100 protein-coding genes, 7 tRNA genes, 1 other RNA gene and 1 riboswitch (1 of these 109 running past the window's edge) are annotated in these 115,343 nt (G+C 67.1%); of the genes, 38 read left to right on the top strand and 70 right to left on the bottom strand.

All coding sequences use genetic code 11. The features are described 5' to 3' along the window. Window positions 1-2,967, bottom strand: partial view of an isoleucine--tRNA ligase gene (ileS, locus tag ROY82_06910; GenBank protein ID MDT3682187.1) — the 5' portion only. 366 nt of this gene lie to the left of the window's left edge; the window shows 2,967 of its 3,333 coding nt (coding positions 1-2,967); the start codon lies at window positions 2,965-2,967; its stop codon lies beyond the left edge, outside the window. A 1,199-nt stretch (window positions 2,968-4,166) separates the two neighbouring features. Here ileS and rho point away from each other — a divergent pair. From rho to ROY82_06890, 4 genes are all read left to right on the top strand, one after another. Next, the gene (rho, locus tag ROY82_06905) at window positions 4,167-5,414 is read left to right on the top strand and encodes a transcription termination factor Rho (GenBank protein ID MDT3682186.1); all 1,248 of its coding nucleotides are present in this window, start codon (window positions 4,167-4,169) and stop codon (window positions 5,412-5,414) included. Continuing rightward, the gene (locus ROY82_06900) at window positions 5,414-6,001 is read left to right on the top strand and encodes a M23 family metallopeptidase (GenBank protein ID MDT3682185.1); all 588 of its coding nucleotides are present in this window, start codon (window positions 5,414-5,416) and stop codon (window positions 5,999-6,001) included. Before rho ends, ROY82_06900 begins: the two co-directional genes overlap by 1 nt. A gap of 237 nt (window positions 6,002-6,238) precedes the next feature. Then, a complete protein-coding gene (locus ROY82_06895) occupies window positions 6,239-6,688 on the top strand; it encodes an Rrf2 family transcriptional regulator (GenBank protein ID MDT3682184.1) in 450 nt (149 codons plus the stop codon). Between the two features lie 11 nt (window positions 6,689-6,699). Continuing rightward, window positions 6,700-7,878: a cysteine desulfurase family protein gene (locus tag ROY82_06890; protein ID MDT3682183.1), complete on the top strand. Its 1,179-nt coding sequence runs from the start codon at window positions 6,700-6,702 to the stop codon at window positions 7,876-7,878. Between the two features lie 2 nt (window positions 7,879-7,880). Here the strand turns inward: ROY82_06890 and clpX are convergent, their stop codons facing one another. From clpX to ROY82_06860, 6 genes are all read right to left on the bottom strand, one after another. Next, the gene (gene clpX, locus ROY82_06885) at window positions 7,881-9,080 is read right to left on the bottom strand and encodes an ATP-dependent Clp protease ATP-binding subunit ClpX (GenBank protein ID MDT3682182.1); all 1,200 of its coding nucleotides are present in this window, start codon (window positions 9,078-9,080) and stop codon (window positions 7,881-7,883) included. After that, window positions 9,080-9,697 (bottom strand): ATP-dependent Clp protease proteolytic subunit, encoded by a 618-nt coding sequence (locus ROY82_06880; GenBank protein ID MDT3682181.1) that lies wholly within the window; start codon window positions 9,695-9,697, stop codon window positions 9,080-9,082. Before ROY82_06880 ends, clpX begins: the two co-directional genes overlap by 1 nt. A 262-nt stretch (window positions 9,698-9,959) precedes the next feature. Further along, on the bottom strand, window positions 9,960-11,351 hold the full coding sequence (gene tig, locus ROY82_06875; protein MDT3682180.1) for a trigger factor: 1,392 nt from the start codon (window positions 11,349-11,351) through the stop codon (window positions 9,960-9,962). Between the two features lie 121 nt (window positions 11,352-11,472). After that, window positions 11,473-11,556 (bottom strand) — tRNA-Leu (locus ROY82_06870). Window positions 11,557-11,664: 108 nt separating this feature from the next. Then, window positions 11,665-11,741: transfer RNA gene (locus ROY82_06865), tRNA-His, on the bottom strand. A gap of 101 nt (window positions 11,742-11,842) precedes the next feature. Beyond that, complete coding sequence (locus ROY82_06860; protein ID MDT3682179.1) at window positions 11,843-13,033, bottom strand: MFS transporter; 1,191 nt, start codon at window positions 13,031-13,033, stop codon at window positions 11,843-11,845. Between the two features lie 96 nt (window positions 13,034-13,129). Here ROY82_06860 and ROY82_06855 point away from each other — a divergent pair, with 96 nt between their 5' ends. Next, window positions 13,130-14,989, top strand: coding sequence for a DUF2075 domain-containing protein (locus tag ROY82_06855; GenBank protein MDT3682178.1), 1,860 nt, complete (start codon window positions 13,130-13,132; stop codon window positions 14,987-14,989). 122 nt (window positions 14,990-15,111) lie between these two features. Beyond that, window positions 15,112-16,146: an AI-2E family transporter gene (locus tag ROY82_06850; protein ID MDT3682177.1), complete on the top strand. Its 1,035-nt coding sequence runs from the start codon at window positions 15,112-15,114 to the stop codon at window positions 16,144-16,146. Window positions 16,147-16,255: 109 nt separating this feature from the next. Here the strand turns inward: ROY82_06850 and ROY82_06845 are convergent, their stop codons facing one another. After that, window positions 16,256-16,735, bottom strand: coding sequence for an arsenate reductase ArsC (locus ROY82_06845; protein MDT3682176.1), 480 nt, complete (start codon window positions 16,733-16,735; stop codon window positions 16,256-16,258). A gap of 31 nt (window positions 16,736-16,766) precedes the next feature. Then, complete coding sequence (locus tag ROY82_06840; GenBank protein ID MDT3682175.1) at window positions 16,767-17,669, bottom strand: hypothetical protein; 903 nt, start codon at window positions 17,667-17,669, stop codon at window positions 16,767-16,769. A gap of 992 nt (window positions 17,670-18,661) precedes the next feature. Here ROY82_06840 and ROY82_06835 point away from each other — a divergent pair. Together ROY82_06835 and ROY82_06830 are read left to right on the top strand one after the other, a co-directional pair. Beyond that, on the top strand, window positions 18,662-19,045 hold the full coding sequence (locus tag ROY82_06835) for a hypothetical protein (protein MDT3682174.1): 384 nt from the start codon (window positions 18,662-18,664) through the stop codon (window positions 19,043-19,045). Then, entirely contained in the window at window positions 19,045-19,920 is an 876-nt protein-coding gene (locus ROY82_06830) for a dihydrodipicolinate synthase family protein (GenBank protein ID MDT3682173.1), read from the top strand. Before ROY82_06835 ends, ROY82_06830 begins: the two co-directional genes overlap by 1 nt. A 687-nt stretch (window positions 19,921-20,607) precedes the next feature. Here the strand turns inward: ROY82_06830 and ROY82_06825 are convergent. The 9 genes from ROY82_06825 to ROY82_06785 form a co-directional block, all read right to left on the bottom strand. Continuing rightward, a complete protein-coding gene (locus ROY82_06825; protein MDT3682172.1) occupies window positions 20,608-21,597 on the bottom strand; it encodes a C-terminal binding protein in 990 nt (329 codons plus the stop codon). A gap of 9 nt (window positions 21,598-21,606) precedes the next feature. Next, window positions 21,607-22,122, bottom strand: coding sequence for a lactoylglutathione lyase family protein (locus ROY82_06820; protein MDT3682171.1), 516 nt, complete (start codon window positions 22,120-22,122; stop codon window positions 21,607-21,609). Further along, window positions 22,119-23,105 carry an ABC transporter permease gene (locus ROY82_06815; GenBank protein MDT3682170.1) on the bottom strand — a complete coding sequence of 329 codons (987 nt, stop codon included), beginning with the start codon at window positions 23,103-23,105 and terminating at the stop codon, window positions 22,119-22,121. Before ROY82_06815 ends, ROY82_06820 begins: the two co-directional genes overlap by 4 nt. Beyond that, the gene (locus ROY82_06810; protein ID MDT3682169.1) at window positions 23,102-24,652 is read right to left on the bottom strand and encodes a sugar ABC transporter ATP-binding protein; all 1,551 of its coding nucleotides are present in this window, start codon (window positions 24,650-24,652) and stop codon (window positions 23,102-23,104) included. The genes ROY82_06815 and ROY82_06810 overlap by 4 nt, the downstream gene beginning before the upstream one ends. A gap of 61 nt (window positions 24,653-24,713) precedes the next feature. Next, entirely contained in the window at window positions 24,714-25,712 is a 999-nt protein-coding gene (locus ROY82_06805) for a sugar ABC transporter substrate-binding protein (protein MDT3682168.1), read from the bottom strand. A 111-nt stretch (window positions 25,713-25,823) separates the two neighbouring features. Continuing rightward, window positions 25,824-26,942 (bottom strand): sugar kinase, encoded by a 1,119-nt coding sequence (locus ROY82_06800; GenBank protein ID MDT3682167.1) that lies wholly within the window; start codon window positions 26,940-26,942, stop codon window positions 25,824-25,826. Continuing rightward, window positions 26,939-28,117 carry a Xaa-Pro peptidase family protein gene (locus tag ROY82_06795; protein MDT3682166.1) on the bottom strand — a complete coding sequence of 393 codons (1,179 nt, stop codon included), beginning with the start codon at window positions 28,115-28,117 and terminating at the stop codon, window positions 26,939-26,941. The genes ROY82_06800 and ROY82_06795 overlap by 4 nt, the downstream gene beginning before the upstream one ends. Further along, window positions 28,114-28,959 carry an IclR family transcriptional regulator gene (locus ROY82_06790; GenBank protein MDT3682165.1) on the bottom strand — a complete coding sequence of 282 codons (846 nt, stop codon included), beginning with the start codon at window positions 28,957-28,959 and terminating at the stop codon, window positions 28,114-28,116. The genes ROY82_06795 and ROY82_06790 overlap by 4 nt, the downstream gene beginning before the upstream one ends. Next, window positions 28,956-29,495 carry a hypothetical protein gene (locus tag ROY82_06785; GenBank protein ID MDT3682164.1) on the bottom strand — a complete coding sequence of 180 codons (540 nt, stop codon included), beginning with the start codon at window positions 29,493-29,495 and terminating at the stop codon, window positions 28,956-28,958. Before ROY82_06785 ends, ROY82_06790 begins: the two co-directional genes overlap by 4 nt. 166 nt (window positions 29,496-29,661) lie before the next feature. Here ROY82_06785 and ROY82_06780 point away from each other — a divergent pair, with 166 nt between their 5' ends. Beyond that, on the top strand, window positions 29,662-30,339 hold the full coding sequence (locus ROY82_06780) for a hypothetical protein (protein ID MDT3682163.1): 678 nt from the start codon (window positions 29,662-29,664) through the stop codon (window positions 30,337-30,339). A 139-nt stretch (window positions 30,340-30,478) separates the two neighbouring features. Here the strand turns inward: ROY82_06780 and ROY82_06775 are convergent, their stop codons facing one another. From ROY82_06775 to ROY82_06745, 7 genes are all read right to left on the bottom strand, one after another. Further along, window positions 30,479-30,661, bottom strand: a complete 183-nt coding sequence (locus ROY82_06775; GenBank protein MDT3682162.1) for a hypothetical protein — start codon at window positions 30,659-30,661, stop codon at window positions 30,479-30,481. Window positions 30,662-31,316: 655 nt separating this feature from the next. Further along, window positions 31,317-31,392: transfer RNA gene (locus ROY82_06770), tRNA-Arg, on the bottom strand. A 21-nt stretch (window positions 31,393-31,413) separates the two neighbouring features. Continuing rightward, window positions 31,414-31,489 (bottom strand) — tRNA-Gly (locus ROY82_06765). 62 nt (window positions 31,490-31,551) lie between these two features. Continuing rightward, window positions 31,552-31,628 (bottom strand) — tRNA-Pro (locus ROY82_06760). A gap of 97 nt (window positions 31,629-31,725) precedes the next feature. After that, entirely contained in the window at window positions 31,726-32,193 is a 468-nt protein-coding gene (locus tag ROY82_06755) for an NUDIX domain-containing protein (GenBank protein ID MDT3682161.1), read from the bottom strand. A gap of 7 nt (window positions 32,194-32,200) precedes the next feature. Then, window positions 32,201-33,535: a tRNA (N6-isopentenyl adenosine(37)-C2)-methylthiotransferase MiaB gene (miaB, locus tag ROY82_06750; protein ID MDT3682160.1), complete on the bottom strand. Its 1,335-nt coding sequence runs from the start codon at window positions 33,533-33,535 to the stop codon at window positions 32,201-32,203. 40 nt (window positions 33,536-33,575) lie between these two features. Next, window positions 33,576-33,752, bottom strand: a complete 177-nt coding sequence (locus ROY82_06745) for a hypothetical protein (GenBank protein ID MDT3682159.1) — start codon at window positions 33,750-33,752, stop codon at window positions 33,576-33,578. 63 nt (window positions 33,753-33,815) lie between these two features. Between ROY82_06745 and ROY82_06740 the strand changes: the two genes are divergently transcribed. From ROY82_06740 to ROY82_06730, 3 genes are all read left to right on the top strand, one after another. Then, window positions 33,816-34,142: an MGMT family protein gene (locus ROY82_06740; GenBank protein MDT3682158.1), complete on the top strand. Its 327-nt coding sequence runs from the start codon at window positions 33,816-33,818 to the stop codon at window positions 34,140-34,142. A gap of 275 nt (window positions 34,143-34,417) precedes the next feature. Further along, complete coding sequence (locus tag ROY82_06735; protein ID MDT3682157.1) at window positions 34,418-34,846, top strand: hypothetical protein; 429 nt, start codon at window positions 34,418-34,420, stop codon at window positions 34,844-34,846. Then, window positions 34,843-35,298, top strand: coding sequence for a helix-turn-helix transcriptional regulator (locus ROY82_06730; protein MDT3682156.1), 456 nt, complete (start codon window positions 34,843-34,845; stop codon window positions 35,296-35,298). Before ROY82_06735 ends, ROY82_06730 begins: the two co-directional genes overlap by 4 nt. 116 nt (window positions 35,299-35,414) lie before the next feature. Here ROY82_06730 and ROY82_06725 read toward each other — a convergent pair whose 3' ends face one another. Further along, entirely contained in the window at window positions 35,415-36,212 is a 798-nt protein-coding gene (locus ROY82_06725) for a hypothetical protein (protein MDT3682155.1), read from the bottom strand. Between the two features lie 61 nt (window positions 36,213-36,273). On the opposite strand from ROY82_06725, the gene ROY82_06720 reads away from it, so the two are divergent. Genes ROY82_06720 through ROY82_06710 form a run of 3 tightly spaced genes read left to right on the top strand, consistent with a single transcriptional unit; the run spans window position 36,274 to window position 38,790 of the window. Beyond that, window positions 36,274-37,467 (top strand): M20/M25/M40 family metallo-hydrolase, encoded by a 1,194-nt coding sequence (locus ROY82_06720; protein ID MDT3682154.1) that lies wholly within the window; start codon window positions 36,274-36,276, stop codon window positions 37,465-37,467. After that, the gene (locus ROY82_06715) at window positions 37,464-37,838 is read left to right on the top strand and encodes a DUF2007 domain-containing protein (GenBank protein ID MDT3682153.1); all 375 of its coding nucleotides are present in this window, start codon (window positions 37,464-37,466) and stop codon (window positions 37,836-37,838) included. Before ROY82_06720 ends, ROY82_06715 begins: the two co-directional genes overlap by 4 nt. 4 nt (window positions 37,839-37,842) lie before the next feature. After that, on the top strand, window positions 37,843-38,790 hold the full coding sequence (locus tag ROY82_06710) for a cation diffusion facilitator family transporter (GenBank protein MDT3682152.1): 948 nt from the start codon (window positions 37,843-37,845) through the stop codon (window positions 38,788-38,790). A gap of 64 nt (window positions 38,791-38,854) precedes the next feature. Here the strand turns inward: ROY82_06710 and ROY82_06705 are convergent, their stop codons facing one another. Next, window positions 38,855-39,595 (bottom strand): DNA-3-methyladenine glycosylase, encoded by a 741-nt coding sequence (locus tag ROY82_06705; GenBank protein MDT3682151.1) that lies wholly within the window; start codon window positions 39,593-39,595, stop codon window positions 38,855-38,857. Between the two features lie 154 nt (window positions 39,596-39,749). On the opposite strand from ROY82_06705, the gene icd reads away from it, so the two are divergent. Then, window positions 39,750-41,012 (top strand): NADP-dependent isocitrate dehydrogenase, encoded by a 1,263-nt coding sequence (gene icd / locus ROY82_06700; protein MDT3682150.1) that lies wholly within the window; start codon window positions 39,750-39,752, stop codon window positions 41,010-41,012. A 61-nt stretch (window positions 41,013-41,073) separates the two neighbouring features. Here icd and ROY82_06695 read toward each other — a convergent pair whose 3' ends face one another. From ROY82_06695 to ROY82_06675, 5 genes are all read right to left on the bottom strand, one after another. Continuing rightward, on the bottom strand, window positions 41,074-41,547 hold the full coding sequence (locus ROY82_06695) for an NUDIX hydrolase (protein MDT3682149.1): 474 nt from the start codon (window positions 41,545-41,547) through the stop codon (window positions 41,074-41,076). Then, window positions 41,534-42,646 carry a peptide chain release factor 1 gene (gene prfA, locus ROY82_06690; GenBank protein MDT3682148.1) on the bottom strand — a complete coding sequence of 371 codons (1,113 nt, stop codon included), beginning with the start codon at window positions 42,644-42,646 and terminating at the stop codon, window positions 41,534-41,536. The genes ROY82_06695 and prfA overlap by 14 nt, the downstream gene beginning before the upstream one ends. A gap of 104 nt (window positions 42,647-42,750) precedes the next feature. Further along, window positions 42,751-43,950, bottom strand: a complete 1,200-nt coding sequence (locus ROY82_06685) for an ABC transporter substrate-binding protein (GenBank protein MDT3682147.1) — start codon at window positions 43,948-43,950, stop codon at window positions 42,751-42,753. A 54-nt stretch (window positions 43,951-44,004) separates the two neighbouring features. Continuing rightward, window positions 44,005-44,081: transfer RNA gene (locus tag ROY82_06680), tRNA-Arg, on the bottom strand. A 111-nt stretch (window positions 44,082-44,192) separates the two neighbouring features. Then, window positions 44,193-45,404: a serine protease gene (locus tag ROY82_06675; GenBank protein ID MDT3682146.1), complete on the bottom strand. Its 1,212-nt coding sequence runs from the start codon at window positions 45,402-45,404 to the stop codon at window positions 44,193-44,195. Window positions 45,405-45,515: 111 nt separating this feature from the next. On the opposite strand from ROY82_06675, the gene ROY82_06670 reads away from it, so the two are divergent. From ROY82_06670 to ROY82_06655, 4 genes are read left to right on the top strand one after another with little or no spacing between them, the layout of a single operon-like run. Further along, entirely contained in the window at window positions 45,516-46,625 is a 1,110-nt protein-coding gene (locus ROY82_06670) for a YbfB/YjiJ family MFS transporter (GenBank protein ID MDT3682145.1), read from the top strand. 51 nt (window positions 46,626-46,676) lie between these two features. Then, window positions 46,677-48,470, top strand: a complete 1,794-nt coding sequence (locus ROY82_06665; GenBank protein MDT3682144.1) for an ABC transporter ATP-binding protein — start codon at window positions 46,677-46,679, stop codon at window positions 48,468-48,470. Next, window positions 48,470-50,284: an ABC transporter ATP-binding protein gene (locus ROY82_06660; GenBank protein ID MDT3682143.1), complete on the top strand. Its 1,815-nt coding sequence runs from the start codon at window positions 48,470-48,472 to the stop codon at window positions 50,282-50,284. The genes ROY82_06665 and ROY82_06660 overlap by 1 nt, the downstream gene beginning before the upstream one ends. Before the next feature lie 9 nt (window positions 50,285-50,293). Next, window positions 50,294-50,734, top strand: coding sequence for an NUDIX domain-containing protein (locus ROY82_06655; protein ID MDT3682142.1), 441 nt, complete (start codon window positions 50,294-50,296; stop codon window positions 50,732-50,734). Window positions 50,735-50,782: 48 nt separating this feature from the next. On the opposite strand, the gene ROY82_06650 is transcribed toward ROY82_06655, so the two are convergent. From ROY82_06650 to ROY82_06640, 3 genes are all read right to left on the bottom strand, one after another. Continuing rightward, window positions 50,783-51,274, bottom strand: a complete 492-nt coding sequence (locus tag ROY82_06650; protein ID MDT3682141.1) for a DUF6508 domain-containing protein — start codon at window positions 51,272-51,274, stop codon at window positions 50,783-50,785. Then, window positions 51,180-52,361 (bottom strand): MFS transporter, encoded by a 1,182-nt coding sequence (locus ROY82_06645; protein ID MDT3682140.1) that lies wholly within the window; start codon window positions 52,359-52,361, stop codon window positions 51,180-51,182. The genes ROY82_06650 and ROY82_06645 overlap by 95 nt, the downstream gene beginning before the upstream one ends. Before the next feature lie 48 nt (window positions 52,362-52,409). Next, window positions 52,410-52,471, bottom strand: a riboswitch (Fluoride riboswitch). Between the two features lie 608 nt (window positions 52,472-53,079). Beyond that, on the bottom strand, window positions 53,080-53,487 hold the full coding sequence (locus ROY82_06640; protein MDT3682139.1) for a type IV toxin-antitoxin system AbiEi family antitoxin: 408 nt from the start codon (window positions 53,485-53,487) through the stop codon (window positions 53,080-53,082). Between the two features lie 725 nt (window positions 53,488-54,212). Here ROY82_06640 and ROY82_06635 point away from each other — a divergent pair. From ROY82_06635 to ROY82_06615, 5 genes are all read left to right on the top strand, one after another. Continuing rightward, complete coding sequence (locus tag ROY82_06635) at window positions 54,213-54,704, top strand: Fic family protein (protein ID MDT3682138.1); 492 nt, start codon at window positions 54,213-54,215, stop codon at window positions 54,702-54,704. Between the two features lie 783 nt (window positions 54,705-55,487). Continuing rightward, the gene (locus ROY82_06630) at window positions 55,488-56,030 is read left to right on the top strand and encodes a hypothetical protein (GenBank protein ID MDT3682137.1); all 543 of its coding nucleotides are present in this window, start codon (window positions 55,488-55,490) and stop codon (window positions 56,028-56,030) included. After that, the gene (locus ROY82_06625) at window positions 56,027-56,866 is read left to right on the top strand and encodes a nucleotidyl transferase AbiEii/AbiGii toxin family protein (protein ID MDT3682136.1); all 840 of its coding nucleotides are present in this window, start codon (window positions 56,027-56,029) and stop codon (window positions 56,864-56,866) included. Before ROY82_06630 ends, ROY82_06625 begins: the two co-directional genes overlap by 4 nt. Before the next feature lie 85 nt (window positions 56,867-56,951). Continuing rightward, a complete protein-coding gene (locus ROY82_06620) occupies window positions 56,952-59,117 on the top strand; it encodes a heavy metal translocating P-type ATPase (protein ID MDT3682135.1) in 2,166 nt (721 codons plus the stop codon). Next, window positions 59,114-59,491 carry a metalloregulator ArsR/SmtB family transcription factor gene (locus ROY82_06615; protein ID MDT3682134.1) on the top strand — a complete coding sequence of 126 codons (378 nt, stop codon included), beginning with the start codon at window positions 59,114-59,116 and terminating at the stop codon, window positions 59,489-59,491. The genes ROY82_06620 and ROY82_06615 overlap by 4 nt, the downstream gene beginning before the upstream one ends. A 26-nt stretch (window positions 59,492-59,517) precedes the next feature. Here ROY82_06615 and ROY82_06610 read toward each other — a convergent pair whose 3' ends face one another. The 6 genes from ROY82_06610 to ROY82_06585 form a co-directional block, all read right to left on the bottom strand. After that, window positions 59,518-59,847, bottom strand: coding sequence for a YnfA family protein (locus ROY82_06610; protein ID MDT3682133.1), 330 nt, complete (start codon window positions 59,845-59,847; stop codon window positions 59,518-59,520). 35 nt (window positions 59,848-59,882) lie between these two features. Beyond that, window positions 59,883-60,215 carry a hypothetical protein gene (locus ROY82_06605; protein MDT3682132.1) on the bottom strand — a complete coding sequence of 111 codons (333 nt, stop codon included), beginning with the start codon at window positions 60,213-60,215 and terminating at the stop codon, window positions 59,883-59,885. Between the two features lie 26 nt (window positions 60,216-60,241). Continuing rightward, window positions 60,242-60,679, bottom strand: coding sequence for an OsmC family protein (locus tag ROY82_06600; protein ID MDT3682131.1), 438 nt, complete (start codon window positions 60,677-60,679; stop codon window positions 60,242-60,244). 160 nt (window positions 60,680-60,839) lie between these two features. After that, window positions 60,840-61,301, bottom strand: a complete 462-nt coding sequence (locus tag ROY82_06595; protein ID MDT3682130.1) for an arsenate reductase ArsC — start codon at window positions 61,299-61,301, stop codon at window positions 60,840-60,842. After that, window positions 61,298-62,425, bottom strand: coding sequence for an ACR3 family arsenite efflux transporter (gene arsB / locus ROY82_06590; protein MDT3682129.1), 1,128 nt, complete (start codon window positions 62,423-62,425; stop codon window positions 61,298-61,300). The genes ROY82_06595 and arsB overlap by 4 nt, the downstream gene beginning before the upstream one ends. Continuing rightward, window positions 62,422-62,745 (bottom strand): metalloregulator ArsR/SmtB family transcription factor, encoded by a 324-nt coding sequence (locus tag ROY82_06585; GenBank protein ID MDT3682128.1) that lies wholly within the window; start codon window positions 62,743-62,745, stop codon window positions 62,422-62,424. The genes arsB and ROY82_06585 overlap by 4 nt, the downstream gene beginning before the upstream one ends. Before the next feature lie 202 nt (window positions 62,746-62,947). Between ROY82_06585 and ROY82_06580 the strand changes: the two genes are divergently transcribed. From ROY82_06580 to ROY82_06560, 5 genes are all read left to right on the top strand, one after another. Continuing rightward, window positions 62,948-63,493, top strand: coding sequence for a DUF6428 family protein (locus ROY82_06580; protein ID MDT3682127.1), 546 nt, complete (start codon window positions 62,948-62,950; stop codon window positions 63,491-63,493). Between the two features lie 997 nt (window positions 63,494-64,490). Further along, a complete protein-coding gene (locus ROY82_06575) occupies window positions 64,491-65,021 on the top strand; it encodes a hypothetical protein (GenBank protein ID MDT3682126.1) in 531 nt (176 codons plus the stop codon). Between the two features lie 161 nt (window positions 65,022-65,182). Next, the gene (locus tag ROY82_06570; protein ID MDT3682125.1) at window positions 65,183-70,363 is read left to right on the top strand and encodes a DEAD/DEAH box helicase; all 5,181 of its coding nucleotides are present in this window, start codon (window positions 65,183-65,185) and stop codon (window positions 70,361-70,363) included. Further along, on the top strand, window positions 70,360-73,194 hold the full coding sequence (locus tag ROY82_06565) for a helicase-related protein (GenBank protein ID MDT3682124.1): 2,835 nt from the start codon (window positions 70,360-70,362) through the stop codon (window positions 73,192-73,194). Before ROY82_06570 ends, ROY82_06565 begins: the two co-directional genes overlap by 4 nt. Further along, window positions 73,191-77,132 (top strand): N-6 DNA methylase, encoded by a 3,942-nt coding sequence (locus tag ROY82_06560; protein MDT3682123.1) that lies wholly within the window; start codon window positions 73,191-73,193, stop codon window positions 77,130-77,132. Before ROY82_06565 ends, ROY82_06560 begins: the two co-directional genes overlap by 4 nt. A gap of 17 nt (window positions 77,133-77,149) precedes the next feature. On the opposite strand, the gene ROY82_06555 is transcribed toward ROY82_06560, so the two are convergent. After that, window positions 77,150-77,740, bottom strand: a complete 591-nt coding sequence (locus tag ROY82_06555; GenBank protein MDT3682122.1) for a hypothetical protein — start codon at window positions 77,738-77,740, stop codon at window positions 77,150-77,152. Window positions 77,741-77,771: 31 nt separating this feature from the next. Between ROY82_06555 and ROY82_06550 the strand changes: the two genes are divergently transcribed. Then, window positions 77,772-78,149, top strand: a complete 378-nt coding sequence (locus ROY82_06550) for a restriction endonuclease (GenBank protein ID MDT3682121.1) — start codon at window positions 77,772-77,774, stop codon at window positions 78,147-78,149. Here the strand turns inward: ROY82_06550 and ROY82_06545 are convergent. Further along, the gene (locus ROY82_06545) at window positions 78,119-79,192 is read right to left on the bottom strand and encodes a ParB/RepB/Spo0J family partition protein (GenBank protein ID MDT3682120.1); all 1,074 of its coding nucleotides are present in this window, start codon (window positions 79,190-79,192) and stop codon (window positions 78,119-78,121) included. The genes ROY82_06550 and ROY82_06545 overlap by 31 nt on opposite strands. A gap of 184 nt (window positions 79,193-79,376) precedes the next feature. Here ROY82_06545 and ROY82_06540 point away from each other — a divergent pair, with 184 nt between their 5' ends. After that, window positions 79,377-80,084, top strand: a complete 708-nt coding sequence (locus ROY82_06540) for a site-specific integrase (protein MDT3682119.1) — start codon at window positions 79,377-79,379, stop codon at window positions 80,082-80,084. Window positions 80,085-80,468: 384 nt separating this feature from the next. Here ROY82_06540 and ROY82_06535 read toward each other — a convergent pair. Beyond that, a tRNA-Pro gene (locus ROY82_06535) sits at window positions 80,469-80,545 on the bottom strand. Between the two features lie 134 nt (window positions 80,546-80,679). Continuing rightward, on the bottom strand, window positions 80,680-81,594 hold the full coding sequence (locus ROY82_06530; protein ID MDT3682118.1) for a diacylglycerol kinase family lipid kinase: 915 nt from the start codon (window positions 81,592-81,594) through the stop codon (window positions 80,680-80,682). A 211-nt stretch (window positions 81,595-81,805) separates the two neighbouring features. Here ROY82_06530 and ROY82_06525 point away from each other — a divergent pair, with 211 nt between their 5' ends. Beyond that, window positions 81,806-82,138 carry a hypothetical protein gene (locus ROY82_06525; GenBank protein ID MDT3682117.1) on the top strand — a complete coding sequence of 111 codons (333 nt, stop codon included), beginning with the start codon at window positions 81,806-81,808 and terminating at the stop codon, window positions 82,136-82,138. 39 nt (window positions 82,139-82,177) lie between these two features. Continuing rightward, entirely contained in the window at window positions 82,178-82,864 is a 687-nt protein-coding gene (locus ROY82_06520) for an NUDIX domain-containing protein (GenBank protein ID MDT3682116.1), read from the top strand. A gap of 52 nt (window positions 82,865-82,916) precedes the next feature. Here the strand turns inward: ROY82_06520 and ROY82_06515 are convergent, their stop codons facing one another. The 24 genes from ROY82_06515 to ROY82_06400 all read right to left on the bottom strand — a co-directional run bounded on the left by ROY82_06515 (window position 82,917) and on the right by ROY82_06400 (window position 109,336). Beyond that, the gene (locus tag ROY82_06515) at window positions 82,917-84,869 is read right to left on the bottom strand and encodes a ribonuclease J (protein ID MDT3682115.1); all 1,953 of its coding nucleotides are present in this window, start codon (window positions 84,867-84,869) and stop codon (window positions 82,917-82,919) included. A gap of 165 nt (window positions 84,870-85,034) precedes the next feature. Further along, a complete protein-coding gene (pnp, locus tag ROY82_06510) occupies window positions 85,035-87,230 on the bottom strand; it encodes a polyribonucleotide nucleotidyltransferase (protein ID MDT3682114.1) in 2,196 nt (731 codons plus the stop codon). 282 nt (window positions 87,231-87,512) lie between these two features. Continuing rightward, on the bottom strand, window positions 87,513-87,782 hold the full coding sequence (gene rpsO / locus ROY82_06505; protein MDT3682113.1) for a 30S ribosomal protein S15: 270 nt from the start codon (window positions 87,780-87,782) through the stop codon (window positions 87,513-87,515). A 129-nt stretch (window positions 87,783-87,911) separates the two neighbouring features. Next, a complete protein-coding gene (locus tag ROY82_06500; GenBank protein MDT3682112.1) occupies window positions 87,912-89,885 on the bottom strand; it encodes a S9 family peptidase in 1,974 nt (657 codons plus the stop codon). 6 nt (window positions 89,886-89,891) lie between these two features. Next, the gene (gene rlmB / locus ROY82_06495) at window positions 89,892-90,647 is read right to left on the bottom strand and encodes a 23S rRNA (guanosine(2251)-2'-O)-methyltransferase RlmB (protein MDT3682111.1); all 756 of its coding nucleotides are present in this window, start codon (window positions 90,645-90,647) and stop codon (window positions 89,892-89,894) included. Between the two features lie 57 nt (window positions 90,648-90,704). Further along, window positions 90,705-91,622: a riboflavin biosynthesis protein RibF gene (gene ribF, locus ROY82_06490; protein ID MDT3682110.1), complete on the bottom strand. Its 918-nt coding sequence runs from the start codon at window positions 91,620-91,622 to the stop codon at window positions 90,705-90,707. Next, window positions 91,619-92,128 carry an NUDIX hydrolase gene (locus ROY82_06485; GenBank protein ID MDT3682109.1) on the bottom strand — a complete coding sequence of 170 codons (510 nt, stop codon included), beginning with the start codon at window positions 92,126-92,128 and terminating at the stop codon, window positions 91,619-91,621. The genes ribF and ROY82_06485 overlap by 4 nt, the downstream gene beginning before the upstream one ends. Window positions 92,129-92,161: 33 nt before the next feature. Further along, complete coding sequence (gene ftsZ / locus ROY82_06480) at window positions 92,162-93,235, bottom strand: cell division protein FtsZ (GenBank protein ID MDT3682108.1); 1,074 nt, start codon at window positions 93,233-93,235, stop codon at window positions 92,162-92,164. 29 nt (window positions 93,236-93,264) lie between these two features. Further along, complete coding sequence (gene ftsA / locus ROY82_06475; protein ID MDT3682107.1) at window positions 93,265-94,503, bottom strand: cell division protein FtsA; 1,239 nt, start codon at window positions 94,501-94,503, stop codon at window positions 93,265-93,267. Next, on the bottom strand, window positions 94,496-95,095 hold the full coding sequence (locus ROY82_06470; GenBank protein MDT3682106.1) for an FtsQ-type POTRA domain-containing protein: 600 nt from the start codon (window positions 95,093-95,095) through the stop codon (window positions 94,496-94,498). The genes ftsA and ROY82_06470 overlap by 8 nt, the downstream gene beginning before the upstream one ends. Window position 95,096: 1 nt before the next feature. After that, window positions 95,097-95,933, bottom strand: coding sequence for a UDP-N-acetylmuramate dehydrogenase (locus ROY82_06465; GenBank protein ID MDT3682105.1), 837 nt, complete (start codon window positions 95,931-95,933; stop codon window positions 95,097-95,099). Between the two features lie 10 nt (window positions 95,934-95,943). Beyond that, on the bottom strand, window positions 95,944-97,392 hold the full coding sequence (gene murC / locus ROY82_06460) for a UDP-N-acetylmuramate--L-alanine ligase (GenBank protein ID MDT3682104.1): 1,449 nt from the start codon (window positions 97,390-97,392) through the stop codon (window positions 95,944-95,946). Between the two features lie 3 nt (window positions 97,393-97,395). Next, the gene (locus ROY82_06455) at window positions 97,396-98,472 is read right to left on the bottom strand and encodes a UDP-N-acetylglucosamine--N-acetylmuramyl-(pentapeptide) pyrophosphoryl-undecaprenol N-acetylglucosamine transferase (GenBank protein ID MDT3682103.1); all 1,077 of its coding nucleotides are present in this window, start codon (window positions 98,470-98,472) and stop codon (window positions 97,396-97,398) included. After that, window positions 98,469-99,578 (bottom strand): FtsW/RodA/SpoVE family cell cycle protein, encoded by a 1,110-nt coding sequence (locus ROY82_06450; protein MDT3682102.1) that lies wholly within the window; start codon window positions 99,576-99,578, stop codon window positions 98,469-98,471. Before ROY82_06450 ends, ROY82_06455 begins: the two co-directional genes overlap by 4 nt. Next, a complete protein-coding gene (gene murD, locus ROY82_06445) occupies window positions 99,575-100,960 on the bottom strand; it encodes a UDP-N-acetylmuramoyl-L-alanine--D-glutamate ligase (protein ID MDT3682101.1) in 1,386 nt (461 codons plus the stop codon). Before murD ends, ROY82_06450 begins: the two co-directional genes overlap by 4 nt. Continuing rightward, the gene (locus ROY82_06440; protein ID MDT3682100.1) at window positions 100,957-101,880 is read right to left on the bottom strand and encodes a phospho-N-acetylmuramoyl-pentapeptide-transferase; all 924 of its coding nucleotides are present in this window, start codon (window positions 101,878-101,880) and stop codon (window positions 100,957-100,959) included. Before ROY82_06440 ends, murD begins: the two co-directional genes overlap by 4 nt. Then, on the bottom strand, window positions 101,874-103,277 hold the full coding sequence (murF, locus tag ROY82_06435; protein ID MDT3682099.1) for a UDP-N-acetylmuramoyl-tripeptide--D-alanyl-D-alanine ligase: 1,404 nt from the start codon (window positions 103,275-103,277) through the stop codon (window positions 101,874-101,876). The genes ROY82_06440 and murF overlap by 7 nt, the downstream gene beginning before the upstream one ends. Window positions 103,278-103,357: 80 nt before the next feature. Further along, window positions 103,358-104,848 carry a penicillin-binding protein 2 gene (locus tag ROY82_06430; protein ID MDT3682098.1) on the bottom strand — a complete coding sequence of 497 codons (1,491 nt, stop codon included), beginning with the start codon at window positions 104,846-104,848 and terminating at the stop codon, window positions 103,358-103,360. Beyond that, complete coding sequence (locus tag ROY82_06425) at window positions 104,839-105,171, bottom strand: hypothetical protein (protein ID MDT3682097.1); 333 nt, start codon at window positions 105,169-105,171, stop codon at window positions 104,839-104,841. Before ROY82_06425 ends, ROY82_06430 begins: the two co-directional genes overlap by 10 nt. Continuing rightward, the gene (rsmH, locus tag ROY82_06420) at window positions 105,168-106,067 is read right to left on the bottom strand and encodes a 16S rRNA (cytosine(1402)-N(4))-methyltransferase RsmH (GenBank protein MDT3682096.1); all 900 of its coding nucleotides are present in this window, start codon (window positions 106,065-106,067) and stop codon (window positions 105,168-105,170) included. Before rsmH ends, ROY82_06425 begins: the two co-directional genes overlap by 4 nt. Beyond that, window positions 106,064-106,492, bottom strand: a complete 429-nt coding sequence (gene mraZ / locus ROY82_06415; protein MDT3682095.1) for a division/cell wall cluster transcriptional repressor MraZ — start codon at window positions 106,490-106,492, stop codon at window positions 106,064-106,066. The genes rsmH and mraZ overlap by 4 nt, the downstream gene beginning before the upstream one ends. A 335-nt stretch (window positions 106,493-106,827) precedes the next feature. Continuing rightward, an RNA gene (gene rnpB / locus ROY82_06410) (RNase P RNA component class A) lies at window positions 106,828-107,260 on the bottom strand. Between the two features lie 95 nt (window positions 107,261-107,355). Further along, window positions 107,356-108,471, bottom strand: a complete 1,116-nt coding sequence (locus ROY82_06405) for a BMP family ABC transporter substrate-binding protein (GenBank protein ID MDT3682094.1) — start codon at window positions 108,469-108,471, stop codon at window positions 107,356-107,358. 250 nt (window positions 108,472-108,721) lie between these two features. Further along, window positions 108,722-109,336, bottom strand: a complete 615-nt coding sequence (locus ROY82_06400; GenBank protein ID MDT3682093.1) for an NYN domain-containing protein — start codon at window positions 109,334-109,336, stop codon at window positions 108,722-108,724. 116 nt (window positions 109,337-109,452) lie between these two features. On the opposite strand from ROY82_06400, the gene ROY82_06395 reads away from it, so the two are divergent. The 3 genes from ROY82_06395 to ROY82_06385 all read left to right on the top strand — a co-directional run bounded on the left by ROY82_06395 (window position 109,453) and on the right by ROY82_06385 (window position 112,222). Next, complete coding sequence (locus ROY82_06395) at window positions 109,453-109,944, top strand: S-ribosylhomocysteine lyase (GenBank protein ID MDT3682092.1); 492 nt, start codon at window positions 109,453-109,455, stop codon at window positions 109,942-109,944. 104 nt (window positions 109,945-110,048) lie between these two features. Continuing rightward, on the top strand, window positions 110,049-110,726 hold the full coding sequence (locus tag ROY82_06390) for a response regulator transcription factor (GenBank protein ID MDT3682091.1): 678 nt from the start codon (window positions 110,049-110,051) through the stop codon (window positions 110,724-110,726). 20 nt (window positions 110,727-110,746) lie between these two features. Beyond that, window positions 110,747-112,222, top strand: a complete 1,476-nt coding sequence (locus ROY82_06385) for a HAMP domain-containing sensor histidine kinase (protein ID MDT3682090.1) — start codon at window positions 110,747-110,749, stop codon at window positions 112,220-112,222. A 51-nt stretch (window positions 112,223-112,273) separates the two neighbouring features. Here the strand turns inward: ROY82_06385 and purM are convergent, their stop codons facing one another. Beyond that, entirely contained in the window at window positions 112,274-113,320 is a 1,047-nt protein-coding gene (gene purM, locus ROY82_06380) for a phosphoribosylformylglycinamidine cyclo-ligase (GenBank protein MDT3682089.1), read from the bottom strand. Window positions 113,321-113,366: 46 nt separating this feature from the next. On the opposite strand from purM, the gene ROY82_06375 reads away from it, so the two are divergent. Beyond that, window positions 113,367-115,343, top strand: a 1,977-nt coding sequence (locus tag ROY82_06375; protein ID MDT3682088.1) for a hypothetical protein, incomplete at its 3' end; no start/stop codon positions are given.

Below are 115,343 nucleotides of genomic sequence, written 5' to 3'. Positions count from 1 at the left end.
TAAGTCCAGCGTCACGTCGCCCAGCAACACGTGGGTGACGGCGCCGGCGCGGACGTTGGCCGCGACCTCGCGCCCGTCCACCCCCTCGAGCGCCGCGCGCAGGCGTGGGATGAGCTTCCCGACGCGCTTACCCAGGCGCGGCAGGTTCGGTTTGACGGTGTAGTCGACGAAGTCGTCGTTGACGTCCAAGAAGCGGATGGACTTCACGTTCAGCTCCTCGAGGAGCTGATCCGCCAGGGCCTTCACGCCGGCCAGTTCGTCGACGCTGCGCACGCGCACCAGCAGCTCCGGCAGTGGCTGCCGCAGCTTCACGCCCGACTCCGCGCGCGCCGCGCGGCCCAGCTCGACGAGGCGCATGAGCGCGCGCATGTCGCGCATCAGCGCGTCGTCGATGAGCGCCTCGTCCGCCGCAGGCCAGCTTGCCAGGTGGACGCTGTCCGGGGCGCCCCGGTCGAGGCTCAACACCAGGTTCTGGTAGATCGCCTCGCTGCTGAAGGGCGCCATGGGCGCCATGAGCTTGGTCACGCCCACCAGGGCCTCGTAAAGGGTGGCGTAGGCGGCGAGGCTGTCGGCGTCCAGCGTGCGCTGCCCACCCTCACCCTGCTGACCCGAGCGCCAGAAGCGGCGCCGGTTGCGGCGCACGTACCAGTTGCTGAGCTCGTCGACCACGAAGTCGCGGATGGCGCGGCTCGCTGTCGTAGGGTCGAAGTCTTCGAGCGCGACCGTCACGTCACGGATGACGGTGTTCAGGCGCGACAGCAGCCAGCGGTCCACGGGCGGCCTGTCGGTGGCCTTCGGGGCGGCGCCGAGGTCGGGCCCCTCGAGGTTGGCGTAGAGCACGAAGAAGCCGTAGACGTTCCAGAGCGTCATGAAGAAGTCCCGCAGCGTCTCGTCGACCAGGGCCTGGCTGAAACGCTTGGTGGCTTCCGGCGGGGAGGCCGAGTAGAAGTACCAACGCAGCGCGTCGGCGCCCTGTGCGTCGAGCACGGTCCACGGGTCGACCGCGTTGCCCCGAGACTTCGACATCTTCTCGCCCTTGTCGTCCACGATGTGGCCCAGCACGTTCAGGTTCTTGAACGCGGACGTGGGTGGGGTGAGTGGCGCGAGTGGCCCGGGCAACCGGCCGGTGTCGGGGTCTCCCGGATCGGTCAACAGCGTGGCCAGCGCGTGCAGCGAATAGAACCAACCGCGCGTCTGGTCTATCGCCTCGCAGACGTAGTCGGCGGGGAAGTGCCCGGCGAGTTCCTGGCCCGCCTCGCTGTCGAGGTCACCGAGGAAATGCCACTGGGCGTAGGGCATGGCGCCCGACTCGAACCACACGTCCACCGTGTACGGCACGCGGGTGTAGGTCTCGCCGCCTAACACGAACGTCACGTCGTCGACGAAGGGCCGGTGAAGGTCCAGGTCGTGGAGGTCCTTGCCCGAGAGCTCCTCGAGTTCGGCCACCGACCCGACGCACACCTTCTTGGTGCCGTCCGGGTTCTCCCAGACGGGCATGGGCGCCCCCCAGAACCGTTCGCGGCTGAGAGCCCAGTCGATGTTGTTCTCGAGCCACTTCCCGAAACGCCCGGTGCGGACGTGATCGGGGTGCCAACCGACGCGGTCGTTGTTGGCGAGCAGCAGGTCCTTGACCGCCGTGGTGCGGATGTACCAGCTGCGCTTGGCGACGTTCATGAGCGGGACGTCGTCGCGCCAGTTCATGGGGTAGGAGTGCAGGATCGTGCCCGCGCGGAACATGAGACCGGCTTCGGTGAGGTCCTGCGTGATCAGGTCGTCCGCCTCCTTGAACCAGACGCCCGTGTAGGGCCCGTCGCCTTCCTCGGGTGCGCCGACCGGGCGCACCTGCGGCATGACCTTACCGGTAAGGTCGACCGAGAAGATCGCCGGCAGGCCGTGGGCGCGGCCGGCCTCGAGGTCGCCGTAGGCCGGCGCCACGTGGACGATGCCCGTCCCATCGGTCAGGCTCACGAAGTCATCCGCCACTACGCGATAACCGGTGCTCACGTCCGCATCGTCCCCCGGCTGTCCTCGGAGCAGGGGCCGGTAAGCCGCGCCCACCAGGTCGGCGCCCTTGAAGCGGCCGAGGATCTCGTAGCTGCCCTCGTCGAACACGTCTGCAACTAGGCTCGCGGCCAGTACGTAGACGTCGCGGGGGCCCGGGTCGCCATGCTTCGCGGGCGCCTCCACCAACGCGTACTCGGCCTCGGCCTGTACGGCCAGCCCCGAGTTGGCGGCGAGGGTCCAGGGGGTCGTGGTCCACGCCAGGAAGTAGACGGGCCGGTCGAAACCGGCGGGTACCACGCCGCGCGCCTCGAGGTCGGCCGTCAACGCCGGGAACTTCGGGTAGATGGAGGGATCCTCGACGTCCTCCTTGTAACCGAGGGCGACCTCGTGGGAGGCGAGCGTAGTGTTGGACGAGGGGCTATGCCACGTCGTCTTGTAGTCCTCCACCAGCAGGCCGCGGTCGAAGAGGTCCTTCATGATCCACCAGCACGACTCGATGTACTCGTTCGAGTAAGTGATGTAGGGGTCGTCCAGGTCTATCCAGAAGCCGATGCGCCTGGTCATCTTGTTCCAGTCCTGGATGTTGCTGAACACGTCGGCGCGGCAGAGCGCGTTGAAGCGCTCGATGCCGTACTCCTCGATCTGCCCCTTGTTGGTGAAGCCGAGGCGCTTCTCGATGGCGATCTCGACGGGCAGGCCGTGAGTGTCCCAACCGCCCTTGCGGCTGACCCGGTACCCCTGCATCGTCTTGAAACGGGGGAAGAGGTCCTTGAACGCGCGACTGATCACGTGGTGCACGCCCGGCTTGGCGTTGGCCGTCGGCGGTCCCTCGTAGAAGACCCAGTTCCCCATGGGAGCCGGGCGCGCCACTGAGCGGCGGAAGACGTCCCGTTCCTGCCACAGGTCGTCGATCCGGCCCTCGAGGCGGGGGAAGTTGACGTCGCTACTGACCTCGTCGAACATGAGTGTCACCTCGGTCCCGAGCAGCGGCGCGCGCTAGGCGCCTCGTGACGACGAAGGCGCCCCTCGCAACGTTGCGTTGGGGCGCCTCGGGAGCGCGGTACCACCCAACTTCGCCGTACGCGGTTCTCTACGCCGGCCTCGGTGGTCGCTCACAGACGCGAACGACCCGGCGCTGTCTCGGGCGCCACTCGGCTCCGCCTACTGCCGCGCATGGGCGGGTTGGGGGAGCGGCTCGGGGAGGATACCGTTCGCGCTTGCCTGCCTCCGGGCTCTCACCATCCCCGGTTCGCTGTGGGTAGCAAGGCGCGCGGCCTGTTCCCGTCATAGCCACGCCGGGCAACTGCCGGCGGTCCACGCAGGTCGAATTCGCCTTGCGCGGGTGGAAGAGCGTGATGAACATCACGCACTTCGCAGCGCAGACACTTTACAACGAGCGGTGTCAACGCTAGACTCAAACCTAGCAGCAGGCACGAGGCACGTCAAATAAGCGCCGTTGCTACTCCTGAGCAAAAACGGAACTCGTCCGCACCTCACCGAGTCGGTTGTCTGAACGCCCTTTTGCCTCCAAGGAGCGCCCCACATCAGCTCGGAATGCCAAGACCCTGGTCGTCGAACCGTGTTGTTCGAGCCGAGCAAAACGGGAATCATCAGCGTCCGTGACGTGAGTACCAGTGATCAATGCCAGGTGACCGGCGCCCTGTGAGCCGGCGGTGAATCGAGAAAACAGTGGGAACGGAGATGGGATGAGCCCGAGAAGTGAAGAGGAAGTCCAGGTCGTAGCGAACGACAGCGGCGAGGCCGCCGAGGCGAAGACGCCACGCAAGCGTGGCAGGCCACGCAAGAACCCGGAAGCACCAGCGGCGACGCCGAAGGCGGATAAGGCCGCCGCGTCCAAGCGCCCGGCGCCCAAGCCGGAGGCTGAGGTGGGCGGGAAGTCCGAGGACGTGCGACCCGCCGGCGAGCCGGCCGACGAAAGCGCCGGCGAAGCTGCACCCGCACCAGCACGAGGGCCCGGGCGCGGTGCCAAGGCGGAACGAGCGAGCGCCAACGGCGAGCGCCAACGCGATACCCAGGTCGAAGACTCCAAGGACGAAGCGGACGGGCATGACTCGTTCGACGAGGCGAGCGAGGGCGCCGATCAAGCTGCGCGCGGCCGCGGTGGCCGTAACCGGCGCAACCGCCCGGCCCGCAAGCCCGGCCTGAACTTCCGCGAGCTGCACTCGAAGATCCTTCCCGAGTTGCACCTGCTGGCCAAAGAAGTCCAGCTCGAGGACTACCGCCAGATGAGCAAGGACGACCTCGTGGTGGCCATCCTCGAACGCTCGTCCGAAAGCGAGGGGCTGCGCCTGATACGCGGTTACCTCGAGATATCGTCAGACGGTTACGGCTTCTTGCAGGAGTCATTGCTCCAGAACAACACCCGTAGCGTCATAGTGTCGGCGGGCCTCATCAAGCAGTTCCGCTTGCGCACGGGCGACCTGATCCTCGGCAAGGCCCGGCGCCCGCGTGACAACGAACGCTACGGCACCCTCATCCGCGTCGAGGCGGTCAACAGCGTAGACCCGTTCCAGTCCTCCAAGCGTCCGCGTTTCGAGGAGTTGACCCCGACCTTCCCGGAGGCCCGGATCCAGCTCGAGACGATAGCGACCGAGCTGTCGACGCGCGTCATCGACCTCCTGGCCCCGATCGGCAGGGGTCAGCGGGGCCTGATCGTCGCGCCACCCAAGGCCGGCAAGACGACGCTCCTCAAGAAGATAGCCAACGCCGTCGTGACCAACGAGCCCGACATCAAGGTCATCGTGCTGCTCGTCGACGAGCGGCCCGAGGAAGTAACCGACTTCCGCGAATCGGTGCACGGCGTCGAGGTCGTCGCCAGCACGTTCGACGAGCCCCCCAGCAATCACATTCGCGTTGCCGAGTTCGTTCACGAGCGCGCCCGCAGGATCGTCGAGGATGGTGGTCACGCCATGATCCTTCTCGACTCCATCACGCGCTTGGCGCGGGCTAACAACCTCGTGACGCCTGCCACGGGCCGCACGCTCTCGGGCGGTCTCGACTCGAACGCTCTTCACTGGCCCAAGCGTTTCCTCGGCGCCGCCCGCAACATCCGCGGCGGCGGCTCGCTAAGCATCCTCGCGACGGCTTTGGTCGAGACCGGCTCGCGCATGGACGACGTGATCTTCGAGGAATTCAAGGGCACGGGCAACATGGAGTTGCACCTGAGCCGGCACCTCGAGGAGCGGCGGATCTTCCCGGCCATCGACATCCTGAAGTCCGGCACCCGCCGCGAGGACCTGCTCCTCGGCGAGGACGTGCTTGCCAAGATGTGGCTGCTGCGCAAGGTCATCTCCGACATGGACCCGGCCGAGGCCATGGAGATGCTGCTCGGCCGGTTGGGGCGAAGCAAGAGCAACGCCGAGTTCCTCGCTACCCTCACGCAAGGCTGATGCCAGGGGCGCGCACCCGTCGAGGCGTCTCGGCCCGCGGCTGCGCCCTCCTGGTGGCGTTCGTATTCGGCTCCGGGGTCGTAAGTGCCGCCGAACCCACTGCCCCACAGGAAGCGGTGAGAGAGCGGCTGCGACAAGAGCAGGTCGCACTCCTACCGCTCGCGGTGGAGGGTCTGGCCAACCTGGATTGGGGCGCCGGCGGCTTCGCGCCCCCCGTCATCGGGAAGGTGTCATCGGGGTTCGGGTGGCGCAACGTGAGCGTCAACGGCAACCGTTATCACGCCGGCATCGACCTGGCAGCGCCGCTGGGCACCCCCGTGAGGGCGGCGCGAACGGGTATCGTCACGCGCGCGGGTTGGTGGGGCACCTACGGCAACGTCGTCACCTTGGACCATGGTGACGGAACCGAGACGCGCTACGCGCACCTGAGCACGGTCCTGGTGCGCGTGGGCCAGGCGCTGCGTCAGGGTGACGTCCTCGGGCGGGTCGGGAGCACCGGCGCTTCCACGGGCCCGCACCTACACTTCGAGGTGCGTTTCGATGGGCGCGCGGTCGACCCGCTCCCTTACCTGCAGGGAAGGCGTTGACCCCTGCGCACGCGGAAACCCCCGCGACACGATCAGCCCCGCCACCGCCGCCCACCGTTGACCCCTGCGCACGCGGGAACCCCGGCGTCTAGGACGTTCTCGTAGGACTCACGGCCCGTAGGCCGTCGCACGCGGGAGCGCCGACCCCTTCACGCCCGAGTACTATGTCGGAACGTTTCCGAGCCGGGTTCGCGGTAGAGTAAGGCCAGGCAAGTAGCCCGTTTGAGAGGTTCCGGCATGTGGGTATCGACCAAAGCTCAGTACGGTATGAGGGCGCTCGTAGAAGTCGCTCTCGGCGGCAGTGAGCCGACCAGCCTCAGGACCGTCGCCGAACGGCAACTACTAAGCCACCAGTACCTCGAACAGATCTTCGCCGTGCTGCGCAAGGCGGGCATCGTCGAGTCGGTGCGCGGTGCCCATGGCGGTTACCGCGTCGCCCGCCCGCTCGAGGAGATCGATTCGCTCGAGGTCGTGGAGCTGCTGGAGGGCAGCGTGGCGCCCGTCAGCTGCATCGTCGACGCGGCGAACTGCGTTCGCGTCGGGATGTGCTCGACCGAGAGCCTCTGGCGCAGGGTCGACAGCGCCGTGCGTCAGGTGTTGAGGTCCACGTCCCTCGCCGACCTGGTGCAGCAGCGTCGCCTCCTGGGCATGGAACCGCTCCCGCAGTACGTTGGCCGCGACAACTGAAGCACGTCGCCGTGCCGCAAGACCCTCCTAACCTCTACTTCGATCACGCGGCCACCACGCCCCTGGACGAGGCGGTGCTGGAGGCCATGTTGCCCTACTTCGGGAATGACTTCGGCAACCCGTCCAGCGTTCACCGTCTAGGGCAGAGCGCCAGGCGTGGGGTCGAGACGGCTCGCGAGAGCGTTGCCGAAACGCTCGGTGTGCGGCCGCGCCAGGTCGTGTTCACGTCGGGCGCGACCGAGGCGGACAACCAGGCCCTCTTCTCGACGTTGAGAGCGGGCGCCGGTGGCCTGGTCGTGAGCGCGGGCGAGCATGCGGCGGTGCTGTCGGCTGCCCGCCGGCTTGCGGCAGAGGGCCACGACGTGAGCTACGTGCCTTTGGACGAAAGCGGCGCCACGCCGCTCCCGGCGTGGGAGGCGGCCCTCGCCGACCAGGCCACCAGGGGCGGCACCGCCCTGGTGGCGGGCATGCTCGTCAACAACGAGACTGGCGTGCTGGCGAACGCGCCCGCCCTGGCGGAGCTGGCCCATGCGCACGGCGCCCTGTTCCTCTGCGACGCGGTGCAGGGCTACGGCGTGGAGGAGTTCTCGTTCGGCGCTCTGGGCGCCGACCTGGTGGCCCTTTCGGCCCACAAGATCTACGGCCCCAAGGGCGCGGGCGCCCTCATCATGCGCGAAGGCCTCGAGGTGGCGCCGCTGCTCGCCGGAGGTGAACAGGAGCGGGGGTACCGTCCCGGCACTCACGCCGTGCCGGCCATAGTCGGCTTCGGCGTGGCCGCTTCGCTGGCCGCGGAGCGCAGGGAGTCGGAGCGCGCGCGGCTCGCCACCTTGCAGCGCACCTTCGAAGCCGCCGCCCTGAACGTTCCGGGCGTGTCCTTGAACGGGGCGGGAGCCGAGCGCAGCGTGAAACACACGAACCTCAGGGTGGCCGGCGCCGACGGCGAGACGCTGCTGATGCTCCTGGATGAGGCGGGCGTGTACGCCAGCGCAGGCTCGGCGTGCGCTGCGGGGAGCGTGGAGCCCAGCCACGTGCTGCTGGCGATGGGGCTCGGTAAGGCCGAGGCCAAGGCGAGCGTGAGGTTCAGTTACGGGCGGTTGGTGCAAGCCTCACACGTGGCGGACGCGGCAGAGCGTTTCTCCCGAGCGGTCGCCGGGGCGCGTGGGGTTGCCGGCACCGGCCGCGGGGCCTAGGCTCAGGCGCTCTTGCGTTGGGGCGCCGCGCTCAGCAGTCTGGTCGGGTCGTCGAGGTCCTCGACGTCTAGGTGCAGTTTCGTGATCCCGCTGCCCGGCACCTCGAACATAAGCGGCATGAGCGCGTGCTCCAGCACGGAGCGCAGGGCCCGCGCGCCCGTCTTGCGGGCCTGTGCGCGGCGCGCCACCTCCACCAGGGCGGCGTCGGAGAACGTCAGCTTCACGCCGTCGAACCCGAACAGTTCCTTGTACTGCTGCACCAACGCGTTGCGGGGCTGGGTGAGCACGGCCACCAGCGCCTCCAGACTGAGTTCCTCGAGTTGAACGACTACGGGCATCCGTCCTATCAGTTCGGGGATCAGACCGAACGCCATCAGGTCCTCGGGCAAGACGCCCGAGTCGAACGTGGGCTGCGGTTCCTTGGTGGGTTGGAAGCCGACCGGCGAGATGTCCAGGCGTCGCTTCAGGATGGCGTCGAGGCCCTCGAAGGCGCCGCCGCAGATGAACAGCACGTTGCTCGTGTCTACGTCGATAAGTTCCTGGTGGGGGTGCTTGCGGCCGCCCTGTGGCGGCACGTGCGTGACGGTGCCCTCGATGATCTTCAGCAGTGCCTGCTGCACGCCCTCGCCGCTCACGTCGCGGGTGATGGACGCCCCCTCGGACTTACGGCCGATCTTGTCGATCTCGTCGATGTAGATGATGCCGCGCTCGGCCGCGGCCACGTCGTAGTCGGCCACCTGCAGGAGCCGCAGGATGATGTTCTCGACGTCGTCACCCACGTAACCGGCCTCGGTGAGGGTAGTGGCGTCGGCGATCGCGAAAGGCACCTCGAGGGTTCGGGCCAGCGTCTGGGCGAGAAGCGTCTTGCCCGTGCCCGACGGTCCGATCAGGAGGACGTTGCTCTTCTGCAACTCCGAGTTGGGGTTGGCGATGCGCCGTGAATGGTTGTACACGGCCACCGCCAGGGCGCGCTTGGCGGCCTCTTGCTCGACGACGTACGCGTCCAGCTCTCGCTTGATCTCGCGCGGGGCGCGCGTGAGGGGCTGGAACTCGGGTGCTGCCGCGGCGGCCGCGCCCTCCACCACGTTATGCACGCGGCCGGCGCACTGGTCGCAGATGTGTGCCCCGCCGCCCGGGGCGGCGATGAGGAAGCGCACCTCGGTGTGCGAGCGCCCGCAGAAGCTGCAGTGGGTGGCGGTCATCAGGGTTCCTGCTGGCCTTCGAAGCGGCCGGAGATACGGGGCTCGACAACGCTGTCGATGAGTCCGTAGGCGAGGGCCTGCTTGGGTGACATGAAGTAGTCGCGGTCCATGTCGCGCCTGAGCTGTTCTATCGAGACCCCCGTGTGGGTCTCGTAGACCTGCTCCATCATGCCCCTGATGTCCTGGAACTCGCGGGCCTGGACCTCGAGGTCCGGAAGGCTGGAGCGCGGGAACCCAGCCGACCCGGCGTGAATCATGATGCGGCTGTGCGGCAGCGCCACCCGGTGCCCCTTGGCGCCGGCCGTGAGGATCAGCGAACCCATCGACATGGCGATGCCCACGCAGTTCGTGTGAACAGGCGCCGAGATGAACTGCATGACGTCGTAGATGGCCATGCCGGCGTAAACCTCGCCACCCGGGCTGTTTATGAACAGGTTGATGGGCTGCTCGCTCGACTGCGAGTCGAGCAGGAGGAGCTGGGCGGTGACGACGTTGGCGACCTCGGAATCGATGGCGGAACCGAGGAAGATGATGCGCTCCTTGAGCAAGCGGCTGAAGACGTCGTAGGTGCGCTCTCCGCGCCCGGTCTGCTCAATGACGTATGGGATCAACGGCATTATGCGTCCAGAGTAGCACCGGCGGCGCCATTGCCGGCGTCTGCCGGCCTGCAACGGGGGCTGCGCGGCACCGCTGCGGTAGCCGTACGGGCCGCCCGCGCCGGGTTACTAGCGAGCGCCGAGTTTGCCGCCAGGCGCTTTGCGAGACGACAGGCGCTGCGAGGGGACAGGCGTTGCGAGGGGACAGGCGTTGCGAGGGGACACGCGCTGCGAGGGGACAGGCGTTCGTTGCGAGAGGTCAGGCTCTGCGACGGGCCAGGCGCTAGCTCTCTTGGGCCTCGTCACCGTGGTCGTGGGGCTCGCCGCCCTCCTCGCCGTAAGTCTCGTCCTCGGCCAGGTCGGCGGCATCGGCGGCGACTTCGGCAGCCTCCGACAGGTCGTCCTCGTCGGGCTCCGGCACCGCCTCGCCGCTAAGCTCCGCTATGAAGTCTCGCAGGGCCTTGTCGCGCCGCATGAAGAAGCGGTAGTTGGCGAGGTAATCCTCCCCGAGGTCGTGCTCCAGGCGCCCGACGTCCACGCCGCGCGATTGCGCCAGCTGCTTGAGGGCAGCCTGGTACTCGGCGTCCGAAAGCTCGGTGCCGCGAAGCTCCATGAGGCGTTCCAATACCAGGTCGCGGCGCACGCCCTTCTCGGCCGACGCCGTCAACTCGGCCTCGAACTCCTCACGCTTGCCGCGCTCCTCCAAGCGATCGAGGTAGCGCTGCAGGGTCACGCCCTGGTGGCTGAGGTCGTGCGCGAGGTCTTGCAGGAGGGTGCGCTGCCTGCGGCGCACCAGGCTACCGGGCAGGTCGAGTGTGGCGCCCGCCACCAGCTTCTCGACGATCTCGTCGCGGCGCGCGTCCTGCGTGGTCCGCCGCGCGTCGGCCTCGAGGCTCTCCCGGACGCGCTTGGTCAACTCGCCGGCGTCTTCGAAGCCGAGCTGGATGGCCAACTCGGCTTCGCTGCTCGGCAGCTCCTTGCCCTTGACGTCGACGACCCTGAGCTTCAAGTTGGAAGTCGTCGGGTTGCCCTCCTCGTCCTGATCGGTGAGCACGACGTCGACCACGTCGCCCACGACCTTGCCGAGTAGCTGTCCCTTGAGTTCGTCGCCGGCGCGGTCCAGGTGCACCGGAAAGGTGGAGGCCTCGTCCGCCTCGTCGTCACCCGTCACGTGGGCGACCAACACCCAGTCGTTGTCCTCGACCGGACGGTCGACGGGCACGAGGGTGGCGTTCTCGAGCTTGAGGCGCCCGATGGCCTCTTCGACGTCGGCGTCGCTTACGACCGCCGCCTCTGCCTCGAGCGTGATGTTCGCGAGGTGTGGAAGTTCCACGTCCGGGTAGACGTCGGCGTGTACGACGTACTCGTAGTCCTGGCCGCGCACGGCGCCCTCGGCGTGGAAGTGGGCGTCTATCGGGTAGAGCTCGAGTTCCTTCATGGCGGCGGGATAGGACTCGTCGAGCAGCGAGTCGCGCACTTCCTGCCCGATCGCCTCCTCGCCCACGCGCTTCTCGATCACGCCCCGTGGCGTCTTGCCGGGCCGGAAGCCGGGCACCTTCACGGTGCGGGAGAGGTTCGTGAGCACACGCTCGAAGGCGGCGTCCACCGTGGCGGCGTCCACGCGCACGTTCACCGTGACGTTGACGCCCTGCTTCTCTACGAGTCTGGCTTCCATGCTTCTCCTCGTTCCGTTGCTGATGCCCAGCGGTCGGCCGCCCGGGGCGGAGTCCTGCTTCGCGCCACTACTGCGGGAACGGCGCGCCAAAAGTGAGCGGCAAGCCCGTGGCTTGCCGCGATGGTGCGAGGAGCGGGACTTGAACCCGCACGGCAAAGCCACTAGATCCTAAGTCTAGCGCGTCTACCAGTTCCGCCATCCTCGCGCGGAGGCGCCCATAGCCCCGTCTGGGCCGACGGTCGTTCGCGAACAGACGGCGAGGGCGGGTCGCCGACGCGGGCCCACCCTCGCTGCCGGGCCTGATCCCGGTGGTTGGGGTGGATGATGGGACTTGAACCCACGACACCCGGAACCACAATCCGGTGCTCTAACCAGCTGAGCTACACCCACCACGCAGGCGCCTACGAGCCTACTATCTCGCCAGGCCGAACGGAACTTTACCGCGCCAGGGTGCCTTTTGGCTACCCCGGCCGATGCAGGGGGCGTGCTTATCAGCCCGCGGCGGGCCGCGCCCGTAGGACGCGGTACGCGACGAGGGCGCCCGGGACCAACGGTATGAGGCTCAGCCACATGGCCGCGTTCATCCCGATGGCGTTCTGGAGCGCGCCGACGCCAAGGTAGAGCACGCCGGCCGTCCCCCACGTTAGGCCCATCATCATGCCCGACGCCGTTGCCACGGCGTGAGGCGCCGCGTCCTGCGCGGCGACCACCATGATGGGTAGTCCACCGTTGACGAACACACCGGATAGCACTAGCGCCAGGAAGTAGGGCACGGTTCCGGGCGTGCTCACGAGGAAGAGCGCGAGCGGAAGGGTGGCGAGGAGCATGCTTCCGGTTACCAGTGCCTGGCGGGACAAGCGGTGCTCGATCAGCCCCGCCAGGATGCCTCCGGCGGCCCCGGAGAGCGTGAAGACGGTGATGGTCCAGAAGACGATCGGGCTGGTGGCGGATAGGCCCTTCGAGTGCACGAGCCATAGGGGCGCGCCGTTGATGATGGCAATCCAGGAGATGGAGCGCAGCACGCCGGCCAGGCAGAGCCGTCCCACGGGCCCCTTGAAGAGCTCCAGGTCGAAGAGCTTGGCGCGGTTGGCGCCGTTCTGAGGCGCGACGGGAGGGAGCAGCAGATAAAGCAGCGCACCCAACACGATGCCCGGGATCATCAGTAGCGGTGTGTAGCTCAACCCGCCGCCGATGATGAACGCCCCGATGACCAGCGGTCCGAACGCCATGCCTACGGTGCCGCCGGCGCTGAACACGCCAAGGGCCAGGCCCCGCTTCTTGCCGGCGGCTTGCCTCGCGATGGTGGTAGCGGCAGGGTGGAACGCCGCGGAGCCGAGGCCCCCGATGAGGAGCAGGGGGACCAGCAGGGTGGGGGAGGGCACGATGGCGATGAGGCTCAGCACCGCCGACGAGGTGGCGACGCCCAGCGCGGCCACCAGCCGCCTACCGAGGCGATCGGCCACCGCTCCGAACAGCGGCTGCAGCACCGACGAACTGAACGAGAGTGTGGCGACGAACAAGGCCAGCGTCACTTCGCCGACGCCGAAGCGCAACTGCAGTGTAGGCAGGAGGGCCGCGAGGGTTCCGGAGAAGAAGTCGTTGAAGAAGTGAGCGAGGAACAGCAGCGCCGTGAGGGACGTGCCGGTCAGTAGGAGCCTCGAGCGGACGGTGGTTGCCTGCACGCGGGCCAGCTTAACGCCCTAGCGCAGCCGCGGGAGTTCGGCGGGCCGTATACTCCGGGCGAGCGACCAGTTCGCGCTTCACCGGGGGAACCGACGATGCTCGTCTACACCGCTTCCAAGACCGAGTTCATCGACCACGTCAACTCGAACCTGATCGTGGCGAAGGTGCAGGAAGGGTTCGGCGCTCGGGCCGGCCGCAGGACCGTTTCGGGTTCCGAGGTGGCCGCCTGGAACAACTCGCTGCAGTTCATGAAGAACGTGCTGGACGTGCCGACCATTCCCGACGACGCGGGGGTTGCCATCGAGTTCACCATCCCGCAGACGGCTAAGCGCATCGACTTCATCATCGCCGGACAGGGCCGCGCGCCGCTCCGCCCGGAGACCGCCGTGATCGTCGAGCTCAAGCAGTGGACCGACGTTGCCTGCACCGCCAAGGACGGCGTGGTCGCCACGTTCGTGGGCGGCGCCGTCAGGGAGATGGCGCACCCCTCTTACCAGGCCTGGACGTACGCCGAGCTGCTGCAGGATTACAACGCGACCGTTCAGGACGATGACGTCACGCTTCAGGCGTGCGCCTACCTACACAACAGCAACTCGCCCGCCCTGAAACTGCCGTTCTACGAGCCGTGGACGAGCAAGGCGCCCGTCTTTCTGCGAGACGACGTGTTCAAGCTGCAACGCTTCATCCAGCGCTTCGTCCATTACGGCGACGACAAGGAGCTCCTCTACCGGATAGAGAACGGGCGGATCCGACCGTCGAAGTCGCTGGCGGATCACCTCGCGGAACTGCTGGCCGGCCGGCCCGAGTTCCGGCTGATAGACGATCAGAAGGTGGTTTACGAGACCGCGCTCGACCTCGCCGAGCAAGGAAGCACGGGGCAGAAGCAGGTCTACATCGTCGAGGGTGGTCCGGGTACGGGGAAATCGGTGGTGGCCATCAACCTGCTGGTCGAGCTGACGAACAGGGGCCAGGTCGTGCAGTACGTCACGAAGAACGCCGCGCCTCGCGCCGTTTATGCCTCGAAGTTGTCGGGCAGCCTGCGCAAGACGCGCATCAACAACCTGTTCAAGGGCTCAGGCGCGTATCACGACGCCGGGCCCGACACGTTCCAGACGCTGGTAGTAGACGAGGCGCACCGCCTCAACGCCAAGTCGGGCATGTTCAAGAACCGGGGCGAGAATCAGGTCAAGGAGATCATCGACGCGGCCCGGTGCTCCGTGTTCTTCATCGACGAGTCGCAACGCATAGCGCTCGACGACATCGGTCGCGTTGGAGAGATCGAGATGTGGGCGCAAGCGGCGGGCGCGTGCCTGACCTACGGGAAGCTCGAGTCGCAGTTCCGCTGCAACGGCTCGGATGGTTACCTTGCCTGGCTGGATCACACGCTGTGGGTGCGGCGCACCGCCAACACGCACCTGGCGGGCAGCGACTACGACTTCCGGGTCGTCGACTCGCCGGCGGAGTTGCGTGAGCTGATCGTCACCGAGAACCTCGCCAACAACAAGTCGCGGATGGTAGCGGGCTACTGCTGGGACTGGCGCAGCAAGAAGGACCCAGAGGCGTTCGACATCGAGTTCCCCGAGCACGGTTTCCACGCTCAGTGGAATCTGGACGTAGACGGGAGCCTCTGGATCTTGCAACCCAACTCCGTGGAGCAGGTCGGCTGCATCCACACCTGCCAGGGGCTGGAGCTCGATTACGTCGGAGTCATCGTCGGCCCCGACTTCCTCGTCCGCGGTGGTGAGGTGGTGACGGACGGTTTCGCCCGTTCCCCGCAGGACTCTACGCTGAGGGGCTTCAAGAAGCGCTACAAGCAGGATCCCGCCGCAGCGATGAGAGCGGCCGACGAGATCGTCAAGAACACTTACCGCACGCTGATGTCGCGAGGAGCCAAGGGCTGCTTCGTGTGGAGCCCCGACGAGGAGACGAACGAGTACTTCCGCCAGAGCCTCTAGCGTTGCGAGGGGTTGTAAGGAGCGGAGTTAGTGGCTTGGAAGGCGTGTGCCGTGCATGCGACCCAAGCGCCGGCCCCGGCAGAGCGTAGACTTGCGCACCGCCGGGTTGGCGTAAGGAGCGGATGAGGCTGAACTTCCAGCGGCGTGTCCTCTATACCGTCGGCGTCTCGCTGGCAAGCATAGTGCTGCTACTGCTGGCGTGGCAGATCCGGGACGTAATGCTGATCGGCTTCGCGGGCTTCATCGTCGCCGTCTTCTTCGACGCCTGTGCCGGAGGCGTGCGCCGCGTCACCCGCTTGCCGCACGGGTGGTCCCTGTTCGTGACCATCGCGGTGCTCACCGGCGCCGTCGTTCTGGGAGGCTTGCTCTTCCTGCCGTCGGTGATAGCACAGTTGAACGAGTTGTTCGTCAGGTTGCCCACGCTGCTGGGTGACCTGAGGGCCGCGCTCGAGCGCACCTCGTGGGGCAATACCCTGCTGACGAGCCTGCCCGACACGGCGGCCCTATCGGGTGAAGCGGGCAGCGTGTTCGCTGGGGTCGGTAGCACCGTGTCCATAACGGTCAGCAGCATTGCCGACGCGGTCTTCATCGTGGTGATCGGGGTCTTCCTGGCGGCAACGCCCGGGGCGTACCAGCGCGGTCTACTGCGCCTCGTGCCAAGCGAGTTCGAGGGGCGCGTCAAGACGCTACTTGGTGAAGTGATCGCCACCCTGCAGGCGTGGCTCATCGGACAGTCGATCGCCATGTTCTTCGTCGCGGTGTTCACGGCAGTCGGCCTCACGCTGGCCGGCGTGCCATTTCCGCTGGCGCTTGGGATCATCGCCGGCCTGCTCGACCTCATTCCGTTCTTCGGACCGCTAATGGCCGCCATCCCGGCAGTACTCATCGGGTTCACGAACGGGGTATGGACGGGGGTGTGGGCCGCCGTGGCCTTCCTCGTGGTTCAGCAGCTCGAAGGCAACGTGATCCAGCCGCTGGTGCAGCGCCGCGCCGTGCAGATCCCCCCGGCCATACTCGTGCTAGCGCTGATAGTGATGGGCAAACTGTTCGGTTTCTTAGGGGTACTTGTGGCCACCCCGCTGGCGGCCGTCATCCTGCTGCTGGTCAGACACCTGTACGTGCGGGGTGTTCTCAACAAGCAAGCCGACGGAGTTTAGTTTCGGGAGACTTCGCCTTGGGTCACGAGTTGATCTCCTGGACGGATTTCTGCGACAGGCAGGCTGTGAACGGACAAACAGTTGTGTTCTTCGGCAGTCGAGAGGCCGATCAACCGAGAAGCGTGCCAACGCGATCGAGCTCGGTCTTCAGCAGTTCGCGGTCGTGCGAGAGTTCGCGCAGGGGCAGGGTCAGGAAGGCTTCGATGCGCGCCCGAAGGACGAGGTAGGCGCTGGCGAACGCGGCGTCGATCTCTGCATCGGCGCCCGTCACGCGCGCCGGGTCTTCCACTTCCCAGTTCGCGCGCGGCACCGGTCCTAGATAGGAGGGGCAGGCCTCGCCAGCGGCGCTGGAACAAACAGTGATGACGATGTCCGGCGCCTCAGGTAGACCTTCCCAGGACTTGCTTCGCAGACCCTCGGTCGCAATTCCCGAGCGTTCCAGCAAGGCCAGCGTGCGCGGATGCACCTGCCCCGTCGGTTGGCTGCCGGCGCTCATCGCCTTCCAACCGGCGGGGGCAAGGTGGTTGAACACTGCCTCAGCGATGATCGAGCGACAGGAGTTGCCGCTGCAGAGGAACAGGACGTTCACGGCCATCTTCGCCGCGTGTAAGTCGACCGGCTCAGTTGACCGCGAACTCCTGGATCATTCCCTCCATGGCGTGCATCACTTCTGGATCGTCCAGGTCCTGCACGAAGCAGACGGCCACCCAGTTGCCCGGCGCGAAGTCGAGCGGCAGGTAGACGGTCTGGCCCGCGGACAGTGCCTCCAATTCGAAGACCATATCGGTATCGAAGGGTGGTGGGCCGCTCTCGCCCGTCTCGTCGCTCAGGCCCGCCACCAGGTCGGACTGCGTCTTGCCGGGTAGGAGCTTGAAGAAGACCGCGATATGAGGCTGTTCGCCCGTGTTGCTGATCTGCCAGAGGTTCGTGCCCGCCTCGATAGTGGCCGGGAAGTCGTAGGCGAAGTCCGAGAAGTGCACGACGTAAGGGGTCTCGGGTGCTGCCGCTGGGCTGCCTGACTCCGTGACCATGAACAGAGCGTAGACCGTCGGACCCGTGGGTCCTTGCTCGTCAGCGGGGAGGGCTGAAGCGACGTACGTCCCGGCTTGGAGGTCGGTGTACATGGTGATCTCGGCGTGCGGCTTCACGTCCGTGCCGCTTAGGGCGTCGGCTAGCGCCAACAGCGCCTTCGTGGCTGCCACCGCGGCGTCGCCGTCGCCGTCTTTGGTTTGGTTGAGGGCATCGTTCGCCTTCGTGTAGTCACCCAGGCTCGTCCCAGGATGTAGGCGAACCAAACTGAAAGTGGCGAGCTGGTCGCTGCTGTTGACCAGTGCGATGGAATGGTACCCGGTGCCCGCGAAGGTCTGCGGAGCCGTGAGAGCGCCGTTCATGAACTCGACGCTGACGTCTGCAGCGGCGTGGGCAAAGCCCAGCGCAAGGAAGCAGCCTAGAAGGGTGAGCCGCGCGAGTCTTGCTGGTGCGGCAAAGTGGCGGATGAGGGCGTCCACTGGGCGTGAAGCCATTCCATTTCCTCCGTTTCGGTGCATATAGTGCGCTTCTCAGGGTTCCGTTGTCAAGAGGATCGTTACAGTGTAACTATGGCATATGGTGGCGATACGATCCTGGACTGCTCAGTAGGGCGCCATAGTTGATACAAATGGGTCCAAGGCACCCCATTGGCGGCGCAGGCTTGCTCAGGGGTGATTGCCGCTCCCAGGGGCGCGCGCCGGGCGCCGCCCGTAGATCAACAGTCGTGAGTGGACCTTTCGCGTATCGATGGTGGCGCGTTGTTCACCGAGGACTGAACGAGTAGTAGTTGCCTGAACCGTGAAGCATTCCTTCTTGTTCGCCCGGGCCATGCGCGACGTCCAGTCGGACGAGTGGCGAGCTCTAGAGCATTTCGAAGAGCCCGCGCCTCGGGGAATTGGTGCACCAGGAAGGATTCGAACCCTCGGCCTACCGCTTATTAGTTCTATGCTCAGGTTCAGGCTCTATGGGTACGAATGCATCGTTCTAGACGCACTAACCTGGAGTTGAAGTTCGATTGAGATAGGGCCATAACGGCCAGCTTGGGCCCATTGGTACCCGACAGGTACCCAGCGCGGACTGGCGGGGTGACTCTTCTACATGCTACTCCTTCAGGGAATCGGCCATCGGCTCGTACAATGCCGAGTTGGTCACCCAGAGCAACACGTATGGAACTCCGACAAGAGTCAGGGCCCGCAATCCGAGACCAAGGTGGTCGCCTCGCGGCTGGCCATCGCGCAACCAGCCTGGTGGCCGGTGCGCGCCACTAACGGCCTGGAAGAGGTCGCCCTGAAAGTGCAACCTTCGGGGGCGCTCTAGATTTGGATGCGTAACGACTTAGTCACCATAATGCTCAGACCCAAGGCGTCCTCGGCTAATGTAGCGCAAGATGGTTTGATACTCACCGAGGCGCAGCTTGGTGACGCACGAGTAGGCCAATGAGGAGCAGGAATTGTAGGGGGAGTTTGAGGCGGAGAACCATGGCTAGTTGGACGCGCAGGACACGTACTACGCAGGCACCAACAAATGGTTGGGGCGCAGCTCCAAGCGATGGTTCATCGTCGCCTCCTCGCTCTGCTGCCGGAAAGCGGCGCTGGAGACGTTCACATACGCCATTGTGGTCGATGCCTGCGGCACCGGCGTGAATGTCAATACCGTCTACCCGCCGGCGAACGTCGATACCGGATTCTTCCGAGACAAGCCGGCCAACCAGTGTCACGATCTGCATACCGTGATTATCTTCGACGAACCGACCGCGTTACTCGTCGGGGGCCTGCCCGCGCGCCTGGGGGGCATCAGGCTCGACCGGTGGGTCCGGAGCGACGACCGGGACTACTACCTGCGTCGCATGCGCGGACCGGAGGCCGCATAGTGAAGCACCCCGTCCTCGCTGCCACCTTGACGCCGTTTGGACCCGACGGCAGCCTCGCGCTCGAGCGCCTACCTGACTACCTGGCCTTTCTGATCGGCCATGGCGTCGATGGCTTCCTAGCGCTCGGGACTAACGGCGAGTTCGCCTCGCTGGCGGTCGATGAGCGCGAACATGTACTCGAGGCGCACGTCGCTGCCGCGCAAGGACGACGGGTGGTCGCCAACGTCGGCGGCACCGTCGCCCACGAAGTCCTGAGGCTGGCAGCCCACGCGGCACGCGTCGGCGCCAGCGACGTGTCGCTGCTGCCCCCCTACTACTTCCCAATCACCGAGCCGGCCTTCGCCGAGCTAGCGCGTCGCGTCGCCGACGCCTTCGGCGGGCCGATCTACCTCTACAACATCCCGCGCTACACTCGCTTCAGCATCCCCGTCGCCACCGTCACGGCGCTCGCGGTCGAGGGGGTGTGCGTCGGCATCAAGGACAGCTCGCAGGACCTTTCGTACCTGCGGGCGGTCCGAGTGGCGGTCCCCTACCTCGACTTCCTGATGGGCAGCGACACCACGCTGCTCGAAGGGTTGGAGGCCGGCGCCTCGGGGATCGCCTCAGGTATGGCTAACACCTTCCCCGACGTGGTGGTGGGCGCGACCCGGGCCTTCGAAGATGGCGTTGACCTCGCGCCTTGGGCTGAGCGCATCCACACCCTGCGCAAGCTATTCGGTGCGCACCCCTACCTGATGGCGACGCGCACCGCGATACGGCTGCGCGGCGTCGACCTCGGCCCAGTCCGCACGCCGCTCGCCGACCTGAGCGACGACGAGCGCGCGCGGGTCGAGCAGGCGCTCGCGCCGATCCTCACCGATTTGGAGGCGATGTGATGAAGCCGTGGCTCAATGCTGGCGGCGCGATCAGCATGGAGATGCGGGCGTTCCTGCAGCAGCTCCGTACGCCCTGCTCCCTGTGGGCGCGACTTTGCATTTCACACCACTGGCGGCACGTTGGGCTTGGAGCCTAGGCCAGGTTCCTGATCGAGAGCGCTATGACTCCCCTGCATTGCTGTGAGCAACATGCACCGAAACGTCGACGCCAACCGTCACGTACAGGCGGCCGAGGCTGGCTTCTAGCTGGACTACCACCGCCGTAGCGGCAAGGCCACGTGCGACTCCTATTTGGCGCTCATAGTGCCCCACCTCGCGATGGTCGATTGTGTCTGTGCGCCGCACCCTGATTGCGGTCGATCTCGGGTGCCCGCATACTGGCGACCGTACAGCAGCGTTCCGTTGCTCGACTACGTCCTCACCCGCTTCGTCCAAAGCTTGGGGAAGCTGGATTCTTTCGGCCGAAGTCAACCTGCTGGTCCTCTGCAAACCGCGCCGCTTCCTGGCGGTCGAGGCGGAGGCGGCGCTGTGCTGAGAGATCCTAGCGCGTGGGAACCGCCACCATCGATCACGGCACCAGTCGAGTTCGCACAGTTCCGCGAGGTGCATCTAAGTGCGCGAGGGGCCCAGCTTGTCGAGTGGCCGACGATATTGATAGTGACGTCCGGCATGCTTCGCCGGCCAGACCTACTTCGGGTTCACAGGCGTCCGCGGCGGCTTGCCCGCGAGGACGCGCACGATCTCCTCGCTCGCGAAGCTCCGGGCTGTTTCGATGGACGCCTCCGAGTAGTACGCCACATGTGGCGTGACGATAACCTTGGGATGTCCGACTAGGGGACTCTCGGTCGGCGTCCAGTCGCGCCGCTTGGCTGGCTCCTCCTCTAGGTCGTCCAGCGCCGCGCCTGCGAGCCGCCCATCGTCGAGCGCCTCGCGGAGGGCCTGGTTGTCGACGGTGGGCCCGCGGCCAGTGTTGACGAGGTAGGCGGTCGGCTTCATGGATCTCAGCTCGTCGACACCGATCAGTCCTCGCGTTTCTTTGGTGAGCGGTACTTGGTTCATCAGGACGTCCGAGCGCCGGAGGAGCGCGTCGAACGACACGCGCTCGACGCCAGTCTCATTGAACACGCCGTCATTCACGTAGGGGTCGTGGGCAATCACCTCAAACCCGAACGCCTGAGCGCGGGCGGCGATTGCGCGACCGATGTTGCCCAGCGACAATATGCCCATCACGCTGCCGCGAAGCCGGTATAGCGGGCGGCCACTTTGCCAGTGCCAGACTCCGTCCTGGACGGCGCGATCGTAAACACGGAGCTTGCGGGTCAGAGCGAGCATCAGCGCCATGGCGTGATCGGCGACTTCGTCTAGACAGTAGTCGTGCGGGACGTTGGTCACGAGGACGCCGCGCTCGGCAGCCGCGGCCACGTCCACGATGTCCACGCCGACGCCGTAGCGGGCGATGTGCCGCAGCGAGTCGATCGCTTGGATTGTCTTCGCGCCGACGCGGCAGTATTGGCAGAGGATGCCTACAGCGCCCGCAGCTTCTCTGGCGAGCTCCTCATCGGTACGGCACTGGAGGGCAACCAGCTCGTGTCCGGCACCCTCGATAATCGCGCGCTCCACTTCCACGTCGCCATAGTCGTAGTCGCTGATGACGATCCTGGCGCGGCGAACGGTCACGGCTCCTCCTTACTCGTCGAGCTGATGCTGGTAGGCGCCGGGGGAGTAGGTAAGTTCATAGCTGTGTGAATACAGCTCGAGGAGGTTGCCATCCGGGTCTTCGCAGTAGACCATTCGATACGGCTTCTTGCCGGGATAGTACTCGCTTATCGGCATACGCTGCTTGCCGCCTGCGTCCACGATCTTCTTGGCCAGCGTTTCGATGTCTGGATCCTGGATGCAGAAGTGGAATATGCCGAGCTTGCGATACTCGAGGTTGTTCTGGGGAGGGTAGTTGTCCGGGAACTCGAAGAGCTCAATTCCAACCTTATCGGCGGTTGACAGGTGAGCAATCTTGAACCGCCCCCAGCCTGCACCGAACACGCGGTCGCACATTATTCCGATTGCGCTGTCGTCCTGCTCGACTTCGGTTGGGGGCATGATGGTGTAGAACCCGAGGACCTCTGTGTAGAACTTATACGAACGGTCGATGTCGCTGACCGAGAGGCCGATATGCGAGAACGCGCGGGGATATGGCTTGCTCATGTTGATCCTTTCTGCCCGGGCCGGCGAAACAGCCGGCGGAGCGCTGCACCGAGATCCTTGCGCCACATGTCCAGGCCGACCGCAAGAACGATGATCGTGCCGAGCGTAATCTGCTGCCAGGATGCCTGGACAGCGTTGAGGTTTAGGCCGTTTTGGACCACGGCGACGATCAGGGCCCCAAAGAGCGTGGCGATGATGCTGCCGTAGCCCCCGGCCAGGCTTGCGCCACCGATTACTGCAGCAGCGATCGCCTGCAACTCCAGGCCGACGCCGTAGTTTGGCGACCCGGAGTCCAGGCGCGCGGTGGTAAGGACGCCCGCCGCGGCCGCCGTCAGGCCGGCAATCACAAAGGTGAGCATGCGCGTCCGGTTCACCTTGATTCCAGTGAAGCGGGCGGCCGATTCATTGCCGCCCACAGCGTAAATGGCGCGGCCAGGCACGGTGTACCGAAGGAATAGAGCGGTGAGGCCGAACGCCACGACCACGTAGTAAACGGGCAGCGGGATGCCCAGAAACGACCAGTAGAAGAGGGGGCGCAGCTTGGGCGAGATAGAAAAGATGGGAGTTCCGCCGGTGATCAAGAAGGCCAGGCCGCGATAGATCGTGAGAGTCGCGAGGGTCGCCACAAAGGATGGGATGCGGAGGTAAGTGCTCAGCAGGCCATTAATCAGCCCTAGCAACGCACCCAGCATGAGCGTGACGGGAATCGCCACCTCGATCGGCCAGCCCAATGTCTTGACCAGAATCGCCAACGTGCAGCTAGAGAGCGCGAGTACGGCCCCGGGGCTCAAGTCGATGCCACCGGCGAGGATTACCAGCGTTGCTCCGATTGCTGCGAAGGCCACGCTGCTAACTTGGAGAGTGACGTTCGACAGGTTCTGCGGTAATAAGAACCGGTCCGTCGTCAGGCTCACCACGATCACGACAAGAATTAGCGCTGCGAAGGGACCAATCACGTTGGAGCTAAGCAGCCGCTGCCTCATGCGGTGGCCCTTCGGTTGGCGGGGTGGGGCGGCTCGGGAGGTACTTCGGCGCCCGAGGCGATAGCGATGAGACGGTGCTCGGTCATCTCGTCGGCAGGCAAGATGGTCACCACGGTGCCATTACGGATGACGGCAATCCGGTCGCTCATCGCGAGGAGTTCGGGGTAATCCGAGCTGATTAGGATTATAGCCACGCCCTGCGCGGCAAGGTCGTTGATCACGCCGTAAACGTCGAGCTTGGCCCCGACGTCGATGCCCTGGGTGGGCTCGTCAAGGATCAGCACCTTTGCCTCGGAATAGAGCCAGCGGGCGATTACCACCTTCTGCTGGTTTCCTCCGGAGAGGAAGCGCACGGAGGTGCTCATGGCGGTGGGAGTGATCTTGAGCGAGTCGACGTAGCTTCGCCCGACCTCTCGCTCGCGCGCCAGGTCGAAGACCAACCCGCGCATGATGCGCGACCACTTGGACGTCGTGATGTTGCGGGGCCCGTCGAAGTTGAAGAAGAGTCCATCAGCTTTGCGGTTCTCGGGAACCAGCCCGATTCCGGCCGCGATCGCCTCGTCGGGATTGCCGATGGAAACCGGTGTACCGTCGAGTTCAATGCTGCCCGATGCGACGCGGTCGAGTCCGAAGAGGGCGCGGGCGATCTCGGTGCGACCTGCGCCCACCATGCCGCCCAACCCGAATACCTCACCCGCGCACACATCGAAACTCACCCCGTCCACACCCCGCTCAGTCGTCAGGGCACGGATGGCCAGGCGGACGCGGTTGGTCTTAGAGGACTGCTTCGGATAATGTTGCTCGATGTCGCGGCCGACCATCATGTGTACGACGGAGTTCATGTCGACGTCCTGAATCGGCTTGGTGGCCACCAACCTACCGTCCTTGAGGACGGTGATGCGGTCCGCTACACGGAAAACCTCGTCGAGCCGGTGCGAAATGTAAAGGATCGCCTTACCTTGGCGCGCCAAATCGCGGACGAGCCCGAGAAGCCGTTCCGTCTCCTGATATCCCAAGGCGGCGGTGGGCTCATCGAGGATCAGGAGAGTGGAGTTTAGGGAGATGGCTTTTGCAATCTCGACGAGTTGCTGATCAGCCACAGAGAGATGTCCGACAATCGTGTCTGGATCGGTGGTGGAGCCTAGCTCGCCTAGCGCGCGGCTCGTCTCTTCGCGCATGCGGTCCCAGTCAACCCACGGGCCGTGCATTACCGGTTGCCGGCCCAAGAATACGTTCTCGGCCACGCTGAGGGTCGGCACGAGCGAGAACTCTTGGAAAATGGTCGCCACCCCGTGGGCCCGGGCGTCAAGCGGGTGGCCAAGGGTCACGTGGGATCCGTCGTGATAGAGGGCGCCCTCGTCCAGCCGATGGACGCCGGCCAGGCACTTGACGAGCGTGGATTTGCCGCTGCCGTTTTCACCGACGAGGGCGTGCACCTCACCCCTAGGGAACACCACGTCGATGCCGGTAAGAGCGCGCACCGAATAGAACCGCTTGCTGACTCCGTCCAGGCGCCACAGGGGGGGGTAGGCTCCAGATTCCGTCATCCGGCCTCCGGCGTGATGGGGTAGGACGCCAACTGGCGTCCTACCGTCGTAAGTGCGTGGACTACTGTCCAAGGTATTCGCTGACGTTCGACTTGTCGACAATCACTGAAGGCGTTTCGGTCCAGCCGCCGGGGTACACGCCGTTGAGGCAGTCTATGGCAACCTGTAGCGCGACCTTGCCCATCTCAACCGGTTGGGTGTTGACGGTCGATGTGATGCGGCCCTGTGCGATGGCCTCTAGGCCTGCTGGGTCACCGTCGTTGCCCGCGATGATCACATCGCTGCGGCCGAGCGCCTGAGCGGCCGCAGCGGCTCCGAGCGCGATGTAGTCGTTAGCCGTCACGACCATCGTGACTTCAGGGTGTGCCTGCAGGAGGTCCATCATCGCTTTGTTGCCGGTCTCGACGTTCCACTCGGTAGGCAGTGACGTGACGATCTCCATGCCGGGCTGTTCGGCGAACGCATCGAGGAAGCCACCGATACGCTCAGTAGAGTGGTAGCCGGGCAGGCCTTCGAGCACGCCGACCTTCGCCTTGCCGTCGACAAGGCCTATCAGGTACTGGCCCTCTTCGAAAGTTCCGCCGCGTTGTGAGTAGCCGACGACGCCGTGCACAGGGGTTGGGAAGTCGGCGATGTCGGAGTTCACGATAATGATTGCGATGCCTTGTTCGACGGCGCGCTGCACGAGAGGGGCGGCGGCGTTCTCGTCGTGCGTGGAGAGAATGATCGCGTCAACGCCCTGCGTAATAGCGTCTTGAATCATCCCCATCTGCCCGGCGATATCAGAGCCGCTCTGCGGCGCCAACATGAAGGTATCGACGCCGCGCTCCGCCGCCAGCGCCTTGATGCCCTTCCCGATGTCCATGTAGTAATTGAACTCGGTGGCCGGGGGCATGTAGGCGATACGGATGCTGTCTCCTGGAGCCAGGCCTTGGCATGTGGCCTGGGCACCTTCGGCCAGGGGCACCGGTGGGAGTGCATTACCGGGGGGCATGTACGACTGGGCCATGACGAAGCCCAGGATGAGCATGACGTTGAGTACGAGTGAAATTCTCTTCATTGGTACATCCTTTCAGCGCAATTGCAGCGGGTTGACGGGGCTAACGGACGCAAGCTGAGTCGAGCTTTGGACGGCTAGGGTCTGTGCTTCCAAGGGGCCTCCTTTCGCGGCTCAACGGATGGTGCCCTGCGCATAGCCGGCCTCGTCGGCGTCGAGGAGTGCGCGGACGTCTTCCGCTCGCAGCACGGCCAGATCGAACATTAGTGTCTGAGCGAGACGCGTCGAGGCATCAGCGAAAGCGATTGCGCTTTCGAGCGCACCCTCACCACCGTCACCCTGCAGAAGGCTCGCGTAGAAGCCAGCTGTCCACGCGTCGCCACCCCCCAGCCGGTCCAACACTCGGATCGGTCGAGGCGTCTTCGAGCGGGCAAAGCTGCCGTCCGCACGCATGGCGCAAGACTCCCACAGGTGCTCGGTGAAAGACCGGGGTTGCCGGAGCGTAACCGCGACGGTGTCCAAGTCGAAACGCTCTAGGACGCGCAAGCAGAAGTCGTGTAACTCGTCGTCCTCCGGCGCTGTGAGCCCTTGTTCAAGCACGTCTTCGGGCGCCTTGGTGGCAAAACCGATGGCAAAGTGCTGCGCCATGTCATATGGGGACGTCATCAGGATGTCCGTGTGGTCCACAAGCACACCCTCAAGGACGCCGCGGCACTCCTCCTTACTCCACAGCGTCGATCTATAATTGAAGTCGAGTCCGACCGCGCACCCCTCTGGGCGTGCCGAAACGGCCTCCTCGAACGCAGCGAGAAGCGGATTATTGGCCAGTCCGGCGTGCGACGCAAGGCCGAACGTAATCCCAGAGGTGTGCAGGATTCGCGCGCTCGACAGTAATTCCTTCCAGGCGACCTCGCCCGGCCCGAGCCGCGCAGCGGCCGAGCCGGCACGCTGGTACCAGCCGTAACTTGGGCGGGGCTCGCGACCGAGCTCGTAGAGGTAGCGGCCGATCGGCTCCCAGGCCGGCGCCCAGACGAAGCCCGAGACGTCGACATCGTGAGCCCGGGCGATGTCGCGAATCATCCAGCCGTACGGGTTGTCCGGTAGGCGGGTGACATAGGCACTGGGGACACCCAGGCGTCGGGCGAGCAGCGCGACGGTGTACTCGCTCCCCGACGGGGACACGAAGACCTCGCGGGTGCTTTCGAGCCGCTGCAGGTCGCGCGGTGTGTCACGGATCATGACCTCGCCCAGCGCGACGATCTGCGGCGTCACCGGGTTCGTGGGCGTCGTCACCAGGGCTCCCGCGGCGTAGACAGGAATTCCGGTCCTTGGGCGCCGACCGCCACGATGTCTTCGATCCGGATCCCGCCGGAGCCGAAACGGTAAACGCCGGGCTCTACGCTGCTGACCATGCCTTCCTCGAGTGGTTGGTCTGCGCCGGGGGCCAGAAGCGGCTCGGACTCGTGGTAGCGAAAGCCAATCCCGTGCCCGGTAATGTGTGGAAAGTGGTCGAGCAGACCAGCGTCCTTGAAGACGCGGCGAGCCGCCTCGTCAGGCGCCGACCATGGGCGGCCCGGTCGCATCTGGTCGGCAGCTTCCTGCTGTGCCCGGAGCACGGTGTTGTGGAGTCCTCGTTGTTCGGCGCTCGGCTCCCGTCCGGCAATCGCCATGTAAGTCAGGTCGGCCCAGTAGCCATCGACGACAACACCGAGTTCAACCATGACGAGGTCCCCCTCCCGAATCCGATACGCCGTTGAGGGCACGAGCAGGACTGCTCTGGCGGAGTTGTGGGGCCCAGCGGATACCTCGGCTGACGCGCGTACCAGACGCGCGCCGTCGTGGCCGGGTCCTTCGGCGCGGATCGCGTGTTCAATCATGGCGCCGAGCTCGATTTCGGTCATTCCCGGCTCCAGCTCAGCTAGGAATCGCTGCATGCCGATCTCGGCAATGCGGTTGGCGTTGCGCAGCTTGGCGAGTTCGTACGTACTTTTGACCTTGCGAGCGTCGATAACGGCAGGCCTGCAGTCCACGAGTGTGGCGGAGGGAAAGACCTCGGTCAACGCAGCGTTCCACGGCGCGGCCGGCACGATAGGCTCAGCAGCGCGGTAGCTGGACCCCACCACCTCAAAAGATTGCTCGACTCCTATGCAAGCGGAGGAGAGGCCACGCTCGTCACGGATGCGCGACAGGCGCTCGCGTACCTCCTCGTACAAGTCACGGTCCTTCACGAGCGACCAGCCGAACACCTCGACGTCGGCCCAGTCGGGGTTCGCATAGGCAGTCTCGATCTCCGGGATCAGCAGGTGCGCGCGTCCCTCCTGCTCGAGCACCGCGATGGACACTCCGTGAATCGGCCAATGCTCGCTGAGGAAGACGACGTTCTCGGGCAGGCGGCAGACTATCGCGTCCAGACCGTGGTGACGCATGCTCGCCTGGAGCCGGCGGATCCGTGTGAAGGGGTCGGTCACGGGCGCACCTCCTCCGGCGCTCCACTGGCGGTGCGTTGGGGGTTGCTCGAAACGAAACCCAACTTCATTGAGACCTTGGCTGCGGTGGCTAGTGCCGCGTGAATCACGGCCCAGTTCTCTTCGAGTGGTTCCATTCGGTTGGCGGGTCCAGTTACGCTGATCGCAGCCTGAATTCCACCGTTCCTGCCAAAGACGGGAACAGCGACGCAGCGGACGTCGGGCTCGTGCTCCCCCGAGTCAAATGCAAACCCCCGCTCGCGGATGGTCATCAGTTGGTCCATGAGCTCATCGACGTCGGTAATGGTGTTCGGAGTGAAGCGCTCGAGGGCGCCATGCCCTCTCTCGACTAGGCCACGCACGTAATCCGGGTCGGCATAAGCAAGGAGCGCCTTGCCGAGCCCAGTGCAGTAAGCGGGGAGGCGCCCGCCGACGCTAGACTCCATGAACCCGATTGCGTGGAGGCCCGGCAGTTTCTGCAGATACACCACATCCGATCCGTCGAGCACGGCCAGATGTACGGTCTCGCGTACGTCGTCGCGCAGGGCTTCGAGGTCAGGCGCGGCTAGCCGAGAGAGGGCGTTTGCCGCCTGGAACGACTTCGCTAACTCAAGGCAGGCGAGGCCAAGCGTGTACTTGCCGCTCTCCTCGTTACGCGACAAGTAGCGGTGAAACTCCAGCGACGCGACCATTCGGAACGTTGTGCTCGTATTGAGGCCGATCGCCTGGCTGATCTCGGTGAGGGTGAGCTCGGTGCCCTCGGCAAGCAGCTCGAGCATGCGGAACGCCCTGTCCAGGACGCGGATGTTATAGCGACCGTCGGATCCGTGAGGCGTGGCGCTCATGGGGTGACCCCGGGGGCCGTCGACGGGTCACTGCTGTCGACTCCCGCCGTGCCTCGTGTTAGGCGCGGAGCGTAATCGACTGCTCGGTGGAGTTCCTCAACTGCCTTTGCGATCTCGAGCATACCGCGGCTGCAGTGAGTCGAGCTGGGCACCAGGCCGCTCCCGGCGCTCAACTCGTCCGCAATTGCGGCAAGGGATGCAGCCTCACCAACCGCGTCAACCTGGCCGGCCTCGGCGAGAGGATTTCGCTCAAACGGCACCTTCAGCGGCTTCAGACCCCCAGTCCCATTGAGATCCAGCTGGACCACCTCCGTCCGCCTCGCTCCCGCACTCCGCCCAAAGCCGCCTTCCGAGAGCGTGAATGCTCCAGGCAACTTGGGAGCCCGGAGAGCGAGCGCAGTCTCGACGGTCAGCTGGCTGAGGCGGCGTGCAAGCATGAACCCCGAGCTTGTAGCGAGCACGCCGTCCGCGTCAGACGCACCGACAACGCTTTCGGCGCGAATCGACGAGCGGTGGTGAGTTGTTGCGTCGGTCATGATTCCCTAGGTGCTGCCCGCGCTGATCAATCGACGCTGGGATTCTGCACAACACATTTTCACGTAATGAAAACTACTTTTGGTAGATAAAAAGTAGCATAATGGTCGGTGCCTGTCAATGAGCAGGCGTGGGCATCCGTTGAACTGGCCCCAGAAGGAGTCGAGCATGACCAAGATGATTGAACCGAACGCCCGCGTCGATCGCGAACTGCTTGGGAAGTTGGTTGCGCTTAAGGGCGTGCTGAGCATTTCGTGCGTGATGACCGACGCTCAGGAACGTGAAAATGTGATGCACCCTGACATCAAGTTCCGGAGCGTGAACAAGCCGTTCATTGGCCATGCGCTCACGGTGAAGCTGACGCCTGGCGACATTGTTGACTGCCTGGACATCTTTGAAATCGCTGAGCCGGGCCAGGTAGTGGTAATCGACGCGTTTGGGGAGTCAAGTACTTCGATCTGGGGCGGACTCATGTCCGGCCTGGCGTGGGCTGCGGGCGTCGTGGGCGCAGTCGTAGATGGCTCTGTCCGAGACACCGACGAGTCGAAGCTCCTCGACTTCCCGATTGCCTCACGCCACGTCAGCCCACGTGCGGCGCACACCGCGTACTCTGGGCGCCGTGAGCCGATTCGGATCAACGTGCCGGTCGTTTGCGGTGGAATCATCGTTAATCCGGGAGATCTAGTCGTCGCCGATGAGATCGGTGTAACGGTCGTGCCCCAGCAGGATTGGGCAGCGGTCTACCCGCGCGCCAGAGAGCAGGCCGACGCGGAAGAGGCTGCGCGGAAGGCAATCCTCGAAGGAGCGACAGTCGAAGAGTTGCTTACCCGGTTCGGACGGATATGAGCGCGTGCGGTACCGGTGACACTTGCCGATGTCGCTAATCCTGTAATCTCATGTCGGAGGTTCCTATCCCCGCAGGATTTGGAACCTCCACTCTCTAACCAAGAGCCGTCCCATCACAACCCGGACTCATACAGGCGGCCTAACTATCCTCGCCAAACTCCCACATCGCCTCACGGTGCAGGTCACACAGCGGCACGATGCAACCTGCAGGCGCCGCCACCGGAACCCGATCCAATAGATACACGGGCTCCTCGAGCTCGTCCGACAACAACCCCGCGATGATTCGATGCGCGATGAAGATTTCCTCCAGCGGCAAGCCCATTATGCGAACGCAAATGTGATTGGCTGACGGCTTGGCTCTCGCCTTGAGACTCTAGGCAATTGCTCATGAGTGGTCGCGGGAGATGATTTGCCGCACTAGTTCAGACACGGGCCCAGTTTACCAGCGTCCACGGTCTCCTGCGGCGTGGCGCCGTCTGAGGTGGGTGCGGGCCAACTCAGCTGAACCCGTTCCTCTCCACGCCCGGAACTAACCGAATGACAGCGGCTGCGCGCCATGGTGCAGCTCACCACTGGAGAGGCGCCGTGCCACATCCCAATATTGAAGGCGTGTGGGCGACGACCGGCCGAAGGACTCATTCAAGCCTGTGTTGAAGTGCGCTGGGCTGGACAGCTCTATTAGGCTCCCCGATCTGTGCAATGCTCGCGCGACGCTGCTAATGGCTATGGGCATAAACCCCAAAGGAGTTGGCGAGCGTATAGGGCACGCGAACGCGGCTATCACCCTTGACGCTTATGGCCAATGTCCTGCCTACCTGCCGAGAAGAAGGTGCGGAGCGCCTCGATAAGGTGCTTTATCCCGGTAGGAGTGCAAGGCCCCCGCATAGCCAACTAGGCCACCGCGGTACCCACCTAGCATCCAAGGCAACTGTCCGCAAGCCGATAGCATGCGGCAGGAACTCTGTCCTCCAGGGAATTGGTGCACCAGGAAGGATTCGAACCCTCGGCCTACCGCTTAGAAGGCGGCTGCTCTATCCCCTGAGCTACTGGTGCGCGCTACCCCGGCGTATGAAGTGGAGCGGGAGACGGGATTCGAACCCGCGACTTACAGCTTGGAAGGCTGTCGCTCTACCAACTGAGCTACTCCCGCTCGGCGTCGGACTACGCCCGTGCCCGTCGCGCTGCGCGAGAGGCCTCGCGGTGGGCGAACGGTGGTCGGGGCGGCCGGATTCGAACCAGCGACCCCCTGGTCCCAAACCAGGTGCGCTACCAGACTGCGCTACGCCCCGACAACGGCGGTACCGGCAGCCGTAATCACGGCCGGCAGCGGACGGAGTATACCCGGTAGCGCCCGCCCCGCGCTACGAGCGCCCTTGCGCCGCCCCCTCAGTCAACTTCGCTCAGCGCGAGGCTCACCCAGGCGCTCATCTCAGCCGTGAGGCCGAGCGCCGTGGCGCCGGTCAGGTCGTACCAACCCAGCCCCTCCTCGCCCGTCCGGAGCAGGCCATCGTAGGGTTCCGTTGGCCGCGCCAGGTAGACGAGGTCCACGTGCTGGTGCCCCGGGCCGATGTCCTCGAGTTGAACCCCGCGTGGGCGCGTGAGCTGCCGTGGGCCGGGCGCGTCTATTGGCGGTCGTCCGATGAGCCTGACGGCTACGCCCGTCTCCTCCAGCACCTCGCGCACGGCAGCGTCGTCGGGCACCTCGTTGCGTTCGACGTGCCCGCCGGGCGGCAACCACAGCCCGAGCTTCCGGTGCTTGTGTAGCAGCACACGATCGCGCCAGACGACGAAGACGCTCACCGCCAGGTCGCGGGTCAGGGCGGATGGGCTTTCAGCCCCGGTACCGGCACTCAAGTGAGCTTCACGAGGCCATCACGAGTTCTATGCCCTGTGACCTCGCACCCACGACCTCGCCATAGAGGGCGTGCGGGGTGGCGCTCGTCACCGCTACCTCCGCCAGCCCCATGCTCGTGACGCTCTCGGCCGGCACCAGCACCGTGTGGTTCTGATCGGAGTGCCCCACGGCGTAGCGCGAGTCGCGGCCCAGGTCCTTGACCAGCACTCGTAGCCTCGTGCCCACCAGGGCCTCGTTGGCCTGCAGGCTCCGGGCCTTCTGCCGCTCGATGAGCCGCTGGAGGCGCTCGACCTTCACCTCGCGCGGCATGTCGGTGAAGTGCTTGTAGCTGGGGGTGCCCGGCCTGGGGGAGTAGAGGAACATGTACGCCTGCTCGAAGCTCGCCACCTCGCAGGCCTGCAGCGTGGCGTCGAAATCGTCCTCGGTTTCACCCGGGAAGCCGACGATGACGTCGGTCGAGATGACGACGTTGGCCACCTTGGCGCGGATCTCCCTGACGATGTCGAGGTAACGCTCGATCCGGTACTCGCGCGCCATGCGCCTGAGCACGCGGTCAGAGCCCGACTGCATGGGCAAGTGGATGTAGTTGCAGACGTTCGGGTGCCCCGCTATCACGTCGATCAGGTCGCTGGTGAAGTTCATCGGGTGGCTGGTAACGAACTTGACCCGCGGGAAGCCGACGTCGGCCACCAGGCGCAACAGCTCGGGGAAGCTGGGCTTCGCCGGGTCGTCCAGGCCGTAGGAGTTGACGTTCTGGCCGAGGAGCGTCACCTCCTCCACGCCGGCGGCGCGCATGGCCTTCGCCTCGGCCAGGACGCTCGTCAGCGAGCGTGAGACCTCGGGCCCGCGCGTGTCGGGCACGATGCAGTAGGTGCAGTGGTGGTTGCAGCCACGCATGATGGTCAAGAACCCGGCCAGGCCGGTGGGTGGGGGCGGGAGCAGGTCGTGGAGTTCCGGTTCGAAGCCGAGGCGCTGCACCATCTCCCTCTCGCCGCCGCGCATCGAAACGTGCTCTTCGAGTGCGGCGAGCAGGTCGGTGATGGCCCCCGGACCCACCAGGAGGTCGACGCCGAACTTGGTGGCTATCTCGCGGCCCTCCTCGAGCTGGGCGAGGCAGCCCATGAGCCCCACCGTCACGTCTCGGCCCTCCGAGCGTTGCCGGCGCAGGTCGCCTAGGACGCTCACCACCTTCTCCACCGGCTTGCCGCGCACCGCGCAAGTGTTGAGAAGCAGCAGGTCGGCGTCGGCGGGGTGCGTCACCAACTCGTGCCCGCCGGCCACCAGCTCCGACTGGATGGTGTGCGTGTCGTACTCGTTCATCTGGCACCCGAAGGTGATCACGTGCGCTCGCAACCCTGCCGCCTCCCTCGCGTTCTCGCTCCTAGCGGAAGACCAGTGCCCCGGTCAGTACGAGGAGCAGACTGCCGAGCGCTAGCAGGGAACCCAGCATGAACCCCCGTGGGAACCACTTCCTGACCGCCGGGACTGCGCTGCTGAAGATGAGCAGCACGGCTAGCAGGAAGAGGTAACTGGCCACCTTGACCGTCGTCTCGAGCACCCGGACCTCCGCGCCAAGGATAACGGAAGCGGCGCGAGCCGCGCGGCGGTAGTACCATCGGGCATGGCCGCCGACTTCCGTGAAGCCGTCCTACGGGTGGTCCGCGCCGTGCCCACGGGCAAGGTGACTACCTACGGCGAGGTGGCGCTGCTGGCTGGGAAGCCCAACAACGCCAGGCAGGTCGGGACGGTGCTCTACGGGCTGCGTGACGCCGATGGCGACGTGCCGTGGCAACGCGTCATCAACGCTTCCGGCGGCATCTCTACTTACAAGGTGGGCAGCGGCGAGTTGCAAGTGGCGCTGCTGCGCTCGGAGGGCGTGGAAGTGGTAAACGACCGCGTCGACCTCAAGCGCTATCGCTGGTTGGGCGAGGTGCCCGGCCTCAAGTAGACCGTCCGCATAATGCAGGTGCTTCGATCAGCATCTGAGCCTTTGTTCCACTTGCAAAATGATGGCCCGCATTTACTGGGCTCTGCGGGCGGGTCAAAAGCAAGCGTGCAATGCGCTATGAGCATGTAGGAGAGGGCGATCGCGGCGTGTTCAAACGAGGCGCCGTGATGGTAGACACGTAGGTTTAGAGTTGCTAGACTACACTTGGAGGTTAAGAACGGGTGTCGATTCCCGGTTTCACTCCCAGTGGAGTTCTCCCGCCTGGGGATTACGAGGTGACGTTCGAACAGCTTCGAGAGTCCGTCCTCGTGCGCGGCACACGAGAGGTCACGCTCGATGGGCCATGGCGCATGTACCTCATCGACCAGGCCGAACGGATGGTCAGGCAGTTGTGGGAGGTGGGCATCGAGCAGATCTTCCTCGACGGCTCCTTCGTGGAGGCAAAAGCGCACCCGAACGACATAGACGGCTACTTTCATGTCGACCTGAAGTACTACGCCTCCGGCCAATTACAAGATGGCCTTAATGCGCTCTACCCTCACTTCCCGGGTTTGATCGCTCTTCGTGACCAGAACGGTAATGCCCTTCAGTTCCCCGCCGCCTTCCGAGTCAGGAGAGACACGAACGAAGCCAAAGGCATCGTCAGAATCGTGAGGGCGTCCAAAGCAGACCGTGACCCAGATAAGGAGGACCAGAAGCCATGATCAGGACGGAAGCTGAATACACGCGCGCCAAAGAACGCCTAGGAGGCGACAAGGACTACCTTGAGCAACTCAGAACCGCATTGGGACAGGCGAACTTGAGCGAAGACGAAATCATTCGCGCTATGCAACCGGCGCTCTCTTTTCACGCGCAGCTCGTCGAAGAGGTCGAAGCGTACGAGCGCATGCGGCGCGGCCAATTCGATTCGCTCAGCAACCTGAGTGGAATCGGCCGTTGGTTGATCGGTTTACGCATCTACCGGGGGTGGACGCAAAAGCAACTCGCTGACTTCTTGCAAGTGAGCGAAGCGCAAGTCTCGAAGGACGAGCGCAACGAATACCACAATGTCAGCACCGAAAAAGCGCAGCGCATCCTCCAAGCCCTTGGCGCCAACTTCAGCATGCGAATCGAGGAGGTGACGCGCGATCAGCGCGAAGTAACCAGCGTGCGATAAGCCAGTGCGAAAACGCAGGGCCAGAACCGCCAGGTCGAAACCCTCGAGTAAGCCCCCTCCCGCGACAGCCGCCGCATAATCCGCGGTTCTCAAGCCAACCGCTGCTCAAGAGCCCGCTACCCGAAGTGCAGGGCATCGCCCACATAGTAAGCGAAGACCCGCTTGTGATACCTGCGGCTCAGCAGGCCCACCCTGACCCGTGCCTCGACGAAGTACCCGCCGTGCTCGCGCAAGTTCTTGGCCTGCCAGGCCAGCGCGGGGACGGCGAACGACAGCAGGCCGAGGACGTCGGCCAGTATGTTGGCTTGCAGGCTCTCGTGAGGGGTGTCGGGAAAGGGCGCTATGAACTTCGCCGTCACGCTCGTCAGCCTGCGGCCCCGTAGCCTGGCGTTGCTCAGGAGGACGTCGTGTTCGAGTTCGCGGCGCTCCATCTCGAACCCCTCCCTCGTCCTCTGGTAGTAACGGTCGGAGAGCGCCACCTTCACGAAGACGTTGCCGACGGTCTCGTAGGGCACGAGGCGGACCTCGGCCTCGAGCATCTCACCGGTGCGCACCTGCTGCGGCACCACCAACTCGACCTCGTTGAAGATCCGCTGCCACAAGGCGGTGAAGATGGAGGACACGGCCGCGCCACCGGCCCCGACTATCTGGGCGAGGAGGAAGAAGTTCCCGATGGCGTTTCGCGCGAGTGGCGAGAGCCACAGGATCAACCCTAGGAGCGTTACCGCACTCCACATGAGCCCGAGCCAGAACGCCGGCAGCCGCGTTAGACGCGGGCGGTAGGGGAGGTCGAGGGGCGGGTCGTCGGTGATGCGGCGGGCAACGCCGCACGCGTCGCAAGTGACGCCGGCCAGGTTGACCTGCCCACAGGCTGGGCAGGTCCAGCCTACGCTCGGGGTGGCCACGTCGGACATCCGAACCAGCATAAATCCGAGGCCGGCCGGAGCGATGCGAATCTTTTCGTAAGATGGCGTCGTGAACGACCCGTTGGTCGACCTTGCTGCAGCGCTGATCCGTGCCCACAGCCCATCGGGCCGAGAGGGGCCCGCCACCCGCGTCCTCATGGACGCCTTCTACGATCATGGCTTCGACGAGGCCCGAGTGGACGAGGTCGGGAACGCCATCGGCGTGTTCAGGCGAGGTGACGGCCCGACGCTGATGCTCTGCGGGCATCTCGACACGGTGCCGCTCGGCGCCGAGGAACGCTGGCCCCACCCGCCCCTGAGCGGCGTGGTCGAGGGTGGGCGGTTGTGGGGCCGTGGTGCCTGCGACATGAAAGGCGCCCTCGCGAGCATGGTCTTCGCGGCGGCCGACGCGGCGGCGTCCGGCTTCCGCGGCACCCTGATCGTCAGCGGCGTGGTGCAAGAGGAGGTTGGCGGGCTCGGAGCGCGGCACCTGGGCGCCACCCTCGACTACGACGCCGTCGTCCTGGGCGAGCCGTCGAAACTCAGGCTCATGCTCGGGCACCGCGGCTGCACCGTGGTCGAGGTCGTCTTCCCGGGCGCCATCGCGCACGCAGCCAAGGCGTCACTCGGGGAGAACGCACTGACTCATGCCGGGCGCTACCTGGTGGCGCTAGAGGACCTCGAGCTCCCGAGCGACCCGGTCTTCGGCGGCTCGAGCGCAACGCCAACCCGCCTCACGAGCTTGCCATCCGATTCCTCGAACGTGGTTCCGGGTGAAGCGCGGCTGACGGTCGACTACCGTTCGCTGCCCGACGAGAGCGCTGCGGCGCTGGTGGCGCGGTTGAGAAGCATTGCCGAGGACGAACGCATCTCGGTGAGCGTAGCCCAGGACCCCCAGCGTGGGAACGGTCAAGCCTCTCTGCGCACGGCGCCCGCCTACCTGGTGGACGCCGGCCTGCCCGTGGTCGCTACGGCGCGAGCGGCGTTCACACGCGCCCTCGCCCGCCACGGGCGCACGCTCGCGGAGGGCGTCTGGTGGTTCTGCACCGACGCGCCCCACCTGGCGCAGCGCGGAGCCCCGGTCGTGGGGTTCGGCCCGGGCGAGGAGGAGCTGGCCCACACCAACAACGAGAGCATCGAGGTAGCCGACCTGCACGCGGCGCGTGACGCCTACCGCGAGTTCGCGACCGCCTACTTGACCCCGCTCGAGAGCGTTGGCGTCGGCCGCGGGGGCGGGGCCCTAGGGCTGAAAGGAACAGCATGAAAGGCACGACCGTGACCATCAACGGCGACCCTTGGACCATCGTGGACGTCGCGCCCGCCGCGCCACTCGCCGAGATGGTCGCCGCCATCTTGGAGGACGAGGGCCTGGTGTCCATGGTCCGTGGCGCCGCCATGCTCAGCGACGTCTTCTCCCACCTGGGTTCCACCAGCGTCGGCGCTAGCTTCGTCCTGGTGCCCGAGGCCGATGCCGAGCGGGCGATGACCCTCATCGCCGAGACGGTGACCGACTACGAGGGCGACGAGTTGGACGAGTTGCTCGAGCGCATGGCCGCGGGGGAGGTGCCGGAAGGGTTCGACCCAGGCGAGAGCGAGGACGACCTGGCGTTGGAAGACGGGGCGGACGACGAGTAAGGTAATCCACCAGGCCGGCCCCGCCAGGTCGGCCAGCGACCGCCGCCGTAACCGCGCCGCCTGGGTGAGCCTAGGGGGCGCCGCCATAGTCCTGGTGCTCAAGTTCGCGGCCTACCTGGTGACCGACTCGATCGGTTTCCTCTCCGACGCGGCGGAGTCACTGGTGAACCTGGTGGCGGCCGCCGTGTTGCTCATCGCGCTGGCCGTGTCGGAGGCACCACCCGACTACCGCCACCCTTACGGCCACTTCAAGGCGGAGTACTTCTCGAGCGTGCTCGAGGCCGCCCTCATCATCGTCGCGGCGGGCGCCATCGCCTGGAACGCCTGGCAGCGGCTGCTGCACCCCTCCGCCCTCACCAACGTGGGCGTGGGCGTGGCGGTCTCGCTGGTTGCCGCCGTGGCCAACGGCCTACTCGCCCTATACATCTTCGGGGTGGCGCGGCGCGAGAACTCCGCCGCCCTCAACGCGAACGCCAGGCACGTCCTAACGGACGTCTACACGTCGCTAGGGGTCGTCCTCGGGGTCCTCCTCGTCGGCGTCACCGGCTGGCACGCCCTCGACCCCTTGATCGGTCTGGCGGTGGCGGCCAACATCGTGTTCGTGGGCGTCAACGTGATGAGGCGGTCACTGTCGCGGCTGCTCGACGAGCGCCTGCCCGAAGCCGAGGAGGCCCTCATCCTGGACGTGCTGGAGGCCGCGCCCGAGGTACTGGGCTTCCACCGCCTGCGGACCCGCACGTCCGGCAGGGCGCGCTTCGCAGAGGTTGACGTGTTCGTAGCGCCCAAGATGACGGTCGAGGATGCTCACGCGCTGGTCGGGCGCCTGGAGAAGGCCATCCACGCCGACCTCGAAGACCTGGTGACGACCTTCCACGTCGAGCCCTACGTAGAGGGGTTGCGGGACAAGGCCGTCTCCCCGAAGGACGAATTCGATGAGGGCCGGGGCGCCTGAGCTGGGGCGTGCCTCAGCCAGATCGAGCCCGAACTGTGGACGTTTGAGTCAGGGAACCCGTCGGCTACGAGGCTCCTAGACCCACGCGACCGCGCGGCGGCCGTGAGACCGCGTTGCTGTCGGGATCGAGGAAACGCAGCGGGGCGGCGGCCCACGCTTGCGCGTAGGCCACTCCGACCCGCGCCGTCACTTCGGTGCGCCTGGGCGCCGGGCCGGCATGCAGGGTGATGGGCGGCGCCAGGAGCGAAGCGCCATCGTGCCGGCGGCCTATGCCGAGTGCACGGGTGAGCTTGCCCGGACCGGCGCCCTCCGAGGCGTCCAGCACCTGCCCGTCGTCGAATAGCTCCACCCCCCTGACCAGGACCGCGTGTGGCACGCCCCGCGGCTGACACACCACGTTGAACAGCTCATGAACGCCGTACACGAGGTAGACATAGGCCGTTCCCGGCGGGCCGTAGAGTGTCCGCGTCCGCGGGGTAAGGCCGCGCGAGGCGTGGCAGGCGAGGTCGTCCTCGCCGAGGTAGGCCTCGACTTCAACGATGCGCCCGATGCGCTCGACGTGCCTCATGCGCTCGGCGTGTCCGTCACGCTCGGTGTGCCCCATGCGCTCTGCGTGTCCGGTACGCCCTGCGTGTCCGGTACGCTCGGCGCGCCCGCCAGACTCTTCATGCGCGTCGCCGCGCACCACCATGAACGCCCCTAGCAGCGCGCGCGCCACCGTGTCGGCCGGGCGGTCATAGAACGCTCGAGGCAGCGGCGGGCCCAACTCATGCCCGACCGGCGGTGGGTTGCCTGGTGTGTGCATCCCCAGCAATCTAACGCCCCCTCCGCCGTTCGCCGGTCGCGGCCCGGCTAGGGGGCCGTGGTACGCTCGAGCGAACTCGGCGGCACGCAACATAGCGTGCGACCGCCCGAACTCGGCACCACACCAAGACCACGGATCCATGAAAGAGGAGAGCATGAGTTACCGTCACATCAAGGTCCCAGACGGGGACCGCATCGTGCTGCAAGACGGCGAGCTACACGTCTCGAACCGCCCGATCGTCGCCTACATCGAGGGCGACGGCACCGGCCCCGACATCTGGCGCGCCTCGCAACGCGTTCTCGACGCGGCCGTCGACAAGGCGTACGGCGGCAAGCGCAGGATCGCCTGGATGGAGGTATACGCCGGCGACAAGGCCAACGAGGTCTACGGCGAGCAGGTTTGGTTGCCCGACGAGACCGTCGACGCCATCCGCGAGTACCTCATCGGCATCAAGGGCCCGCTCACCACGCCAGTGGGCGGTGGCATCCGAAGCATCAACGTCGCCATCCGCCAACTGCTCGACCTCTACGCCTGCGTGCGGCCCGTACAGTACTTCACCGGAGTACCGAGCCCCGTCAAGCGCCCCGAGGACGTAGACATGATCATCTTCCGTGAGAACACGGAGGACATCTACGCCGGCATCGAGTTCCAAGAAGGCTCCGAGGAGGCCAAGCGGTTCCTCGCAGTGTTCGAGCGCGAGTTCCCCAAGTCGTTCGCCAAGATCCGCTTCCCCGGAAGCAGTGGGATCGGCATCAAGCCCGTCTCGCGCGAGGGCACGGAGCGCCTCGTGCGGGCGGCCTTCGAGTACGCCATCCACAACGACAAGCCCTCCGTCACCCTCGTGCACAAGGGCAACATCATGAAGTTCACCGAGGGTGCGTTCCGCGACTGGGGCTACGAGCTCGCCGATCGCGAGTTCGGAGCGCAACTGCTCGATGGCGGCCCCTGGCGCACGTTCAAGAACCCCATCAGCGGCAAGGACATCGTCGTCAACGACATGATCGCCGACGCCATGTTGCAACAGGTATTGACGCGCGCGAGCGAGTACGGCGTCATAGCCACCCTCAACTTGAACGGCGACTACCTGTCGGACGCCCTGGCCGCGCAAGTGGGGGGCATCGGGATTGCCCCGGGCGCGAACATCAACTACGACACCGGCCACGCCGTGTTCGAGGCGACCCACGGCACCGCGCCCAAGTACGCGGGCCAGGACAAGGTGAACCCGTCGTCACTCATCCTGTCGGGCGAGATGATGCTCAGGCACATGGGGTGGGCCGAGGCCGCCGACATGGTGCTCCACTCGGTAAGCAAGACCATCGGCCAGAAGCGCGTGACGTACGACTTCCACCGCCTCATGGAGGGCGCGACGCTGCTCAAGTGCAGCGAGTTCGGTGAGGCGCTCGTAGAGAACATGTGAACCGGCGGCCCGCCCCCAAGCCGGCTCGGGCTCGGACGGCCTGCGTTCAGGTGACCCGGGCTCAGACCACCCGGGCTGTGCGGCCGTCCCAACCGCCGTACGCGTAGAACTTGCCTGGCACCCTCTCGCGGAGGTAGGTGACGAGCGGGTCCCGCAACGGCGCTATGGGGACGATGGTCGCCACTTCCTCCACGGGGAAGAAGCGCGCCTCCACGATGAAGCCGTCGGGGTCGCGTGGGTTGAGCAGTCCCTTGTACTCCGCCACGAAGGCGAACGACACGGCGCGGTCGTTGCGGCGGCGGTCCTCCACGTGTACGGCGTAAGCCAGGTGCTTGACGGCCGTGACCTCGAGCCCGGTCTCTTCCAACACCTCGCGGCCCAGGGCGTCGAGCGTCGACTCGCCCCGCTCCACCACGCCCCCTGGAAGCGTGTAGCGCACGCGCCCGTGCCCCTGCCAGTCGTTGCCTACGAGTAGTACTCGACCCATAGGGTCGAGCAGTATGGCCGCGGCAACGACGAACTCACGCCGCGCCACTGATCCGGTCGGCGAAGGCGTCGCCGCCGGCCTTGGCGGCTTCGAGTGACGCCCTCGTCTGCTCCTCGGCCTGCAGCGCCGCCGTGAGCTCTTCCAGGCTGCCACCCAGCACGCCGCTGAGGTCGTGCGTCGTGAAGTCTATGCGGTGGTCGGTCACGCGCGACTGCGGGAAGTTGTAGGTGCGGATGCGCTCCGAGCGGTCACCCGTGCCGATCTGCACTAGCCGCGCCTCTCTGGCCTCGCTCATGGCCCGCTGGCGCTCGCGTTCGAGCAGCCGCGCCCGCAGCACCGTGAGGGCGCGTTCCTTGTTCTTGATCTGCGACTTGCCGTCTTGGCAGGTGACCAGGATCTCGTCGCTCTCGCCAGGGTGGTAGGTGATGCGCACCGCCGAGTCCGTCGTGTTGACCGACTGGCCGCCGGGGCCGCTGGAGCGGTAGACGTCGACGCGGTAATCGTTGGGGGAGAGGTGCACGTCCACGTCGTCCGCTTCGGGCAGCACGGCAACGGTGACGGTGCTCGTGTGGATGCGTCCTTGGGACTCGGTGGTCGGCACGCGCTGCACGCGGTGCACGCCCGACTCGAACTTGAAGGCCCTGTACGCCCCGCTGCCGGTCACGCCGAACGACACCTTGGTGAGACCGCCCACCTCCGTGGGGTGTGAGTCGAGGAGCTCGGTCTTGAAGCCCAGGTCGGCCGCGTACTTGAGGTACATGCCGAGCATCTCGCGGGCGAACAGCGAGGCCTCGTCGCCCCCGGCCGCTGCCCTGATCTCGACGATCACGTCTTTGTCGTCGTACGGGTCGCGGGGGGTGAGTAGCACGTCGAGTTCGTTGCGGTGAGCCGCCAGGGACTCCTCCAGCAGCTCCGCCTCGCTCTCGGCTTCTGCCCGGAGTTCCGGGTCGCTTAGGAGCTCTTGCAAGTCGGCCAACTGCGATTCGAGCGACTCCACCGTGGCGGCGGCGTCGACGATCTCCTTGACCTCGCTGTAGCGGCGCATGGTCTTGCGGTACCCGGTGGGGTCGGACAACAACCCCGGGTCCGAGAGGCTGCGCTCCAGCGTCTCGAGCTCGTACTTGAGGGCCTGAATTCTCTCTGTCATTGAGTCAAGTGTACTCTCGGCGTCGCTGCGCGGCGGATTACGCTTCACTCATGACCTATATGAACCGGTCAGTATATGCGATTGTCCTCTATCGTGTTGGTCCACTACCTTACGACTAGACCGGTCGGTGTAGCCCTGGCGATCGCCAGACTCCGCGGTAGCACCGCGCCAATCTTCCCATCCTGCAGGTCCAATGCCCCGGCCCCGCTGCAGTGAACGGGCAACCCCACCAGGGTGTCGCGGAGGGCCTGCCTCATGACGGCCACGCCGGTCTGCGGGATCTGGAGTGCGAGGAGTTGCTCGAACGCCGCCTCCAGTAGGTCGAGACCGCCTAGCACCGGAGCGGCCGCCAGCGCCTGCGTGGTGCTGCCGGTGGATGCCTCGATCCTCGCCGCGTCGCGCGCTGCGGCGCCCGCGCACGTGCCCAGCGCGCCGCCCTCACGCTCGCCTGGTAGTACGGTCGCGGTGGCGCTGCCCGGCCGGACGACCGCGGCAGGAGGAACCGGGAACAGTAAGTCGGCCACCGAGCGCCACGTGGGGGGTTGACCGCCCGGGTAGAGGGTCGCGGCGCGGGCGTAGACGTCGCCCTCGTAACCGCGCCGCTCGAGAGCGTCGGCAGCGCGCGCGATGTCGGTGGCGGCGCCCCAGACGACTACGGCGCCCGGGCGCTTGCTGGCCACCAGCAGCGCCTCGGGGGTCACCTCAGACTGCGACTGCGGGTACCGGGTGTCGCTCACCACCGCGATGCCCACCAGCCGGGTAAGCGCCTCGAGGTCGCTGGCCGCCGCTTCGGTGATGGGCAGGTCGGGCGCAATGATGGCGATGGAAGTACGGCCGCGGCGGTAGGCGTCGGCGACTATCGCGGCCATGGCGTCCGTGTCGGTCGGGGTCAGGGTGAACGCCCAATATGCGCTGCCTGACGTGTTCAGCCAGGCGCTTGGGGCGAGGAGGGTGACGCCCGCTGCTTCGACGAGCTCGGCAACGGACTTGGTGGACGCGGGCGTGGTGCAGCAGACGATGGCCAGTGCGCCCGCATCGACCTGTGCCTGGGCCTGCGCCACCGCACCGTCCACGCTGCCGCCGTCGTCGGCCAACAGCAGGCGCACGGGGACGCCGAACACGCCGCCCGCGGCGCGCAACTGAGCAGCCCAGCCGGTAGCCACGAGGGTTTGGGCCGCACCGGCTGCGGTAGCGCGTGAGGTGATGACGCCAACGATGAGTTCGTTGGCGCCGAGGGCATGAGGTGTCGCGAGTAGCGCCACGAGTAGCGCCGCTAGGAGTAGGACCTGTCTCAATGGGTTCACCGCCTGGGCCTTTACGACCTCCCCCGGGCCTGGGTGCCGGGGGAGCTGAAGTCGTGGTGCGCCCGGCAGGAGTCGAACCTGCGGCCTAGGGCTTAGGAGTCCCCCGCTCTATCCAGCTGAGCTACGGGCGCATGAGTAGCGTCGCGCGCCCGGACCTCGAGGTCCGGACGATGGACGACGCGACAAGATGATACGTCGGTGCCAGGTGGTGGGCAAGTGATGTGGGCCGCCGGCGGCGCCTATCAGCGCACGGAAAGCACGTATTTCGTCTGACGGTCCTCGTAGAACTGGATGACGTCCACGTACCAGACGCCCGGGGTGGGCAGTGAGATGGTGAAGGCGCCACCGGGTCCTTCGGTGATGTCGCGATAGTCCCAGTCGCCCTCGTCCGCCCAGGTCTCGATGGGGCTGCCGTACTTGAGCGCCAGGTCGAGGTCGTGGTCGGAGTCGAGCATGACCGTGAGTGTCGGGGTGCCGTCGGGCACCGTCACCGTGTAGGAGTGGAAGTTCACGTACTCGGGCACGCCGCCGATGACGCTCGAGGTCTCCTTGCCGATGGCGAGCTCACCCACGGTGCAGAAGTCGCACGGCCCCACGCCGCTGCTCCCCGGACCGTTGGAGGCCTGCGAGGTGCCAGATTGCGTGTCGGTGCCGGACGGTTGAGGAGGAGTCGCTCTTACCCCGGAACGGCTGGTGGCCCGTGCAACGTCCGGCACGTTCGGGCCGATGACGGCCCAGCCGAGGCTGATGGGGCGCACGTAGGCTTGCTCCTCGACGTCGAGCTCTTCGTACTTCACGGTCCTGCCGGCGGTTGGGACGCCGATCAGGTAGCCGTTCTCGTCGAACGCCCCGCCGCCCGAGTTACCGTGTGCGATCTTACCGTCGGTCTTGATCCACTGTTTGCCGCCGCTCTCGAAGTTCTCGCCGAGCCAGCCCGACATCACGCCGGCGGTGAAGGTGATGGTCGAGCCCGAGATGCCGGGGTAGCCCACGATGGTGATGGCGTCACCGGGGATGAGCTGGTTGGAATCGCCCACCTGAACGTGTGGGAAGACGAAATCAGCCGCAACGGGCGTCTCGTCGCTCCACTCCATGATCTTGAGGAGCGCCAGGTCGTGAGTCGGATCGCCAGCCACGTACCTGGCCCAGAAAGTGAACTGGGGCGCCTGGTCCGTGAACTCGGGGTCGGTCACCCAGATCGTGTGCCACTCGTAGTGACTCCGCGTGTCGAGGTCGCCGGCCACGTGGAAGTTGGTGAGTACGTAGCCCGACGGGCTGATTATCGTGCCGGAGCCCGACCAGCCCACGAGGTCGTCCGTTCCGCCGTCGTAGGGGATGATCTGCACCACCGCCTGAAGTATCCCGAGCCGGACCTCGCGCGGCATCGCCTGGGCCGTCACGGTGGCGGCGAAGGCAAGCGGCAGCAAGAAGAGCATGGAGCGGATGAAACGCATCGGGATTCCTCCTAGCAGGACCATATGCCAACGATTCTACCCGGACCTGATAGCGTCTAGGACGTGACATCGCCAACACCTCGAAGTGGCACCTCGGTGGTTGGGGCCGCCGTGACGGCGCTATTCGTCGGCCTCGGACCGGCGGCCGCGTTGGGCGTAGGGCGCTTCGCTTACGCCCTCGTGCTCCCGGACATGCTCTCGGCCCTCGATCTCGGGGTGAAGCAGGCGGGCTTCCTCGGCAGCGCCAACACCGGCGGGTACCTGCTGGGCGCCTTCGTCAGCCACAGGGTCCTTGGGGCGCTCGGCTACCGGCGGGGCTTCTACTTGGCGGCGTTCCTGCAGTGCCTGACGCTGCTCTTGTTGGTAACCGCTCCACCCTTCTGGCTCATGGCGGCCCTGCGGCTGGCACAGGGCGTCCTGGGCGGCTTCGTGTTCGTGGGCGGCGCGGCGTTGATCATGGCCGCCGGGGGTAGAGCGCTGGGTCTGGGGCTCTACTTCGGTGGCGTTGGGCTGGGGATCGTGATCTCCACGGCGGTCCTGCCGCTGGCGGGCGATTGGCGCACGGCCTGGATGTGGTTGGGGGTGTTAGGACTCGTTCTCGCCATCGCCGCCCTCGCGGCCTGGCCTCGGTTGGTGGAGCCGGCACCGCCCGCGACCGGCGCGGAAGGGAGCATCGTGGCGATCTGGCCCGCGCTGCTCAGTTACGGGCTGTACGGCGCGGGCTACATCGCCTACATGACTTTCGTGACCTCTCACCTGTCCGTGGCTACCGGGCCCTTCTGGGTCGTTCTGGGGGCCGGCGCCATGCTCAATGGGCCCCTATGGGGACCGTTGACGTCCAGGCTGCACGGGTCGCTTGCCCATGTGGTCGTGCTCCTGGTGTTGACCGCCGCCAGCCTCCCGCCGCTGGTCGCGGCGGCACCGTTCGTATCGGCGCTGTTCTTCGGACTGTCGTTCCTCGGTGTCATCACGGCCATCACCGAGCTGATCCGCGAGCGCCTGCCGGTGGGAGCGTGGCCCCGGGCCGTGGCGCTGTCCACCGCTGCGTTCGCGGTCGGTCAGGCGGTCGGCCCCGCCCTTGCCGGCGCCGTCGGCGAGGCGTTGGGTGGTACTGCCGGCGAGGTCAGGGTCGCGCTCTACTCGGGCAGCGTGCTGCTGTTCGCCGCGCTCGTGGTGGCCGCCGTCGCGGCAATCAACAGGCCTCCCTCTAGAGGGGCGTAACTGCGAACCGCCTCTTACGGTCTAAACTAGCCGTCGTTCTTCGGAGGCCGGATGAGTCTTGCAAGCATGATGGACAGGGCAGGAACGGGCGAGTTCGCCGTCGAGGGCGAGCTGAAGTTCGACAGGCGCACCCCGCTACGCTGGATCGTCTCTCACCTGCTCCGCTACCCGCTGCTGCTGGTGGCTTTCGCCGTCTGCGCCGTCCTGGCCACCTCTCTCACGTCCGCCATCCCCAGTGAAACGGGCCGCGCGTTCGACATCGTGCTGTCGGGCACCGCCACCGTCAACGACGTGTTGCGGGTAGGGCTGCTGATCCTGGGCATGACCGCGTTGCGGGGCGTACTGGAGCTTGCGACGAGCTTCTCGGTGGAAACGCTGGGCCAACGGCTGGAGCGAGACACCCGCCGCGAGCTCTACATCAGCCTCCTCGGCAAGAGCCAGACGTTTCACGACCGCAACCGCGTGGGAGACGTCATGGCCCGGGCAGCCAACGACGTGCGCCAGCTGAAGCCGATGATGAACCCGGGGGTGGCGCTCATCACGGACTCGATCACCAGCTTGGTCGTGCCCATGGTGTTCATCGCGGCGATAGACCAGCGCCTGCTCCTGGCGCCGGCTTTGTTCGTGGTGACCTTCTACTTCGCGCTGCGGTCGTACATGCGGCAGCTGGAGCCGGTGTCCGTGGCCCAGCGCGAGCAGCTCGGGGTGCTGAACGCCGGCCTCAACGAGACCATCACCGGCATCATGGTCGTCAAGTCGACCGTGCAGGAGGGCGCCGAGCGGCTTCGCTTCGCGCGCAACGCCAGGCTCTTCCGCGACTACTTCGTGAAGGCGGGCCTGGTTCAGGCCCGTTACCTGCCGCTGCTGCTAGTCGGACTGGCCCTGGCGGTGGCTTTCGCGCATGGGATTTACCTCGTCTCCCTGGGCGCCATCACCACCGGGCAGTTGGTCGCTTACATCGGCCTGATGGGCGTCATGCGCTTCCCGGCGTTCATCTCGATCTTCACGTTCTACCTGGTGCGGATGGGCCTGGCCGGCGCCAAGCGCATTCTGGAGCTGATCAACGCCGAGGTCGACCTGGACGAGAACGTTGGCGGCTACGCGGGAAGGATCGTCGGCGCCATCGAGTTCGACGGGGTCTCGTTCGCCTACGAAGTCGCGGGCAGGAAGGACGCGCTCACCGACGTGAGTTTCCGCGTGGAGCCGGGTCAGACGGTGGCCATCGTCGGCCAGACCGGCTCGGGCAAGAGCTCGTTGACGAAGCTCGTCAACCGCATCTTCGACGCCGGCGCTGGCAGCGTGCGCATCGACGGCGTGGACGTCCGCGACTGGAACTTGGAGTCCCTGCGCTCGCAAGTCTCGGTCATAGAGCAGGACGTGTTCCTCTTCTCCCGCTCGGTGGCGGAGAACATCGGCTTCGGCCTCGGTGACGCCGCCACCCGGGAAGACATAATCGACGCCGCGAAGGCGGCGCAGGCGCACGACTTCATCCTTGGCTTCGAGGACGGGTACGACACCGTCATCGGTGAGCGCGGCCAGACCCTTTCGGGCGGCCAGCGCCAGCGCCTGGCGATAGCGAGGGCGTTGCTGACCGACCCGCGCGTGCTGATACTGGACGACTCCACGAGCGCCATCGACAGCGCCACCGAGGACGCCATCCAGCGCGCCATGAACGTGGTGCTCGAGGGCCGCACCACCCTCATGATCACGCACCGCCTGGCCCAGATCCGGCGCGCCGACCTCGTCCTCGTCATGCATGGCGGGCGCCTCGTCGATCAGGGCACCCACGCCGCACTACTCGAGCGCAACGACCTCTACCGCCGGATCTTCCTGAGGTACGACTGATGGGCTTCATCATGGACGGCCTCGCGGCCGAGGGCTACGATCGCGAGTACAGCGACCGCCAGTTGGTGCGGCGCATCTTCGCCTACTTCAGGCCACACCTGGTCCTGATGTTGACGGTCGGCGTGGCCGTGTTGTTGGCGGCCGTCCTCGACGCGTCGTTGCCGATCCTCGTGTCGGCGGGCATCGACCGCCTCGCTGACGCCACCGACCTGCGTGCCGAGATCTGGAACCGCGTCGGTTGGCTGGTGGCCGCCTTCGCTCTGGCCGGCGTGCTCTCCTGGGGCTTCAACTTCCTACGCCAATGGCTGAGCGCGCGGGTGGTCGGCGACGTCGTCCTCACCCTGCGCAACGACGCGTTCGACGCCGTCATGCGGCGCGACATGTCGTTCTACGACGAGTACTCCACGGGCCGCATCGTCAGCCGCGTGACGTCCGACACCCACGACTTCTCGACCGTGGTGACGCTGACGCTGAACCTCATAGGTCAGGTGCTCCAGATCGCCATCCTCCTGGGCGTCCTGTTCTACATCGACGTGCGGCTCTCGCTCATCGCCCTGGCCATCGCGCCGGTGGTCGTGGCCATCGCCCTCGCGTTCAGGCAGGTGGCGCGCGTGGTGACGACGCAGGCGCGCCGGGTGCTGGCCGAGGTGAACGCGAACGTCCAGGAGACGCTCACGGGCATCTCGGTGGCGAAGACGTTCCGGCAGGAACCCGCCATCTACCGCCAGTTCGTGGGGGTGAACGACCAGTCCTATCGCCTCAACCTGCTGCAGGGTTACATCTTCTCGGCCATCTTCCCGGTGCTGGGCATCGTCGGCGGCGTGGGGACGGGGTTGATCGTCTACTTCGGCGGCGCCCGCGCCCTCGGCGGCGACATCACCACCGGTCAGTGGTTCTTGTTCGTGCAGGCCGTGGCCATGTTCTGGGGCCCCCTCACGTCCATCGCGTCGTTCTGGAGCCAGTTCCAACTCGGGATGTCGGCCAGCGAGCGCGTGTTCGCGCTCATCGACGCCGAGCCGCGCGTGGAGCAGACCGGCTCCGTGAAGCTGGCCGAGGTGGCGGGCCGCATACGGTTCGAGGGACTCGACTTCCGCTACACGGAGCAGGAGACGGTGCTCGCCGGCTTCGACCTCGACATCAAGGCGGGCGAGACCGTGGCGCTCGTGGGTCACACGGGCGCGGGCAAGTCCAGCCTCGGCAAGCTCATCGCGCGCTTCTACGAGTTCCAGGGTGGGCGCCTGCTCATCGACGAGCACGACATCCGTACGCTCGACCTCGACTCCTACAGAAGCCACCTGGGCATAGTCCAGCAGACGCCGTTCCTCTTCACGGGGACCGTGCGCGACAACGTCCGCTACGGCAAGCCAGGTGCTACCGACGAGGAGGTGCTGGCGGTGGTCCAGCGGATGGGTGGGGGAGACTGGCTCGACGCCCTACCCAACGGTCTGGACACCGAAGTGGGCGAGGGCGGCCGAGGCGTCTCGATGGGCCAGAAGCAGCTCGTGGCCATGGCGCGCGTGCTCCTCCAAGACCCGAGCATCCTCATCCTCGACGAGGCGACTGCGAGCGTGGACCCCCTGACAGAGGCGCAGATCCAGGAGGGCCTAGACGAGGTGCTGGCGGGCCGCACCGCCATCGTGATCGCTCACCGGCTCTCTACCGTCCGCGCGGCCGACCGGATCCTGGTTCTTGAGAAGGGTGCCGTGGTGGAGGAGGGGTCGCACCAGGAACTGCTCCAGCGGGGTGGTCATTACGCGGAGCTGTACGACGCCTACTTCAGGCATCAGAGCGCGGATTACGACCCGGTGGCGTAGCCTGAAGCCGTGGAACCCTGGAAGTACATCGTCAACGTGGAGATCGCGGTGGTGCGCTCCGGACGCTACCTGGTGGTGCGGCGCTCGGCAGCCGAGGAGTACGCGGCTGGAGTGCTCGCGCTACCCGGCGGCAAGGTCGACCCGAGGATTGTCGCCGACCACGTTCTTGAGGTTACGGCGAAACGGGAACTGTTCGAAGAAGTGGGCCTGAAGGCAATCCGCCTGGAGTACCTCAAGAGCAAGAGCGTAGAGATCAGGGCCGACACGTTCGGGGTCGACGTCGTGTTCCTCGCCGAGGTGGAGCCGGGGGAACCCACGCCGGGCGATCCGGCGGAAGTGAGCGAGCTGCTCTGGCTGAGCGCCGAGGAGGTGTTCCACAGCCGGGAGGCGCCCGCCTGGCTGGTCGACAACATCCGCGTGGCGCAGGAGCGAGTCGAGGCTCGTGGGTAAGGGGACTTAGGGCTGGGGTGAGACTGTCGTTTGAAGGTTGGCTAAGTGTCAACCGTCCGCAGATGCGGACAGTTGGTCGAGTGAGCGAACCCGCCGCAGGATGCGTTGCACTAGGCCGCTCTCGATGGCGCTCAACAACGATCCGTCTACGAACCGCTCTTGGCGGATGACGACCGTCAGGAGGTTCGCCAGTTGCTGGACGGTGGCTCGTTCCATGACCGTTGGCTCGTCGCGCAGGGATTTGGCCTCGTCCGTCGCCGTCCACTCGCCCCAGTCGAGCTCGCGTCGAACCCAACCGTCTTCGTACGCGATGTTCACCAGCTCGGCTACCTCGGCCGAGTAATCAACGTACCCCAGGTTCCGATGTAGTTCGAAACCTGCTCCCCTCGACCGCAGGCAACCGGCAGCTATTGCCCCGAGCCCGCCGTGGCCCTGGTCGCGGTCATCAAGGCGCAGTCCTTTGGACCAGGCCCACCAGCGGCACGATAGAGAGGACGGGCCCCGCGAGTGCGAACACCACGAGCAACGCAGGCGCCACACCTAAGAGCCAGCCCATCGCGATACCTCCGAGTAGCGAGGCCGAGCCGATCGCGGTATCGAACAGGCCGTAGGCGGTCCCGCGCCGGACCGCGGGGACGAGCTCGGCGACGGCAGCGCGCATGACGCTCTCCTGCAGTCCCATGGCGGCGCCCCATAGAACCATCCCAAGGACTATTGGCCAAGCGCGGTTACCGAGGAACAACAGAGGTGCCGTAGGCAGCGTCAGTAGCGGCAGGCCGTAGAGGACACGCAAGCCGACGCGGTCGTACTCGCGCCCGGCGACGTATGAGGCGACGGCGTCCACGCCCATCGCGAGCGCGAAGAGCAGCGGGATGGTGCCAGCCGCCACGACGTGCGCGGTCTCGAGGCGGTACGCGATCAGCACGAAGTGTGCGAGCCCGGTTACGCCCAGGGTCACGAAGATCAGGTAACGCCAGTAGGTGGGCGAGAACCCTACCGCCGCGGGTTCCGTGGGCGCCGTGGCTGCCGTGGGCTCGCGCGGCGGTTGGAGGCGGCGCACGGTGACGAGGATGGCCAGGGCCACCAGCGCGGGGAGCAGGAGGACGCCGAACCCGAGCCTGTAGCCGCTCCAGGCGACGGCGCCGGCGACTGCGAGCGGACCGATCGTAGCACCGATCTGGTCGAGCAACTCGTGAATACCGAAGGCCTTGCCGCGCCCGATGCCGCCGCCGACGTCGGCCAGCAGTGTGTCACGCGGGGGGTTCCTGATGCCCTTGCCGAGCCTCTCGGCGAACACGAGCGCCGCGGCGGGCGCCACGGCCGACACCAGCGCGAGCGCGGGTAGCGCCAGCAGGTTCACCGCGTAACCGAGGTAGATCAGGGGCCAGGCATGACCTCTGCGGTCCACGAAGCTGCCCGACGCCAACCGCAGGGCGTATCCGAGGAACTCCCCCGCTCCTGCAATGGCGCCTACGAGGAACGGGCTCGCGCCCAACACCGCCAGGTAAGGGCCGACGATGCTCCGGCCCCCCTCGTAGGTGAAGTCGGCGAAGAGGCTCACCATGCCGAAGCCGATGACGAAGCGCATTGCGGCCGAGTTATCCGGTGACTGGGGCTTGGAGGTCATTGCGAGCGCACGTCGCCTTCTCGCTGCTCGCGCGCCGCTCGACGCCGCGCATGATCAGGCGTCGTCAGCCTCGCGGGCGGTTCGCGGCGGACGCCATCGCCGTCGTGCTTGGCGACAAGCTAGCACGGCGCTTGCGAGAGGACAGGCGGCACTGACACGCCGGTAGTCTTGAGGAGGTGGTGCTCGGGAGGCGCTGCTCGGTTAGTAGCGGCAGCGGCTGGGCCTGAGCTCGCGAGCGCTTTGGCGCGATTTCGGCTGCCGGCTGGTCGGCGCTTGCCGACCATGACTCAGTTAGGCAGTGGCTAAGGGCAAGTCGAGATGTCAGTTCTGACGATCTTGCCACTGCCTTGTGATGGGGTCCCACGTTGCCGGCATGGAAACGCCGTTCTCAACTAGCGGTGCAATGAACTGCGTGATGAGATCGGCCAGAGAACGTAGCTAGAGCGGTCGGTGCTCGCCTTGTCCTGCGAGGTTCGCCCGGTAGGTGTGGTACGCCGCACTGGGGAGTTCGGTGAACCCATGGGTCGGCTGAGAGACCGATTCGCGCGTGGCTCGGGTACGATCGGATCTCCGAAGTTGACGCCCAGCCGCACACTCAACTTGGCGGAACCGATATGTGCTGTCAGCGATGCCCTCACGCCTGCGTAGCGGTCAGACTCCCGTATCACGTGGGTCTTGACGCTGCCTGTTTCGAATCGCACGCCTGGGTACGTAAGTACTAGCGAAGCACGCCATAGGCGGCCGCCTCGCCGAAGCGGTGCCGGAGGCGAAACAGGTCCACCACGGTACGTGAGGGGTCGTACACGCGGACGCTCTCGCCGGGAGCGGCCTCCACTTGAGACAGGCCCAGCTCAAAAGTTGGCGCGTCGAACCTCAAGGCCTGAGTGGGAGGGTACGCGATCTGCGGCGTGCGCGTGCCCCTGGGAACGGCGATCTGCACCTTGCCAGGCAGCTCGTCTGTCAGGCCGTGAACCGACGCGGCCGTCAAGCAACACGCGATAGCCACCGGGGAGCGCACCTGCACCGCTAGCAGGTCCGGCCAGGAAGCCGCTGGCGCGTCCGCCCGGCGGAACACGCCGCGCGACAGTTCGATGATTTCGCCCTCGTCGTGAAGTCGGTAGAGCACGCGAGGGTGAACACCAGCGTCCAGCGCTGCGCGGGTGGTGAACGTAGCCGGCAGCGCCAGCCCATTGGTGGATACATGTGTTGCCAGCTCGCGGCTCCCTGGCAGCTATTCTATCCGGATCTTCAACTCTCGTCCGTTGGCCTGCAAAGACTCCAGTCGCTTTGCGATGGGACTCTGGAATTTGAGTGTGCAACCCGCCGGTTCAGCAGTTCGATCCAAGCCTTGGCTTCACACCCCAGAGGCTGCCGACGCCGCGTACTCAACCGTTCTACGAGCAGCAAGGGATGCGTCCGGCTCAAGGGGGGCTGTTGCGGAACTACGCGAGACAGTCCGGCGCAACACCGCCTCCGGGGTAGTGAGCCTTTCGGTCGCTGGGGAAGTGATGTGCGGCTCGATGTGTCACTGCGTTCCCGGGTAAAGTATGTGAATGCCCGGTAAGAAGCCTACTGTTCACGCGCGGTCTCAGGCTCGTTCCATTGCGGCCAGCCTGAGGGTCGAGGGTTGTAGCCTGACCCCTAAGCAGGTCGGAACTATAGCTGACGTGATAGACGGTAAGCGGGACGCGGGGCGCGAGATCCTCGAACTCAAGGCCAGCCTGGCAGCGCGTGTACAGCTCCGAAGATAGGCTCTACTGCTATCCAGATAGCTAGACCCTCAAGAACCTACTCGACATCCGAGACGCTGCCGCTCTGGCCGAAGTCGAGGGTTACATCGTTGGCCTCAGGATGGCTGAGGTGGTCCGTGGGCCTTCCGGCTTCGCCTTCGATTTCGAGTTCTTGAAGGAGTTACACCGTCGCCTATTCAGGGACGTGTATGAGTGGGCCGGTAGGGCGAGGCGGGTAGACATGGCCAAGGGCCAGACTCGCTTCGCCGTATGGGAACAGGTCGAGTCAGAAGCGGAGAGGTTGTTCGACTCCACCGGGGCGGAGCCGGCCTCGGATTCAGGCGCCGAGCGGCAGTGGTTCATCGACACGGCTGCGCCCTTCCTCATCGAGCTGAACGTAATACACCCGTTCAGGGACGGCAACGGACGAACGATGCGATTGTTCGTCGAACTATGGGCCAACTCGATAGGCCTCAAGTTGGATTGGGGCCGGGTCGTACCAGAGAGGATCGTCGAAGCCATGAGCCATGGCGTTTCTCATGACGACAGCCTGTTACGGGAAGTGCTGGATGCTTGCATAGTGCCGCCACGGAAGCGAAAACTTGCCCCGTAACAGTCCAATCGGAGCCGGTAAGAGTGGGGTTTGCGTCCTAGTTTGGTGACAGGTGACTTGGGACGGTCATGCGGTACTGCGGGCATAGCCGCCCGCCCGGTGTGAACGAGTGGTTGCCGGGACGAGTTCGGGACGGTGGTTGCGACAGTTCGAAGAATCCCGCGCCGAAGTGCGTAGCGCGGGATTCTCGTCGTACATGTCCTTCACGTGTTTCAAGCGTGGTCGGGGTGGCCGGATTTGAACCGACGACCACTTGACCCCCAGGCCCTTTCCTGCTTTTCACTCCAGTTCCATTTGGTGTCAGTAGGCGCGTCCCTGACGCTATAACTGAGGCCTCGCTGCCCGGGGACTGCGTGTGCATCGGGGTCAGTTTCCGGGGATTTGGGACAGTTTCTGGGACACTCGAACGACGGTCGACTTTGAGGTTCCATGGCGGATGCTTTCCCGCCGCCAGGTTCATCGAAGCCCATGCGTCGGCCCCCATCGTCTTGAAGTCGCTGCCGAATAGTGTGGTTTTCTTGGGTGGTTGTACGCTCGACGCGTCGAGCGTACCTCGTTGCATCTTTTCGCCCAGCGGGTTGAGGCACACGGCAACTGGAAACGTGAGGCGTAGTGGTCTCTCGAACTGCCTCTGCACTCCTGAGATTGTGGAGAGGGACCTGCCCACGGCGCTCTGGACAAGGTAGTTGAGAGTCTGGGATCGGACGAACAGAGGCGATCGACCTTGTCATAGTCCACTACAGGCTTTTGTCACAACTCTACCGTTTCCGGTATAGTTGTGACATGGCTGCAACAACGAAATACCGAGAGATCGTGCGTGAGATCGCGCTCGACAACTACGGCTTCGTGACTACCAGGGAGGCCGCTGAGGCCGGCGTGCCGGCCATCGAGCTCCCCAAGCTCGCCGCGCGCGGTGGCCTCGAGAACGTGGCATACGGGCTGTACCGGGTGACGGACGTGCCGGGGACTGCCTTCGACCAGTTCGCTGAAGCGCTCTTGCGTGTGGGCGAGGGGGCGTACCTGTACGGCGAGTCGGTGCTGGCCCTGTTCAGGCTCGCTGATGTCAACCCGCGGACCATCAAGGTGGCGGTCAACCGCCGGGCGCGCCCGAACCTGCCACCTTACATCGAACTGGTTCAAGTCAAGGCGGATGAGCGCACGACCTCTTACGAGGGGCTCACGGCGCAGCCGGTCGTTGAGGCGATCCTGGCCTCGCGGGGACGAATCGAGACCGGGCGGCTCCGTGAGGCGGCCCTGCAAGCGCGAGCAGAAGGCCTGCTAACGATGGCCGAGTGGCGGCGCGTGAGGCAGGTGTTGGGAGCGTGAGCTACGTCGGCGTGCCGAAGACCGTGCGCTCCCTCGATCAGCGGATTCGCAACTTGGCCGGCGGCGCCGACCTGGCGTTGCGGCGCCGGACCAGCATGGCGCTGGTAGTGGTCAGCCAGATGCTGCCCGAGGGCGCGATCAAGGGTTGCAGCGCCATGGCGCTGCGGTACGGCCGGAACACGCGCTTCACCCAGGACGTGGATGCCGCCAGGGTGCGGTCGCTCGACCTGTTCCAGGGCGACTTCGAGGAGTTCCTTGCTGTCGGCTGGGAAGGGTTCACCGGCAGGTTGATCAAGCGGACCGCTCCGAAGCCGCCGGCCGTACCCGCCGCCTACGTAATGCAGCCGTTCGAGGTGAAGCTCGATTACCAAGGGCGGTCGTGGTGCACGGTGAAGTTCGAGTTGGGACACAATGAGCTTGGTGACGCGGACGAGCCTGAGTACCAGCTCGCCGCGGACCTTGTGGACCTCTTCACGGAGGTTGGGCTCGAGGCGCCGCGGCCCGTGCCGGTCCTGCGCGCTGAGCACCAGATCGCGCAGAAGCTCCACGCGTTGTCGGTTGATGGAAGCGAACGTGCACGCGACCTGGTAGACCTGCAACTGCTGGAGCAGCGCGAGAACCTCGATCCTGCCGCAGTCGCTGCGACGTGCGCCCGGCTCTTCCGTTACCGCCAGCAGCAGGCGTGGCCGCCGGCCGTCCAGGCGGGAGCTGGCTGGGACACCCTCTACCTGGAGGCGGCCGAAGGCCTGAGTGTGCTGCCCACAGTGGAGGAAGCGGTGACATGGGTGAACGAGTTCATCGAACGCATCGCCGCCGAAGAGGCCTTACTGACCTGAAAGGATGACACCGTCCCTGGGGAAAAGTGGCCGCCGCGCCGACCGATATCTGTAGGGCTGTACAGATATGACATAAAATACTTGCGTGGCTCGCACCCTTACACCCCCCGAAGGCCGCGTCTCCTATGAGTTCTTCGTCGAGAACATGGACTGCGCGGAATGTGCTCGAAACGTTGCTGGCGCCCTCGAGAGTGTTGATGGGATAAGCGACGTAACGGTCAACTTCACAACGCAGAAGTTGCGCTTGTCACTCGAGGAAGCCGTGATCACCCGTGGAGCGGTGGAGCAGAGCCTTAGCCACCTCGGTTACCCACCGAGGGTGACACAGGAGGGTGCGACGGACGATTCCGGGGCAAAGGCGGGAGGGCTGGATCGCCCGCCGCTCTGGTATTTCACGTCTAAGGGCCGCTTCGTGCTCGTCACTGGCGCTCTCCTGGCCGTGAGCGCTTTCCTGGCGCTCGTGTTTCCACCGCTGGCGCCTTGGGGCTTCACGGCCGCTACGGTGCTCGGCGTGGCGCCGCTGGCCAGGAAGGCCTGGGCGAGCGCGCGGCTGGGGCGGCCCTTCACCATCAACACCCTCATCTCCTTGGCCGCCCTGGGCGCGGTGGCGATCGGCGAGGCGCCCGAGGGCGCCATCGTGGTGTTCCTCTTCGCGATCGGCGAGCTGCTGGAGACCGTTGCGGCCGGGCGCGCCCGCGCGAGCATCCACGCGCTGGCGGCGCTGGCGCCCAAGGTGGCGCTCCTGCTCGAAGGCGGGAGGGCGCGCGAGGTGCCCGTGGCGGCGCTGACGGTCGGCGACCTGGTTCGGGTGCAGCCGGGCGGGCGCGTGCCCGCCGACGGCACCATCGTCCAGGGCGCAGCCGGCATCGACGAGGCGCCCGTCACGGGCGAGAGCATGCCGATCGCCAAGGGCGTCGGCGACAGCCTGTTCGCGGGCAGCATCGCCACCGACGCCGTGCTCACGGTGCGCGTCGACAGGCCCGCTTCAGACAGCACCATCGCCAGGATCATCCACCTGGTCGAGGAGGCCGAGGCCAGCAAGGCGCCGGTGGCCAGGTTCATCGACCGCTTCAGCAGCATCTACACCCCCGCCGCCATGCTGGCGGCTTTGCTGGTGGCGGTGGTGCCGCCGCTGCTGTTCGGCGCGGACTGGGGCGAGTGGGTCTACCGCGCGCTGGCGCTGCTGCTCATCGCGTGCCCCTGCGCGCTGGTGCTGTCGGTGCCGGCGGCGGTCACGTCGGGCATCAGCGCCGGCGCGCGCCGGGGGCTCCTCATCAAGGGCGGCGCGGTGCTCGAGGCCATCGGCGACGTCAGGACGGTGGCGTTCGACAAGACCGGCACCCTCACCGAGAACCGCCCGCAGGTAACCGACGTCGTCCCCCTCGCCGCGAGCGAGGACGAGGTGCTCCGGCTCGCGGCGGCGGTGGAGGCGGGCTCGGCCCACCCGCTCGCCAAGGCCATCCTCGAGCGCGCCGCGGGCCTGGAGGTCCCCGCCGCGCAGGACGCGCGCGCCGTGCCCGGCCAGGCGGTCACCGCCACCATCCAAGGCAAGGCGTACGCCGTCGGCTCGCCCCGCTACGCCGCCGAGCGCGCCCCGCTGCCTCCCGCAGCCCAAGCGCAGGCCGCGCGCCTCGAAGACGAGGGCAAGACGGTGGTGGTGCTGCTCGAAGACGCCACCCCGCTGGGCCTCATCGCCATTCGCGACGAGCCGCGCGCGGACGCCGCCGAAGCGGTGCGGCGCCTGGCGCGCCTGGGCGTCAGGAGCGTGATGCTCACCGGCGACAACGCCCGCACCGGCCAGGCCATCGCCGATCGCCTTGGCCTGGAGGCGCGGAGCGAGCTGCTGCCCGAGGACAAGCTCGCCGCCATCGATGACCTCAAGCGCGATGGCAAAGTGGCGATGGTGGGCGACGGCATCAACGACGCCCCCGCCCTGGCGCAAGCCGACGTGGGCGTCGCCATGGGCGGCGGCACCGACGTGGCGCTGGAGACGGCCGGCGCCGCGCTGCTGCGCGCCAACGCCACTGGCGTGAGCGACCTCATCGAGCTGTCGCGCGCCACCATGCGCAACATCCGCCAGAACGTGACCTTCGCCCTGGGGCTCAAGGCCGTGTTCCTCGTCACCACCCTGCTGGGCATCACCGGCCTGTGGCCCGCCATCCTCTCCGACACCGGCGCCACCGTCGTGGTGACCGCCAACGCCCTGCGCCTGCTGCGCTTCCAGCCGAGCCAGGGGAAGGGGCCAGCATGAACACCAGCACGCTGCCCAGCCCTACCGTCGACACTAGCGGCGAGTGCGAGGTGCGCCTCATGCACCCCGACGCCGTGGCGCGCGTCCAGGCCGCCCTGCCCAGCCCGCAGGAAGTCGAGGCAGCCACCGAGCGCCTCAAGCTCCTCGCCGACCCCACCCGCTTCCGCGTCCTGAGCGCCCTGGCGCATGAAGAGCTGTGCGTCTGCGACCTCGCCGCCGTCGCGGGCGTCAACGAGAGCAGCATGAGCCACCAGCTCCGGCTACTGCGCGCCCACGGGCTGGTCACCTTCCGCAAGGAGGGCCGCATGGCCTACTACCGCTTGGTCGACGACGCTGTCGGACCGCTAATAACCAAAGCCCTCGCGACGAGCTAGCCCGTGCGCGAGGCGACCCCGCCGCCCTAGGTTCGTGGGGCGTACATGATGACGAGCACCCCTGCGAGGGCGAGGCCGGCGCCGAGCAGGTCGAAGCGGTCGGGCCGCACGTCGTCGACCAGCCAGCCCCAGGCCAGCGCCATCGCGATGAAGACGCCGCCGTAGGCGGCGTAGACGCGACCGAAGTTGGCTGGCTGGAAGGCGGCGACCACACCGTACAGCGCGAGCGCCACACCCCCGGCCACGCCTAGCCAAGCGGGTTTGCCGTCCCGGAGCGAGACCCAGATGAGGTAGCCGCCGCCGATCTCGCACAGGCCGGCCAGCAGGAAGAGGCTCAAGGATCGGACGAGGTCCATGCTCTAACTCTAGGGGGTGGCGCCCCGGCCGGGCCTCACCTAGGAAGGACGTCGCCGGCAAGGAACTCCCGCACGCCGTCGTCCCCTTCGAGCGTAAGCGTGAGGGTGGCGCCATCGGGCTCGAACGCGACGACGATACGCAGGAACGGGCAGCAACGCTGTTCGAGGGCGGCCAGCTCCACCAGGTCACGCGCGAGGTCCGGCCGAGCCGGGAGGCGGAAGGCGACCCCGCTCGCGGTCGCCTGCGGCTCGGGCGCGAGGGCGCGCACCTGCTTCCACAGGCTGGCGTGGCGCTCGCGCTCCTCTAGGGTGAGGGCGGTCAGGTCGCACGCCAGCGCCGGACGATTACTCGTATCGGTGGTGATCATTGCTCCTCGTGGGGGCGGCCGTGGGCTCACGGCTCACTCCGCGCGTCGGCGCGCCTGATGACGCCCGTGAGGTGGGTGCCGGGCGCGATGGTGTTGAATACGGTGCCGAAGCGCTTGACGTTCTCGTGCAGCAGCGCGAGGCGCCGGTCGTCCTCGTCGGTGTCGAGGATGATCTCGTACTCGATCGACTCCATGCGCGGCGGCACATCCTGTCTCACGCCACTGACGCGCACCTCGAGGCCACGCGCCTGGAAGCCGATGGTGGGCGTGACGCGCTCGATGCCTTTGATGATGCAGGCGGCCAGGGCGGCGAGGAGGAGTTCGGCGGGGTTGAAGGCGTCGACGCGGCCCTTTAGGTCGGTATCGAGGGTGATCTCGGCCTGCTTCGTGCGCGCCGCACTGCCGTGGGCGTCTTGGCGCACGGCGGCCACCGAGAACCTTAGCTTCTGGTCGGGCTGGGCCATCACCGGCCTCGCGTAGGTCGGCTGGCGGCGGGGTGTCCTCCAGTATTGGCGCGACCCGGGAGGCTCTGGGCCGGGTTCGTGCCGTCCATTTCGTCGCGCCAGCCCTTCTGGCTGCGGACGCTGTTGTGGCTGCAGAGGAACGGCACGCTTGGCTTGCTCATCACGCGCTCGCCCCCTTGGCGGCGGCCCCGAGGTCGGTCTCGGTCGGCGTGCGGCCCCCGGCCAGGGCGTGCACGAGCGCACGGCTGGTGGCGCCGATGGCGTCGCGCACCTCGCGCCAGCGCTCGAGGCCCTGGCCGCTGGGGTCGGGGAAGGATACGTGCAGGCGCGTGGTGCGCGCGGGGTAGGCGGGGCAGGCCTCGTTGGCGGCGTCGCACACGGTCAGCACCAGGTCGAACTCCCAGGGGTCGGGCAGGTCGTGGAGCGTCTTGGAGGCGTGGGCCGAGATGTCGATGCCCACCTCGCGCATGACCTGGATGGCTTCGGGCTTGACGCGCGTGGCCTCGGTGCCGGCGGAGTGCACCTCGGCGGTGAGCCCGGCTTCGGCTGCGTGGTGGCGGAGCCAGCCCTCGGCCATCTGGCTGCGGGCGCTGTTGTGGGTGCACAGGACCAGGATCCTCATCGCGATGCTCCTTCGAGGCGTTCGGCTAACGCGGCGGTGGGGGCGCACGCTTCCTCGGCGGCGGCCAGCACGCCCGCCGGCGCGGGGGTGGGGGGCTTAAAGAGGCGGCCGCGCAGCCACAGCGCCGCGCCCACCAGGCCGATGAGCAGGGGCACCTCCACGAGCGGGCCGATGACGGCGGCGAAGGCGACGCCGGAGCCGAGGCCGAAGACGCTGACGGCCACGGCGAGGGCGAGCTCGAAGTTGTTGCTGGCGGCGGTGAACGACAGGGTGGCCGTCTTCGAGTAGTCGGCGCCTACCGCCTTGCCCATGAGGAACGACACCAGGAACATGATCACGAAGTAGAGCACCAGCGGCGCGGCGATGAGGAGCACGTCCAGCGGGCTCGTCAGGAGCGTGCCGCCCTGGAGGCCGAACATCATCACGATGGTGAAGAGCAGCGCTATGAGGGTGAGGGGGCTGATGCGGGGGAGGAGGACGTCGTCGAACCACGCCTGGCCCTTGCGGGGGATGAGCAGCGCGCGGGTGAGGAGCCCGGCGGCGAAGGGGACGCCCAGGTAGATGAGCACGGCGCCGGCGATCTCGCCCATGGAGATGTCGACCACGCTGCCCTGCAGGCCGAGGAGGCCCGGCAGCACGGTGATGAAGAGCCAGGCGTAGGCGCCGAAGAAGAGGATCTGGAAGACGCTGTTGAACGCCACCAGGCCGGCGGCGTAGTCGTTGTCGCCTTCGGCGAGCTCGTTCCACACCAGCACCATGGCGATGCAGCGCGCCAGGCCGATGAGGATGAGGCCCGTCATGTACTCGGGGTGGCCGCGTAGGAAGATGACGGCCAGTGCGAACATCAGCACGGGCCCGATGAGCCAGTTCTGCAGTAGCGACAGGCCCAGCAGGCGCCCGTTGCGGAACACCTGCGGCAGCTTGCCGTAGCGCACCTTGGCTAACGGTGGGTACATCATCACGATGAGGCCGATGGCGATGGGGATGTTGGTGGCGCCCACCGACAGGCCGTCGAGGAGGCGCCCGAAGCTGGGCGCGCTCGCGCCCAGCGCCACGCCCAAGGCCATGGCGGCGAAGATCCACACCGTCAGGTAGCGGTCGAGGAGTGAGAGGCGCTTGGTCATGCGGGGGCCAATTCGGAGCGTGCTTCGGCCGCGGCGGCGAAGCCCTCGAGGGTGGTGGCCAGCTCCCGGAGCGCCTCAGGGACCAGCTCGTAGTAGACCCAGCGTCCGCGGCGCTCGCCCGTTACCAGGCCGGCGTCGACGAGCTGCTTCATGTGGTGGCTGACAGTGGGCTGGGTGAGCTCGAGGTAGGTCTCCAGGTCGCAGCCGCACACGCCGTCGTCACGGGTGCAGTAGCTCTCCACCGGCGCGGCGAGGAACTGCAGGATCTTGAAGCGCGTGGGATCGCCCAGCAGCTTCAGCTTGTCGGGGTACTCGTCCATGGCATCGATGCTAATCGATGGCATAGACAGGTGTCTATGGGGCGGAAGCCCCGCCAACTCCGCAACGGGCATTGACGAGCGTCAATGCATAGACTACTGTCTATGTGGCGGCCGATGGCGTCCCGAGCCCGCGATCCTCTTTCAAGCGGCTCGTGACGATAGACCGCCGCCAAGACACCTTACGGACAGGCAGGAGCCATCCATGACCACTGCGGAGTTCATCGCTCGACTCGAATCCCACACTGACGAGCCCCTCATCTTCAGTGCCGCCGGCGCCCGCGTGCCGGGCGGCTACCACGTGACCGAGTTCAAGGCCACGAGCGTCAATGCCATGGACTGCGGCGGCCGTGCCGCCGACTGGCATGAGCTCGTTCTGCAGGTGTTGCCGCCCGCCGCTGACGAGGTAGAGGCGCCCATGAGCGTCGGTAAGTTCCTCTCGATCTACCGGCGCGTGGCCAACGCCCTGCCCGTTCCAGAGGGCGCGTTGGTGCGGATCGAATACGGCGCAGCCGGTGAGCGCGCCGTCAGCTACCCGGTCGCTGCCATAGCGACACGTGCCGAGGGCGTGATAGTCGAGCTGACGGCGCCGACCGTCGCCTGCAAGGCCAACGACCACACCGTGGGCAACGTCCCCACGGTGGCCGCTCACGCAGCGCTCGTGGATGGCTCCCGCGCTCAAGCGGTCCAAGCTACCGGCTGCTGCGCGCCCGCGGTGAGCGGCTCGACGTCATCGGCCTGCTGCGCGTAGGTCTGCTGCCAGCGCTGCGCACCCAGCAGGAGCACGGGCCGAACGCGCCCTTTGGTTATCGGGAACTGCGGCGTCACGCGCAGTGCTTTACGCTCAACCACCTCCGCGTACGACGGCCGCGGCAGGGGATACCTTGCGGACGTCGAGCACCGGCTCGCTGGGCACGCCCTCGTCCTGGAGTAAGGCGCTCGCAGTTTCGTTGTGCTCTGCCGCCGTTTGAGACGCTCCCTCCTACGGGCGCCACATGATAAGGAGGGTTATCCGACCCCCACCGGCTCGGGCTCGTGAAGAGCTCGTCATCTTAGGGTTCAGGCTGTACCTTTCAACCAACTGGGTGGAAGCCGTCATTTGTCCATCAAGGCGGGCGAACTCCAAACCGCATTTGCCAGAGTCGCCGAGCGTGCAGTTCTCATCGCTGGCGGCCGAATAGGTGAGCGCGCGCTGCGCCTTACCGGGTTATCCTCGTCGGAGGCCCACAGCTTGGTGACGACCGCACTCCAGCGGCATTTGAGCACGAGATGTCCGGCCGAACCAGGTCTGATTCGTGGCTGCGCGTCAAGTCCTTGGAGGCGGTCCCTTGGCTGGTTTCGGCACTACTTCGCGGTCTTTATTAGCTACTGTTGGCGCTGGCTCTCTGCGGTGCGTGCGACGGCACCGCTGGCTGTCGGTGCTGTGATGCGTCGTCTGCAGGCCTGCTCGTCGGAGCCTCAAGTTCAACCGGCGATCTCACTTGAGTTTCCGATCTCATTGGGACTTCATCGGGCCCCTTTGTCGCCGCGTTTTGTTGCGGTTCCCGAGGTATAGAAGCATGGCCAAGCCCCTTAGCGCTTGGAGGCGTGGGTTTACAGGTTGGTGGAGGACCACCAATCGGTACCTCCGGCGTTTCATGTTGCCGCGGCTCCCATGGCTGAGGCGGACGGGATGGATTCTCACGGCCTTAACGATCGGTCTCGCCGCTTGGTGGGCACTAGATCCGCAGAGAGACGATCTCGAGCCCGTGGTAGTCCTGGTCGGCCTTTTTGGCTCCATTGTCAACACGTTTGCAGCTTGGGCAAACCCGTCCCTTTCGGGCCTCGGCCGTGATGATGTCTTCCGCCGGATCGCTGACTCCGATCCGGTGGCGGACTGGGAGACGGGCGCCGGAAGGAAGGGTGACCTGTTTTACTTCCGATGGGATAGCAACCTTCGCGTAGAGCGCGTCCGTGAGTTACGTGACAACTTCAGTGAGGAGTGGACGAGCCAGTTTCCCGACGCTAGTGGTTCGTACGCGGACGAGTACCACATCATGTTGGCCACGACTCCGATCGCCTCATTCACGATGGTCACGGTTGATGGCGGCCGTTACACGTTCCCGCTCCCCTTGCGGGACCACGATCGGCGTGTCACCCGCTTGCAGTATGTGCTCGCAAGGATATTCGAGCTTGGGGACAAGTCCGGGGAGCGACAGGAGTGGGAGACGCTGGATGCGCAGATGAAACGACGCGGTTTCACTATCGTTGAGCAAGCGACGTTGGCGGTGTCTGACTAGCTGGGTAAGAGTGAGGCTGCTGGGTGCGAGCCCATGAGCGGTCAGAACGAAGCCAGCGCCTTGACGTTGTGAGAACCCCGTAACCGTGTGTTCGGTAACCTTGCCCTAACACAGGCCTATTAGCGGTGTTTCCGGGGTAGAACGGCCAGAGGGGTCTAAAGATGGACGTTTTCGAGTTTCGCGACGGGTTGGTCGCGGACTACGCAGACTATGTAAAGAGCTTCATCCGCATCCGCGACGAGCGCATCCGGAGCGGGGTGGAGGAGAGCCTGCGTCGCGGGAGCCTGTGGCCCGAGCCGCTGCTCCAACTGAACCCGTCCTTCGCCCCGGGCGCCGTGCTGGACGACCTGGTGGCGTCCGGCGCGCTGCACGAGCAGTGCGGCCGAGTCTTCCGTGCGGGCAAGACCGACGAAGATCCCATCGGCAGCCCCATGCGCCTGCACCGCCACCAGGTCGAGGCGATCGACGTGGCCCGCGGTGGCCATGACTACGTAGTCACGACCGGCACGGGCTCGGGTAAGAGCCTGACGTACATCATCCCAATCGTCGATCACGTCCTGCGGGCTGGGAGCGGCAAGGGCCTGAAGGCGATCGTGGTCTACCCGATGAACGCCTTAGCCAACAGCCAAGAGGGGGAGCTAGAGAAGTTCCTCGTGAAGGGCTTCGACAAGCCGCCGGTGACGTTCAGGCGCTACACGGGACAGGAGTCGCACGAGGAGAAGCAGGAGATCATCCAGAACCCGCCGGATGTGCTGCTGACGAACTACGTGATGCTGGAGCTGATCCTCACGCGCCCGCAGGAGCGGCGCCTGGTCGAGGCGGCCGAGGGCCTGCGTTTCTTGGTGTTCGACGAGCTGCACACGTACCGTGGCCGGCAGGGCTCCGACGTGGCCATGCTGATACGGCGCGTTCGCGAGCGTGCGGGAGGGCCGGAGCTGCAGTGCATCGGCACATCGGCCACCATGGCCAGCGAAGGCACGTTGGCCGACCGGCAGGCCAAGGTGGCCGAAGTGGCCAGCCGCATCTTCGGCGTGCCGGTCGCCGCCGACCACGTGATCGGCGAGACCCTACAGCGCGAAACGCCCGAGTTGGGCTTCGAAGAGCCTGGCGAGCTCCAAGCGCTGCGAGGCAACGTCGTCGGGTACACGCGCTTGAAGGAGCTCAGCCACGCTCAGCTCAAGTCGACGGCGCTCGCGTCGTGGATCGAGACGACCTTCGGTGTGACCCAGGAGCCCGGCACCGGCCGGTTGGTGCGCGCCCTACCGCGCCGACTGGGTGGTGAAAACGGCGCAGCGGAAGAGCTGGCTAGGCTCACGGGCCTGGAGCCCGAAGCGTGCGAGCGGGCGTTGAGGAGCACGCTCTTGGCGGGGAGCGAGGCGCGTGACGCGGCGAGCGGCCGCCCGCTGTTCGCGTTCCGGTTGCACCAGTTCATTAGCAAGGGCGACGCGATATACGCCACCGCCGAGGACCCGGCGCAGCGGCACGTGACGATGGCCGCCCAGCAGTTCGCGCCCGGGCGTGATCGTGAAGCGCTGCTGTTGCCGCTGGCGTTCTGTCGTGAATGCGGCCACGAGTACTACACGGTCTGGCGCGACCCGGCCACCGAGCGCTTCTCGGCGCGGCGCCTGGCCGACTCCAAAGGGCAGGCCGGCCTCACTGCCGGGTTCCTGTACGCCAGCGAGGACCGGCCGTGGCCGGAGGAGGACTCGGACGACTACTACGCCCGGCTTCCTGACGACTGGCTCGAGGAGCGTGACGGCCAGACCAGGCTGCGCTCCCACCGGCGCACCGACCGGCCGCTCACGGTCTCCGTGCTGCCCGAGGGCCGTCAGGGTGCGGGCGGCAAGACCTACCAGTTCGTCGCCGCGCCGTTCAAGTTCTGCCTGGCGTGCGGGGTGACCTACCCGGGGCGCCAGGGCGACTTCTCGAAGCTGAACGTCTTCTCCAGCGAGGGCCGGGCGACCTCCACCACCATCCTGAGCCTGTCGGCGGTGCGCCGGTTGATGGAGTCAGACCTGGATGCCGAGGCGCGCAAGCTGCTCTCATTCACCGACAACCGGCAGGACGCGGCGCTGCAGGCGGGGCACTTCAACGACTTCGTCGAGGTCGGGTTGTTGCGTGGCGCGCTCTACCAGGCGGCGTACGAGGCGGGCGCGAACGGCCTGCAGCACCACGAGGTGGCGCAGAAGGTCTTCGGAGTGATGAACCTGGAGTTCGAGGAGTACGCCGCCGACCCCACCGTGTTCCTGGCCGCGAAGCGCCAGACAGAGGAGACCTTGCGGGACGTGCTGGCGTACCGCATCTTCCAAGACCTGAAACGCGGCTGGCGCCTGAACGCCCCCAACCTGGAGCAGGTGGGCCTCCTCGAAATCCGCTACCAGGACATTGAGGAACTGTGCGCCAGCGACGAGTACTGGCAGGGCCTGCACCCGGCGTTGTCAGGCGCGGCGCCTGAAGCGCGCTACGGTGTAGCCAAGGCACTGCTGGACCTGATGCGCCGCAGCCTGGCGATCAAGGCCGATCCTCTCGACAAGGACTTCCTGGAGCAGCTCAAAGCGCGGAGCGGCCAGCGCCTGACCGGCGAATGGGCGCTCAACGAGCGCGAGCGCCTGGAGTACGCCAGCGTGGCGCTGCCGCGCGCCCAGAGCAAGGGCGACACCCGCGAATGGGTCTACCTCTCCGGCCGCGGCGGCTTTGGCCGCTTCCTCCGGCGAGACGGTACCCTGCCGCACCTCGCCGAGCGGCCGAGCATTGAGCAGACCGAGGTCATCATCTGCGAGCTCTTGAAGATCCTGCAGCGGGCGGGCCTGGTGGCGGAGGTGCTGCCGCCAGGCAAGCCGGGCCAAGTGCCGGGCTACCAGGTCTACGCGGCCTCGCTGCGCTGGCACGCCGGTGACGGCACCCCCTATCACGACCCGCTGCGGGTGGTCGACCCGCCCGTGGGCGAGCGGAAGGCCAACGAGTTCTTCGAGCGCTACTACCAGGAGGTCGCCCGCAACCTCGGTGGCGTGCATGCCGCGGAGCACACGGCGCAGGTGTCGGCCGACGAGCGTGAGGAGCGCGAGCAGGCGTTCCGCACCGGGGACCTGCCGGTGCTGTACTGCTCGCCCACCATGGAGCTCGGGGTCGACATCGCGTCGCTGAACGTCGTGAACATGCGCAACGTGCCGCCGACGCCGGCCAACTACGCGCAGCGCAGCGGGCGCGCGGGCCGCAGCGGCCAGCCGGCGCTGGTGTTCACCTACTGCCTGAACTGGAACTCGCACGACGCGTACTTCTTCAAGCGCCAGGACCAGATGGTGGCGGGCGCCGTGGCGCCGCCCCGGTTAGACCTAAGCAACGAGGACCTGGTGCGCGCGCACGTTCACGCCATCTGGCTGTCGGAGACCGGCACGGACCTCGGCCGCAGCCTGGCCGACGTGCTCGACCTCGAGGCGCCGAACCTGCCCGTCAACGACCGGGTGGCCACCGAGACCTCGCACCAGAACGCGCTCATCCGCTCGCGCCAGCGGGCCGAGCGCGTCCTAGCGAGCATCGAAGGCGAGCTGGTGCAGGCGCCCTGGTACCACGCTGGCTGGCTCGACGAGACCCTCAAGCAGGTGCGCGCGCGGTTCGATCGGACGGCCGACCGCTGGCGCGGCCTCTACCTCGCGGCGGTCGACCAGATGGCCAGGCAGCACGCGGTGATCCTCGACGCCAGCGCCCCGGTGCAAAAGCGCCGGCAGGCGGAGCGGCTCTACCGCGAGGCGCGCATGCAGCGCGACCTGCTCATCGACTCTGAGTCGGCGATGGCATCGGACTTCTTCTCCTACCGCTACTTCGCCAGCGAGGGCTTCCTGCCGGGTTACTCGTTCCCGAGGTTGCCGCTGTCGGCGTTCATCCCCGGGCGCATGAACCGCACCGGCCGCGACGAGTACGTCTCGCGGCCGCGGTTCCTGGCGATCAGCGAGTTCGGGCCGCAAGCGATCGTCTACCACGATGGGGCCAAGTACCGCGTGAACCGGGTGCTGCTGCCGCCCGACCCCGAGGGACGGGACGGTGTTGCCGAGCAGGCGGCCAAGCGCTGCGAGGCGTGCGGCTACTTCCACCCGGTGACCGACAAGCTCGATTACGAGAACTGCGAGCGCTGCGGCGCGCGGCTGCCCACCGCGCTCACCTCGCTACTGCGCATGCAGAACGTGACCACCAAGCGCGTCGAGCGCATCTCCAGCGACGAGGAGGAGCGCCAGCGCCTCGGCTACGAGGTCATGACCGGCTACCGCTTCGCGGTGGAGCAGGGCGTCCTGCAGGCGCGCTCGGCCGGCGTGACGGTCGACGGGCAAGCAGTGGCGAACCTTGAGTTCGGCCAAGCCGCGACCATCTGGCGCATCAACCTGGGCTGGCGCCACCGCCAGAACCCCAACGACATCGGCTTCGCGCTCGACGTCGAGCGCGGCTTCTGGGCGAAGGAGTCCGAGCTTAGCGGGGAAGAACCGCACCTCGAGGAGGCCGACGACCCGCTCTCCAAGAGCGTGCGCAAGGTGGTCCCGTACGTCGAGGACCGCCGGAACCTGCTGGTGTGGCGGCCCACCGAGCATCTCGAGGTCGGCGTGATGGCCTCGCTGCAGGCGGCCCTGAAGACGGCCATCCAGGTCGAGTACCAGCTCGAGGACAACGAGCTGGCGGCGGAGCCGCTGCCGAGCCGGGACGAGCGCCGCGCGATCCTGTTCTTCGAGGCGGCCGAGGGCGGCGCGGGCGTGCTGCGGTCGCTGGTCGAGGACCCCGGCGCCATCGCGCGGGTAGCGCGCCGAGCGCTGGAGATCGCCCACTTCGACCCCGACACCGGCACGGACCTCGGTAAGGCCCCGGGGGCGCGCGAGCGCTGCGAGGCCGCCTGCTACGACTGCCTGATGAGCTACGGCAACCAGCGCGATCACGAGCACGTGGACCGCTTCGCGGTACGTGACCTGCTGCTCAGCCTCACGCGCGCGGCGGTGGCCGCCTCGCCATCCGCCGAGCCGCGCGCGGCGCACCTGGCGCGGTTGCGTAAGGCGTGCGACAGCGAGCTGGAGCGCTCGTTCCTCGACCTGCTGGAGGCTCAGGGCCTGCGCCTGCCGGACGCCGCGCAGCACTGCCTCGAGCTCCCTGGCGGGATGACGGTCCCGGACTTCTACTACGCCGAGCAGGGCGTGGCGGTCTACATCGATGGCCCGCCGCACGACTACCCCGACCGGCAGGAACGGGACCGCACGTTGACGGCGGCGATGCTCGACGTCGGGATCTCCGTGCTGCGGTTCCACCACAAGGATGATTGGGCGCGGCTGCTGCAGGAGCACGCTGCGCTTTTCGGAGGCGAAGGGTGACGTTCCAAGCAGGATCCCTGGTGAACGCGCGCGGGCGCGACTGGGTGGTGCAACCGGGCTCCGACGAGGAGTTCCTGGTGCTCAAGCCGTTGGGCGGCCGCGACGACGAGGTGACGGGCTTGCTCCTCGGGCTCGAGGAGGTCCGCGAGGCCACATTCGGGCTCCCAAACCCTGACGATGTTGGGGACGCGCGCTCGGCCGGGCTGCTGCGCGACGCCGCCCTGCTGTCGTTCCGCTCGAGCGCGGGGCCGTTCCGGAGCTTCGGGCGTATCGCTGTCGAACCGCGGCCCTACCAGCTCGTGCCGCTGCTCATGGCGCTGAAGCTCGACCCGGTCAGACTGCTCATCGCCGACGACGTGGGCATCGGCAAGACGGTCGAGGCGCTCCTGATCGCGCGCGAGCTCTCGGACCGGGGTGAGGTGAGCCGCTTCAGCGTGCTCTGCCCGCCGCACCTGGCCGACCAGTGGCGCACGGAGCTGAGCGAGAAGTTCCACATCGACCCCGTACTGGTGCTGCCCAGCACCGCATCCCGTCTGGAGCGCGACGTGGGATTCGCGCAGTCGATCTTCGAGCGCTACCCCTACACCATCGTCTCCACCGACTTCATAAAGAGCGACCGGCGCCGCGACGAGTTCCTGCGCTCCGCCCCCGAGCTGGTGATCGTCGACGAGGCCCACACCTGCGCCGACGCGGGCGAAGGGAGAGGCGGCCGGCACCAGCGCCACCGCCTGCTGAAGGGCCTGGCGGAGGACGAGGCGCGGCACCTGGTGCTGGTCACCGCCACGCCGCACTCGGGCAACGAGGGGGCGTTCCGGTCGCTGCTGGCGCTGCTCAGGCCGGAGTTCGCGCGCCTGCCCGAGGATCTGTCGGGCCGGGAGAACGAGCCGGTGCGGCGCGAGCTCGCGAAGCACTTCGTGCAGCGCAAGCGCGGTGACATCAAGCAGTATCTGGGCGCTGCCACCTTCTTCCCGGAGCGTGACGAGGCCGACGTGCCCTACCAGATCGGACGCGAGGCCAAGGCGCTGTTCGATAGAGTGCTCGCCTTCGCGCGCGAGGAGCTCAAGCAGGATGACGGCTCGCACCGCCAGCGCGTGCGCTGGTGGGCCATGCTCGGCCTGCTGCGCGCCCTAGCCAGCTCGCCTGCCGCGGCTGCCGCCACGCTGCGCAACCGCGCGGCGCCGGCCGACACCGACTCGGTGGCCGAAGCCGATGAGGTCGGGCGGCGCACCGTCCTCGACCTGATGGAGGAAGATGCCGCCGAGGGCGTCGACGTCACCCCCGGCAGCCAGGTGGAAGGCGAGCAGGCGGCCAACGCCTCGCGCCGGCGGCTGCTGGAGCTGGCCGAGGAAGCCGAGCGCCTCAAAGGCGCGAAGGACCAGAAGCTGACGACGCTCGCGGGGCTCCTCAAGGAGCAGCTCGAGGCCGGGCACGCGCCCATCGTCTTCTGCCGCTTCATCGACACGGCCGAGTACGTGGCGGAGGAGCTGCGCTCGCGCCTGCCGCGCGGGGTCGAGGTCGCGGCCATTACCGGCAACCTGCCGCCCGAGGAGCGCGAGGCGCGGGTGCTGGCGCTGGCCGAGCACGACAAGCGCGTGCTGGTTGCCACGGACTGCCTGAGCGAGGGCATCAACTTGCAGTCTCACTTCGACAGCGTGCTGCACTACGACCTGAGCTGGAACCCCACCCGGCACGAGCAGCGCGAGGGGCGCGTGGACCGCTACGGCCAGCCGCGCGAGCGCGTGCTGGTGCGCACCATGTACGGCACCGACAACCAGATCGACGGCATCGTTCTCGACGTGCTGCTGCGCAAGCACCGCACCATCCGAACCAGCCTGGGCATCAGCGTGCCGGTGCCGACCGACTCCGACCAGGTGGTGGAGGCGATCTTCGAGGGGCTGCTGCTGCGCGGCCTCGCCAACCGCAGCGCCGAGCAGGGCGTGCTCTTCGCCGACCTGGAGCAGTACCTGAAGCCCAAGACCGCCGACTTCAACCGCCGGTGGGACGCGGTGGCGGAGCGGGAGCGGCGCTCCCGCACGGTGTTCGCGCAGGAGACCATCAAGGTCGACGAGGTCGCACGCGAACTCGAAGAAGCCAAGGCGGCCGTGGGCGGCGCCGAGGTGGTTGAGCGCTTCGTGACCGACGCCGTGCGGGCGCACGGCGGCACCGTCAGCCCAGACCGCTTCGGGGCGCTGGGGTTCGACCTGCAGTACGCCCCCGAGGGGCTGCGCGAGAGCGTCAAGACCGAGCGGTTGACGGCGCGCTTCGAGCTTCCGGCTCGCGACGGCGAGACCTACCTCAGCCGCACCCACCCGTTCACCGAGGGCCTGGCCAGCTTCGTGCTGGACACGGCCCTCGACCCGCTCGCCGATGGCAAGGCCAAGCGCGCGGGCGCCATGCGTACCCGCTCTGTGGCCACCCGCACCACGCTGCTGCTGGCCCGGCTGCGCTACCACGTGGCCACCACCAAGGGGTCCGAGGCGTGGCAGACGCTGGCTGAGGAGACGCTGCCGCTGGCGTTCGCTGGCGCCGGCAGCGACCGCCGCTGGCTGGAGTTCGCGTCTGCAGAGCCGCTGCTCCACGCGGAGCCGGCGGGCAACCTGGCGCCGGTTCAGGCCCAGCAGTTCGTGGAGGCCGCGATCGCGGACCTCGACGACTTGGCTGGTTACCTGGGGGACCTCGCCCACGAACGGGCCGAGGGGCTACTGGACGCGCACCGGCGCGTGCGCACCGCGGCGGGCGCCAAGGGCCTGCGCTACGCGGTGGAACCGCTGCTGCCCGTCGACGTCCTCGGGATCTACGTCTTCCTCCCCCCAGCGCCGGGTGTCGCATGAAGGACAGCGCTTTCGCCACCACTATCAAGACCGAGGGGGCGCTGCTCCCCGCCGACCTGCTACGCCGCGTCCAAGCTGGCGACCGCACGCTGCCCGCTCTCACGCCAGAGGCCTACCACCTGCCAGGCGGGATGCGCCTCAACGAAGCCGCCAGCCGCGCCTGGAACGCCCTGCTCGGCGCCTGGACGACGTTCCAGGAGGCGCGCGAGCGCCTGCCCGAAGGCGACCTCGGCACCACGATCACGCGCGAGCGCTGGCTGCTGCCGCTCTTCCAGGAGCTCAACTACGGCCGCCTCCAAGCGCGGACCGCCGTCGAGATCGACGGCAAGAGCTACGCGGTATCGCACGGCTACGGGCACGCGCCCATTCACCTGGTGGGTTGCAACGTCGACCTGGACCGTCGCACGCGCGGGGTGGCGGGCGCCGCCACGGCCAGCCCGCACTCCCTGGTGCAGGAACTCCTGAACCGCAGCGACGAGCACCTGTGGGGTGTCGTCACTAACGGGCTGCGGCTGCGCGTGCTGCGCGACAACAAGAGCCTCACCCGGCAGGCGTTCCTCGAGTTCGAGCTCGAGGCGATGATGGAGGGCGAGCAGTACTCCGACTTCGTGCTGCTCTACTTGCTACTCCACCAAAGCCGCCTGGAGAGCAACAAGCCCGAGGAGTGCGTGCTCGAGCAGTGGTCGCGCGAGGCCGCCGAGACGGGCGCCAGGGCGCTCGACGGCCTGCGCGACGGCGTGGAGCGCGCCATCACCGCGCTCGGCAAGGGCTTCCTGCGCGGCACCAACTGCGAACTGAAGCGCAAGCTGCAGGAGGGGGAGCTCTCGCCCCAGGACTACTATCGGCAGCTCCTGCGCCTCGTCTACCGCCTGCTGTTCCTGTTCGTCGCGGAAGACCGGGACCTGCTCCACGCCCCCGGCGCTAGGACGGAGGCGCGTGAGAGGTACCGGCACTACTCCACCCAGCGCCTGCGGGAACTGGCGGCGGAGCTGCGCGGCAGCCGACACGGCGACCTGTACGAGGCACTCAAGGTGGTGATGCGAGCGCTGGGCAGCGGCGGCGAGCCGCGCCTCGGCCTGCCCGAGCTCGGCGGCTTCCTGTTCGCGGAGCGCGCGCTTCCCGAGCTTAACGATGCGAACCTGCCGAACGCCTACCTGCTGCAGGCGGTGCGGGCGCTGGCCTACACCCACACCAACGGGGTGCGGCGGCCGGTCGACTACAAGAACCTCGGCTCCGAGGAGCTCGGCAGCGTCTACGAGAGCCTGCTCGAGCTCCACCCCGAGGTGGACGCCTCCGCGAGCGACTTCGAGCTGAAGTCGGCGGCGGGCAACGAGCGCAAGACAACCGGCTCATACTACACGCCCTCGAGCCTCATAAGCCTACTGCTCGACTCCGCGCTGGATCCCGTCGTCGACGAGGCCGTGCGCGGCAAGGACCGGGAGGACGCCGAGCGCGCGCTCCTCGACCTCAAGGTCGTTGACCCGGCCGCTGGGAGCGGCCACTTCCTGATAGCCGCCGCCCAGCGCATCGCCAAGCGCCTCGCCGCCGTGCGCACCGGTGACGACGAGCCGGCCCCCGACGAAGTGCGGCGCGCGCTGCGCGACGTGATCGGCAACTGCATCTACGGCGTAGACGTCAACGAGATGGCCGCGGAGCTGTGCAAGGTCGCCCTGTGGATGGAGGCGATGGAGCCCGGCAAGCCGCTCACGTTCCTCGAGCACCACATCCGGGTCGGTAACAGCCTTTTCGGCACCACAAGGAAGCTGGTTGCGGAGGGTCTTCCAGACAACGCCTTCAACCCAATCGAGGGGGACGACAAGAAGTACGCCTCGGGCGTGAAGCGGCGCAACCGCGAGGAGCGCGGCGGCCAAGGGGCCCTGTTCGACACCGCGCCCAGCGCTTCAGCAACGGCCCTCGCCACGGCCTTCACGGAACTGTCGAACATGCCCACGGACACGCCCGAGCAGGTGCAAGCTAAGCAGGCGGCCTACGAGCGGTTGCTGGAGGACGAGCGCCTGTCCCGGGAGCAGCTCGCCCACGATGCCTGGTGTGCGGCGTTCGTGTGGCGCAAGGTAGAGGGGGCGCCCTTGCCTGTCACGACCGGCACGGTGCGGCGGGTGCTGCAGGCCGGCGGGCTCGATGAGGTCCGGCGTCGCGAGGTCGAGCGGCTCGCGACCTTGTACGGCTTCTTCGCCTGGGAGCTGACCTTCCCAGAGGTGTTCGGGGGCGAGAGGAGCGGCTTCGACGTCGTGCTCGGCAACCCGCCGTGGGAGCGCGTCAAGCTCCAGGAGAAGGAGTGGTTCGCCGCCCGCGACCCGGCCATCGCTAACGCCCGCAACGCCAGCGAACGCGGCCGTCTCATCCGGGCTCTCACCCAGTCCGACCCGAGCCTGCACGCAGCCTTCCTCGAGGACAAACGTAGAGCAGAGGGCGAAAGCCACTATGCCCGCAACTCAGGTCGCTACCCACTCACCGGCCGTGGCGACATAAACACCTATCCTCTCTTCGCGGAACTGGGTCGGAGCGTTCAAAGCACACGCGGGCGGTTGGGGATGGTGTTGCCTACCGGGATTGCTACTGATGACACGACAAAGTACTTTTTCCAGAATCTAATCGATGAGCGTGCACTAGTTCGAATATTCGACTTCGAGAACAAGCGCCGAATCTTCCCAGCAGTGGCGCCACCCCAGAAATTCTGCCTTATTACGCTAACTGGAGCTGGGAATCCGGTTACTGAATCAGAACTGGCATTCTTCATGCTTAGCGTAGAAGAGGTTCAAGACTCAGAAAAACGGTTCGTGCTTACCCCCGAGGAGATCAGATTGCTGAACCCGAACACAGGAACCTGTCCAGTTTTTCGGGCTCGGCGGGACGCTAATATTACTAAAGACATTTACCGGCGCGTGCCGGTGCTGGTGAACGAGCTGAGCGGGGAGAATCCGTGGGGAGTCTCGTTCATGCGTATGTTCGACATGGCGAACGACTCAGGATACTTTCGCACACTCGAAGAACTTGAAGCCGAGGGGTACGCACTTCAGGGGAACCGATTCGCGAGAGAAGGAAACGAAGAATTGCTACCCCTTTACGAGGCAAAGATGTTCCATCAATACAACCATAGGTATGGTACGTTCGAGGGAATCCCACCAGAGAAGCGCTTCGGTGTAAAGCCCCAAACGCAGCGCATTACCGCGGACTCTCTCTGTGATCCAGCGCTAGCGCCACTTCCTCGGTACTGGGTCGAACGTCAAGAGGTTGAGCGTGTCGTAAGACACGACTGGTGGAAGGCACTAGTCTTCCGCGACATCGTCAATGTCAACACAAATCGACGCACGGCGATATTTACCGCATTGCCAAGGGCTGCAGCAAACCACGTAGTGCAGTTCCTGATTGTTGAAGAAACGCAGGTGCCATTAGCCGCATTGTTAGCCAACCTTAACAGCCTAGTCTTCGACTACGTTACCAGGCAAAAGCTGGGCGGGAGTCACTTATCCTACTTCATAGTAAGGCAGTTACCTGCGCTTCCTCCGAGTTCGTACGGGTCGCATGACCTAGACTTTGTAATCCCACGAGTATTGGAGTTGAGTTTCACTTCTTGGGACCTCGAGGGCTTTGCCAAGGCACACGGATACGGTGGCCCTCCGTTCATTTTGAATGAAGAGCGCCGCTTGACTATTCTTGCTGAGCTAGACGCATACTTCTTCCTCCGTTATGGCCTCAACAAGACTGAAGTGGAGCACGTGCTCGACGCGTTTCCCATACTTCGAAGGCTTGACGAGGAAGCCTACGGTCGTTTTCGTACTAAAGAAGCGACACTGGAGGCTTTCTCCGCACTATCGGATTGCGGGTCTGACGTTTCTAAGTTCACCTCGGTCCTCCATCCGCCCCCTGCTGATGCAAGTGTCACCCATTGTGCGAGTACTAGGCCGAAGTTTGCCTGATTTCAAACATCGCTGCATCACAGTTGCCATGGTTGGAGATTCTCGCAGGCCATGGGGAAGAGGCTTACTAGGTATTTGCCAAGAACGGCGTCGTGGCGCTGGCCTGGCCCGGCACGCCGGACCTGGCAGCGCTGCCGAACGACCGCGAGGCGTTCAAGCAGGTCTACCGCCAGGTCTTCCCGGAGCCCTCGGATGGCAGCGTCGTGACGGGCGCGAGTTGGCTCGACCGTTTCGTGCACGAGATGCAGGTTGGGGACCTGGTGGCGTACCCGTCGAAGCTCGATCAGCAAGTGCACCTGGGGCGCGTCAAGAGTGACTACCGATTCGCACTTGAGGCGCCTTACCGCTTCTGCCACCAACGGCGGGCCCAGTGGCTGAAGCGTGTGCCGCGCAGCAGCTACTCGCAACGGGCGCTGTTCGAGCTGGGATTGGCGTTGACGCTGTTCCAGGTGCGCAACTACCTCGACGAGCACTTGGCAGCGCTTCAGGGGCAGGTGGTGACACCTGCGGCAGAGCAGGACGAGACGGTGGCGCTGGTAGCAGAGGAGATCGAGGCGACGACGCGTCACTTCGTCCTCAAGACGATCGGGCGCGAGCTCAAGGGCCATCCGTACTCGGCGTTCGTTGCCGACCTGCTCGGTGCTTGGCTACCGGACGCGCGTTTCTCCGCCGGGCCCCGACGGCGGTGTCGACATCTTGGCGCACCGCGACGAGCTCGGGTTCGAGCCGCCGATCATCAAGGTGCAGGTGAAGTCCACGGAGGGCAGCGTCGGAGCGCCGGCGGTGCAGGCGCTCTACGGCAACGTGGCGAGCTCGGAGTTCGGCCTTCTGGTGACGCTAGGTGACTTCACGCCGCAGGCGCGCAACTTCGCCAATAGCAAGGCGAACCTGCGGTTGATCGACGGCGAGCAGCTCGTGAGCTTGGTGCTTGACCGGTACGAGCAGCTCGACTCGAAGTACAAGGGGTTGCTCCCATTGCGGCGCGTCTACGTGCCTGAGGCGGTCGACGTCGAGTAGGTGGCGTCGCTGTTGGTAGACAGCTTGCGGTCCTCTCCGGCTTTCTTGAGCTGAGGACGTCGCTCGGAGGTTTCACGACCCGCGAGCTGTTCGAGTTCGTTGGCCAGGCGTTCGGCGCGAGCACGGTCCTTGGAGCCCAGGTCTGGCCATGCTGTCTTGAGGTCGCGCTTCACCTGATCGAGTCGGGTGAAGAGATCGGTCCTGGGCGACTTCGAACCTTTCACCTCGTTAACGAGGCGGCGTAGCTGAGCGTGGGGGAGGTTCTGCTCGAGGGTTCGGTCGAGGAGAGACTGGCGATGGGCCGCGTCCTGGACCTCGGACAGTAGGTTCGCCTTGGTGTAGTCGAGTGCGCCCGTTTCGCAGGCGCGTTGGACGTCGGGCGGGAGCTTCAGCAGTTTCAGGCGGTTCTTGACGAAGCTGGTGAAGCTCATCCCGTCGCGCTCCCCGAGGAGGCCGGTGAGGAGTTTCTCGAGTTCGCTCGGTTCGATCTTCAGGGAGGTGCGGAGCGCTTCATGGTTCTTGCCGCCGAGGGCTAGCAGACGGAGGGCCTCAGCGGCGGCGTGCCGGTCGGAAGGGTAATGCTCACGGTATGTGGGCCACTTGGACTGGCGCGCTAGGCGGTTGGCGACGAGGTCGAGGATCGCCATCGTCTCCTCGTAGGGGTTGAGCGGCTGGCGGAGGAGGTTCTCGGCGAGGGCGATCTGCGGGGCTTGGTCGATAAGGTGAGGGTCGAACAGGCAGATGACGGGTACTTCTGTGAGGCCGGCGAGGATGGCGGCGCGGCGACGCCGTTCGCCGGCGATCACAGTGTAGGTAGGCTTCTCGTCTGAGGCGCTTTCCCGCAGGACAACAGTGAGCGGGTTGGTGACGCCTTGGGAGCGGATCGAGTCGGCGAGGTCGCGTAGCGGGCCGTCCTCGAAGCGCCTGCGGGCGTTCTCCGGCGACGGCATGAGCTGATCAAGCGGCATCTCCGAGCGGTACCGCGTCGGCTGCGGCCGCTTCTCCTGTTTCTCCTGCTCTTGTTGCTCTTGCTCTTTCTGCATGGTCAGTCCTCTTGGCCAGCGTAGGAGTGGCCTCTGTGGAAGGCTAGCGATTCCTACTAGTCGCTTCTCGCGACGCTCTGTCAGAGGGGGGCGGCCGTGGGGGTTGGTCGTGGGCCGGATAACGTTATCCGGCGGCCGGTCAGGCGGGGGAGGTAGGGGGTGGAGCAGGGGTCACTCCAAGTTCGTGGCTACGAACGTCCTGCACGATCTCAAGCGCCGCCAGAGCGACGTAGCAGAATCCAAGAAGCGCGCCCTCACGGCCGCGGAACTCGCAGCGTTAATGGAAGCAGCACGTGGCAACTACTGGTACTCGTTTTTCGCGCTCCTCGCCAGCACCGGTCTCCGTCCCTCCGAGGCCCTGGCGCTCTCCTGGGAGCACGTTGACTTCGGTGCCGGGTGGATCCACGTCGAACGGAAGCTGACCCTGTTGCCCGGGGGCCTGTACCAGTTCGACCCGCCGAAGACCCTGAGCAGCAAGCGCAAGGTTCCGATCTCGCCCGGCTTGGAGCAGATCCTCCTGGAGCACCTGTCCCCCCAGGAGGAATTACGCGCCTACGACGAGAACCTCGAACTGGTGTTCTGTGGCCTGGATGGTCAGCCGGCCGACTCCCGTAACATTCTGAACCGGCATCTCAAGCCGATCGCGGCGAAGGCTGGCATCCGGGGGAGCGTCACCCTCTACTCGTTCCGGCACACGTTCATGACCTTGTCCACCAACGACACGGGGGCACCGAAGCTGACGAGCCGCGTGATGGGCCACAAGGACGTTGCTTTCTCCCAGAACGTCTACGAGGACCCAGACGACGAGGCGCTGCGTCGCAGCACCCTCCCGATGGATGCGTTCCTGGACGATAGTGGGGACGACGAGGAAGGTGCTACGGCTGCCGACTAGACCTGGCTCGGTCCTCACGACCTTGGGCCTCCACGCGGACTCGTCCGCGTGGAGGCGGTCCTGGTGTTCCGGAGCTCACCGCAGAGCAAGGAAGGTACGCCGAGTCGCGCTATTTGCGACATCTGCAGGAGAGGTTCGTAGCCGTCTTCAGGCCGGGGGAGACCGTAGCGTCTCGGGCTGTCGTGGGAAGCCGACGGAAAGTCCCTACGCTTTTCCTGGGCCCCTTACCCGAACAGGCTCAAGCCCGTCATGAGAATGCTGCGGCTGCTCATTCCGCGCCTGCTGCTGACACGTCGGGACGAGTTTGGGACAGTTTGAAGAATCCCGCGCTGATGTGCTCAGCGCGGGATTCTCGTGCATGACGTCCTGGACGTCGTTTCCTCATGGTCGGGGTGGCCAGATTTGAACTGACGACCACTTGACCCCCAGTCAAGTGCGCTACCAGGCTGCGCTACACCCCGAGGTGTCCGTGGTTGCGGTGGGGACCGCCTTGGCACGGGCGTCCTTCGCAGTACGCAAAGGCAAGTCTACGTTCGGGCGCTTGCGGCCGTCAAGGCAAGGCAGCACTCCCTGGTTGCCTTTGCCGGCTCTCGACCTAATCCGGGATCTCGTAACCAGCGTCGGCGATGAAGCGCAGCGCGGCAGGCAACAGCCTGACTTCCACGGGCGTCTTCCCGATAACGTCGCCGTCGACGTGCACCAGCATCGGCGGCTCGGCACTGAGTTTCAGGGTACGCATCGGCTCGAGCTCCGGCTTGCTGGTGCGGCGCCCCAAGATGCTCAGCACTTGGCCGACTAAGGGCCAGAAGCCCGGTGAGGACATCACCGATAGCTCGGCGACGCCGTCGTGCGGGTGGGCATCGGGGCCGATATCGAAGCCCAGGACCGCCAAGTGCGTCGCGTTGAAGACGTTCACGGTGTGAGCCAGAAGCTGTCGCTCCTGGCCATCCACGACCAGGGTCACCGGTCGATTCTTCCGGCCGGACAGGTTGGCGATGGTGGCTTTGACATAGGCCAGGAAGCCCAGCCGGGCCTTCTGCTCGGCGTCGGCATCGCGGTTGATCTCGGCGTCGAGCCCCGCGCCCAGGAACAACAGGCAGGCCCTATCGTGAGAAACCACGTCGAGGGCGTCCAGCGTGACGATCTTGCCTGTCTGCATGGCCGCGAGGGACCGCCTAGGGTCTTGCGTCAGTCGGAGGACGCGCGCCATGCCGTTGCCGGTGCCCAGCGGGACGATGCCGATCGCGGGCGACCTTGCAGATCGCAGTACCCCGTGGGCAACCTCGGTGACCGTACCGTCGCCGCCACCGGCGATCACGAAGTCGAAGCCGTCGTTGGCTGCCTCTTTGCCCCAGTTGCGCGCGTCCTCGGCGCCGGTCGTGAGGCGCATATGCAGTTCAGCGGCCCCGTCGGCGCGAAGGGTGTCCTGGATGACATCGCTCAGTTCACGCGCCGACTCCGCGCCACTGGACGGGTTGAGGATGACGCAGATCCTCTTGCTCTCGAACATTGCCGATAGTACCTTGCCGGCTACTGCCGTGATAGACGACCGTTGGGACGGTTCTCGACCCGCAAGGTCGCGGCCCATCGCGCCTGCTCACGGCTTCCCGGCACAGACGTGTTCACCAGCCCTATGACATTTAGGGTGGGTTCGTGCAAGCCGGAGCGAGCTTGGCGGGTTCGCCCTGTTCACGGCCACGCTCGTGGCCCTGGGGGCCGCGATGCCCACGGCGAAGGACGCAGGACCGATCTTCGGCGCCATGATGGCGCTGATCTTCATCCCGTTCTACATCCTGCCATTGACGATCGGCGACCCGAACGCACTGATAGTGGAAGTGTTCAGCTACTTCCCCTACTCGGCGCCTATCACCGCTCTACTTCGCAACGCGTTCGGGACGTTGCCGTCGCGGCAGGCGATCTTGATCATCGCGATCCTGTTCGGCCTCGCGGCGCTCGTGCTCCGCCTGGCCGTCAAGCTCTTCCAGTACGGTTCCATCGAGTACTCGCGCAAGGTGAACGTGCGCGACGTCCTGCTGGGAAAGGGCGCCGGCTAGGCTGCGACGCCTGGTGACGCCGTGACTTATCATCACGGCGTGGGCGACGCTACCCTCGAGTTACTGGACGTCTTGGACGAGTACGGCAATCCCACGGACGTGGTGAAGCCGCGGGGAGAGGTCCACCGTGATGGTGACTGGCACCGCGCCATCCACATCTGGATCGTCCGGGAGGAGCGCCTGGTGCTGCTGCAGCGGCGGGCCCTCACGAAGGGCTTGGAGCCCGGCAAGCTCGACGTCAGCGTCGGGGGTCACGTGCGCGCCGGCGAGCACTTCCTGGAAGCCATCCGGGAGGCCGAGGAGGAGCTCGGGCTCGTGCTGCGGCCGGGCCAACTCGCGTACCTCGGTACGGCCGCGGCCGTCAGGCGCTACGACGACGGCCCAGCGCCCATCGTCGACCGCGAGCATCAAGACGTGTACGTGGTGCTGGAGGACAGGGCCCTGCACGATTACCAGTTGCAGATCGACGAGGTCGATACGCTCTACGAGGTGCCGTTGGGCGCCGCCATCCGTCTGTTCCGGAACGGCGAGTACGTGGCGGCGGCCGGCTATGACAGCATGCGGCGGCCCAGCAACGCGCTGCTCATAGAGGCGGACCTACCGGCGCGGGGGAGAGAGACGCTCGCGCAGGCCCTCGAGCGCGTGGCCGCCTACGTGAACGGCGAAGAGGCGTCCGACATCGCCGAACGCCCCTTCCTAACCCCTGGCGGGGATCCGGGCAACTAGACTCCGGTAAACCTGACCCCGGGCAACTACACCCCGGTAACCAGACCCCGGCCTAGTTCTCGATGACCGTCGGCACGATGAGCGGGTTGCGCCCGGTGGCCTTCCTGATGTAGCGCCTCACGGGATAGAAGATGTCGTCGCGGATGTCGCCCAGGCGCCGCTTCTCGCGCACGCCCTTCTGCAGGCTCTCCAGCGCGATCTTCACCACTTCGTCCTTCAGGCCGTTGTTGCCCGACGCCACCCCGCGCATGATGACCTCCACTGTGGGCGTCTTGCTGGCGAGGGCCATGATGACGACCACGCCCTCGGCGGAGAGCGTCTGGCGGTCGCGGATGATCGGTTCCGTGACCTCGTCGCCGGCCTTGCCCACGGTGTCGATGAGCACGACCCCCGCATCCACGCTGCCCGTCACCTTCATGTCGTCGCGGCTCAACTCGACCACGTCGCCGTTGGCCACGATGAGGCTCTTGGTGGGCGGATCGCTCATGCCGTCTGCCAGGCGTTGGTGGTGCACCTGGTGGCGCATCTCGCCGTGCCACGGCAGGAAGAACTTGGGCCGGGTGAGGTCGAGGATCAGCTTCAGTTCCTCGCGGCTGGCGTGGCCCGACGCGTGCACCTTGTAGGCGGGCGGGTAGAGCACGTTGACACGGCTGGCGTAGAGCTGGTTTATGACCCTGCCGACGGCCTCCTCGTTGCCAGGGATGGGGTTGGAGGAGAGGATCACCGTGTCGCCCGGCTTGAGGCGGATCTTGCGGTGCGTGCCGTTGGCGAGCCGCGACAGCGCCGCCATGGGCTGGCCTTGTGAGCCGGTGCACAAGAACAGGACCTTGTCGTCCTGAAGGTCGTTGATGTCGTCCGTGCTCAGGAGCGGGTTCTTCGCCTCGAGGTAGCCGAGTTCCTGAGCTATGCCGATCGCCTTGACCATCGAGCGGCCTTCTGCCACCACGCGGCGGTCGTAGCGTTCGGCGATGCGCACGAAGTTCTGCAGCCTGTGCACGTGGCTCGAGAAGGTCGTGACGACGACGCGGCCCTTGGCCTTGGCAACGATCTCGTCGACGGCCATGGCCACGTCGTGCTCGCTTGGCGTGTAGCCCGGCCTCTCGGCGTTCGTGCTGTCGGAGATGAGCAGCAAGACACCGTCGGCTCCGGCCTGCGCCAGCTTGTGCAGGTGGCTCGTCTTGCCGTCGGAGGGGTTGTAGTCGAGCTTGAAGTCGCCGGAGTGCACTACCCGGCCGATGGGGGTGTGGATGATCACGCCCGAGTTGTCGGGGATGGAGTGCGTCATGCGGAAGAAGTCGACCGTGAAGTTCTTGCTGATCTTCACGCGGTCGTCCGTACTTATCTCGCGCAGGTCGACGTCCGCCTCGCGCAGCTTGAACTCGTCGAACTTGCCGCGCAACAGACCGAGGGTGAGGCGCGCACCGTACATGGGGATCTTTGGCAGAAGCCTCAACATGTATGGCAGTCCGCCGATATGGTCCTCGTGCCCGTGGGTGAGCACCCAGCCCTTGATCTTGTGGGCGTTCTCCACCACCCAGTCGATCTTCGGCACGATGATGTCGACCCCGAGCATCTCGGTCTCGGGGAACGCGAGTCCCCCGTCGATCAGGAGGATCTCGTCGTCATACTCGAAGGCGAACATGTTCTTGCCGATCTCGCCCATGCCGCCCAGGGCGATGACCTTGAGCTTTCCGTCGGCCGTTGAGCCATGGTGCGCTCCGCCGTCGTGATCGGGGCGGCCCTCGCTGGTCGCGCTCTTGTGACCACGGGGGCGCCGAGAGCGTCCCCCGCCATCCGCGGTGCTCGACTTGCCGCCGCGGCCGGCTTCATCGGTGCCGCGGCGGATGCGTGGCGCTGCGGCAGTGTTGGTCTCGGGCTGCGTCGGGGCGGCGCTGCTTGAGGGCTTGTCGCCGCTCGACGCTCCCGCCCCCTTGTCTTTGGGTCCGGCCCTACGGGGCCGGCGTCGGTTGTTGGGCTTGCGCTCGTCGTCTGGCATCTGGTTCATCTCGAGCTACGTTCGATCGGCGCTTCGCAGCGTCCGCATATCGCATCGCTCGAACTCCTTTCGCTGATCGGTGTTGCAGCGCCCAGGAGGGCGCCACCTATTTCGTACAAGTGGGGGAAGTGCCTGGTGGGGCGGCGATCACTCTCGCCGCCCTCGAAAGTTGCTTCAGAAGCGGTCGCGCCTGGGACCGCGGTCGTTACGGCCGCGTGGGCCACGGTCGCCGGCCGGGCCCCTGCGTGGGCCGCGCGGGGCGACCTTGCCCTCGAGTTCGGGGCGCACGAGGTCGATCTTGCCGCGGTCGTCGATGCCGTTGACCTTCACGCGGACATGATCGCCCTGCTTGAGGAAGTCCTCGACGTTCTCGACCCGCTCCTCGGCTATCTGGCTGATGTGCAAGAGCCCATCGGTGCCGGCGAAGAGCGTGATGAACGCGCCGAACTCGGTGGTCTTGGCGACCACGCCGTCGTACTCCTTGCCCACCTCGGCCGACGCCGTGAGCGCCTCTATCTGTGACTTGACCGCCTGGGCCGCGTCCGAGTCCTCGGAGTAGATGCGCACCGTGCCGTCCTCTTGAACCTCGACGGTGGCGCCCATGGCCTCCAGCTCGCGGATCTGCTTGCCGCCGGGCCCGATGACCGTGCCGATCTTGTCGGTCGGGATCTTGACCTGGAGGATGCGTGGCGCGCGCGCCGAGATCTCGCCGCGAGGCGCCGGCAGTACCTGCGCCATCTGGTCGAGGATATGCAGTCGACCCTCACGGGCCTGAGCCAGGGCCTCACGCATGAGGTCGGCCGTTATGCCGCCGATCTTGATGTCCATCTGCAGCGCCGTCACGCCGTCGCGGGTGCCGGTGACCTTGAAGTCCATGTCGCCCAGGGCGTCCTCGGAGCCCAGGATGTCGGTGAGAATCCGGTAGTCGGAACCCTCCTTAACCAGCCCCATGGCGATGCCCGCCACGGGAGCGCGCAGCGGCACGCCCGCGTCCATGAGCGCCAGGCAGCCGGCGCACACGGTGGCCATGGAGGATGAACCGTTCGACTCGAGGGTCTCGCCGACCACGCGCACGACGTAAGGGAAGCTCTCCTGGCTGGGCATCACGTCGAGGAGGGCGCGGCGCGCCAGGTTGCCGTGGCCCAGCTCGCGGCGGCCGGTGCCGCGCAGGCGCTTTACCTCGCCGGTGGAGAAGGGCGGGAAGTTGTAGTGGAGCATGAACTCTTCGCTGTCGTCGAGCCCCAGGTCGTCCACCAGCCTGTTGTCCCGGCCGGTGCCGAGCGTGGCCACGCCCAGGACCTGCGTTTCGCCACGCGTGAACACGGCGGAGCCGTGCGCCGTCGGCAGCACGCCAGTTTCGATCCAGATGGGGCGCACCTGGTCGGAGCGGCGGCCGTCGGTCCGGAGGTTCTCGGCCAGCACCAGGCGACGCATCTCCGCCTGCTCCGCCTTGGCGAAGGCGGCCTTGAGCTCGTTGACCTGCTGCTCGGCGCCCTCCGCCCCGACGTCGGGCACGAACGACTCGATGATCTCACTGCGCAGCGCCTTGATGGCCACCGAACGCTCGTGCTTGCCCTGGGTGAGCAGCACGCCCTTCAAGCGGCCGACGGCGGCCTGCTGGACCTTCTCGACGACCTCTTGCGAGAGTTCCATGGCTGGGACGAAGCCGCGCTTCACGGCGCCGACGTCCTCGCGCATGCGTTCGATGAGTGCGACGACCGGGGCCAGCTGCTCCTGAGCGAACTCGATGGCGCCCACCATGACGTCCTCTTGGAGCTCGGTTGCCGCCGCCTCGACCATCAAGACGGCGTCCTTGGACGCGGCCACGGTCAGCTCCAGCTGGGAGCCCCCGTCGTGCAGCCGGCGCATGCTCGGGTTGGCGAGGTACTGGCCGCCGTCATAGCCCACGGTGGCGCAGGCGGTCGGCCCGGCCCAGGGGATGTCGGAGATGGAGAGTGCCGCCGACGCGCCGATGGCCGCGAGCGGCGCCGGGTCGTTGACCTGATCCGCCGACAGGATGGTGACGATCACCTGGACCTCGTTGCGCAGGCCCTTAGGGAAGAGCGGGCGGATCTGGCGGTCGATCAGGCGCGCGTTCAGGGTGCCCTGGATGCCGGGGCGGCCTTCGCGGCGCATGAACGAGCCGGGGATCTTGCCGATGGCGTAGTGGCGCTCCTCGTACTCGACCGTCAGGGGGAGGAACGACAAAGGCGAGGCGCTGTCGTTCATCTGGGCCGTGACGAGCACGAGGGTGTCGCCGTAGCGCACGGTGACGCTGCCGGACACTTGCTTGGCGAGCTTGCCGGTCTCGATGACCAGCTCGCGGCCCCCGAACTGGGTGGTGTAAACGCGGTGGTTGGGTAGGTTCACGCTCTCTCCTTCGACTGCTTCGTTACCCGCTGAGCACGGCTAGGGCGCCCGGGTGGGGGCGTCGACCGCGCATCTGAGTGCCCCCGGCTGGGGGCTGAAAGTGGACGACGCCCTTGGGCATCGCACCGGGACGTGGGGCGTCGGCCATGGCCGCGCCCCTTTGTTTTACGAACGGCGAGGCCAAGTCGGCCTCGCCGTCTATCAGTCCAATGAGCAACGAACCTGCACGATGAGCCGCGTTCGGGGCCCCTCGCACACTGGACTGCTTCCTAATGCCCCACCTCAGCGTCGCAGGCCGAGGCTGGCGATCAGTTCCTTGTAGGCGTCGTAATCCGTGCGCTCTAGATAGGTGAGAAGCCGCTTACGCTTGCCGACCATCATGAGGAGGCCGCGCCGGCTGTGGTGATCCTTCCTATGGATCTGCAGGTGCTCGCTGAGTTCCTGAATGCGCTTGGTTAGCAAGGCAACCTGCACGGCCGTGGAGCCGGTGTCTTGAGCGTCCTTGCCGTACTGCTTTACGACGTCGAGCTTCTGTTCTGCGTTCATCGTCATGATCAGGGTCTACCTTTCAAATCTGCACTCCCGAGCCGGATCCGGGGATAAGTGTCGATGCCGGCCCAGGTATCAACGTTGGAGTGTAACACACGCGTCCGCGGCGGCGCGAAACGCGGCTTACCGGCGTCAGGCGTGGCGCTCGAACCAGTCGACGATGGCGTCGAGCCTGAGGACGCGCCGGTCGGGCCGCCCGGAGCGGGAGAGGTCGTGGCCTTCGCCCGGCACCCGGAAGAACTCGGTCTCCGCCTTGCCGAGCCGCTTGAGGACCGAGAACAGCTGGTCGGCCTGCTCGATCGGGCAGCGGTAGTCCTCCTCCGAGTGGACGATGAGGAGGGGCGTCACTATCTTGTCGGCGTTGCGGATGGGACTCTGGCGCCACAGCGCGTCGACGTCGCCCCACGGCACGCCGGCGACCTCGCGTTCCACGAACCACGGCCCGATGTCGGAGGTGCCGTACATGCTGGTCCAGTTACTGATGCTGCGCTGGGTGACCGCCGACCTGAAGAGGGTCGTCTGGCCCAGCAGCCAGTTGGTCATGAAGCCGCCGTAGCTGCCACCCGTGAGGTGCAGCGGCACCTTCTTGCGTCCAAGCCGCGCCTGGCCGGCCCTGGCGATGGCCATCACGTCGTCGGCGTCCACCGAGCCGTAGTTGCCGAGGAAGCTCGTCGCGAACGTGAACCCGTAGCTGCTGCTGCCCCGCGGGTTGCCGTAGATGACGGCGTAACCCTTGGCGGCCAGCAGTTGGAACTCGAACTGGAAGCCGTAACCGTAGTTCGTGTGAGGTCCGCCGTGCACCTCGACCACGGCCGCGCCGTCCTTGCGTGGTTCGCGGGGGCGCAGCAACCAGTACTCCGCGTCGGCCTCGCCGGCAGTGAAGGGGCCCTCAGGCTTGACGAGGGCGAGGCGCCTGGACCACGAGTCGTTGGCGTGGCTGACCCGCGTTTCCCTCCCGCCCCGCCAGCGGGCGTAGACTTCGCCGGGCCGGTCGGGGTGCTCGGCGATGAAGAGCGCCTCGAGTTCGCCAGCGACCGTGGGAGCACTGAAGCCCGTGACCACCCGCCGCTCGGCGCCCAGAGGCTCGAGAGACCCGTCGAGCCGCAGCCGCGCCAGGCCGCTGGCGCCTCGGTCGTTCACGTTCAAGGTCATGGAGCCTGAGTCCGCGCTCCAGGCCGCCGCGTTCACGTAGCTGCCGTAGCGGCTGTCGCCACCGGCGCTCGGTGGCGTGACGTGCGCCCCCGACAACAGCTTGGGTTTGCTGCGTGGCTTGGTGAGGTCCAGGAGCCACACGCCACTATCCGACGCGATGTCCCCTTGTACCTGGCTGGCACAGTACGCCAGCCACTTACCGTCCGGAGACGGCGAGAGAGTCGAGACGCCCATCAGCCCGGGAATACGCACCTTGTGCTCGCCGCTGGTCACGTCGACGCTCGCCACGTCGGTGAGGATCTCGCCGGAGCCCCTGGCCGCCGACTGCAGCGTGACCCAGAGGGTCTCACCGTCAGGCGCGAAGGCCAGGAACTCCGCCGATTCGGGAAGCTCCGTCAGCTTGCGGGACCGGCCCGTGGCCAGGTCAAGCAGGTGGACCTGAGCCGGCTGGCTGGGTAATACGCCAAGGCCGTCGATCCGCCAGAAGCGCTTGGTTATGCGCCGAGGCAGGCCGTTCTTGGCGGCCAGATCCTGGTAGTCGTCCAGGGTCACGTACGCGATCTGCTTGCCAGACGGCGCCCAGGCGAAGGCCTGCACCCCGGCCTCGTGGTCGCTGACGCGCTCGGGTTCGCCGCCATCTATCGGCATGACGTGAAGTTGCGGACGACCCTTGGCCTCCGTCAAGCGCAGGAACGCCAGGCGGTCGCCGCTAGGGGAGAAGCGCGGCGCCGTGTCGGAGTACTCCCCGCGGGTGAACTCGCTGGGCGCCTTCTTGGCCAGGCCGCGGCGCAGGTGGACGCGGCTGCGGTAGCGAGGCGGGGTGTACTCGTCACCATCCTTGCCTGGGACGATGTCTGTGACGACCCAGGCGGCCGAGTCGCCGTCCGGGCCCGCGACCACGTCGGAGACGAAGCTGAGGGATAGTAGGTCGGTGCTCTTGGGGGCTCTTGCCATGGCTTACTACCGTTCCGCGCCACCGGCTGGCGCATTGGCCCTCGCGCGCGCGGTCACTGCGGCGAACAGCAGTATCCCGGCGGCCACGGAGGCGTTGAGTGAGGTGATCCTGCCCGACAGGGGCACGGCGACGAGCTCGTCGCAGCGTTCGCGCACCAGGCGCCGCATGCCGTCCCCCTCGGAGCCGATGACGAGCGCCACCTTACGCTCCCAGTCGATGTCTGCCGGGGTGGCGGTGGCGGCCCCGTCTGCGCCGTACACCCAGACCCCACGCTCCTTTAGGTCTTCGATGGTCCGGGGCAGGTTCGTGACCACGATCAGGGGCAAGTGCGCGGTGGCTCCCGCCGCGGCCTTGACGACCACGGCCGAGAGGGGGGCCGAGCGTCGCTCTTCCATCACCACGCCGTGAGCGCCCAGGGCCTCGGCGCTACGGATGATGGCGCCCACGTTGCGGGGATCGGTGAGGTGGTCGAGAAGCACCAACAGGAGCTGTTCGTCGCGGCTCTCGGCGCGTTCGAATGCCGCTTCGAGCGGGGCGGTGGTCACCTCCGGCATGAGCGCTGCCACGCCCTGGTGCTGGGTCGTCTTCAGGGCCTGGTCGAGCTGGATGCGCGGGACCTCGTCGAGCGGCACGTCCGCCGCCGCCGTGGCGCGCCTCAGCTCCTTCAGGATTCCGGGCTGCACGCCCTTGGCCACGGCGACGCGCTCGACCGTCGAGTCGCGAAGGGCCTCCAAGACGGCGTTGCGTCCGTAGATCCACATGCGGGGAGTATACGGGCGGAAGTGGCGCTCGGATCGGTAGTGGCGCCCGGGTCGCGCCTACGCCGAGGTCGCGAGGATCTCCCGAGCCGCGGTCTCGTCCGCGGCCAACTGCGCCCTGAGCTCCTCGAGACCGGCGAACTTCAGCTGAGCGCGCAAGTGCTCGACGAACCGCACGTCCAACTCGGCTCCGTAGAGGTTCCGGTCGAAGTCGAAGAGGTAGACCTCGAGCGCCGGCGGCGCCTCCTCGAAGCTCGGCCGCGGACCCGCGTTCGCCATGCCGCCGAAGGTCTCGCCCGCCACGCTCACGCGCACCGCGAACACGCCGAGAGGTACCGCCTTGCCCGCCGGGACGCTCAGGTTGGCGGTGGGGTAGCCGATGCCGGCACCGCGCCGCTGACCCTTGACGACCACGCCCCGGACCAGGTACGGCGCTCCAAGCAACCTTGCCGCACCCTTGACGTCGCCCTCGGCCAGCAGTCTCCTGATGTCCGAGGACTTCACCGGTGCGCCGTCCTTCTCGACGAGGGGGAACACTTCCAGCTTGTCGGTCACGGTGCCCAGGTCGGCGATGCCGCCCTGGCGCCCCCGGCCGAAGCGGAAGTCCTTGCCCACGATTATGGCGGCGGGTTGCAGTTCGGCGAGCTCGGCGAGCCACGACGACTTGTCGGTGGCGGCGAACTCGCGGTCGAACGCGATGTTCACTACGACGTCGGGGTGGAACTCCCCGAGCGCCAGCAGCTTCTCCTCGGGGGTCATGAGGAAGGTTGCTCCCTCGAACAGCACCCGCGCGGGAGGGAAGAACGTGACGACGACGGCGGGCGCGGCAAGGTCGCTGGCCAGGTCGTGCATGCGCCTGAGCAACGTGCGGTGGCCCAGGTGCACGCCGTCGAAGTTCCCGATGCACAGCACGGCCCCACGAGGTTCCACGGCCGCGAGCGAGTCGACGCTGATCGGTATGGCTTCGCGCGCGTTCATAGAGTAACGCCGGAGCGTGCCAGCACGTGCCTCACGGCCAGCAGCGTCACCCCCGACGTCGACTCCGTGCCGGCGAGCACCCCGTTCCATACCTCCAGGGCGTCGCGCCATTCCAGGACGAGGTCCTCGCCGGCATCCGGAGTACCTGCCGCCTGGTGCGCGCCGGAGAGTTCGTACAAATAACACTGCTCGTCGGTGAAGCCGGGCGATGCGTACAGGCGCGAGACGAGCTTGAGGCGGCCGCCGAGTTGCACTTCCTCGGCCAGCTCGCGCCGGGCGGCGTCCTCTGGGGCCTCGCCGTCCTCGATCAGGCCGGCGGGGATCTCCCACGTGCTTGCGCCCACGGCCGGCCGCGGCTGCCTCACCCCGAGCAGTTCTCGGCCACGGACGACCATCACCGCCACGGCGTCCGGGTGCTCCACTACCTCCCAATGGCCGTCCAGGACGGCCACGGTGATCAACCTTCCGCGGAACTTCACCTCACGCATGCGCTGTGCCGTGCTCACCCGGAACGTTGCCGGGCGCTACCGCTTCCTCGTTCAGTTCTCGCTGCCGTCCGGGTTGTAGCGGAGGAAGGCGGGGATGTCGTAGTTGCTCGGGTCGTAGGTCTTGTTGCCGCCGGCGCCCAGGCCGCCGCGCAGGTGCGTGGGGCGCAGGATGCGGGTCTGCGGGGCCTGATCGAAGCCGGCCGCGATGACCGTCACCCGCACCTCGTCGCCGGCGTCCTCGTCGTAGGTGATGCCGAAGAGGACGTTGGGATCGTCGATCTCGGTCGCCTCACTGATCTTGGTGACGATCTCGTGCGCGTCGTGGAGCGTTAGGCCGTCGGAGGCCGTGATGTTGATGAGCAGGTTGCGCGCGCCCTCGACGCCGCGCGCGAGGAGCGGCGAGTGCGTGGCGCTCTCGGCGGCCTCCTCGGCGAGGTTCTCCCCTCGACCGGCCCCGATGCCCATGAGCACCGTGCCCGCCCCCTGTAGCAGCGCCTTGACGTCGGCGAAGTCGACGTTGATCTGGCCCGGCACGTTGATGACGTCGCTGATGCCCCTCACGCCGTGGTACAGCACGCGGTCGGCCACACGGAACGCGTCCTGCAGGCGCACCTTGCGGTCGAGCGCCGAGATGAGGCGCTGGTTCTCGACCACGATGAGCGCGTCGACCTTGTCCTCGAGCCGCCTCAGGCCCTCTTGCGCCTGCGCCATGCGGCGGGGGCCCTCCATCAGGAACGGGGAGGTAACGACGGCGATGGCCAGGGCGCCCAACTCGCGGGCAACCTCCGCCACGATCGGCGCGCTGCCCGTACCCGTGCCGCCACCCATGCCGGCGGTGATGAAGACGAGGTCGGAGCCGCGGAGTGCCTCCGCGACGCGGTCGCGGTCCTCGAGGGCTGCCTTCTCGCCGACCTCGGGGTTGGCACCGGCGCCGAGCCCCTTGGTCAGGTGGTCGCCCATCTGGATGCGCACGTCCGCCAGCGATGTGGCGAGCACTTGCGCGTCGGTGTTCGCCGCAACGAACTCCACCCCACGCAAGCCCGTCTCGATCATGCGGTTGACGGCGTTGTTGCCGCCACCGCCCAAGCCGATCACCCGGATGACCGCGTTGTCGACGTATCCCATCACCTTGTCCGCCTCTCTCTTGCCCGAACTCAGAAGAAATCCTTGAGGATCTTGCGAATGCGCCCTATGAAGCTCTCGTCCGTCTCGTCGCCGGAGCGAGTTCGGCGACTGGTAGGGGAAGCGACCGGACCCTGCGCCATGCCGTAACGTACCAGGCCGACGGCGGTGGCATGCGCGGGGCTGGCGACCACGTCGGAGAGGCCGGAAACGCCGTCCGGCTTACCGAGGCGTACGGGCAGCCTGAAGCGGTCGTTCGCCACCTGCTCGACGCCCGGCATGAGCGACGCGCCGCCCGTGATGACCACGTTGCCTGCCAGGAGCTCGAGGGCGCCCATGCGCTGCTCTATGTCGCGCCGCACCATGTCGAGGATCTCCACCACGCGCGGCCTGATGACCTGTGCCAGCTCGAAAGTGGAGATGCTGGCCGTGTAACTGGGGTTGGCCACTTCTAGCTCTACGTCGCGGTCGGCCAGCTCGGGTAACGCGACACCGTAGCGCCGCTTGACGCGCTCCGCCTCGTCGGGCGGGATGCGCAACAGCTGGCTGATGTCCTGCGTGATGTGATCGCCGCCCAACGGGATGACCGCCGAGTGCGAGAGGGTGCCGCGGCGGAACACGCCGACGTCGGTGGTGCCCCCGCCTATGTCGATGAGGAGGGTGGTCAGCTCCTGCTCGCTGCGGTTGAGGACGGCGAGGCCCGAGGCGAGCGCCTGGACGACCATCCCCTCGACCCCCACTCCGGCGTCGGTGGCGCAGCGCCTGAGGTTCTGCAGCGGCCCTTGCGCGCCGGCGACGATGTGAACGTCGACCTCGAGGCGCACGCCCGACATGCCGAGCGGGTCCTTTATGCCGTCGTTGCCGTCCACCACGTACTCCTGTGGGATCACGTGGAGGACTTCCATGTTCGCCTCAAGTGGCACGGCGCGGGCGTTCTCGATGGTGCGGTCCACGTCGTTGCGCGTGACGTCGTAGCCGCGGCGGATGGCCGTCATGCCGTGGCTCGTCAGCGCCTTGAGGTGGCTGCCGGCCACCCCCACCCAGGCCGAGTGCACCTCCACGCCCGCCACGCGCTGGGCGGCGGCCACGGACTGTCTCACGGCCGCTATGGTGCGCTCGAGGTTCACGACCACGCCCTTGCGCAGCCCGTCGGATGGGACGGTTCCCTCGCCGATGATGTCCAGAACGCCGTCGGACGCTACCTCGCCGATCACCGTACAGATCTTGGTGGTGCCAATGTCGAGCCCGACGATTATGCGTTCGTCACTCATCTGCCTTGCTCACTCCCCAGGGGTAGACCGCCATGCGGCCCCCGCGGTGACCTACGAATGCCGACCAATGCTCGCGCAGAGCCTTCGCACTCGCCGTGAATAGCTGTGCATCGTTCAACAGGATGTCGAATCCTTCCGGCGAGTAGCTTATCACCTGAACCCCGAACGGTCGCAGGAGCCTAAGTAGCGTGATGGCCTCCGCGGTGCGCTCCGGGCCCCAGCCCTCCAGCCGGGGTAGCCCCGCCGTTTCGGCCGGGGTGGCGCCGTCAAGGACTGTACCATCGTCCGCCCACGTGACCGCGCCGTTCGTTATGGCCGGTACGCGCTCGCGCACGGCGATGCTCACGCGGTCCGGCCACTGCCTGACCACTACCGCCTGGAGCACCCAGGGGTCGCTCACGAGGCCCCGCACGCGGCCCGCCGTTACCCACAGGAACGGCGTTCCCGGCGCCACGTCGGCCAAGCGCATGACCTGGTCGACGTCGTGGTGGACGTTACCCGTGACGGTCACGTACTCGACCTTGGGCACGAACCGGCTCGTGATGAGGCCCGCTCCCAGCAGGACCAGCAGTACCAGTAATAACCGGCGCACTTCAGAACCCCCACAGGCGCCACTCCAACTCGAGCGGTTGCTGCAGGCGTTCCTGAACCAGCGCGATGAGCGCCGCCACGTCGTCGGAGGAGGCGTTCCCCAGGTTGATGATGAAGTTGCCGTGTTCGTGGGCGACCATGGCGTCGCCGACCGTGAGGCCCTTGAGGCCGGCGACGTCGATGAGGCGACCGGCCGAATCGCCAGGGGGGTTCTTGAAGGCGCAACCCGCCGACTTGATCTTCGGTTGGCCCGCGCGGGCGGCGTCGACGGCGTTCATCGTCCGCGACACGGCCTCCGGCGAGGAGGGGGTCAGTTCGAGCCGCGCCCGCGTGACGACCGCGCCCTCCGGCAGCTCGGAGTGGCGATAGCGGAAGCCGAGGGCGCCGGCGGGGACGACCTCGAGCGCGCCGTTAACGAACAGCTCGACCTCGGCCACCGTGTCCGACATCTCCCCGAAGCGCGTGCCCGCGTTCATCGCGATGGCGCCGCCGAGAACGGCGGGTACCCCCGATAGCCCTTCCAGGCCGGAGAGGCCCGCGCGCTGCGCGCGGCGCACCATGCCCGGAAGCGGGGTGGCCGCGCCGACCCAGACCGTGGCGTCTGCGCCGAAGCCCGCCATGTCGTTGTATGCGCGGCCCAAGCGCACGACCCGGCGGTCGACCCCGGCGTCCGAAACGAACAGGTTGGCGCCGGAACCAAGCACCAGGAACGGCTCGGACGTCGCCTCCTTGAGTTGGGCCTCGTCGTTCACCTCCCACAGCTCGGCCTCGCCGCCCACGCGCAGCGTGGTGAAGTCGCGCAGCAAGACGGTGCGTACCCGGGGTGCGGAGGCGGCCATGCGGACGCCCCTAGCTGCCGGCCGCTGGGCTGCCGGCGGCAACGGCGCGTGCACCGAGCCCGGCCGCGACCCGCCACACATCGCCGGCGCCGAGGGTGATCACCAAGTCGCCGGGCAGGGCGGTGGCCGCGAAGTAGGCCTCGGCGTGCGCGAGGTCGTCCACGCGCGCCGGCACCCCCAGGCGGTTGATGCGCTCTGCGATGAGTTCGGGAGAGACCCCCGCTATCGGTAGCTCGCCGGCGCCATAGACGTCGAGCACGACGACCTCGTCTGCCAGGGCCGCCGCCTGCGCCAGGGCGGGCCACTGGCGGGCCGTGCGCACCCAGCGGTGGGGCTGCAAGACGGCGCGGACGCGGCGCCCCGTGGCGCGCGCGGCCTGCAGGGTGGCCGCCACCTCGGTGGGGTGATGGGCGTAGTCGTCGATGATCATGGCGCCGTTCAGTTGGCCGTACGACTGCCACCTGCGACCGACGCCTTTGAACGAGGTCAGGGCCGGGAGCGCGGGCAGCGGGTCGAGGCCCGCGAAGTCGACCGCGGTGATCGCCGCTGCGGCGTTCAGCACGTTGTGAGTGCCTGGCACCGACATCACGACGTCGATGGGCTCCGCGCCCGGTCGGCTCAGCCTGAAGGAGCTTCCGGTGGGCTCCAGGCGGACGTCGCTCACCCGGTAGTCGGCGCCCACCCCCGTGCCGTACGAGACCGCCCTGGGGTGCGCGTGCACCAGCTCGGCCAGGCCGGGCCAGTCGTGGCAGTAGACGAGCCGGTTCGCCGCCAGCGCGAAGCGTTGCGCCGCTGCCTGGAGGTCGCCGAAGGAGGCGTGGTAGTTGCGGCGCTCGTCGTACTCGCCGGCCACGTGGTCGTCGTCGAGGTTTGTGATGACCGCTACCTCGCTCACCAGGTCGGCGAAGCCGGGGTCCGACTCGTCGACCTCGGCTGCCAGCCAGCGGCCCCGCCCGTAGCGCATGCTTCCGCCGATGATCGGCAACGACGCCCCTAGTTGTACGGAGGTGTCGGGATCGAGTGCCAGCAGGAGAGTGGCGACCATGGCGGTGGTGGTGCTCTTGCCATGCGTGCCCGTCACGCCTATCGCCTGGCGGCGGCCGAAGAGCTGCCCGAGAAGCGCGATCCGGCGCAGGACCTGCGCCCCGGCCGCGCGAGCAGCCAAGAGTTCCGGATGGTCGTGCGGCACGGCCATGCTGTGCACGAGCACGTCGGCGCCTTTGACGTGGCTCGGGTCGTGACCCTTGCAGGTGCTGATGCCTTGCAGTTTCAGGTCTTCGAGGACGGCGCCCCCGGCGGCGTCGCAGCCGCTCACGTCGAAGCCCTCCTCGCGGCACCAGCGCGCCAGCGCGGCCATGCTCACGCCGCCTATCCCCATGAAGTGGATGTGCTGCGAGGCGGGCCCCGGTGCCCCTACCGAGGCGTTGTCGTTCGTGTCTGTCGTTGCGGCGTGGTTCATCTGTTAGGTCACCAACTCCAAGACGGCGTCAACGATACGACGCGCGGCGCCGGCCGGTGTGCGTGCTCTGGCGGCTGCCGCCGCCGTGCGCCTCCAGCCGGGCTCCAGTGCGCTTGCCCAGGCCTCGGGAAGGCGGGCGAGTTCCCGCTCCTCGACCACCAGCCCGGCCCCAGCGCCCTCCACAGCGCGGGCGTTATGCAGCTGGTGGTTCTCGGCCGCGGTGGGCAGCGGCACCATGACGGTCGGCACGCCGTGGTAGGCGGCCTCCGAGAGCGTGCCCACCCCCGCCCGGGTGATGGCCAACGCGGCCGCGGACCACGCCAGGGTGGCGTCCAAGTAGGGTTCTGCGTGATAGGCGGGGCTGGTGACGGTGTGGCGCACGTCCTGGATCCAGCGTGGGCCCGTCGAGTGCAGCACGACGTGCGGGCCCTCGAGGGTTGCCGGGGCCTCCAACTCGTCGAACGCCGCCGGGACGGCTCGGTTAAGGGCCAGGGAGCCTTGAGACCCGCCCATCACGAGCGTGACGACGGCGCCGCGCGGCAGGCCGAGGCGCTCGAGCGCCTCGTTCTTCTCGACGCTGTCCTCGCGCACCGGGTAAGGCACCACCAGGGAGCGCCGCGGCCGCACGTGCGCCAGCGCCTCTTCCTGGGCGGCCACGAATAGCCTGGACGAGGAGGCGAACCAGCGGTTCACGCGGCTCGGGTAGGCGTTACCTTCGTGCAGCACGAGCGGCACGCCCAGCGTGCGTGCGGCGACGCAACCGGGCAGGGACGCGAAACCGCCGAAGCCCATCACGAGGTCGGGTGCGAAGGACCGGGCGAGGCGCCTGGCGGTCCACAGTCCGGCGGCGGCCCGGTAGGCCTGCCTCGGGTCCGGACGCTGCCGGTCCCACTTGCCCGTGCTCACCCCCATGAACTCGAAGCCCGCCTCTGCCGTCAGACGCTCCTCCATGCCACCCACACCCCCCATGACGGCCACCCGAACGCCGCGCGAGAGCGCCTCTCGTCCCACCGCCAGGGCGGGGTAGATGTGCCCACCGCTGCCTCCCGTGGCGAGCAGCAGCTTGAGAGGCCCGCTCACGCGCGTTGCGCGGCGCCGCGAGTGGCCCGCGCCCCGGGGTGCGAGCCTTGCTCCGCCGCTGCCCCCGCCTCGCGCGCTTGGCGGCTTGCGAGGTGCAAGAACCCGAAGGCGATCGCCACCGAGATCTGCGAGTTCACCCCGTAACTCACTCCGGGGAGCGGCATGCCGGTCACGGGGAACATGCCGGACGCCACGAGCAGGTTGATGCCCGCCTGGCCGCAGACGTACGCGGTGGCGCCGGCGGCCAGCAGGGCGGCGGGGCCCGTGACGCTGCGGGCGATGGAGAACCCGTACCAGGCGAGTAGCGCGTACAGCGCGATGAGCGTGATCACCCCAAGGAAGCCGAGAGAGTGGGCGATGGAGACCGCCACGAAGTCCGTTTCGGCCTCCGGCACGGGGACGCCCCGGCCTGCGCCGACCCCCAGCAGGCCGCCGCGACCGATGGCGGCGAGCGCGCGAAGTGCCTGGTACGAGAGGTCCGCAGCCTGCGACTGCGTGCCCCAGCGGTCGAAGTAGCCCACCATCCGCTCGCCGATGTAGGTGAACTGGCTGAGCACCGTGCCCGCCAGGAGCGACGCCGTGACGGCCGCCGTGAACATGATGGCGATGACGCGGCCGAGCGTGGCGCCTGCGGCGATCATGATCGCGACCGCGAGGACGAAGACGAACGCGGCCGTGCTGAGGTCGGGTTCGATGACGATCAGGCCCGCGGTAACGCCGATCACCAGCATGGGCCGCCAGATCTCCCAGTTGCCCAGGTGGTTGTGGAAGAAGGCCGCCAGGTACGCGATCACCGCGACCTTCATGAGCTCCGACGGCTGCACGCTGAAACCGCCGATCAGCAGCCAGCGCTTGCTGTCGCTGCCGGCCGGCGAGACGCCGACGACGAGCACGAGCACCAGGGCGACCAGTAGCGCTACGAAGGCGTACGGTGAGAGCTTCACGACTTGCTTCGCCCTTAGCCGACCAACTATCAGGGTGATGGCGAGGGCCGCCACGACCCTCAGCGCCTGGGGGAGCGCCTCTTCGGGTTTCGCCGCGGTCACGCCCACGATGCCCAGCACGCCGAGCGTCACCTGGATCGACAGTAGGAGTCGGTCGTTCATGCGTCGGCCTCGAGTGGTGGGCGCCTGGCGTTGGCGGCGTTGGCGGCGACGGCCTCCCGGAAAGCCGCCGCGCGATCGGCGTAGTCCTCGAACTGGTCGAACGAGGCCGCGAGCGGCGCGAGGAGGACGTTTCCGGCGCCCCCGTGGTGGGCGTTCAGGTGCTCGAGCGCGGCCGCGACGGCGGCGCGCATGGCGGGGCGGCCGCGCGGCTCGCTTACCAAGACGGTGGGCACGAGGTCGCCGAAGGCTGCCTGCAGGGCGGGCCCGCTCGCTCCCAGGGCAACGAGGAGGTCGACCTTCTCGGCCACCAGGCCAGCCAGGCCGCTGACGTCGGCTCCCTTCGCCTGGCCCCCGGCGAGCCACACGAGTGGTTTGGGCGTGGACCTGAGCGCCGCGGCCACCGCCAGGGGCCGGGTGGCGATGGAGTCTTCGAGGAAGCGCACGCCGCCCACCTGCCCCGCTGCCGAGTAGCGCCCCGGCAGCCCGGTGAAGGCGCGGAGGCCCGCCGTGATGGCGCTGGGGTCGGCGCCCACGGCCGCGCAAGTCAAGGCCACGGCGAGCGCGTTGGCGACCTGATGCTCGCCCAGGACGTGAAGTTCGTCCGAGTGCACCAGGGGCGCGCCGTCCATCACCAGGCGCCCTCCCAGGTTGCGGTAGGCGTCGGCCTCGTGGGTAAGGGAGAAGCGGCGGACGTTGACGCCGGCGGCCTCCGCCTCGGCGGCCCAGAGCCTCAAGATCTCATCGTCGTCGTTGGCGACGAAAGTGGTGCCGGCGCCTAGGTTGGCCAGCAGGTTGCGCTTGGCGGCGTGGTAGGCGCTCACCGAACCGTGGCGGTCGATGTGGTCCTCGCCCAGGTTCAGGAGCACGGCCACGTCGGGTTTGAAGGTGGGGCAGCGCTCCAGTTGGAACGAGGACATCTCGACTACGTGAACGGCGCCCGGCCTGGCGACCGCCGCCAACGCCGGCTCGATGTTGCCGCCCGCCACGGCGTCCATGCCGGCCGCCGCCAGGGTATCCGCCGTCCAGCGCGTGACGCTGCCCTTCCCGGCCGTCCCGCTGATGCCGATGTAGACGCCGGGCGTGGTGCGCCAGACCCACTCGACCTCGCCGATGACCAGGGCACCCCGCGAGCGCAGCGCGTTCAGGTCGGGGTGGTCGATGGGTACGCCCGGGGCGGCTATGACCAGGTCGTAGTCGTAGTCTTGGCCCGATTCCGAGGCCGAGGGTGCGGCGGCGCGGCGGGAACCGAGGTCGAGGGCCTCCGCGACGTCGGCACCGCCCTCGCGCAGCTCGAAGAAGGCGGTCCTACTCTCCTTGCCCAAGCGCCTGAGCACGGCCAGGCCCGAACGGCCGAGGCCGTAGACGAGCACCTCGCCCCTCACGCGGGCACCTGGCGGATGGCGAGGGCGAGGGCGACGCAGAACGCCGTGACGAGGTAGAAGCGCGTGACCACGCGCGTCTCGCTCCAGCCGCTCAGCTCGAAGTGGTGATGCAGGGGGCTCATGCGCAGGAGGCGCTTGCCGCCGGTGCGGCGGAAGTAGCTGACCTGGACGATCACGGAGAGGACTTCGAGCACGGGGATGGCCGCCACGAGGGGCAGGTACCAGACGGTGCCCTGCAAGATGGCCAGGCCCGCCACGGCGGCACCCAGCGCCTCGGCGCCCACCCCGCCCATGATGGTGCGCGCCGGGTGGCCGTTGTACCAGAGGAACCCGAGCAGCGCCCCCAGCAGGGCGGCGGCGAGCGGCGACCCGATGAAGAAGAGGAGCACGATGGCGGTGACGCCGGCAGCCAACCCGTCGAGCCCGTCGGTGAAGTTGAAGGCGTTGATGGCGCCGACGATTACCAGGGCGAACGCTATGACGTCGAGCCAGCCCACGCCCAGGAGCGCGGCTCCCGTGCTTACGGCCCACCACGAGAACGCAACGGCCAGCAGTCCCTGGACGATCAGCCGGTAGCGCGCGCCAAGGCCCCCACCGTCTTCGGTCGATTGTCCCAGCGCCGCGCGGCGCTTGCGCGCGAGGCCCAGCCAGTCGTCGAAGAGCCCCAAGAGGCCCGACCCGATCACGAGCAGCACGAGCGCGGTCTCACTGCCCGATGCGAGGCCGCCGAACGCCGCCCACACGAGTACGGTGGCGGCGAGGAACGCCACCCCGGCCATGGTCGGGGTGCCGGACTTCCCGAGGTGGCTCTGGGGCCCCTGGGGCCTTATGGCCTTGCCCCAGCCCGCGTGCTTCGCAAGCTGCACGAAGACGCCCGTGAACACTAGGCTGGCGGCGCCCGCCACCAGGAGGCTCAGCACGGTTCCACCGCCGCGGCCTCGGCCGTGGCCTCGGTAGTGGCCCAGGTCCCACGCGCCGCGCGTTCCTTTATCGCGGCAGCGAGGCGCTCCATGCCCATCGACCTGGAACCCTTCACCAGCACCGTGGCGCCTTTGGGAACCCGGCCCAGCAGGTCCGAAGCCGCGAGGGCGTCGACGGCGCGGACGGCCTCGGGGTTCGTTTCAAGCAGGGCGGCGCTGGCCCGCCCCACGGCGACCACGAGGTCGATGCCGCGGCTGAGCTCACCGGCGCGCAGGTGGGCGCCTCGCTCCTGGGTGCCCAGTTCGAGCATGTCGGCCAGGAACGCGGCGCGGGGGGCGGGCGCTTCCCGCAGCACTGCCAGCGCCTCCTCGAGGGACGCGGGGTTGGAGTTGTAGGAGTCGTCCAGCAGCGTGACGCCCTGCAGGCGCAGGCGTTCCAGCCTGCCGGGCTCGAGGCGCGCCTGGCGCACGCGCTCCACGGCCGCTGCCGTGGTGACGCCCAGCTCGCGGGCCATGGTGAGGGCGATCAGGGCGTTCTGCGCCATGGCGCGCCCGGGCCAGGGGAGGGTGGCGGACGCGCGCTCGCCGCCGGCCTCCCAGGTGAGCAGGGCGCCGTCGGCTAGCGGTGCGCTGACGCCCACGACGCTCGCCCTCGCGCCGGCGGGCAGCGCCTTGTCGCCGCGCCCCACGCTGACGACCACGGTTCGCTCCAGCGTCTCCTTGCCGAGGTAGGCGGCGGCGTCGGCCGCGGCTACCGTCACGCCGGGGGTGCGGTCGAGGAGCAGGGTCTTCTCGCGCGCGACGCCCGCCACGTCGCCGAGGGCGCTCAGGTGGCTGGCGGCGATGGCGGTGAGCGCCGCGTGGTCGGGCCGCGTGAGGTCGACCAGCTCAGCCATCTCGCCGGGGTGGTCGATGCCGAGTTCGAGGACGAGGGGCGCGCCGCCGCTCGGCGTCTCCTCGTCCTCGAGCGCCGCGTCCACCAGCAGGCGTGCGAGGGCGAAGTGGGTGTTGAGGTTGCCGGGCGTGGTCCTGGCCTGGAGCGCGGCGGCAAGCATCGCCTTGGTGCTGGTCTTGCCGGCGGAGCCGCTGACCGCGATGACGGGCGCGCTCAGGCGTTCGCGGGCGGCGCGCCCGAGGGCGAGGAGGGCCCCGCGGGCATCGTCGACGAGCAACCCGCGCCGGTGGGGGCGGTCCGACACGACGAAGGCTGCGCCCCGTTCGAGGGCCGAGCCGGCGAAGTCGATGCCATGACCGCTGGCGCCTGGGAGCGCGAAGAAGGCGTCGCCGGGTCGGACCGAGCGGCTGTCGAAGGCGATGCCGGTGGCGTCGGGCAGCTCCTCGACGGGCTCGACCGTGTTCAGGAGCCTCACAAGCGCGCGAACACTCAGGAGCGGCATGACAACATCCTCCACACGTTGATTATCTTACACAACATACTGCTTATAGGTCATGGCTCATGGGTCGCTGGCCGAACCGCTCAGGGGGCGCTCGCCACGGCCTCGACCTTCGGCGCAACGCCCCAGTGCGCCACCACCTCACTGCCGACAGCGCGGAAGATCGGTGCCGCGACGTAGGTGCTGGTGCTCTTCGCCTCGGGCTTCATGAGCATGACGACCATGACGACCTCGGGCTTCTCGATCGGGAACATCCCGGCGAACGTCAGCGCGTAGTCGTCCGGCAGGTAGGTGCCGGCGGCGGCGTCGTAGACGTCGGCGGTGCCGGTCTTCCCACCGGAGTTGACGCCGGGGATCCGCGCCTGACGCAGGCCCCCCGTGTCCATCACGTGAGCAAGCATGCTGCGGACGCCCTGTGCCACCTCGGGCGCCAGAACGCGGTGCGGGGCAGGCAACTGCTCCCCTTCGACCATGCTCGGCGGCACGTAGATGCCGTCGTTGGCGAAGACGCTGTACGCGGCCGCGAGCTGCAGCGGCGTGAGGGAGACGTTCTGGCCGATGCTGTTCGACGCCTGGTCCTGGGGCACCCAGCGAGTCCAGTCGTTGACGATGCCCGTGCGGCTCGGGATGCTCTGCTGGTCCAGATCGTGGCCCAGGCCGAAGCGCCAGAACCAGTCGTGAAGCTGGGCGGGCTGGAAGCGCGACCCCAGGTGGATCATCGCCGAGTTGCTGGAGTACGCGAGCACGTCGGGCACGCCCAGGAGCGCGTCGTGGCGGGCAACGTCGCGGAACGTCTTGGTGCCCACGCGCAGGGTCATGGGCGCCTCGATTAGTTCGTCCGGTGACAGCAGCCCCGATTGGAGCAGGCCCGCCACCACCAGGGGCTTGATGACGGAACCGGGTTCGTACACCTGCTGGAATGGGCGGTTGAGCATCTGTGTGCGGCTCGCCGACTGCCAGTCGTTGGGGTCGTAGCTCGGGTAGCTGGCGGCGGCGAGCACGCGCCCCGTACCGACCTCGAGCACCACGGCGGCGCCGCTCTCGGCGGAGTGCTGGGCGGCCGCGGCCGCCAGGTGGGCCTCGGTCGTGGCTTGCAGGACTGGGTCGATGGTGAGCCTAACGTCCTGGCCCGTGGCCAAGACGCTGTCGAGGGTGTACTCCACGCCTTCGAGGCCGTAGCGGCCGTCGGGCTGCAGGGCGCCCGTGAAGCCGAGGATCGGCGCCGCCAGGCCGCCCTGTGGGTAAGTGCGTTCCAGCGCGCTGCCTTCGGCCAGCACGCTGCCGTCGCCCGCCAGTAGCCTGCCGCGCACGATCGGCTCCGTGGGCATGGGCGGCAGGTCCGTGAAGCCGCGTTGCTGTAACAGGAAGCCCACGAAGGCCGCCAGCAGGGGGAGCAGCGTGCCGGGCAAGAGGAACCAGACGCGCTTGAACCTGAGCGGTGCCGGGGCAGCGGCGGCCTTGCGCGAGGCGCCGGTGCGGAGCTTCGCCGGGTCGGCGTGGTCGTTCCAGGCGTGGGAGCCGCCGGACCGGGGAAAGGTGGCGGGAGTCGCTCCGGTGGGGGTCGTCAGCGCCATACGGTTCTGACCTCCAGCGAGGGGGCGGGCAGGGGCGGGAGTTCTACGGTGTCGCGCGCGACCATGATCGTCGGGCCGCCCTCGGGAACGGGCACCATCCCGGCGGTGCGCGCCCACTCGGCAACGGCCGGCGGGCCTGTGACCGCGTTGGCGCCGAGACGCGCCCGCGCCACTGAGGTGGTGAGGTCGGTCTTCTGCGCCATCAGGTCGAGCTGCCTATGAAGGAGGCCCTGGTTGATGCTGCCCATGACCGCCAACACGAGGAGGAGCACCAGGTAGGCGGGCAGCGCGAGGCGGAAGGCGGCGGGCAGTTGCCGGTTCATGGCGCGACCTTCTCGCCAACGCGGAGCTTCGCGCTGCGCGCGCGGGGGTTGGCCTCGATCTCTTCGGGGGTGGGCTCCAGTGGCCGCTTGTGAACCGGCGCCATGCGAGGCGAGTCCTTGAGGAACTGCTTGACGATGCGGTCCTCGAGGGAGTGGTACGAGAGAACGACGAGGCGGCCCGCCGGCTCCAGCAGCCGGGCCGCCGCCTCGAGGCCCTCCTGTAGGGCCCCGAGCTCGTCGTTGACGTAGATCCGTAACGCCTGGAAGGTGCGCCTTGCCGGGTGCTCGCGCCGGGGGCCGGGGGGGTAGGCCGAACTCACGAGCTCGGCCAGCCGGCTGGTCGTGGTGATCTTGGACGCCTCGCGGCCCTCGACTATGCGCCTGGCCACCCGGCGGCTGTGGCGTTCCTCGCCGAAGCGGAAGATGATGGCCGCCAGGTCCTCGAAGGAGTAGTCGTTCACCACGTCCGCGGCGCTCGGGCCCTCGGTCCCCATGCGCATGTCGAGGGGTCCGTCCTTGCGGAAGGCGAAGCCGCGGTCGCCCTCGTCGAGCTGCATGGACGAAACGCCCAGGTCGAGGAGCACGCCATGGACCTCGTCGACCCCAAGGGCGGCGACCAGGCCCTCCATGTCGCGGAAGTTGCCCGCCGCGAAGCGCAGTTCGCCGGGCAACGCTTCTGCACCGATGGCAGTGGCGTAATCGAGGGCCGCGGGGTCTTGGTCTATGGCGGCGACGTTCACGCCGCGGCCAAGGAGGAGCCGCGCGTGGCCGCCGGCCCCGAAGGTGCCGTCCACGCACCAGGCCCCCTGGCGCAGCGCGAGACCCTCCCAGGTCTGAGCGGCCATGACGCTGACGTGCGGCGTTTTCACGTGGAGCTGCTCGGTGGCAACGCTCATCCGATCAACTCCCTCAGGAGCTCGGGAGCCGGGGGGTTCTCCTGCACGGCGTCCAAGCTCGTGAGCCACAGGTCCTCGTTCCAGATCTCGAGTCGGTTGGGCGCGCCGACCACCACGACGTTGCCGTCGGCGCGGGCGAACTTGCGCAGTGGCGGAGGGAGGGTGATGCGGCCGGCCGAGTCGAGCTTGGCCTTCGCGGCGCCCGAATAGAAGAAGCGCACGAAGCTGCGCGATTCGGGGTCGGTGAGGGGCAGGGTGGTCAGGTACTGTTCGATGCGCTCCCAGTTGGTCAGAGGGAACACGAAGAGGCAGGCGTCGAGGCCGCGCGTGACGATCATGCCGTCCGCGACGAAGTCGCGGAAGGCCGGGGGGACGATGACGCGCCCCTTGTCGTCGACGCTGTACTGGTACTCCCCGAAAGGCATCTTTGCGGCTCTGCTCCTAGCGCCGACCAAGGTGCGTTCGTGTCGTCCTACACGCGGTTACCTTGCTCGTCGACCGAGATGCGAGACTCTACCACACTCCCCCACGTTTTCCCACCCTCAACCCAGAGAAAGCCTGAAATGTACGATGTCTCCCACTTACGCTTGGGCTTCGCCCGTTTCCTCCCCACCCGCACCCCACTCGAGGGCTGCAGCGAAGCCGCGCCGCCCTCGCGCCATGGGCGCCAGGTAGCGCCACGCTTGCGCTTGGCCGCGGTCGTTGCGTGGAGTAAGTGGGGGCAGGGGGAGGAAATAGTTGCGGCCCCTTGCGGGGCCGCGGGCTGGTGGGCTGGTAAGCCGGGTTCTGTCGGCCTCTACCCGAGGGTGGAGGCGTCTGGCCATCTATCTCGGACGCGCGTCGCCGCGCGCCTCCAGCGGTCAACCCGGAGATCTTGACGAGCCGGGCAGGCTCTCTCTCCCTATCGGACCTTGCACCGGGTGGGGTTTACCTAGCTGCCCCTGTTACCAGGGGCACTGGTGCGCTCTTACCGCACCGTTTCACCCTTACGCGCGTGGCGCCGAGGCGGCACGCGCGCGGTCTGCTTTCTGTTGTACTTGCCGTCGCCTTACGCGCCCAGCCGTTAGCTGGCACCCTGCCCTACGGTGCCCGGACTTTCCTCGACGCGCTTGCACGCTGGCCCCCTCTGCGGAACCGGGTAGGTCCCAGGGAAACCGGCGCCGTGCGCACGTCGCGGCCAGACCGCCCACACAGCCACCTAGTAGTGTAGCAGAGCCGACCAGCACAAAACCAAGCGCGCAGGACAGGTCCCACGCGCTTGGCCTCGAACCAGGCCCTAAGCCCGGACTTACTGCTGGCGGTAGTCGGTTACGACGATGTCGCCGTCGATGATCTTCTGCTTGACGTCGTTGACGGCTTCGACGAGGTCGGTCGGGAGGAGGGCCGAGTTGTACTCGTCGACCGCGTAATCCACACCGTCCTCGGCGAGGCCGAGGTTGACGACGCCGCCCGTGAACGTGCCGTTGACGACGTCCATGACGGCCTCGTAGGAGGCCACGTCGACGCGCTTGAGCATGCTCGTGAGGCCGAAGTTGAGGGTCGTGGGGTCGGAATCGGTGTCGCCGAGCGGGTTCTGGTTGCTGTCGACGCCGATGAAGAAGATCGGCTTGGCGTCGCCGCCGCACTTGGCGTCGTAACCGGCCGGCTTGGCGATGTTCTCGAGCTGGGCGTCGATCGGGGTGGGGCGCGTGGCGCCGCTCGGGACGAAGCACTGCTTCTCGTTGACGAAGTCGATCACGCCGTTACCGGAAGCGCCGGCGGCCGCGTAGATGATGTCGGCGCCCTGGGCGTTCTGGGTGCTGGCGAGTTCCTTGGCGCGTGCCGGGTCGTTCCAGGCGTCGGGCGTGACGCCGACGTAGTTGCTGATGATGGTGCAGTCGGCGCAGGCGGCCTTGACGCCCTCCTGGTAACCGAGGTCGAAGGCGCGGATGAGGGGCACGTCCATGCCGCCCACGAAGCCGACGATGCCGGTGCGGGTGAGGGTGCCGGCGATGTAGCCGACCAGGAACGAGCCTTCCTGCTCCTTGAAGAGGACGCTGCGGACGTTGTCACCTTCGGCGACCGCGTCGATGATCTCGAACGAGGTGCGCGGGAACTCCTTCGCGGCGGCCGTGATGGCGTCGGCCTGCGAGAAGCCCGGCGCGACGATGAGCTCGGCGCCCTGCAGCGCGATGCGGCGCTGGCCCTCGCCGGCGGTGGCGGGGGTACCCTCGAACTCGATGACCTCGACCTCGTTGCCCGCGGCCTCGAGTTCCTTCTGCGCGCGCTCGACGCCGCGCCACGTGCCCTCGTTGAAGGACCGGTCGAACTTGCCGCCGGCGTCGTAGACGATACCGAAGACGTAATCTTGCGCCATGCCCATGGTGAGCAGGAGTGCTGCGAGTAGAACGATCATTTTGCGCATAGTGGTTGGTCTTCCTCCCGTAATCTGAGGTCTTGCCCGAATCCGGATTCCGCCTGGGGAACTCGCTCGTCATGAGTCGTGCGCCCTGGCGGTGGTGTAACGCTCGGATGATACCAGATGCCCCGGCACGCAACTTGAGTGCTCGGGGCGGCGTCTTTACTCAGCGCTTAGACAGCGGCGACGTCCAAGCAAAGCGCACGAACCCGTGCTCATGAATCGTGCACACGCCGGCTGCCGCCGCTCCCGCGGTCTAGAAGACGATCCTGCTCCAGTCGAGCTCGTCCAAGTTCTGGAACAGGTCCACGTGCTCCAGGAGTGACCCTGCCGACTGGTTACGGAACATGGCGGCCTCGACGTGCTTCCCGAGGCGCTTCACGGCCTCCACGAGCTCGACGTAGTCGCCGTCTCCCGAGACGATGAGCGCCGTGTCGTAGGCGTTCTGATACGCCAGCGACAGCGCCTCCACGGCGATGGCGACGTCTATGCCCTTCTCGACCATCGAGCCGTCGGGCCGGCGGTGAAGCTTGCCGAACCGCACGGTGACATACGGGATGCGCCGCAGCGAGTCGAAGAAGCGCGCCTGGCCCTCGCGGAGCTCCTCGTCGTAGTCCTCGGTCAGCGGCGCGTTGTAGTAGTACGTGCGGAAGAGGGGCCGGTCGCGCAGGAGCTGCTGGATCAGCTCGGCCAGGTTGACGCGAGTGTTGCGTAAGTTCTCGCGCATGCCGTTGTAGAGGTTGCTGCCGTCGACGAAGATGGCGACGCGCTCGCCCGGCACGACGCCGCGCGGGAGCCCCGTCTGGCGGCGTTGGCCGGCCGGCTCGGCTCGCTCTTTCGCCTTTGCTCGTCCGTTGCTGTCTCGTTCCATAACTTGGTGAGATACCTTCCTTGGTTCGAGGGTGAGCGCGTGTTCGGATCCTCACGCCGTCATCGCCGGTCGCCAGTGTACCCGTTAAGAACCAGGGCCACCGCTATGATTCGGTGGTGAGAGACGATCTTGCAGCAGCCAGACTCGAGAGTTTCGAGCTCGACCACGACCGCGTCCGGGCCCCCTACGTGCGCCTGGCGGCAAAGCACACGGGCGAGAAGGGCGACGTCGTTACGAAGTTCGACCTGCGCCTGGTGCAGCCTAACGAGGCCGAGATCCCGACCGCCGCGCTCCACACCATCGAGCACCTGATCGCCGGGTACTTGAGGGCAGCGCTACCCGAGGTGGAGATCGTGGACGCCAGCCCCATGGGCTGCCGAACCGGCTTCTACCTCACCGTCCTGGGCGAACCTGCGGAGGAGCGGGTGCTGGAGGGCTTCGCCGCAGCGATGCGCGCGGTCGCCGCGCACGAGGGGCCCGTGCCGGGGTGCTCCCGTAAGACGTGCGGCAACTGGCGCGATCACAACCTGGAGGGCGCACGGGCGTGGGCAGCCAGCGTGCTGGAGCACGAGATCATCGTGCAGCCCACCGTGACGATCGGTGCCTGAGGGCACGTCGCCCCAAGCCCTCTGCTGAACAAAGACATGTAGGTCTGCGCTCGTTTCACGCAGCCATCAATTCTCTCATGAGAACACGTGACATGATTTCCGGCATGGAACGCAAGCCGCTCATCTTGATAGTCGAGGACGAGAAGGAGATCGCCAAGTTCATTGACCTCGAGCTGCAGGCCGAGAGCTACGAGACGGTGGTCAGTTATGACGGGGTGACCGGACTGTCCAAGTTCCGGGAGCTCAACCCCGACCTGGTGGTTCTCGATCTGATGCTGCCGGTGTTGGACGGGCTCGAAGTAGCGCGGCGCATCCGCAAGACGAGCAACACGCCCATCATCATCCTGACGGCCAAGGACTCCGTAGACGACAAGGTTACGGGGCTCGATTCCGGAGCCGACGACTACCTGGTCAAGCCCTTCTCCATCGAGGAGCTGCTGGCGCGCGTTCGCGCCCACCTGCGGCGCGTCAACCCGGCCGTGACGGGCGAGGTGCGCGTGGTCGACCTGGTGATGAACCTGGACGGTCGCGAGGTGTTCCGTGACGGCCGGCGCATCGAGCTGTCGGCCAAGGAGTTCGAGCTGCTCGAACTGTTCGCCCGGAACCCCGGCAAGGTCTTCAACCGCTTCGAGATCGAGGAGAAGGTCTGGCCCGAGTACACCGGAGGCAGCAACGTGGTGGACGTCTACGTGGGTTACTTGCGGCGCAAACTCGAGCAAGATGGCGAGCGGCGCCTGGTGCACACGGTGCGCGGCGTCGGCTACGTGCTCCGCGAGGAATAGCGGAGCAGTACGGTAGAGCCTTGAGACTTCGGCTACAACTGACGCTCGTCTTCGGTGCCTTCATCGCCGTCATCTTGTCGGCGGTAGCGGTATCGGTGTACGTGCTCACCGAACGGTCGCTTAGCGTAGGCATCACCGATCAGGCGGATCGAGCGTTGGCGGAGCTGACGTCGGGCACCTCGACGATCGCTCAGGGCGTGGAGAAGTTGCCCAGCGACGCGCATTATCAAATCCTGCTCGTCGGGCCGGCAGGGCGCGTTCCCGACTCCCCATCCGACTTCCGTGGCAGCGTCACGTGGGCCTCCAACAGCGGCATCGTGTCGTCGCTTCCCGATTCGGCCGTGCAGTCGCTGCTCGACACCGGGCAGATGACCGAGACGGTCAACGTGAAGGGGGAGAGGCTCAGGGTCCTCGGCAGGCTGTCGACCGTCAACTTCACGACCGGGGTCCCCAGCGTGCAGGCGGCGTTCCTCGTGGGCATCCCCGCGTCGCTCATGTCGCAGACCTTGGAGCAACTGGCCCGGGACCTCATCGCAACGGTGTTGATCGCCTTCATAGTCTTCGCGCTCGGGGTCTGGCTATTGTCGGAGAGGGTCCTCACCCCCCTCAAGCGCGTCACTGCCGCCGCCGGCCTCGTCTCGGTATCCGACCTTTCGAAGCGCGTGCCGGTGCCCAACAACCGCGACGAGATCCGCGACCTGGGGGTGACCATCAACCACATGCTCGACCGCTTGCAGGAGTCGTTCGAGACCCAGAGGCGCTTCACCGCAGACGCCAGCCACGAACTGCGCACACCCGTGACGGCCATCGGTGGGCACGTGAGCTACCTCCTCAGGCGCACTAACCCCACCTCCGACCAGCTAGATTCGCTGGAGGTCATCCAGCGCGAGAGCGAGCGCATGGCCAAGCTCGTCAACGACCTGCTTGAGCTTGCGCGCGCCGATGCTGGGTTCACGGTGCACCTCGAGCCCATGAACGTGGTCGAGGTGGTGGAGGCCGTCAAGCAGGAGGTCGCGCCGGTGGCGGGTGCGGCTAGCATCGAGGTCAGGTCGACCACCCCGCTGGCGGAGGTCATGGGCGACTTCACGCGCCTCAAGCAGGTGCTGCTCAACCTCGTACAGAACGCCTTGAACGCCGGCGCCAACAAGATCACCATCGCCGTCAGGCCCGAACGCACCCAAGTTCACATCGAGGTGCTGGACGACGGCTCCGGCATCCCCGCCGACGCGTTACCCCACCTATTCGACCGCTTCTACCGGGTCGACGGGGCGCGCTCCGTGCGCGGCAACGGCAGTGGGCTCGGACTGGCCATCGTCAACTGGATCGTCCAGCAGCACGGCGGGAGCGTCGAGGTTGAGTCGCGGATCGGGGAGGGTTCGGTCTTCACGGTCACGTTGCCCGCCCTCGACGTTCGCGCCACCAGCGACCTCACCGCCAACGTGCGGGCGACCCTCGTCGACAGCGTCATGACGCGCGTGCGGAACCAGCCGCAGTAACGGCGGTCGTTCGCGGCGGCCCTTGGCGCGAACGGCCACGGCGTGAACGACCTAGGCGGGAACGTCCACCACGCGAACGCCCGCGCCCTCGACCACGGTGCCGACCTCGTAGAAGGTCGGTACGGCGCCGTCCAACGGGCCTGCTACGGCACGGACCTCCTCGACGTCCTCCGCCCTCACGACCAGCACGAAACCGATGCCCATGTTGAGGGCCTCGAAGGCCTCGGCGTCCGCTAGGCTCCCGAGACGCACCAGGTGGCCGAAGATGGTGGGTTCGGGCCAGCTGCCGCGCTGCAACACCGCGCCCAAGCCGGCCGGCAGCGCTCGCGGCAGGTTGCCGGGTAGCCCGCCGCCCGTGATGTGAGCCATGGACTTCACCAGTCCGGTGGCCAGGAGCGGACGGACGACAGGCAAGAAGCTGAGGTGCTCCGCCATCAGCGCCTCGCCCACGCTGCGGCCCAGCTCGGCGCCAGGCAGGGGTTCATGCAAGGCGTCGCCCACCAGGTGGCGTGCCAGGCTGAAGCCGTTGGTCTGCAGCCCGCCCGAAGCGAGGCCGAGTAGGGCATCGCCCGGCCTCACCGCGCTTCCATCCACCACGGCCGAGCGCTCGACGATGCCCACTATCGTGCCGGCCACGTCCAACTGGCCCGGCACGTAGACCCCGGGCATCTCCGCCGTCTCGCCGCCCAGGAGCGCCATCCCCGCCTCGCGGCACGCTTCGGCCACGCCCGTGACCACCTCGCTGACCACGGCAGGCTCCAGCTTGGAGGAGGCAACGTAGTCGAGGAAGAAGAGGGGCTCGGCGCCCTGCACGAGGATGTCGTTCACGCAGTGGTTCACGAGGTCGCGGCCGATCTGGCGGTAACGCCCCATGGCGGCGGCTACGACGGTCTTCGTGCCTACGCCGTCGGTGGACGCCACTAGCACGGGCCGGGAGTAGCCTTCCGGCATGGCGAAGAGGCCCCCGAACGCGCCCATGCCCTTGAGCACGTTGGGCGTGTAGGTGCCGGCCACCACCTCGCCGATGCGCGTGAGCGTTTCCTCCGCGGCGCGCAGGTCGACGCCGGCGTCCTTGTAGCCCTTGCCACTAGCCGTCATGGCCGCGATTCTATCGTCCTGGCGCGTCGGGGCTAGACTGACCGCAGTGCCCAATGCCATCGACGTGCTGCTGCCACTGCCGCTGGCGCCGCTGACGTACCTACCGCCGCCGCAAGGCGACGGGCCGCGCGTTGGTCAACGCGTGGTGGTCCCCTGGCAGGCCGGGGTGAGGATCGGCGTCGCCGTGGACGTGCGCATGGTGGACGCGGGCCGGGGCGTGGAGCTGCGGCACGCCCTGCACGCGCTGGAGGCCCACAGTTGGCTGGCCGCGCCGGCCATCGCCACGATCATGGGCGTGGCGCGTAACTCCGGCCTGCCCGCCGGTTTGGTGCTGGCGACCCTCAACCCACCGGGCATCCAGCAGGAACTCGTGCACCAGGTTCGCCTACACGAGGCGGCGGCCTCCTACCTGCTGGCGCTCGGAGTCGAGGTCGCGGCCGAACTGGCGAACATGGACGAGTGGTCGCCGGCCGCGCTGTTACCGGCCAAGGCCCTGGAGGAACTCAGGAAGCAAGGGCTGGTTGACGAGCGGGGCGTGCCCGCCGTGCCCACGCGGCGCGTCCTGGCCCCCGTGCGACCCCCGGATGACGACCTGGAGGGCGCCCGGCGGCTGGCGCAGAGGATCGCCTTGGAGCGGCTCCTCGAGTTGGGCCAAGTGGAGAGCGCGACCGGCCTGGCGGCCGACGCGGAAGTGAGCGTGAGCGCCGTCAGGACACTCGTCGCCAAAGGGTACGCGGAGTACCAGGAGGTTCCCGAGCCCGAACCGCCGCTGCTCCAGCCGGACCAGCCCCATGAGCCGCTGCCCGAGGCGCCCGCCGAGTTCGTGCCGCCGGCGGGTGACGGCGCCGTAGTGGGCGGGAAGCGCAGAACACGGCTGGCCGCCCTGCTCCCGCGCCTGAGGGCCGACCTGAAGGACGGGCGCAGCGTGCTGGTTCTGGCGCCGGAGACGGGCATGGCCAGCGAGACGGCTGGGCTGCTTTCGGCCTCCCTGCCCGTCGCGCTGCTCACCGGCGAGGCCACCGACCGTCAACGCGTGCGGCTCTGGAGCGAGCTCATAGGCGGCGGTCCACAGGTACTGGTGGGTACCTACCTCGCCCTGCTCGCACCCTTGGCCGACCTGGGCCGCGTGGTGTTGATCGATGCGGGCAGTAGCGCCTACAAGCTCCAATCCGGTTCGCGCACCCTCGTGTCGAAGGCGGCCAGGGCCCTTGCGCGCGCCTCCGACGCCGCGCTTACTCTCCTCGACGTCGCTGCCGGTCCCGACCTCGTGACGCAGGTTCACGCTGCCGCGCGGCGCGACCTCCCGCTGCCGCGCCTCCGCCTGCACGTGGCCGACCTCAACGGCAGCGGCAACTGGCCCGTGCACCCGGACCTGACGCGCACCCTCAAGCAGGTAGTGGAGAGAGAACGGCAGGCCGTCATCCTCGCCCCGCGGCGCGGTTACTCCGGCTCGCTCGGGTGCCAGGACTGCGGTTGGCAGGCACCCTGCCCGAACTGCGACCTCACCCTGCGCTACCACCGCGACGAGGCGATGTTGCGCTGCCACCAGTGCGGTCACGAGGAACGGCCCCCCGAGCGGTGTCCGGCCTGCGGCGGCACCCACGTGGGGCCGCTGCGTGGGGCAGGCACGCAGTGGGTGGCCTCGCAACTGCGCTCCAGCCTCGGCGGGTTCCCCGTGTACCGCTACGACAAGGACCAGCGCGAGGACGTCGGCCAGTTGCTGGCGGGCGAGCCCGGCATCATCGTGGGCACCCTCTCGGTGCTCGGGCTGCCGCCGCTGCCCCGCTTGTCCCTCATAGGAGTCACGCACTTCGATACCCACCTGGCAGCCGCCGACTTCCGCTCGGAGGAGGAGGCGACGCGCACCCTGTTGCGCCTGGCCGAGCTGAGCGCGGACCGCCAGCCGCTACTGCTCGTGCAGACGTACTCGCCCGAGCACGAGCTGCTGGAAGCGTTCGGTGCGGCCGAGCCGGCGGCCGCGCTCGAGGTGCTCCTCGGTCGGCAGCTAGCAAGGCGCAAGCGT

This window comes from Truepera sp., from assembly GCA_032027045.1.
Classification (GTDB): domain Bacteria; phylum Deinococcota; class Deinococci; order Deinococcales; family Trueperaceae; genus JAAYYF01.
Note: the sequence above shows the minus strand (reverse complement) of the source record. Positions and strands in the feature narration are given on the sequence as shown.

Excerpts from the sequence above, each read along its gene's own strand:
- ROY82_06525 (MDT3682117.1), top strand. The coding sequence starts at position 81,806 with ATGCCCACGGCGAAGGACGCAGGACCGATCTTCGGCGCCATGATGGCG.
- ROY82_06785 (MDT3682164.1), bottom strand. The coding sequence starts at position 29,495 with ATGACCGACGCAACAACTCACCACCGCTCGTCGATTCGCGCCGAAAGC.
- rsmH (MDT3682096.1), bottom strand. The coding sequence starts at position 106,067 with ATGAGCGTTGCCACCGAGCAGCTCCACGTGAAAACGCCGCACGTCAGC.
- ROY82_06725 (MDT3682155.1), bottom strand. The coding sequence starts at position 36,212 with ATGTCCGACGTGGCCACCCCGAGCGTAGGCTGGACCTGCCCAGCCTGT.
- ROY82_06560 (MDT3682123.1), top strand. The coding sequence starts at position 73,191 with ATGAAGGACAGCGCTTTCGCCACCACTATCAAGACCGAGGGGGCGCTG.
- ftsZ (MDT3682108.1), bottom strand. The coding sequence starts at position 93,235 with ATGGGATACGTCGACAACGCGGTCATCCGGGTGATCGGCTTGGGCGGT.
- ROY82_06595 (MDT3682130.1), bottom strand. The coding sequence starts at position 61,301 with ATGAGGATCCTGGTCCTGTGCACCCACAACAGCGCCCGCAGCCAGATG.
- ROY82_06465 (MDT3682105.1), bottom strand. The coding sequence starts at position 95,933 with ATGGCCGCCTCCGCACCCCGGGTACGCACCGTCTTGCTGCGCGACTTC.
- ROY82_06775 (MDT3682162.1), bottom strand. The coding sequence starts at position 30,661 with ATGGGCTTGCCGCTGGAGGAAATCTTCATCGCGCATCGAATCATCGCG.
- ROY82_06675 (MDT3682146.1), bottom strand. The coding sequence starts at position 45,404 with ATGCGTTTCATCCGCTCCATGCTCTTCTTGCTGCCGCTTGCCTTCGCC.
- ROY82_06580 (MDT3682127.1), top strand. The coding sequence starts at position 62,948 with ATGACCACTGCGGAGTTCATCGCTCGACTCGAATCCCACACTGACGAG.
- ROY82_06400 (MDT3682093.1), bottom strand. The coding sequence starts at position 109,336 with ATGGAACGAGACAGCAACGGACGAGCAAAGGCGAAAGAGCGAGCCGAG.
- ROY82_06630 (MDT3682137.1), top strand. The coding sequence starts at position 55,488 with ATGGCTGCAACAACGAAATACCGAGAGATCGTGCGTGAGATCGCGCTC.
- ROY82_06665 (MDT3682144.1), top strand. The coding sequence starts at position 46,677 with ATGAGTCTTGCAAGCATGATGGACAGGGCAGGAACGGGCGAGTTCGCC.
- ROY82_06840 (MDT3682175.1), bottom strand. The coding sequence starts at position 17,669 with ATGGCTTCACGCCCAGTGGACGCCCTCATCCGCCACTTTGCCGCACCA.
- prfA (MDT3682148.1), bottom strand. The coding sequence starts at position 42,646 with ATGACAGAGAGAATTCAGGCCCTCAAGTACGAGCTCGAGACGCTGGAG.
- tig (MDT3682180.1), bottom strand. The coding sequence starts at position 11,351 with ATGGAAGCCAGACTCGTAGAGAAGCAGGGCGTCAACGTCACGGTGAAC.
- ROY82_06425 (MDT3682097.1), bottom strand. The coding sequence starts at position 105,171 with ATGAACCGGCAACTGCCCGCCGCCTTCCGCCTCGCGCTGCCCGCCTAC.
- ROY82_06605 (MDT3682132.1), bottom strand. The coding sequence starts at position 60,215 with ATGATCACCACCGATACGAGTAATCGTCCGGCGCTGGCGTGCGACCTG.
- icd (MDT3682150.1), top strand. The coding sequence starts at position 39,750 with ATGAGTTACCGTCACATCAAGGTCCCAGACGGGGACCGCATCGTGCTG.
- ROY82_06805 (MDT3682168.1), bottom strand. The coding sequence starts at position 25,712 with ATGAAGAGAATTTCACTCGTACTCAACGTCATGCTCATCCTGGGCTTC.
- clpX (MDT3682182.1), bottom strand. The coding sequence starts at position 9,080 with ATGACCGCCACCCACTGCAGCTTCTGCGGGCGCTCGCACACCGAGGTG.
- ROY82_06900 (MDT3682185.1), top strand. The coding sequence starts at position 5,414 with ATGCCAGGGGCGCGCACCCGTCGAGGCGTCTCGGCCCGCGGCTGCGCC.
- ROY82_06635 (MDT3682138.1), top strand. The coding sequence starts at position 54,213 with ATGGCTGAGGTGGTCCGTGGGCCTTCCGGCTTCGCCTTCGATTTCGAG.
- murC (MDT3682104.1), bottom strand. The coding sequence starts at position 97,392 with ATGAACCACGCCGCAACGACAGACACGAACGACAACGCCTCGGTAGGG.
- rlmB (MDT3682111.1), bottom strand. The coding sequence starts at position 90,647 with ATGTGGATCTACGGACGCAACGCCGTCTTGGAGGCCCTTCGCGACTCG.
- ROY82_06780 (MDT3682163.1), top strand. The coding sequence starts at position 29,662 with ATGACCAAGATGATTGAACCGAACGCCCGCGTCGATCGCGAACTGCTT.
- murF (MDT3682099.1), bottom strand. The coding sequence starts at position 103,277 with ATGCCGCTCCTGAGTGTTCGCGCGCTTGTGAGGCTCCTGAACACGGTC.
- ROY82_06815 (MDT3682170.1), bottom strand. The coding sequence starts at position 23,105 with ATGAGGCAGCGGCTGCTTAGCTCCAACGTGATTGGTCCCTTCGCAGCG.
- rpsO (MDT3682113.1), bottom strand. The coding sequence starts at position 87,782 with ATGACGATGAACGCAGAACAGAAGCTCGACGTCGTAAAGCAGTACGGC.
- ROY82_06600 (MDT3682131.1), bottom strand. The coding sequence starts at position 60,679 with ATGGCCCAGCCCGACCAGAAGCTAAGGTTCTCGGTGGCCGCCGTGCGC.
- ROY82_06570 (MDT3682125.1), top strand. The coding sequence starts at position 65,183 with ATGGACGTTTTCGAGTTTCGCGACGGGTTGGTCGCGGACTACGCAGAC.
- purM (MDT3682089.1), bottom strand. The coding sequence starts at position 113,320 with ATGACGGCTAGTGGCAAGGGCTACAAGGACGCCGGCGTCGACCTGCGC.
- ROY82_06820 (MDT3682171.1), bottom strand. The coding sequence starts at position 22,122 with ATGAGCAAGCCATATCCCCGCGCGTTCTCGCATATCGGCCTCTCGGTC.
- arsB (MDT3682129.1), bottom strand. The coding sequence starts at position 62,425 with ATGACCAAGCGCCTCTCACTCCTCGACCGCTACCTGACGGTGTGGATC.
- ROY82_06705 (MDT3682151.1), bottom strand. The coding sequence starts at position 39,595 with ATGCACACACCAGGCAACCCACCGCCGGTCGGGCATGAGTTGGGCCCG.
- ribF (MDT3682110.1), bottom strand. The coding sequence starts at position 91,622 with ATGAACGCGCGCGAAGCCATACCGATCAGCGTCGACTCGCTCGCGGCC.
- ROY82_06515 (MDT3682115.1), bottom strand. The coding sequence starts at position 84,869 with ATGAACCAGATGCCAGACGACGAGCGCAAGCCCAACAACCGACGCCGG.
- ROY82_06610 (MDT3682133.1), bottom strand. The coding sequence starts at position 59,847 with ATGGACCTCGTCCGATCCTTGAGCCTCTTCCTGCTGGCCGGCCTGTGC.
- ROY82_06855 (MDT3682178.1), top strand. The coding sequence starts at position 13,130 with ATGCTCGTCTACACCGCTTCCAAGACCGAGTTCATCGACCACGTCAAC.
- ROY82_06390 (MDT3682091.1), top strand. The coding sequence starts at position 110,049 with ATGGAACGCAAGCCGCTCATCTTGATAGTCGAGGACGAGAAGGAGATC.
- ROY82_06585 (MDT3682128.1), bottom strand. The coding sequence starts at position 62,745 with ATGGACGAGTACCCCGACAAGCTGAAGCTGCTGGGCGATCCCACGCGC.
- ROY82_06615 (MDT3682134.1), top strand. The coding sequence starts at position 59,114 with ATGAACACCAGCACGCTGCCCAGCCCTACCGTCGACACTAGCGGCGAG.
- ROY82_06730 (MDT3682156.1), top strand. The coding sequence starts at position 34,843 with ATGATCAGGACGGAAGCTGAATACACGCGCGCCAAAGAACGCCTAGGA.
- ROY82_06790 (MDT3682165.1), bottom strand. The coding sequence starts at position 28,959 with ATGAGCGCCACGCCTCACGGATCCGACGGTCGCTATAACATCCGCGTC.
- ROY82_06895 (MDT3682184.1), top strand. The coding sequence starts at position 6,239 with ATGTGGGTATCGACCAAAGCTCAGTACGGTATGAGGGCGCTCGTAGAA.
- ROY82_06405 (MDT3682094.1), bottom strand. The coding sequence starts at position 108,471 with ATGCGCAAAATGATCGTTCTACTCGCAGCACTCCTGCTCACCATGGGC.
- ROY82_06740 (MDT3682158.1), top strand. The coding sequence starts at position 33,816 with ATGGCCGCCGACTTCCGTGAAGCCGTCCTACGGGTGGTCCGCGCCGTG.
- ROY82_06645 (MDT3682140.1), bottom strand. The coding sequence starts at position 52,361 with ATGACCTCCAAGCCCCAGTCACCGGATAACTCGGCCGCAATGCGCTTC.
- ROY82_06500 (MDT3682112.1), bottom strand. The coding sequence starts at position 89,885 with ATGGCAAGAGCCCCCAAGAGCACCGACCTACTATCCCTCAGCTTCGTC.
- ROY82_06880 (MDT3682181.1), bottom strand. The coding sequence starts at position 9,697 with ATGCCGTTGATCCCATACGTCATTGAGCAGACCGGGCGCGGAGAGCGC.
- ROY82_06530 (MDT3682118.1), bottom strand. The coding sequence starts at position 81,594 with ATGTTCGAGAGCAAGAGGATCTGCGTCATCCTCAACCCGTCCAGTGGC.
- ROY82_06555 (MDT3682122.1), bottom strand. The coding sequence starts at position 77,740 with ATGGCCCTTGAGCTCGCGCCCGATCGTCTTGAGGACGAAGTGACGCGT.
- ROY82_06430 (MDT3682098.1), bottom strand. The coding sequence starts at position 104,848 with ATGGCGCTGACGACCCCCACCGGAGCGACTCCCGCCACCTTTCCCCGG.
- mraZ (MDT3682095.1), bottom strand. The coding sequence starts at position 106,492 with ATGCCTTTCGGGGAGTACCAGTACAGCGTCGACGACAAGGGGCGCGTC.
- ROY82_06660 (MDT3682143.1), top strand. The coding sequence starts at position 48,470 with ATGGGCTTCATCATGGACGGCCTCGCGGCCGAGGGCTACGATCGCGAG.
- ROY82_06850 (MDT3682177.1), top strand. The coding sequence starts at position 15,112 with ATGAGGCTGAACTTCCAGCGGCGTGTCCTCTATACCGTCGGCGTCTCG.
- ROY82_06715 (MDT3682153.1), top strand. The coding sequence starts at position 37,464 with ATGAAAGGCACGACCGTGACCATCAACGGCGACCCTTGGACCATCGTG.
- ROY82_06545 (MDT3682120.1), bottom strand. The coding sequence starts at position 79,192 with ATGCAGAAAGAGCAAGAGCAACAAGAGCAGGAGAAACAGGAGAAGCGG.
- ftsA (MDT3682107.1), bottom strand. The coding sequence starts at position 94,503 with ATGAGTGACGAACGCATAATCGTCGGGCTCGACATTGGCACCACCAAG.
- ROY82_06450 (MDT3682102.1), bottom strand. The coding sequence starts at position 99,578 with ATGAACGACCGACTCCTACTGTCGATCCAGGTGACGCTCGGCGTGCTG.
- ROY82_06810 (MDT3682169.1), bottom strand. The coding sequence starts at position 24,652 with ATGACGGAATCTGGAGCCTACCCCCCCCTGTGGCGCCTGGACGGAGTC.